We start from the raw sequence: 109,963 nt of genomic DNA on the forward strand, positions 1-109,963 counted from the left end.
GGCCTTATGTTTTAATCCTGAATCACAAGCTAAAAAGAGTCCATCTTCAATGACGAGTGACTGATCCCACTCGTCAACATCCAGTAGCAAAATATGCTTGAACGTTGGTTCTAAAACAAGTGTACCGGTTCCCGTGTACTCAGGTTTGATGCCCGATTCTTTGGTCACTTTGCCTCTAATCGCTTTTCCAATAAAGTCGCCTACTCCCTTAAGCCCAGTCGTCGCTCTCACATCTCCGGCTATCCATTGCATGGCCCCTGCCTGAATCGTAATGTTTGACTGACTAACATCGCAAACTAGCTGTCTTCTTCTTACATTCATTTCAGAAGCATAATATGCCGATTGGGCCGTAGCATGATCGATACTTAGTTCCCTTTGAAACTCTACTACTTTAAAAGGGCCTAGCTCCTCCCTGATTTTTACATTCTCATTGTCTTCAAAATTTTTGATCGTAAACAGAATAATCGCCCGCTTTCTGATTTTTTAATTTGTTTGCAAGGTTATGGTAATAATAACATGATTAAGACTAGTAAAATTCACATTTCTTATGCATTGATGAAAGGTACCTGTGCATGAAACTTTCATGATGGTTTACACATTCACGTTTTTTCTCAACAAGGTACTGTTTCTTTAGATTTAATTACTTGGTCTGAATACCAAGTTTCAGCTAAAAAGAAGAACTTGAGATATGCTATACTGAATTATAAAAACCTCGCAAATTGGAGGTGTTTTTCATGGATGAAAAAAGCACAAAAGTTAATTTGGATGCCGCAAAAGTACTTGCGAATTTAGCCAAAGAGATGCTGAAGTCCAGAGTCAGCGGTGATCGGATAACCGAGGCAGATCAGAAATCTACTTCAGAGTATAACCAAGCACTTTATGATACCTTGCATGCAATTAATGATGAAATCAAAAAATCTAATGATCAAAATGAGAGAAACATGCTGTATAAGCAGAGAGAGAACATCATGACTAGACTGAGGGAAGAAAAAGAAGGACAACGTCAGAATAATAATGATAGAGAAGAAAAAGACAGGAAGCAGACAACCAGCTTATTTGCTACGACAACTGCGGTTTTAGTCGGCGCAGGAGCTATCGCAGCGAGATTGTTGCTGGATAACAGAAAATAAAGTATTTCCGCTTTCATAAAAATTGCTCGCAAGTTATCTTTGTTTACCTGTGCATCACACAACTCGGGCACTATTCTAAATTGTTTTTGAGTTGTGTGATGCACTGGTAGGCTAAATAATTCAATGTTATGAGTTGCAAACAGCTATATATTTCTCTTCTATTTCCTCTTTTCGGCTATCCGAATTGTGTGGGAGTTGTGTTGGGACCTGGTACCTCAAACTCATTTCCAATCAAAAAAGAGCTTCCTGATCCATTTCTCAATCAGAAAGCTCCTCTATTTACTTGACCCAAATAGTACCTACTTTACGAATTTTAAGGTACCTGTGCGTGAAACTTTCATGAGTGTTTAAACATTCACGTTTGTTTCTCAAACAGGTACCTTATTTTACTTCGGTAGACCAACAGAGCTTAAAGGGTAACTAGCTCCGCGAGCTTGGCCGCGACGTCTGCCATCGGCTCTTCTGCAGTGCTCAGGCCGCTTCGCGATCCGAGCAATGGACTGACTTCGCGGAGGGCTTCATACGTCGTCTCGTGCACAATCGGAATGAGCCGATCACCCGCGAGAAGTGCCGAAAGTTCTTTGTCGGCGACGCCCTCTGCTGGGAGGCGGCGTAATAACGCAGGGGTCACCAGCACAATCCCAATCCGCGAGTTCGCCAAGCCTTTGTCGATGGCGCGAAGCATCGGCACACCGAGGCCAAGGTCTTTCTCGCTGAACCAGACGGAGACATCAAGTGACTCTAGCAGATCGTGCAGCTCCTTGGCTGCCTCCTTCCGGTCGTCCCACGCATGGCAGAGGAAGACGTCTCGCAGATCAGGCTGTTTCGCCAGATTTTCGACGCTGTTACGGACTGGCGTGAGTGCCCGAACTTGTTCAGGCGTGTACAATATAGACGAACCTGTTTCTGACCAGCGCGGTTTTGAACTGCGGACAGAACTTCCGCTACTACTTCGACCGCCCCCACTTGTCAAAGATGGGGAATAAGATGAGGGCGAATACGATCTGTAGCCGCCATAACGTCCCCTGCACGCTGGACAATTGGCTGCGGCACTCGCTGAGCTATGTCCCCTTACTGGAGCTGTACATCTAGCCATGTTTCTACCTCCCTAATTGAATGACGTTTCTGACAAATTATATCACCTTTCTCCAATAAAATACAGAGTATTTCGAGTGTTCTACATTTAATCATGGACAGTATTTAATTGTTGTCTTGAGAGTCTATCGGGAATACCTTTCCAGTAAAATTTGAACTCAGGGTATTAGACGTTTAACAAAGAGAATTAATACGCATGTTTTTTCTATTTTTAGCCATACCACTCTAACGGAAACTTTAGATTAACGAGCATAAGAAAGACACAACCACCATATAAAATTATAATTTTAAGGTACCTGTGCGTGAAACTTTATAATTTCTTTTTCATCTCTTGCTCTTCCTTTCTTTATGCACTTCTTCGCGCTATAGACATAGGTTATTGTATATAGTTTCATTTTATTTTTAAGAAATAAAAAACGATACAGCAACTGATTTCCACAGTTTCTCTATCGTTTTGGTTAATAGGTTCCTTATTTATTAACGCGTCTCTATAGGGCGACTTGCAACATTCATTCAAAATTACTATATGCGCCCTTTTATCTATTTAAAAAGACGATGTATCCTTTTCTAGAAAACTCTCTATATGAAGTATGAGGAGTACTAAATAGATACTCCTACAACACTTTACTCTAGGGGGACCACCATATGAAATTATTAATTACCGAAGATCCGATTCCATTATTACCTTCACTGGCAATGAAAGTTGGATTAAATGCTGAGATATTCTTGCAACAACTTCACTACCGTTTGAACATTTCAAAAAACATCCGTGACGGTCATAAATGGGTGTTCAATACATACGACGACTGGATGGAAGAATTTCCGTTTTGGTCGCTAAACACGATTAAACGGATTACGTACGACTTAGAACAAAAAGGTTATCTGATTTCCACTTCCAAGCACAATAAGATGAAAATCGACAACACAAAATGGTACCGAATCGATTATGAAAAGCTGCCATTTTCGTATACGCCAAATGAGATATCGGTAGACCCAAAATTAGTTGCTCCACCATCCCAACATGAGACGCCAATCAACTCACAATTAGACGCTGTGCAAACCCACTCTGGTACGAAGGCGTATCCCACTATGGGACAGCCTATAACCAAAGAACTTAAGAAGTTAAAGAATAAAACCTTTGTCGAGAAGAATCTCGACGTCGCACATTCTGTGATACAGTACCTAAATGACAAAACCGGAAAACATTTTAAAGCGGAGTCCATTGCTAACCGTAAATTCATCAACGGTCGAATCAAAGAAGGCTACACACAGGAAGATTTCATCCGTGTCATTGATCTAAAGACCAAGCAGTGGTTGAACCACCGTGAATTTAATGCGTTCCTTAGACCATCGACTTTGTTTAACGCAACAAACTTTGAAAACTATAGTAATGAACTAGTCGTAGCAAAAGAACCGAGAAGAGAATCATATGTTCCACCAGCTCTCGATTTTAGTGTTGGTGAGAAGTAAGCAATAGTTCGAATGGTAATGGAGCTATCAAGTTCACATAGAACTTTGTGAAAGTCACATGAGCGTGAAACTTTCATGATTGTTTCACACCGAAACGTTATTTTCCTTCGACTACTACATTCACTGAATCTACCACTCCGCAACTTCACTTTCTTGCTGGCGTGGCGTTATACTTCTTCCGCACCTGCTGCAAGTGCGCTTTCCTGATTGACTTCTTTTCTTCTTTCGGAAGATCTGCAAGCTGATCTAGGTTACTGATTATACTGTTCACCTGATTGTCAGTGAGACGAGGTCTATCATCTTGCTTGATCGCTTTCACCAATCCACGATAATGGACAACATCAGCTGACCGGAAAGGTTCTTTAAATTTAAATTCGACTTCGTTAGAGAAAGCGATGATGGAGCATACAGGCAGGTTCGGCAAGTTCAGACGGCTTTTGAGCGCTTCAATATGACCGTAGTTCTGCCGTATAGGATTGTAGAATTTCCGTTTGTTTTTATAGATGATCTGAGTCCAGTATTTCTGATTTTCACTGCCGAAGATCCATCCTTTATAGTGCTTTGTTTCGATGACGTGCAGCCCATATTTGGAGACAACAACATGGTCAATCTGCGTCAATCCATACTGTGCGTCCTCGACGTAGAGATCATGATAGGCCCGGTACTCTTCGCCTAGTTTTTTGAGTCGTTTCTGCACGATTCGCTCACCGACAGCGCCTCGCCATTTCGGCAGCTGCAATTGAACGACGGTGATAAGAACCACCATAGCGACGAGGAACCAGAAGGCTTTCAATTTTAGGATATATAATACGGTGGCAAAAAATAACTCCATTTTGTATACGCTCACTTTCCAAATCTTATACATTTACTTGTTACTCTTATATTACCGGGGCACCAGAAATAAGTCACGATACTCTCGATAAAACATTTTTACGTTGGATTCTATTTCTGCTTGTCACCTATCTAAACCGATCCCCTATTTTAAATTTTGAATCAAAAAAGTACCCATATGAGAAACATTCATGATTGTTTAAACATTCACGTTTGTTTTTCACACAGGTATCTAGTTTTTTCTTTGTATGGTCAACGATATATATAAATAATCCAGCAGCGCCTCTGTTCCAATTTGTTGGCTAGTATTGGTGCAATATTCTTTGAACCTACGAATATCCTCCTCATATTGTCTTGGGATCTGCTCCATCTTATTTTCAATAACAACTTTTCTGTCATAGTGACGTTTTTGGGTCTCAAATGTATCTTGGTGCTTTGATAATTTAAAATCTGACATCCCTTTTCCTCCCCACTTCTATTAAAAATCAATCTTGTCCACATTTTTGACAAATTGATTTTGAAAATAATTATGAGGTAATACATAAGAGGCTGTGAAGTAAAATAGATAATACCAGTGAGTGACAATACCTTTACTACTTCATACCTTACGGATAATAAATGTTCTTTTCAGAAATGGAAATGTTATACTTGTTATACAAACTCGGTGAATTCGTAATAGACCGTTATTCAGTAATCGGGCCAGATTGTTAAGTAACGTGAAACGTATAAAGGAAGTGAATTTTTGATGAGTAAGGTCATTAACCAGCACTACGTCCCACGCTCTTATTTAATGTATTTTGCTAATAAAAAAGGTAGCGAATATGAAATAAACGTCTATGACAAAGAGACTAACCGAAGCTTTCCTTGTAATATCAAAGGAGTCGCTTCGTCCAGATATTTTTATGATTTTCCTACAATAGATGATATGAAAAATGATCTTGAAAAAAAAGGAGAAACAGAAGCAATTTCTAATTTAGATCAAATTGAGGAAATTGAAATTCAGGCAGTAGAGAAGTTTTTCTCTGACATTGAAGGCGACTTTAAGAATAAATTAAATCATATAAGAACTAGATATACAATGACGCCTAACCCCTTGGAACGAAACGAGGTTATTACAGAAAGTGAAAAGGAAGCTCTTGCTATTAATTTAGCCTATCAATTAGTGCGAACTAGAGATTTTAGGGAGAATTTTAATGAATCAACTGACAAGTTTCTACAGCATATTGTGGATCGAATGGTGAAAAAAGAGTTTCCAGAAATGAAACCTGGTTCTGTAAAAGTAATTCGAGATAAAAAATATGATGGATTACAACACGCTTCATTCCTATTCAATAAAGATTTTTTAGAATTTCCTATGATTTTATTAAATCACATATGGACAATAGGGATTAATGAAACAGGCATGTCTTTCTATACTTCCGATAATCCAGTAGTTAAATATGGACATAAAAAAGATGCTTTCTTTAGTAACGCAGGAATAGCATCGCCCGGAATAGAAATTGCTTTTCCAATTAGTGAGAAACTTATACTTATATTAAGGGATAAAAGTTATTTCGGAGTTGATGCAGAATTGTTGTATGGTAATAAATTTATTAGGATGGAAGAGGAAAATGTAATTTTTTATAATTCGTTGCAAGTAACACAATCAAACAGACAGATTTATTCTTCCAATCCAGACTTTGAATTAATTAATAAAATGAAAGAGGATAACCCTGGTGCCTTAATCAGAAAATCAAAAATTGACGTAATCGCTGGAGGCAAAAAACTCTGAGATATGATAATCATAATTGAAATGTCTATCCTGTGTTAATGTGCAGTATAATATAATTTCTCAAACGGGCGCCATTCTAGAAATAGAATGGTGCCACAATTTGTGGCGATTGATATACAAGTAATCGACCCAATTTCGCATTGGAGAAGAATTCTTGATGAAGGTACTACGAGGGGGGTAATATCATGAATTTAAAAGATTATAGTTTTAATACAAAGGAAGACTTTATAGATTATCTTCGACATTTAATTATTGTTTCAGTAAATAGTATAAAGAGATATGAAATTCAACTTCATAACTTGGATGAGTTTATTCAGAAAGAAGATCTAATAGACTATCCCGAAGTTCCTGTTGAAGCGGATATATATGAAGAGTATAAGGCAATGCTTTCTTTTTCATCTTCTTATTTATTAAATATTATTGGAGATCAGGCAGGGTTTGGAACGTCTTATCAAAATTATCGAAAGAACGTTGAAAAAAAAAGCAAAGAGTTACAGATTGATTACTGCGAACTAAGCGTGGAAGAAAAAGCTGAATTAAATAGAGTTACCACAGCAAGAGATTGGTCTAGTCATATACCAGCTTCCTTAATTCATTCCACAAAAAGAAATGTCATTAAAGAAAAAGAAATTCGATATTTAATTGATATTCCAGATTTTCAATACTACGAGGCTGAATGGATTATAAGTTTATTTGAACAAAATAACGCAAATTTGGATGGGTTTAAAAAGATATTGGAACTTATGAAAAATGATTACACCGCTGTTACAAAATCACCTTGTAGCATTGTACAATTTAAAATTCCAGTAAGAACGATAAACGATTTAATAATTCCAAAAATATCTTGGGATATTCAATCAAAAAAAATTAAAACCAGAGATGAAATCCAAAAAGAATATTTAAAAGGTAAGTAATTGCGAGCTACGCTATTATCAAATGAGAGATATCATAGTAGCACTAGGAATAAAAAACTCTAATAAATTACTTGTGATAAGTGAATCTGCCGTAATCGGACCAATTAGTTTCTTGTCAAAGAACGGTGGTCTTATATTCGATGAGGAAAGGGCGAATGGAATAGCGAACTAATTACTTGTAATTTGTAAAAATCTGGTTTGATGTTAGATGAAAAGTTTCTTTTGAATTAACGTCTTTACTTGTTAAGTAACATATATCAAGGTTCTACATCATGGTATTATAAATACTATTGAATTGGGAGGAGAGAAGTTAAATGACGAAAATCGTTAACTTTGAAGCGATTAAGAAACAATTCATCCTTGTTAAACCCCTGGGTAGTGGTGGAACCGGAGATACACATCTTTTGAAAGATGAGACAACGGATATGCTTTTTGCATTTAAAAAATATGTACCAAAAGATTCGAATTATATAGATGAAAATTATGAACGTTTTATTGATGAGATAAAAATTTTATTTAATTTATCCCACCTTAATGTTGTACGAGTTTATAATTATTATCTGTATCCTCAACAAAAGACCGGGTATCTTCAGATGGAATACATAGAAGGTGATTCAATTGCAGAATTTGAAATAGATCCTTTTGGTGGAAAAACATGGTCAGACATTTTTATTGAAACAATAACCGCCTTCGAATATTTAGAATCGAACAATGTCTTACATCGGGATATTCGTCCAGCAAATATTATGATAGATAAGAATGAAAATGTTAAAGTTATTGATTTCGGTTTCGGAAAGAAATTGGAGGGTTTGGATCTTGACGCTAAAAGTGTTCATTTAAATTGGCCTGTAACCCAATTGCCAAATGAAACAAACTATGAAGGTATTTATAATCATCAAAGTGAAATTTATTTCCTTGGAAAATTACTGGACAATGTTATCGACAGGAGTCTATTTAGTTTTAATTTTGAACATATCATTGAAAAAATGATTCAATTAGACCCTGAGAATAGATATAAATCGTTTCATGATATTTCAATAGATATTTCTAAGGGTGTACTTGGAGAGATTGATTTTACAGAGGAAGAAAAAGATATATATGGAAAATTTGCAAACATACTCTCGGCTGTCATTATGTATTATTGGTCAGAATACGATCCGATTCGTGATGATAATGAAATCTTAAATAACCTTGCTAATCTAATAAGAAGAAGTTCACTTGAGAACGTTATTCAAGATAATGCGTTATTAATTACCTGCTTTATTAAAGGCCATTATGACTACAGTAATAATATAGATATTGAAGTATCAACAATCTCAGATTTTTATCGATTGCTAGATAGCCTAAGTCCTTACAAGGTAAAGATTGTATTAGATAATATAGATGCAAGATTATCTACTATAAAGGTAGAGGCAGTAGAGGATGATTTGCCTTTCTAAATCATTACGACTTAATATTTAATTGCACCGAGAAATCACAACACTTATGGCCATTAACTATGACGAATACATAACTACTGGAAATACTGAGTACAGAGGGTTGGAAAAAGAGAATTTTGAAAATCAAATCCTTTTATAAAGATGCTTAGAAAACAAATAGACTATGACAAGGTAAACCAGTAAGAAATAGAGTAGGTGCATGAATGAATTCATGCGCCTACTCTATTTCTACTTTTAACCTTGTTCAAAACCATACACGGATTTTCGGTGTACGAATAATTCACGTATGGAAAACCTGCGGAATTTTAAAGTACTGGGGGTGTCACAATTCAAAGGTTCTGATACCTTATTGTAAAAGTGAATATTACAGATGAATTGGGCCAGCCACTGCGGAGTAAAGAGCCACTATAAATAGAAAAACTTCTTGTATAATAAAGTAAAATGGTAGCTGTGCACGGTTGATTTATGACAATTAACCACTTCTGATAAATAAACAAGGGGATACCGACAAAGTGTTGTATAGTTGGTATCCCCCTTTTACTTTATGCAATTGTAGTGTATTGTCTGAATACTGTCTTGCACAGTACCTAAAATTATACTGGATTCTATGCAACGCTAGTGGGCACCTGAAATTCAACTATTACTTTTCTTTGAATTGGACTTTCTGATTCATCATATTAAGTAATGTGATCGCTTCCTCAAAAGTTTGTATAACTTTTCTGTCCTTAAGAAATTCACGATAATTCTTTACTTGGCCATCTCTTTTAGGATCATCGGGACAGTTAACCCAAACTGGCTCAGACGCCGGGTCTGCAATTAAAAGTTTGGGAGAACCCATAAAACTATTTTTCTTTTCAAACGTAAAAAGATGGACATAACTCATTTCATGTTTGGAAGCGTTATAAGCATGTTTTAATCCTAACATCGAATTTGCACCCGGTTGCCCTTTTTTCCGATATATACCATATTCTACTTTGTTGTTTATACACTGCCACTCGTCATTAGCATTAACCCAAAACAATAGTTCACATATAGACGCATTTACATCAAAAACCTTAATACTGAAGTCTTTGTCACTTTCCTGTTTGCTTGCGTCTACTTTCAATTTTTTATAGGATCTCCGTAAACCACTCTGAATTGTGCCCAATCTTAAATCTTTTTCTATAGCCATTTTAATCCCCTTTCTTCCGCAAACGGTGGCTCAAAACTCCGCTCTAGTGGCTCATTCTGTCCGCAATACTCAACAGACGCTGCCAAGGAGTTTAGCAATGGGATACAAATAAGTGCAAATTTATAGCGTTAAGTATTTTGAACGGGCAAGTTAGGATTACTATTTTCAACAATCGTACATTAATATTAGTTTTTTGCTAGAAGTCCTTCTATTATCCTACTTATCTTGGTACTTTGAAAATCTATATTCTACTTCGAATTTTATAATTAATTGTTTTTGTACTTCATCTCATATTTTAAACTTCGATTTAATCTGCGGAACAACCTTCACAAGATATGGCGTCAATGCAAAGTTATGCATAAGTTGATTAGGTCCTTGCTTTTTTGTTGCAGCTGAGAAGTCCAGACTACCAATCAAGTCATCAATGAAAGGTATATCTTGTGGTGAAGTGGCTGAATAAGCATCAATAGACTTTTCAAAAATTTTACCGTTTATGCCCCATTCATCAGCAACTTCATAAATCAGTACTCTCTTCTTCTCGTTTTTCCAATCTTCAAATGCCTGATCGAAATTGATGTCACTAGACACGTTTCCAGTTTGTAATTCTTCCACCACAAACTCTTTTAGTAATTGCGCTTGTTCATGTTCACCGAAGTTACTCAACTCTTCGATTTCTTGATGGATGATGCGTAACGTTTCTGCATCGACCGTTTGAATACCATTTGTTGAGGTAGCTTTAGATCCAATGAGATTCAGAATATGATTGGCATCAATGATCTGTGAACCTGCAAGTTTCGTTCTGCCTACTAAGGCAGGAGCTATATCACCCGGTAACTCTTCTCCCTCTTCAAAGGTTAAGTTACGGTACGCGCCAGTGTATTGAAGCCACGTCCGTTCATCTATTCCAAATGCTGCATCATCCCATGCATATTCATAATACTGCTCAACTAAGTTAAATTGTGTAGCAGCTTCTTTGTACACTTTTATGAACTGTTTCTTATGCTCTTCAACCGGTTCAATCGATTGCCAGTTCGTTGGATCAGGCAACGTATTCACCATCTCTATAAATGCGAGTTTCAACCTCTCGACTGCCGTTGAGTAGGGCTCGACAATTGCTTTACTGCTTGTTCCACCGCTACCGTAAAGTTTCAATGCGATATTGACCATTTCTTCAGTGATTTTAGGATATTGGAAATTAATCACCGTTCCGAATTCTTTCGTTGAACCATAGACACGATTCGTTCTGGAATACGCTTGTATCAATCCATGCAATTCGAGTGAACGGTCCACGTACAGTGTGTTGAGCAACTTGGAGTCATATCCTGTTAGTAATTGATCGGCTACGATGACAAGGTCTATGTTTTTAGGGTTACGTCCACTTCCCCCTCTTGTCGCACGTTCAATTACATCTTCAAAGTAGGCATCTTCTCCGCGCTTTTTGTCCCCAGCTACAAACTCAATTCCAGTGAACGCACCGTATTCTTTGAACATGTTTTCAATGACAGCAGGGTCTACACGTTCCGTCTCATTCTCACTGCCAAAACTAAAAGTCATAGCTATATTTAGTCGAATATCTCTTTCGGTCATTTGCTTTTTAAGTTCTTCGAAGTAAGCAAGCACACGTTTTTTATACGCGACTGTTAAAATGGCATTAAATTCTCGATTTTGAGACTGTGCGTCCCATTGCGTTAATATTTCGTCGACAACTCTCGGAATATGTGTCTCATCGTAGTAAACGAGTAACCCTGCTTTTTTCGCAGCTTTTTCAATTTCTAAGTCCGATAGTTGTTGTATTTCTCTTTCTAACTTCTTTATTTCTATATCTGGATTCTGGTTCTGAAATAATTCAATAAGCTGGTCTCTGAGATCTTCATAACTTTTAAATTCACCGGTATTAATGTAATCGACATGGAAGCCTAGAACGTTTCTGTCTGCAATCGCCTCATCAATCGTATACTGATGGATGAGGGGACCAAATAGTTTTTCAGTCGTATCAATCAGTTCACTTTTTTCGTTTATCTTTCCCTTCGCTTGATTTTCATCAAACAAAGGAGTGCCTGTATAACCAAAGAATAAACTATTGTTTCTAAAATACTGTTTAATGGTTCCCATCATTTGACCCATCGTTGTACGATGCGCTTCATCAATAATAAAGACAATGCGCTTATCAGCGAGGCGTGTATCGTTTGCCTCCATCAAATCTTTCACTAAATTACTTAGTTTATAGGTCGTCGTTACAACAATGCCGTTATTCGGTGAATGCAGGATTTTACGCAACTCGTATGTATACTTTGTATCATCTACAGAAACGGATTCATACGCTGCATAGGCTTTAAAGTTCTCGCTTGTACGACTGTCCAACTCACGCCGATCGACTAGGAAAACTACCTTGTCAAAGCCTGCTCGCGTGGAGAGAAAAAGGGCGGTTTTAAAGCTCGTAATCGTTTTCCCCGAACCTGTCGTATGCCATACAAAGCCACCGTGTGGGATCCGGTCTTCATTATCCCAACCAAATGCTGCTGCTTCAACTGCTTGCAAGGCATGCACTTGATAGGAACGCATCAGCATATGTCGACGATTGTCTTCTTCTCTTGCTTCATCAATCACTAAGTAATCCCCGACCATTTGATGCGCCATAGGAATCATTAAAAATTGGCTAATGACTTCTTCCCAGTTGTTCACAGGAATATTGTCTTTATCTGCCCAGTGGAAGAGGAAACTCGGATTGAAATCATGCACCGTTTTAGGCGTCGCAAAATAACGCGTCGCAACTTCAGAAGTCACGACCATCATTTGTGAAAACGCCATGAAATTCAGCGTATATTCCCCGGTTTGGTAATAACGTTTGAACTGACTATACGCTTCATCAAAGGTTTTATCAGCCCGTTTTTGTTCAATATTAATCAGCGGTAAGCCATTGATGAGTAAAACGAGGTCAAAGCGATTGCCATTTGGTGTCGTGACTTCCCTTGCGATCGTATAACTAGAGTCTCCACCACTGACTTGTGCTTTTTTAAAAATGGTCAGCGTGATTTGTTCTCTCGTAATGCAAGGGTCAGGATCTCGATAAATGCCATCAATCTTTCCTTTAGAGCCTTCCATCGCTAATAACTTCGCCGCTTCAAAACTATTGGCAATTTGATTCACTTGTGCCATCACTTGATTAAACTCATTATCTGTTAACGGAACACTTTCTAATTGATCGACGTTGATCCGATTCAATTCGCTACGCCAATGATTGATTAAATCTTGTGTCGTTACTTTTCGTTTCGTTCCATCGAGTTCTTCAGGAGATTTCCATTTGAAGCGTTGTAATTTCTCCACAAAACGATCTTGAAAGCTTGCTTCTGAAACATTCTTTGGTGCATTACTCATTAGAATACCTCCTTAGACAAACATTTCTTGTAGATACGCTTGCTTCATTGCTTTTAGTTTATCTAGTTGCTTTTGTTGGTTAGTAATCGAATCGTCTAGCTTTTTAAAGAATTCACTTATCATCTCTTGTTCCTCAATACTAGGTATAGCAATCATCTGCCTTTTTACTATATCGGAATTAAGATTAACCTGACTTCCAGGTTGTCCATATTTATTCCACATTGGACGGAACATTTCTAACCATTGAAACATAAACTCACGGTCAAATTTAGGGTTCATAAAAATTAAGAATCCATCATGTACACCTGTTTCTACATAATTCACAACTGGCTTTCCTACTGTTGCTGCTATACTTAATAGCAAATGTGGCTTATTTAACACTCGAGTTTTTCCTTGACCTAATATTGATAAACGTTGTTTTAGATAATTAATTCGGCCATTCTGTTCAGTTACATCTGAAATTCGTAGCCAACCAATGTTGGAATTCATATCAAACCACTTTGGATCTTGGATTGGTCTTGGGGATGCACCACGAACAATTTCCGCTAAGTCTCCTAATTTCCATTCTTGCCATTCATCCTTAAACCCCGCAAACCTTCTCTTCGGTACTCGTTCACCTTCAGCAGGGAACATCTCAGCAAGATAAGCAGATTTCAAAGCTTTTGTTTTTTCTAATTTGCGCTGTTCAAGAGAAATCATTTGATCTAAGTGCTTAAAAAAATTGCCGATTTTTTGTTGTTCTTTTTTTTCTGGATAAAATAATTGGAGTTTAATAAAATCGGGAATATTGATTGATTGAACTGTAGTGCCAGTCTTTACAATTGATTCTAAAATGAATGTTGTGTTTTTTTGTAATTGAGCTACTAAAAAAGACCTGGATATTATATTATTGTCGAAAATCAGTGCTTTAATATCTTGATTAATTGCAACATCAACAGTTGGTATGCTAATCGGGAAAAGCCTAACAAGTATTCCACTTCTCGATACTATGAGTGGTGTACCTGCTTTTACAATTCTTGTGGTATTATCTTCTACGGCTTTATTTGTAATGGTATGAGTTCCTTTAGAAATGTATCTATTTTTTATTTCTTGGGATGATAGCCATGAAATAGGGCCATTCCAATATTTTGGATTAACCTTTGATGGTGTCGCACCACCTCTTAAAGTAATGTCTTGGCCTAAAATACGCTGTTCCCAACCATCAGCATTTTGAAATTCTGTAAATCGTCTTTTCGGCACTAACTTATTTTCTTTCAAAACTCATTCACCACCAATTGCTGCATCATTTCTTCTAATTCTTGCTCCAATCGCTTACTTTCTTCTTCTAGCGTAGCTAACGTTTCAGAGTAACGTTCTTGTAATTGCTCTAATACTGCTAGTTCTTCTATTAAAGGATTTTCAATTAAACGCATAATCTTAGATACGATTGACCCGAACCACTTTTCATGCATAAGTTTATCTATTTCCTCATTCGTTAACCTTTCGATACGTTTTTCTGTTGCTTCTTTTAATTCTTGATTTAATTTCTTCACGTCACGATTTAAGGTTGTTTTTTCATTTAATAAGCCTTCTACTTTTTTCAACAATGTATATTCGGTACTTTCTTTTTCTGTTTCTTTTAACAGCGAACGTATCGCGCCTATTGTGAAAGCATCTTCTTTATCATTCAATGCTTCACTTAAAGCAACTTCTTCATCACTTTCATCCACTTTGGCTGCTTCGACTAATTCAGTTAATTCAGCATCGATTTCAGGAAGTCTTGTTTCTATTTCTTCTATAGCAGAAACTTCTTCTGCGAATAATTGTTTCTTAATCAATTCAGTCAAGATGATACTGCCTATCCAACCATCTTGCTCTTCTCTTTTCGTTTTTCCAGAACCTTTTGTGACCATTAACGGTACACGTGTGCGACCAGCCGTATAGAAGTCAGTTAACGCGATAATCTCGGTATCTTCTGTCAGCTTGTCTTTCCAAATTTCTGCAATAATTTGATAGCCATCGTATTCATCAATGTGATTAAAGGCTAACAAAAGCTCTTTGATCTCAACTAACATCGCATCACGTAGTTCAGGGATTCCATTCACATCATCGATTGTTTTTAATAATGCCCAATACTTGTCCATATACGTTTTTAATTGTTGTTCGACTGCTTTTGACTTTTGAATGACATGGTCATCAGTCAATACTTTTTTCGTTAGCTCATCCACAGATTCTGTGAGTTCAACGTATCCATGACGTACTTCTTTCAGTGCTTGTTTGATAATCGTTGGGACAGATTCTTGTAGTACTTTTAAATCTGCTATGTTTGCATATGGAATACCTCCGTAAAGATGAGCATCGACATCTTGCGGAATTTCTTCATCAATCGATTCAATATATCTAGGAATATTTAAGTTGTATTCATTTTCAATAATTTCATCTCTCGTTGCTAAGTGACTATAGCCAGCTTCTTCTCTACGTGTCGCGTATGTATCTACAATCCTCGCAATGTCTTTCTCTTGTAGAACGTTTTGCTTTCCTTCTTTCATAAACGTTTTAGAAGCGTCGATTAGTAATACGGGCGTGCCAAGCGGACGATCTTTCTTCAAAATAAGGACAGTTACTGGGATTCCTGTATTCGTAAACAATTTGTCTGGAAGGCCAATGATGGTATCAATATAATTCTTTTCCAATAAGCGTTTACGTATTTCTCCTTCTGCGCCGCCTCTAAACAATACGCCGTGCGGCAAGACAATCGCCATCGTTCCCTGTTGTCCTAAATGGAATAAGCCGTGTAACAGAAAGGCAAAGTCCCCTTTTGAATCGGGCGGTAATATGCCTGCTACTTCAAAACGTGGATCGCTCACCTTTAAATTCGATTTATTCCAGTTCTTCACGGAGTAAGGTGGATTCATTACAACCGCATCAAATTGCACACCTTCGTTTGGACGCTGTGGATCTTCTGGCCAGTCTTCTGCAAGTGTGTCACCATTATTCATATTCATTTTTTCAGGACGTACACCATGAAGAAGTAAGTTCATTCTTGTTAAGTTATACGTTGCAGTATTTTTCTCTTGTCCGTAATACGCTAAGCTTTTCTTTTCGTCTTCTGATAAGTACTTGCTCACGGTTAAAAGAAGAGAGCCTGAACCTACCGTCGGATCATAGATGGTTTCAATGGACTTCGTTTTTGCAACGATTTGTGCCATGACTTCACTCACTTGGGATGGCGTGTAGAACTCCCCCGCTTTTTTTCCGGATTCCATCGCGAATTGTCCAATTAAATATTCATACGCATCCCCTAATACGTCACCTTTTTGTAAAGCGACCATATTGAGATCTGCAAAGAGTAATACGAGCTCTTTGATGTTCTTACTACGTTCATTTAAGTTGCTGCCTAAAGCTGTATCTGTGAGGTCCAGTGATGAACTGGAGAACAGTCCTTTGAAATCATCTGAGTCACCTGTCACTGCAATTGTCCGTTCAAAGTGATTCAGGCTATCTGTTACTTTGCTAACTTCAAATTTACCTGAACGGATATCATGAATCCACGTTTGGTATAAGTGTTGTGGTAATACGTAGTAGCCTAGAACGCCAGACATCATCTCTATAAGGGGTTCTGGATATTGTGCGTAGCTTTCACGATACGCATCAATTACTTCTCGTTCGGTATTTTGTTTCATTCCACTTGTGATTCTAAATGTATCGATAGTTTTATCACTTAGGAATTTATAAAACATTAACCCCAACATATAGTCTTTATATCGACTGGCGTCCATTGATCCACGTAACTCATTGGCACCGTCCCATAGTCTTCTTTTTATTTCTTCTGATGTAATCAATTTAATTTCCTCCTAATACCGATTGCTGTAATTCTCTATTATATATATCTTTATTCTACTCTAATGATATCATCTAAATACTTTAAACAATATAACCATTCTTCTAAAGCTACTTGTGTAACTGTTCTATCCGTCACATATAGTTTCCATTGTATAAAACTTAAAGGTATCTGTGTAAAAAAATCCATGACCGTTTAAATATTCATGCTTGATTTCGTACAGATATCTTATTTCATAAATTTCAACATACATCGCCTGTCTATAATGTATAGTTAAACTAAATTCAATAACCTGCATACGTAATAAACTATGAACTGGAGGCGACACAAATTGAAAAAAATCATCCTAACAACCGAAAGCGGTGCTGATCTACCAGAATTTCTAACAAAGAAACATAACATTCATGTAGTCCCCATGCACGTCATCATGGATGGCCAAGACTATTTAGACGGTCATCTACCCGTACAAGATATATTTGATTTTTACGACCGCACCAAAAAAACACCATCTACAGCTGCCACGAACACTCATGAATACCAAGAGTTTTTCAAAAAGATTCGAACAGAATTCCCTGATCATACAATTGTCCACATAGGCTATACATCAAAAGCATCTGTTTCCTATCAAAATGCGTTAACAGCTGCGAAAGATTTCGAGGATATTTATTTAATTGATACATTAAACGTTACAGGCGGATTAACTGCGGTTATTATGTATGCGGTTGCTCTGCTAGAGGAAGAACCTGAAATGGACCCTGCCCACTTGCTAGAAAAGATCGAGGCAAAGGTTCCAAAAGCAAGACTTGCCTTCCTTCCGGGTAGCTTAGATTTTTTACGAGCAGGCGGACGAGTCAGCAATATGGCGTATCTTGGCGGGGCTTTGTTAAAAATCAAACCGTGTATTGAATTAGTGGAAGGGAAGCTTGTTTCTACTAAAAAATATCGTGGGAACATGAGCAAAGTGGCTGAAAGTTTACTGCTAGACTATTTACAGCAATATGACATTGATCGACAACAAATATATTTCATATACTCTATCGGGCTTAGTGAGACTATAAAAGAACGGATCAATGAAATTGCAATGGAAACCGGATTCGAGAATATTCTTTGGATTGAAGCTGGCGCTATGATTTCGTCACATTCTGGTCCAGGAGGATTTGGGATTGCGGGGATAGAGGTTTAACGTCAAGAAAGTATCATGCCCTCACACAACCTTAGTCTAGTTCTGAATTACTTCTGATTTGTTTTGGGGTTTGGCAACTTATTTACTGTTCTTTTACTCTATATTTATAAGGATACTTGGTCCGTATAGAACTCAGGAATAACTCATAATTAAATTCATTTTTTTGAAGACTAATTAACCTATTGTAAATAATGGTGACCGTAGCACTATAGCGCGGTTAGCTTACACTTTAGCGCGATTGTGACAGCAAATGGCGCGGTGCAACATAACATTCGCGCGGTCATGATCACTTTTAGCGCGGTCACAAGCCAGTTTAGCGCGGTGTGCCCCTTTTTTGGCGCGGTCCTTCATCTCTTCTCCCTCCTCTTTCCCCCGAATCCTATTTCCCCATAGCAAACCAGGCCCGCACCTATAAAAAATCCCCATCAAAAAACCCACCAGCAAGTAAATTGCTGGTGGGTTACCCATATACATCAATATGGAGACGGTGGGAGTCGAACCCACGTCCAAAGGCTCTGCTACTTCAGCGTCTACGCGTGTAGATTGATAACTTGGTTTCGCGCAAGCATTATGCCATCAATCAGGGCTTCCTGTGCGCTATTCCGGGAATCTCTTATGACAGCCTCAGAATGCAGATGTCATCGTAGCTCACTATAAGTGAACCTTACGCCTCCACATGAGCGATGGAAACGGAAGGTAGATTCAACAGCTTATGCTGCGAATGCTAGGTTGTTGTTTGTTTTGCCAGTTATTATTAACTGTCGTTTCTGACGGAGACGATCCCTCCGACGCGCGGCTCAAGCCCAGACCACCCCTGTCGAATCCGTAACGTCCCCGAAGGAAAGTCCGGAACCCAGGCCCGTTTCACTTAAAACGGCGGGTCGTACTTGATACTTCATCTAGTATACAATAATTCAGTCGAAATATCAATCTTGTTGATTGGCTTTGAACGCTCGTTGCATATCGCGCTTATGCTCTTTTTCTTTTAAGTCTTGGCGCTTATCATAGAGTTTCTTCCCTTTACCTACGCCGATCAATACTTTGGCGAAGCCGTTTTTAATATACATTTTCAACGGGATGATCGAATAACCTTGTTCTTTCATCGTGCCTGCGAGTGAAGCGATCTGTTTTTTGTGCAACAGTAATTTTCGCACACGAACCGGATCATGGTTATGGATATTCCCTTGTTCATAAGGGCTGATATGCATATTCGACAGCCATGCTTCATTATTACGGATTAATATAAACGCATCGCGCAACTGGACTTTCCCTTTGCGGATTGATTTAATTTCCGTTCCTTTTAACACAATTCCTGCTTCAATCGTTTCTTCAATTGCGTAATCAAAGTTCGCCTTTTTATTGACGGCGAGTACTTTTCCAGTTCCTTTGGCCATGCAACTTCCTCCCTGACAGAAGACCGGAGACACGCTCCAGTCTTATTTTTTCTTCGGACGTTTCTTAGATTTCTTTGGCATACCTTCATAAAACTTCTTCTTTGGCTTTTCGTACTTTTTATTGCGCTTGTCGCTAGAACTTTTCGCTCCGCCACCAGCACTTGGTTTAGTACTAGTACCTGCACTTCTTCCTCTACCTGCACCTTGGCCACGGCTCTTGCCTCTACCGGCTTGAATGACTTTTGGTGTCTCTTTACGAGAGCCTCTGAAGTTTTCTTTCATTCCCACGATTTCGAAGTCTACTGCTTGCTCTTCTGGTTTAACAGATGTCACACGCACCTTTACTTCGTCCCCGATACGGTATTGTTTCGCTGTACGTTCCCCAATCATCATCATTTGGCGATCATCGAAGCGATAGTAGTCGTCGTTCATGTTCTTGACATGCACAAGTCCTTCGATCGTATTCGCCAGTTCAACAAAGATCCCGAAATTCGTAACGGAAGAAATAACGCCTTCAAACTCTTCCCCCACTTTATCGACCATAAACTGTGCTTTCTTCAATGCGTCCGTATCACGCTCTGCATCTACTGCACGACGTTCACGTTCAGACGTGTGACGAGCAATTTCAGGCAGTTCGGCAGACCAATGGGCAATCGTTTGTGCCGACTTGTCTTTATTGAATAAATACGTACGAATAAGACGGTGAACGATTAAGTCCGGATATCTTCTGATCGGTGCGGTGAAGTGCGTGTAGAACTCCGTCGCCAAACCGAAGTGACCGATACTGTCTTGGAAGTACTTCGCTTGTTGCATCGAACGCAATAGCATTGTCGAGATTAGAGATTCTTCTGGCAGTCCTTCAATGGATTCCACAATTTCTTGCAATGCACCTGAATCTACTTGTTTACCTGTTCCTTTTACGACGATTCCGAATGTAGTAAGGAACTCAAAGAAGCGTTGTAATTTCTCTTCTTTTGGATCTTCGTGGATTCGGTATAAGAAAGGTACTTTCATCCGATCGAAGTGCTCTGCAACGGTCTCATTGGCAGCTAACATGAATTCCTCGATTAAACGTTCTGAAACCGTACGTTCAATAATGATCACGTCTGTCGGCCAGCCTTCTTCATCTACGAGAATTTTGGACTCCTTGAAATCGAAATCGATGGCGCCGCGATTTTTACGCTTTTGACGGAAATTGCTAGCCAGTTTCGCCATATCGTTTAGCATCGGTACGATTTCTTCGTATTTCTTCGATAACTCTTCGTCTTGATGATCGATGATTTGATAGACATCATCATATGTCATGCGATAACTCGAGTTGATGACACTTGGGTAAATGTCATGGTCGATGACTTTACCATTTGCATCGACTTTCATTTCGCATGTCAGTGTCAAGCGGTCTTCTCCTGGATTAATGGAACAAATTCCGTTAGACAAACGATGCGGTAACATTGGAATCACGCGGTCCGTAAGATAGACACTCGTGCCACGGTCTGCTGCTTCTACGTCCATTGGAGAGTTCTCCGTGACATAGTAGCTAACGTCCGAAATATGCACAAATAGACGATAGGATCCGTTGTCTTCTTTGAAGACTGAAATCGCATCATCCAAGTCTTTTGCATCGGCACCGTCAATAGTCATCGTCAATTCTTTACGTAAATCTCTACGGCCTTCGAAGTCTTCTGGCTGAACTGTCGTCGGTACACTTTTCGCGTGTTCCATTACGTCTTCAGGGAATTCGATCGCTATGCCATGCTTATGAATGATTGACAGGATGTCTACACCCGGGTCATTTTTATGCCCAAGAATTTGTGTGATCATACCTGTTGCATTGTTTTCATCGCTCGGCCAGTTGGTAATTTCCGCGATAACTTTTTGACCGTCTACCGCTTCCAATGAATGACCCTTTTCAATATACAAATCCATCGGCAATTTCTTATCGTCCGGCAAGACGAAACCATATCCTTCATGTGCTTGATACGTTCCGACAACTTGCGTAGTTTTACGCTCGACGACTTTCGTGATGACGCCTTCGCGACGATCTCCAAATGAGCTGTCGGATACGCGTACGAAGACGATATCGCCATTCATTGCGCCGTTTACTTCATGAGGTGGGATGAAGACATCATCGCCCTCGACTTCTTCTGGTACGACAAAGCCGAAGCCTTTTGCGTGACCGATGAATTTTCCGCGAAGAAGATTCATTTGTTCAGGTAAGCCGTAGCGGTTATTGCGCGAACGAACGATTTTCCCGTTCTGTTCTAATTGTACGAGCATTTTCACTAGATCTTTAAATTCGTCCGCCTGTTCTAAGTTGAGTGTTTCTGAAATCTCATGGACAGTGGACGGCATATAGGATTTTTCTTTTAATAAAGACAAAACCCGTTCTTGTAACTCTTTTATATTTGGTTCCAAACAATCATCTCCTCCTTTTTTCCTTTAGTTATATCTTCCCCTAATTTCTCTCTTGCCAATCAAGGGATTCTAAAAAATGTAGTACGTTTTCGTGAAGTTGTGCTTTTTCGGGACCTAGTGTAATGACATGTCCTGATTCTTCGTACCATTGCAGTTCTTTTTCTGTGGATTGTGCTTCGTCATAGATAATTTGTGCAGAGTTCGGATCGATTACATCGTCGTGACGCGATTGAACGACGAGTAATGGTGTGTAGATGCACTCGACTTGATCGCGCACGTCTTGGACCATGGATTGTAAACCGTCAAGGCCCGGCATCGACTTCGTTTTCAAATCATCCATTTCTAATTTGATTTGCTCGTCTGATTGACCTGCGAACTTTTTGTAATCTCGTGCATATTTCAGCACGCCTGACCACATCAAGTCAGTGGTTTTCATCGTCATCGGTGCACACATTGTCACGATGCCTTTTAGCGGAAATTGCGCTGCAAGTCTCAATGAAAATACACCACCGAGTGATAATCCCGCCACAGCAATCTCATCATATCCTGCCTCTTTTAGCTGATTATATGCATCGACTACATCTTCCCACCACTGATCAGGATTCGTCTTGATCAATTCTTCAGGCGGCACGCCATGACCGCGGTAATGCGGTGCCAATGAAGTATAATTGTGTTTTTCAAGGAAGCGGCCAAGCATCCGCACATCCGCGGATGTTCCGGTAAACCCATGCAACAGTAATACCGCACGTTTTCCATGTTGAAAAAAGAATGGTTTCGGTTGGGCAATTCGCATGTTTTTCGTTCCTTTCTACGAAAAGCGCCTGACCGTTCAAACATGGTCAGGCGCTTGCATTTTATATTTTCATGATCGCAATGGTTAGGACAAAAAATAAGACAGATAAGACGATCGTCGCTCTTTGTAGAACGAGATCTAATCCACGTGCTTTTTGTTTTCCGAAAAGTTGCTCTGCGCCTCCGGAGATGGCCCCTGACAGTCCCGCACTCTTACCGGATTGCAATAAAACGACTACTATTAATGCTATAGCTACGACTATCAGCGATGCTGTGAAAACTGCATGCATGTTTTTCCACCTCCAAAAATAGCAAGTTACAACATTTCTATTCTACCAAAGCAAGTCTCTCGGCACAACCTTTTGTTACGAATTGCGCCGATTGACTGGTACTAGTTACAATTATTTATTCAAATTATAGAATGTATCTTTGCCTAGGTACTGTGCTGTTTCAAACAATTGATCTTCGATACGAAGCAATTGATTGTACTTCGCGACACGATCCGAACGAGAAGGTGCACCTGTTTTAATTTGACCAGCGTTTGTCGCAACTGCGATGTCTGCAATCGTCACGTCTTCTGATTCACCTGAACGGTGAGAGATGACTGCTGTATAGCCCGCACGTTTCGCCATTTCAATCGCATCGAATGTTTCAGTCAATGTACCGATTTGGTTCACTTTGATCAGGATTGAGTTGCCGATGCCTTCTTTGATTCCACGTGATAATTTCTCTGTGTTTGTAACGAATAGATCGTCACCAACTAATTGCACTTTGCTGCCAAGACGCTCTGTTAATAGCTTGTGGCCATCCCAGTCGTTCTCGTCCAAGCCGTCTTCGATAGATACGATTGGGTACTTTTCGCAAAGCTCTTCATACCAAGCAACCATCTCTTCAGATGTTTTACGAATATCTTCGCCTGCAAGGTAGTAGTTGTTTTGGTCTTTATCGTAGAACTCAGAAGAAGCTACGTCCATAGCAAGCAAGATGTCTTCGCCTGCTTTGTAACCTGCTTTTTCAATTGCTTCGATAATTGTAGAAAGTGCTTCTTCGTTAGAAGCCAGGTTCGGAGCAAATCCGCCTTCGTCTCCAACTGCTGTGTTCAAGCCTTTGCCATGAAGAACCGATTTTAGGCTGTGGAAAATTTCCGTCCCCATGCGAAGTGCATGACGGAAAGATTCTGCGCCAACTGGCATGATCATGAATTCTTGGATGTCGACGTTGTTATCCGCATGCTCTCCACCGTTTAAGATATTCATCATCGGTACCGGCAATTGCTTCGCGTTGAAGCCGCCAAGGTACTGGTACAACGGAACGTCTAAGTAGTCTGCTGCTGCGTGTGCAACCGCCATAGATACACCAAGAATCGCGTTAGCACCAAGCTTGCCTTTATTCTCTGTACCGTCAAGTTCGATCAGTGCTCTGTCGATTACCACTTGATCCAATACCGAGTAGTTTTCTTCGAATTCAGAAGAGATGACTTCATTGACGTGATCTACGGCTTTCAATACGCCTTTACCGTTATAACGATTTTCGTCGCCGTCACGTAATTCTACCGCTTCATACTCCCCAGTAGATGCACCAGATGGTACGATGGCACGTCCAAAGGCACCGCTTTCTGTGAATACTTCTACTTCTACAGTTGGATTGCCTCGTGAATCCAATACTTCTCTAGCTTGAATGTGGGTAATGATTGGCATGAAAATCTCTCCTTAGAATAATGGTTTTCCGGTCATTTCAACCGGTTGTGGAATTCCTAACATTTTCAACATCGTTGGTGCCAGGTCTGCAAGAATCCCGTCTGTGCGCAGAACTACGTCCGGATTCGTGATAATGACAGGTACAGGATTTGTCGTGTGCGCTGTCATTGGTTGTCCACCGATTGTCGTCACTTCATCCGCATTGCCGTGATCCGCTGTGATGATAGCAGATCCGCCTTTTGCCGATAGAGCGTCAATGATTCGGCCTAAACAAGCGTCAACCGTTTCAATCGCTTTTACAGTGGGCTCTAGCATTCCGCTATGGCCGACCATATCCGGATTCGCGAAGTTTAGGATAATAGCATCTTGTCGTTCCGCTTCGATTTCGGCAACTAACGCATCCGTCACTTCGTATGCGCTCATTTCCGGTTTCAAATCATACGTTGCGACTTTTGGCGAATTGATAAGAATTCGAGTTTCCCCTTCAAACTTCTCTTCGCGTCCGCCACTCATAAAGAACGTCACATGTGGATACTTTTCCGTTTCCGCAATTCGCAACTGACGCTTGCCTTGATCTTCAAGCACTTCACCAATTGTTTTGGTTAAATTGACATTATGGAATACGATGTCCGCTACTACATCATCATTATAATGCGTAAAGCCGACAAAATGTAAGTCCGTAAATTTTTTCACGCCTCGATCAAAGCCATCAAAGTCAGGTTGCGTTATAGCACGTGACAATTGAATTGCACGGTCTGGACGGAAATTGAAGAAGATGACCGCATCTCCATTCTCAATCGTCGCCACTGGTTTGCCGTCTTGTTGAATGACAAATGGCTCGACAAACTCATCATGTATTTCTTCGGCATACGAAGCACGGATTCCTTCTTCTGCTGAAGCGCAATGTGGTCCGATACCATATACCATCGCGTCATACGTTTTTTGCACGCGTTCCCAGCGCTTGTCGCGGTCCATCGCAAAATATCTGCCAGACACCGTCGCAATCTGGCCGACACCGACTTCTTCCATTACATCTTCTGTACGTTTAATATACGGAAGTGCCGTTGTTGGTCCCACGTCACGTCCATCGAGGAATGCATGCAAGTAGACGCGTTCTACACCGTGTTCTTTCGCCATTTTCAATAAAGCGAATAAATGCTCATAATGACTATGAACGCCACCGTCAGACAATAGGCCCATTACGTGAAGCGCAGAGCCCTTCGTTTTGACATGCTCCATCGTTTCAAGCAATGCCGCGTTGGCAAAGAACTCGCCTTCACGAATCGACTTATTGATGCGCGTTAAACTTTGGTAGACAATACGGCCAGCACCAATGTTCAAGTGCCCCACTTCAGAGTTCCCCATTTGTCCTTCTGGTAACCCTACTGCCTCACCACATGCCGTCAATGTAGCGTGGGGGTAGTTCTCCCACAGCAAATCAAAGTTTGGAATGTTGGCGTGCGCTACCGCATTGCCGTACGTTTCATTGCGTAAGCCGAAACCGTCCAAGATAATTAACGCGACCGGTTTATTCGCCATGAGTCCCAGCCTCCACTAATTTAACAAATGCGTTCGGATCAAGACTTGCTCCTCCGACTAATGCACCGTCGATATGATCTTTGCTAAGTAATTCAGCGATATTTTCTGGTTTTACACTACCGCCATATTGAATACGTACTGCATTGGACACGTCTGCTGAGTAGAGTGTTTCGATCTTATGACGGATCGCTGCACATACTTCATTGGCATCATCAGCCGTTGCTGTTTTACCTGTGCCGATCGCCCAGATAGGTTCGTACGCAATGACGGACTGTTTCGCTTGTTCCGCTGTGACACCGAATAACGCTTTTTCCACTTGCGCTGAGACGATCGAAACCGTTTCAAGTGCTTCGCGCTGTTCCAATGTTTCTCCTACACAGATGATTGGAACTAGTTGATGGTTGAACGCTGCGAGTACTTTTTTATTCACTGTATCGTCCGTTTCATTGAAGTATTGACGACGTTCAGAATGTCCAAGAATGACATACTGTACCCCTAAGTCTTCAAGCATGGCCGGGCTAATTTCGCCAGTGAATGCCCCTTCGTCTGTATCATGCATCGTTTGAGCGCCTACTTTGATCGCAGTCGTTTCAAAACGTTGTAGTAAATCGTTCAGATACAATGCCGGTGGGCAGATGACTGCTTCGACTTGATCTGACGCCGTGAGTTGTTCTTTAATATGTTCCGCAAATTCTGCAGCTTCCCTAGATAATTTAAACATTTTCCAGTTGCCCGCAATGATTCGTTTTCGCAAAAGAATTCCTCCTTATTCTCGATCTTGTAATACAGCTACTCCTGGCAACTCTTTGCCTTCCATGAATTCGAGTGAAGCACCGCCACCAGTGGATACGTGATCCATTTGGTCGGCTACTTCAAACTTCTCAACAGCCGCCGCAGAGTCGCCTCCACCAATTACCGTATACGCAGACGTTTCCGCCATTGCGTCCGCCACAGTTTTCGTTCCGTTTGCGAACGGTTCCATTTCGAACACACCCATCGGCCCGTTCCAAATGACAAATCGTGAGTCTTTAATGACTTGCTCGTAACGCTTTGCAGTTTCCGGCCCGATATCAAGACCCATCCAGCCTTCTGTAATGGCATCCACTGATACCGTTTTAGTTTCTGCATCCGCAGCAAACGTATTCGCAACGACTGCATCTGTCGGCAAGTATAGAGTGACTGCCTTTCGCTTCGCCTTTTCAATGAAAGACTTCGCTAACTCTACTTTATCTTCTTCTACTAGTGAATCTCCAGTTTCGTGACCTTGTGCGCGTGTGAATGTATACGACAATCCGCCACCAATCAATAAGTTATCGACTTTATCCAATAAATTATCAATGACGCCGATTTTGTCTTTTACTTTCGCGCCACCTATGATCGCTGTGAAAGGACGATCGGGATGAGACAATGCTTTTCCGAGAACATCTAATTCTTTCTCGAGTAAGAAGCCAAGAACGCCAGGTATGTATTCTGCAATTCCAGCGGTAGAAGCATGTGCGCGGTGCGCTGTTCCAAATGCGTCATTCACAAAGACGTCGGCAAGTTCTGCAAATTGCTTGGATAGTTCAGCATCATTCTTCTCTTCGCCTGGATTAAAGCGAACGTTTTCAAGCAAAATCACGTCGCCATCTTTCATTTCTGCAATCGCTTTCTCCACTTCTTCACCGATTGATGAATCGAGTTTCTTCACTGTTTTACCTAGAAGCTCAGACAATTTATCGCCAGCAGGTGTCAAACGCATATCTTCTTGCACTTCACCTTTAGGCCGTCCTAGGTGGCTAGCTAAAATAACTTTTGCCCCCGCGTTTGTCATGTATTCAATTGTTGGTAGTGCCGCTCGAATGCGCGTATCATCCGTTACCTTTCCATCTTCCATCGGTACGTTGAAATCCACGCGACAAAATACGCGCTGACCGTCCAATGTAATATCTCTGATTGTCTTTTTCATGTTCATTCAATAAGTCCTCCTCGGCTTCAATACAAAAAGAGGAACGGGGTTCTCCGTTCCTCTCACCCATATTTATTCATTATAATCGGTTAGTTGTGGAATGGCTACGATTTATAACAGAATTCATGGTTTTCTCTACTTATAGACCTTGTTCGTTCATATATCGTGCTAAATCGATACAACGAGCGGAGTAACCGGACTCATTATCGTACCAAGAAATGACTTTCACCATATTGCCTTCCATGACCATGGTAGACAAACCGTCTACTGTGGAAGATGCAGTGTTTCCATTGTAATCAACAGATACGAGTGGCAAATCACTGAAATATAGAAGTCCTTGTAATTCACCTTCGGACGCTTTCTTCAATGCACTATTCACATCTTCAACTGTTACTTCTTTTTCTAATTCTGTCACAAAGTCAACAAGTGAAACATTTGGAGTCGGTACACGCACTGCCATTCCATCTAGTTTTCCTTTTAATTCAGGAATTACTTTCGTTACAGCGGAAGCTGCACCCGTTGAAGTCGGAATCATCGACACACCAGCCGCACGCGCACGTCGGTAGTCGGAGTGTGGAAGATCAAGAATTTTCTGGTCGTTCGTATACGAGTGAATGGTCGTCATCATACCGCGCTTAATACCGAATGAATCGTTCAACACTTTCACAACAGGCGCTAAACAGTTCGTCGTACAAGACGCGTTCGATACGATGTGGTCGTTCGCTGCATCATACGTTCCTTCATTGACCCCCATCACAAGTGTGGTCATTTCACCTTGCGCTGGAGCCGATAAGATGACTTTCTTTGCACCTGCATCCAGATGTTTTTGCAGTCCTTCTTTTGAACGGAAGACACCTGTACAATCGATAACGATATCTATCCCAAGGTCTTTCCAAGGTAGGTTCGCAGGATCTTTTTCTGCAAATACACTAATCTTTTTGTCATTTACACGAATGGAAGATTCATCTGATTGCACGTCTGCATCGAAAATACCGTGTACTGAATCATATTTCAATAAATGAGCCAACATGGCTGCGTCCGTCAAATCATTGATTGCCACTACTTCCATATCCTCAGTTGCAAATGCTTCTCGAAGCACCAATCGGCCAATTCGTCCAAATCCGTTAATCGCTATTTTCACTGTCATACTAAATCGCCTCCATTAAAGTAGTTATAATCTTTTCGCCTTCTAGGCAGTGTATCTGCGGTTCACATCAGCGACAGCATATTTTGTGCTGCGCCTTCGTCTGTCACTAAAATGGTTTGGGACGGTGCACTCGCTAAATACGACAGCAGTGCTTCCGCTTTACTTGCCCCGCCGGCTACTGTGAGCACGAGCGGTACGTCTTGCAATTGCTCCATCTGAATCCCAACTGTACGAATACGATGAACAATTTCACCTTGCTGATTAAAGTAAAAGCCGAATGCTTCTCCCTTAGCCTGTCGATCCCGTAGAATCTGCTGTTCCTCTTCAGGAGAATTTCGCAATACAGCCATTTTCGTCGCATTCCCGACACCATGGATCACGCAGTCGGTGCGACTATATAACTCCAGCATCTCTTTCGCAGCAGGCTCATGCTGGAATACAGCATGTGCTTCTTCACTAAGAGTATCTGGATAATAAAACGCTTTATATGTTGCATGACACGTTTCTGCAAATGAAGCAGCAATCATATTCGCCTGTAACCCGATTTCTTCTCCCACGCCACCTCTTGCTGCGAGAAATTGCACATCCGGCAACTCGTCTTGCTGCATAAACGAAGGAATCGCGGCTACTGAACTGCCACCAGTTACTGCGACAATTTCATCACCTTTGATACGCGAGCGGAATTGTTTCGCCGCTTGCATACCGAGCAGCTTTTTCGTCAAAGGCGAATCATCGGAATCTCCTTCCACTACATGTACTTTTAGAATGCCAAGGCGCTCCGCCAACTCATTCGCAAGTTGCCGTCTACCTGATCTTTCCTCCATCGTATCATGCAATGCAAAGAGCACTTCTATACCTTTTTCCGTAGTCGAAACGCCTTCTTTCGCAATATGCACCAATTCTTGTTCTTTCAATAAATCGAGCATCGTGCGCGTTTCCCTCTCCGAAATACCAGAGACGGAGCTAAGCGTTCTTCTGCCAACGGGTCCCGACGCTTTGATTAGTTTCAACATATGATAACGTTGCTCGATCAACAGTGGAAGTTCAGGTATAAGTGCGAGTTGCGCTTCGTAAAATGATAAGTTCACTCACATCACTCTTTTCAAGTGGGTTGTATTTGATCCCTCTGAATCACTAACGTCCCACCTAGTGTAAAAAAATACTATACATGAAGTATAGCATATTCAGAAATTAAACACAACAAGAAAGCGTTTACATTATTCAATTAATTCCAAAATATCGATATAGCCGATATTTCCATAGGCCACCACTTGTCCCTCGTGCTCAACAACTGGAATCATCAACATATATTTCTCATGAATTTCGTCATCTTCCTCTATATTAATCGTCTGCCACTCGAGTGAATGATCTTCTGCGACCAAACGAAGCATTCGTTCCGCTTCATCGCACAGCCCACAATTAGGTTTCGTGTAGAATTGAATTTTCATATGTCCGTCACCTCGTTTTTATTTATGATTACATGAAACTGGTTATTTTTCTAGGTATTTGACTTTTTTGGGGTGGTGGCTGGGTTGGGTGGGATGGCGCGGCGATAGAATGTGGGTATATAAGGTGTCAGGCCTCGGACATAGAGCGGATGCAAGGCTTCATTGAGCGGGTAACACTACGCATAGAGCGGATAGCGTGCTACATTGAGCGGTGCAGGCTGCGGGCATAAAAAAGTGACGATCACTCACGAATCGAGTTATCGTCACTTCCTGCGAAGCAAGCTATTACCAACTTCGGCCTGCTCCACCACCACCACCGGAACCACCGCCGCCGAAGCCACCAAAGCCTCCGCCGCCACTTCCACCTCCGAAGCCACCACCACCGCCGGGGCCAGGGAAGAATATCGGGCCGCCGCTAGATCGACCACGTGGACCGCCGCCACTGCCTCTTCCTCCACCGCCGAAAAAGACGCGGAAGATAATGTAGAGAACGATGATCACTATAACAAATGATGGAATGCCCACGTCTTCTTCACCTTGTTCGGGGTATACGACTGGCAACTCATCGCCTTCGAGCCCGTATTCCGCCGCTATTTCATTATAGAACGCTTTGTACGCTTCCATAATCGCAAGGTCTGGTTGCTCTTGCCGTAGATAGGGCATCGCGAGTTCATCAATATAACGTCCTACTTTGCCGTCAGGAAGTGCTCCTTCCAAACCGTAGCCCGTCGTTAAATAAAACTTGCGCTCAATACCTGCCGCTTCATTTTTTTCTGTGGAAACGACAAGTAATGCGCCATTGTCCATTTCTTTATCGCCTAATTGCAATTCACGAAGCAAGCGTAGGGCATAATCCTCAACAGATTCACCTTCTAGGGAATACACTGTACGAACAGCAAGTTCTGCTTTCGTAGCCGCTTGCAAGCGAATGCCATACTCTTCTATTTCCGCTTCTTGAGCGGGTGATAAAATATTCGCATCGTCGACTACTACTTCTGTAATCGCATGAACCGTCGTAGTACCAGTAAGGGCCACTAGTAGCGCTACTAGGAACATGCAGACGCGGTTCATCACTTCACGTCATCCCCAAAATCGACTGATGGCGGTTGTTGCGCCCCTTCGACCGCTTTGAAGTATTCTTTTTCATCGAATCCAAAGATCGAAGCCACGATTTTACCCGGGAATCGTTTAACGGTTCTATTGAAGACCGACACGACGTCGTTATAATCTTTACGTGCCACTGCAATACGATTTTCCGTACCTGCTAATTCATCCATTAGCTGTTGGAAGTTTTGGTTCGCTTTTAAATCTGGATAATTTTCTACTACTACTAATAAACGACTTAATGCGCTCGATAGTTCTGAATCTGCTGCTGCTTGTTCTTCAGGACCTTTTGCGCCGGCCATTTTACTACGTGCGTTCGCAATGTTCTCGAGCACCTCTTTTTCATGTGAGGCATATCCTTTCACCGTATTCACTAAGTTCGGGATTAAATCTACTCTACGTTGTAATTGCGTTTCAATTTGTGCATACGACTGGTCGACGTCTTCTTCCAAGTTTACTAACTTGTTGTAAGAAGGAACGATCATAATCGCTGCGATGACTACTAACACTATAATGGCTATAAGCGGGCCAGCTAGTTTCTTCATACATCACTACTCCTCTCATCATTTCATTAGTATGTACTTACCCTACTTCTTTCACTCACCAAACTTCCTGTTGCGATATTTTAAAAGTTACTGGTTGGGTCTATGTCCCGTTTACTTCCTATGTATAAGCATAAACTACATACAATATGATGCATCTATTCAATCATTTGTGCTTTTAGATAAAATTGGCAAGAATATTTTTCTAAACTACTTTACAGACAATTTTGAGTAGGCTATACTAATAAAAGTTGCACGAAGGAAACAATATAGTACCAATCATGCATTAGAGTTGCATAAGGGAAACTATTGTTTTATATTATTACCTATAAAAAAACTATAATGCTTCTTAACTAAAATAAAAGTTGTATTCCTTTTATCTGAAAGTTGCACTAGGGAAAGAAAAGAGGAGGAAACTGGATGATACATCCGATAACAGTCAATAATATAAGTGTTTCCTATGACGGCCATGAAGTCGTAAAAGACGTTTCATTTTCATTTGGATCTGGAAGTTTGATTGGTGTTCTTGGCCCGAATGGTGCGGGTAAATCCACATTGATGAAAGCGATGCTTGGCTTAATCCATAAAGATCATGGAGATGTAAAGATCGGTAGCGAGACGGTGGATTCCATGCGTAAGCAAATTGCCTATGTTCCCCAGCGTTCCAATATTGACTGGAACTTCCCTATCGTTGTAAAAGATACAGTTTTGCTTGGAACCTATCCAAAAATCGGCTTGCTAAGACGTCCACGTAAAGCGGATAAAGAATGGGCAATGGAGTGTTTAAGGCAAGTAGGAATGGAGAGCTTTGCCAATCGCCAAATTGGTGAATTATCAGGCGGGCAGCAACAGCGAGTGTTCCTTGCACGTGCACTAGCCCAAAAGGCGGATTATTTCTTTCTTGATGAACCTTTCGTAGGGATTGACGTATCCAGTGAAGAAATCATTATTGGGATTTTGCGTGAAATGCAAGCGAATGGCAAAGTGATTTTCGTTGTTCACCACGACTTGTCAAAAGTGAAGAAATATTTTGATGGGCTAATTCTTATTAACAAAGAGTTAATTGATGCAGGTCCAACGAATAAGGTATTTCAATCAAGCAATATGGCGAAAGCATACAACCGTGAATTTATGATCGACGGCTTGGAGGTTTCTGTGTAATGGAGTTTATTCAAGACTTAATGACGTACGGCTTCTTACAAAAAGCATTGATTACATCGATCATGGTTGGCATCATTTGTGGGATTATCGGTAGTTTCATTGTCCTTCGGGGCATGGCATTGATGGGCGATGCGATATCCCACGCAGTTCTACCGGGTGTAGCCATTTCTTATATGCTTGGAATTAATTATTTCTACGGCGCAGTGTTTACGGGTGTTCTAACAGCATTCAGTATCGGTGCCATATCCCAAAATAGTCGAATCAAGAATGACTCTTCGATTGGCATTGTCTTTTCAGCGTTTTTCGCTCTTGGGATTATTTTAATCACACAAGCTAAAAGTGCGACAGACTTGACGCAGATTTTATTCGGTAACGTGTTGTCTGTTCGCAGTTCCGATATGTGGCTGACATTGATCGTCGGTGCCATTGTGATTTTAGTAGTCGTTCTATTCTTTAAAGAACTACTCGTTTCTAGTTTCGACGAGACGATGGCTGCGGCTTACGGTTTAAAAACACGTTTGATTCACTACGCGATTATGTTTTTACTCACACTGGTTACAGTCGCTTCCCTACAGACTGTCGGAGTGATCCTCGTTGTATCTTTATTGATTACACCAGCTTCTACAGCGTATCTGTTAACCAATCGACTATCGGTCATGGTCGTATTGGCAGCATTTTTCGGTGCCCTGTCATCCATCACTGGACTGTATTTCAGCTTTTTGTACAATATGCCATCCGGGCCCGTGATTGCCTTGACAGCGACAGCCATCTTCATGTTGGCATTTTTATTCTCACCTAAACAAGGAATTGTCGTTGGTATGTTCCGCAAGAAGTTTAAACGTAAATCGATTACAGGCGCAACCAACTAAGCGTCTAACCGCCCCGACAGAAAAAAATTTAGTATTCATAAAGGAGTAGAATGTAATACATGAAAAACTTAGCAAAATGGCTAACACTGTCATTGCTCGCTGTATTTCTGTTAGCAGCATGTGGTAATGAAAAAGGTACGAACGCTGGTGACAAAGCAGCGGAAACAGACGACAAGCTTAAAGTCGTTACATCATTTACCATCATTGCGGATATGGCACGCGAAATCGGCGGGGACTACGTGGAGGTATATAACTTAGTACCAACTGGAACGGACCCTCATGAATATGAGCCTTTGCCAAATGATATTAAAGCCGCAACAGATGCAGACGTATTATTCTACAACGGTTTAAATCTTGAAGGCGGAAAAAAAGGCTGGTTCTTCAAAATGATGGATTCCGTTGGTCAGAAAGACGAAAACATCTATAGCTTAACCGAGGAAGTAGAACCTAAGTATATCGGTGGAAAAGGCGGCACTGACGAGGAAATCAACCCACACGCGTTTATCGATCCAGCTGTTGGTGTGAAAATGGCAGAAGCTATGCGTGACGCATTGATTGAAAGACACCCAACAGAAAGTGAAAAAATTCGAGAGCTAGGCGATGCGTACGTACAACGTCTACAAGAATTAGATGATGAATTTGCGGAGCGCATTTCTACGATACCTGAAGAAAATCGTGTGCTCGTAACAAGTGAACGTGCTTTCCAATACTTGAGTGACCACTATGGCTTAAAAGAAGCGTTTATCTGGGAAATCGATACGGAAGAGAATGGTTCTCCTAAACAAATCAAACAGCTCATTCACTATATCCAAGAACATAACGTGCCTGTATTATTCGTGGAATCTAACGTAGATACACGCCCGATGGAAACTGTTTCTGCAGAGACTGGTGTTCCAATTGCTGAAAAGCCCATCTACTCTGACGAAATTGGTAACCCTGGTGACGCAATCGATACGTATATAAAATACTTGAACTACAATATGAATCTCATCCATGATGAGTTAAGCAAAGAACGATAATTAGCACGATCTATCAACTTGAGACAAAAAGAAAGCCACACTGCCCTGTTAACGGGTTCGGAACACTGGGAGAAAATAGTAAATAACATACTGATTGGGGACATAATTCGCATATGAATTGGTGTCCCTGTTTTTGTTATATCAACGTTTAGAGGATTTTTATAGACGAAAGGCAAGGCTGAAGCAACAGCGGAAGGATTTTAGGAGTCGAAACGTGTGATGTTTGCGGCAGCCGGTTTGGATAGGAGAGGGGGCGTTTTCTGCCCCCTCTTTTTTCCATCGCTTTGTTTATTTAGGACCACCGATATCGTTATGTATGATGGTAATTGGCTTACCTTTTTTCTTTTTATAACTTGAATCACTATACATTTGAATTTCGTGTTTAACTTGGAAAACGTGACCAGCCATACGCATAGATCGTTTATCAATAAAGTAAGCCGTTTTCATATTCTCACTTATAATTACTGTTGCGAATGCAGAGAGAGGTGCAGTGTACGGAAGTGGAATAGCCAATAATGAACCTAGTGCTGCAATTCCGCCTTTAGCTAATATGTCATTAGCTTTTGTGCTTCTTTTTTTGGTATCGACGTAAATCCAACTTGAAGCTTCAGCTTTACTGGTAACTAACTGAATACCATTGCTGTCCTTTGTCAAATTGACTGGCGCTAAAGATAAGCTAAACATCATTAGTGCGGCAGTACCTGTAAGTAAAAATTTTCTCTTAAGCAATTTCATTTCTCCATCCCCTTAATATATTAGTATTGTAATCAAATAGTTTACTGTATTATTTTACTACACTATTAAAAAAAACAAAGAGGCTTAAAGGATTAACAACTACAACTAAATACCAGTCTTTAGTTGTAGTTGTTAGTAGTTTGATAGTGATAATTGAACCTCAGGGTTATCTTTTTACCACTGGCATGAACTTCACTTAAAGTTTTTTAATGATACTAAACAAATCTAAGGAGAATCAGAAATAAAAAAAATGCCTCTTAGTCTAATTACCGTTTTAGTTATTCTACCTTCACAAACACACCCTGAGAATAAAATTGAAGAGTTGCCACCTTGTTCAGCAATACTTAAACCAACAAAAAACGTACCTAAAAATGCCAGATGAGTAGCACTGATTTATACTATTGAAAGAAAGTTTACTGATGAACGAACAAGTCTAAGTGTTCATGCACTTCATTTACCAAAACCATCAAGTTTTGGGGATTATGATGGTTATGAAGTATTAGCATATATTCCAAAGGAAATAAGTTGGATTTTCTCATTGTCCCCTATAACTAAATATGGAGAAACTACTTGGGTTGGGAATTTGGATGAAGTTTCGCCTATAATGCGACCTACTCGTATTAAAGTTCGAGCTGTCAATACAACGACAAAGAAATCGGGTCCTATTGTACTTAAAAAAATACTAAAACCTTGTTGAACGGGTGCTTTAGTTCAATAAGGAAAGTAGAGTATTATGCATAAAAGCGCTTAAATTTCTGAGCGCTTTTACTTGTATTTTATTTGGCTATTTCACTGTTAAAATATATGCTGATTAACCTGTTATTTACGTTGGTAATCGGACTTTTCTCCCCATCAACCGAACCCGTTACTCCCCTCTGGCTTCCTTTTTTGTTTGTCTAAAAGTATTGAATATATAAGTCTTAACTTATACAATATAGATACTTAGAATGAAAGGAGTATTTTATGAATCCTAAACAAATGGAACGTTACTTAAAAACCATTGGAGATCAATCCCGATTACAATTACTAAAAGCATTGGAGCAAAAACCTTTATGCATTTGTGATTTGAATACTTTACTAGACGTATCACAACCTGCAATCAGTCAGCATATGCACAGACTAAAAAGTGATGAGATCGTGCTGAATGAACGACGTGGACGCTGGGTATATTGGTCACTTAATAGTTCCCATCCCCACTACTTCTTATTACTGGAATTATTGAAATTATTGCCGGTTCCTACTATTGGATGTAGCAAGGAGGAGGACCCATGCAAATAATACTGGCTTCTCTAATATTTCTTTTCACACTGATCTTGGTTATTTGGCAACCACGCAACCTATCCATCGGCTGGTCTGCCATCGTCGGTGCAGTTCTCGCCCTACTTGCGGGCGTCGTCAGTTTTACTGATGTCATCGACGTAACGTCTATCGTATGGAATGCTACATTGACGTTCGTCGCACTGATCATCATTTCATTGATCCTTGATGAAATCGGATTTTTCGAGTGGTCTGCATTACATATGGCGCGTTTCGCCAAAGGCAGCGGCGTGCGAATGTTTTTACTAGTCATCCTACTTGGTGCCGGTGTATCGGCTTTATTCGCGAATGATGGAGCTGCATTAATACTAACTCCCATTGTCCTCGCGATGGTGCGTGCACTTAATTTCAAAGAGAAAATGATTTTGCCCTTCGTCATGGCGTCGGGATTCATTGCGGATACTACTTCCTTGCCACTTGTCGTCAGTAATCTCGTGAATATCGTCTCCGCCGACTTCTTCGGTATCGGTTTCGCTGAATACGCAAGCCGTATGATTATCCCGAACTTCTTCAGCCTTGGCGCCAGTATTCTCGTGTTGTATATGTATTTCCGGAAATCTATACCGAAACGTTTTGATGAAAAGTTGTTGCGTACACCTGCGAGCGCAATACGCGACCATAAACTGTTCAGCATTTCATGGGTAGTGCTCGGTATGTTGCTGATCGGCTACTTCATTAGTGAATCATTAGGTTTACCCGTCTCCTTCATCGCCGGTTCCATTGCGATCATGTTTTTGCTAATTGCGAGAACGAGCGAAGCGGTGCAGACAAAAACGGTAATCAAAGGTGCTCCATGGGCTATTGTGTTCTTTTCCATCGGGATGTACGTAGTCGTCTATGGCTTGCGCAATGCAGGATTGACATCTGTTTTGACAGCGTTGATCGAGTGGACATCGAGCCATGGCTTGTATGCCGCTACGATTGGCATGGGGTTTATTGCGGCAATCCTGTCATCGATCATGAACAATATGCCGACTGTGATGATAGATGCGCTGGCGATCCAGGATGCTGCGGTTCCGCCTAATGTGCGGGAAGCGTTGATTTATGCCAATGTGATCGGGTCTGATTTAGGTCCGAAGATGACACCGATCGGTTCGCTCGCCACGTTACTGTGGTTGCATGTGCTGTCGTTAAAAGGCATACGTATCTCTTGGGGATATTATTTCAAAGTGGGTATAATATTGACTGTGCCTACTCTCCTCATTACGTTGACAGGGCTATGGTGGTGGCTTTCAGTTTCTTAAATCGGTTGTCAGTTAGACAGGAAATATACTTGATTAATATAGGCCCCACTCGGTGAGATAACCTCTTTTCTCACTGTGTGGGGCCTATATATATTGATCGAATCCTTATAAGCAATAATTAGATGGTAATTCAGGTGCAACGATGACAACCGTACTATCTATAATGGAATCTTCTGAAATGACTTCTAGAAGCATGATTTGCTGTATTTTATAAAAAATAGTTGATTGCGCCAGGATGAATAGATTCTTCCTAACTAATTTTCCGATTTTTCACTTCTGGCTATTACTAACGTCAGCATATGTTTTTATAAAAAAGCCTTCTGTTTTTGACCATTCGCAATACAATATATTTTGAAGATTCACATGCCCTATGTGTTCCATTTCAGCATAAAGCCATGACTCCGTTTTGCCAATAAAGTCTAAGACTTCCTTCTTCACTTGTCCTTCATCAATTAGTAGTACAGTCGGTTCTTCTTCACAGTTCTCCAGGTTAATATCCTGAGCAGTTACGGGTTTATACTTGGCGTATTGATTAACTGAAATATCTCCTCCTGGCTCGATAAATAAATCCCGTACTTCTCTTAGCGAAAAAATCCCTTTCATGCGCAGCATCGTTCTTAACTGCTCCATTTCTAATTGGTTTTTATCCATCAATTTTTTATTAATTTGCCCATCATGGATCAACTTGTCCGTTTCTCCTTTAATCAATATACGTAACGGATTAGATAGGGTGACAATTTTCTCCACGGCATAAATGGCAGTTGCCCACACCACAACCGAAAATAAAAACATTGGGATGGATATCTTTTCGTCATAGAGGCTCTCTTCAAGAATGCCACCGAATACGAGGAGATACACCACATCATACGGTGTCATTTGACTCAGGTGTTTTTTCCCTAGTAATCTTATGATAACTAGGAGAGCCACCAAGCCGATTACAAGCTTTCCACCATTCACTAAGTAATCCATCCTGAACACCTCCAGACTTATTCACAATTTAAAAAAACAGTTTGTTACTCAGCTGGTTGCCTCCAAACTACTCTTACAGAAGGCCCCGAGAGTTTGTATACGAACTAATTGTGAGCTATTTGTCCCTGTTCTCATTAGCACCTACAGATAGCATTCCCCATTTGCACAGTGAGCTAAACAAAGTACGTTTGTTTCTCCCCGTATGAGTTTAGCGCCTGATGTCACATAGTTTATGTACTATTTTGATAGGCAGCGAATCGCCACTAGTTTTTTCTCATGTAGATAATCGATGCAACGCAAAAAGCCCACATAATATGGGCTTTCCACTAAATTATTTTTCATGTAAACGTAATTTTACTTGTCGATCGCTTTGCTGGTGGCAAGAGTTGGAACCACACTCACCGGTTTGTCGGCAAATTGCTTTTCACGAATAAACGAGATCGCGAATGCGGCCAATAATCCCGGTATGGCCAGCACCATGAAATTCTGCTGGAAGGAAAGACTTAGACCGAGCAACGCGCCGCCCACTACGGGACCAATAATGCCGCCTACTCTTCCCACTCCGGACGACCAGCCAATTCCTGTGGAACGGACTTCTGTTGGATAGAACTGTGAAGCGAATGAGTATAAAACAATCTGCGAACCTATGGACGTGGCACCCGCTACGGCTATCAGAATATACAGCATGGAAACAGTCGGATGGAAACTCATGCCAATCAATGAAAGCGCATTTAAAGAAAAGAACATCGTCAAGACGTTTTTCGTTCTCCAGTGGTCTGCGAGCCAACCGCCAATTAACGCTCCAGCAATTCCACCCATATTCAGTACTAAAAGGAATGTCAAGCTAGATCCTAAGCTGTAGCCCGCTTCTGACATTAACTTAGGCAACCACGTTCCGAGGCCGTATGTGATCAGCAGGCAGAGGAAGAAGTTAAACCAGAACAGGATCGTACTGACCGTCCGCCCGTTTTCGAATAACTTGGATACCGGTATGCCTTTCCTTGACGGAACAGAAATATCGTAGACATCATCATCCTTTTGTATATAGGAAGGATTGACTTTCGCCAGTACCTCGCCAATTTTCTTGTTTTCTTGCTTCGCCATCAGAAAACCGAGTGATTCAGGAAGTTGTTTGTACAGCAAAGGTACAGCTAGCAACGGAATGGCACCGACTAAAAACATCGCTTTCCAGCCCGCAGCAGGGATCAGATAGATAGCCAGTCCTGCAGCAAACATTCCGCCAATCCCATAACCACATAACATCAGTGTCACCAATCGATTTTTCATGACTCGCGGTGCATATTCCGTTACCAGCGCAACGGTAACCGGGAATGCGCCGCCGAGCCCGAGCCCCGCGATGAAGCGGTAGATTCCGAATTCTGTCGGGCCGTTCGAAAATGCAATCAATCCCGTAAACGAACTGAAGAGGATGACACAGAAGAGAATGACATTCTTTCGTCCAATCCGGTCAGCGAGAGGTGCAAATATGAAGGCGCCTAGCATCATGCCAATCAATGCATAACTGCCTATCGTTCCTGCCTGTACTGATGTTAAAGACCATTCTTCCATCAATATTGAAACTATTGATCCGTATACGATTAAATCATATCCATCAAAGATGATGATAAACGCGCACCAAAAAACGAGTAAGCCGTGAAAACGATTAAATTTTGATTCGTCAACAGTTTTTAAGACTTGAATGGGCTTCAACTAATTTCCTCCTTTGGAAAGGCAAACATATTTTTTTGTTTGGTACAGGCAAGCTGATTAGGAAAGTGACAAATAACAAAGATCAAAAGGTTTTCCAGCGTCTTTACTTCGATGCGGCCATTTCATGAATTCCGAGGAACTTTAATGCATTCTGTCCGTGTATCAATCTTGCATCTTCATCCGAAATACCTTCCAATAGATCGACCACTTTGCCGGACGGTGCTTCGCGCAGCAGGAATGGATAATCGGAACCCGCAATAATTTGTTCCGCACCGAATTTATCAATCATATACTGCAAATTCACCGGGTCGTACACTAGTGAATCATAATAGAGTTTATTTGCATAATGGCTTGGCGGTTTTTCAGTTTTTCTGATATGTGGCCACACTTCCCAGCCTTTATCCATACGTGGAAGCAGATAAGGGAGCGCTCCCCCGCCGTGCGCGAAGCAGATCTTCAGTTTCGGGTATCGGTCCAATAGTCCGCTCATAATAATACTTCCCGCGGCCAGTGCCGTTTCTGACGGCATGCCGACCATATACATGAAATTATGTCTTGGCATTCTCTCGCCGCCGAGTGTCGCCCATGGGTGTACAAAAAGTGGCACATTCCATTTCTCCGCTGCCGCGAAGAAAGGTTCCAGCGCTGGATCGTCAAGGTTTTGTCCGTTCACATTGGAACCAATTTGAAGCCCTTTTAAGTCCAGTTCATGCACGGCACGATCCATTTCCTGTATGGCAATTTCTACATCCTGCAGCGGCACCGTCCCTAAACCAATAAACCGCTCCGGATACTCCTTGGCGATGGATGCGATAAAATCATTCTGTATTTGTGAAAGTTCCAAACCAGCCTCCGGGGTACTCCAGTAGGCAAGTGTGACCGGAATTGGCGACAGGACTTGAATATCGATCCCTTCGTTATTCATGTCTTCGATTCTCTTTTCAATATCCCATGCCTGATCCGTAATTTTACGGAATGACTTTCCCTGGATAAAGATTTCCGCCCCGCAGTCACAGGTTTTCTCCATTACCGGAAAACGCGGATCACCATATTTCGCTGCCAAATCCGGAAAATCCTCCGGGATGATATGTGTATGAAAATCTACACGCAATGTCTTTTTCACCATTTCGCCCCAACCCCTATTCTTTATACTTATTTATAAAAAATAATGAGGTAGACGTTTGCTTCATCTACCTCATTATTTATTTTCGTATATCTGTTTTACTGGACACGCAACTTAAAGAAGCTTTGTTCCGTAAGTGAAGTAACTTTCCGGCGCCTTGCTTCCCCACAGGTCCAAACCAAGCGGTCCAACTTCTGGGTTCCATCCGATCGGCTCCCAGTCTGGAGAGAAGATCAAGAATCCGCCAGTCCAGATTTCCACACGGTTTCCAGAAGGCTCGATGACGTAGATGAACTGTGCACCGCTCGTCCCGTGCTTGCCCGGACCCCACTCGATCTTAATGCCGTTCTCTGCCATCAAGTTTGCTGCGCGGATTAGCTCATCCGGTGAATCCAAGTAGTATGCCAAGTGATGGAATAGCGCTCCATCTTGATTGGCATTGCGCATTAAAGCAATTTCATGCGCTACGTTCGTTCGACTCAACCATGAACCAAGACGCACGTCTTCCTCATTCTGAACGTAGTAACGGTGGTGAATTCCAAGTAGATCTGTCCACCATTCCTGCTCTTTCGCTACATCGTTTACCATAATATTTACATGGTCAAAGCGGCGCGGAGATACTCCCTTGCCTGTATATTTACTTGGGTGGCTCGGCAATTTTGAAGCAACGTTCGGATCATCCGTAATGAACTTCTCTTTTTCCCAATACAATTCTGCTGGTAGACCTGAAGGAGAACGGAACTGAAGCGTGTCGCCTTGCGCCTTTTTCTTCCCCGCTTCCACCCAGTTGTGCTCAATTCCCATATCCTTAAACTGCTTTTCAAATGCTTTCAAAGCACCTTTATTGCTTACGCGCCAGCCGATTTGCTGAACGCCTGACACATCCGCCTGCTGAAGAACTAATGTGTGGTGATCGAAATCCTGCCATGCTCTTAGATACACCCGATCCTCTTCCTGGGCAGAAACCGCAAGGCCCATTACTTCTGTAAAGAACCAGAGTGATTTTTCGAGATCCGTAACGCCCATTTCTACATGGCCAAGATGCGCAATACTTGTTGTATATTTTTCAAGTTCTTTCATTAATGCGTGTTCTTCCACAATTACGTTATTCGAGATACTCATAGTTTCTGTCCCCTGTCTGTTAGTTTTATTTTTTATATGTTACTTCATTATTACCCCGCTCGGATTTCTGATTTTCACTTACTTAACGGCTGCTCTTTTCTCAGCCATCGTCTGTCCCGCAACGCCCCAGTGCGTGCTCGGTACTTCCGAAACGATAACCCGTACCGCTTCTTTTGGTGCATCCAGTGTGGATGAAACTACTTCCGTGATATTGCGGATCAACTCCGAAACCTTTTCTTCAGGTCTGCCTTCAATCATCTCTACATGTATCAGTGGCATCCGTTACATCCTCCTTCTCACTCAGTTACTATAAACGACACGTCGCCAAGCCCGTCGAACTTTCCAAGCACCGTATCTCCCTTTTCAAGCAGGACGGCACCTGTTAAAGCACCTGATAAAATGACATCACCTTTACGGATCTTCTCGCCTTTACGTGCAAGCATATTAGCGAGCATCGCAATGGCATTCGCAGGGTGGCCGAGTACCGCGGCACCGGCACCTAATTCCTTGATTTCGCCATTAATCGCCAATGTGGCACCGACTACATCCAGTTCAAACTCCGACGGGCATTTCGGCGAAGTACCGAAAACCACTCGAGAGGTAGACGCATTATCCGCTACAACATCGGGTAATGTAAAATCAAAATTCTCATAACGACTGTCGATAATCTCGAGAGCCGGGATGACCGACTTGGTCTTAGCCAATACCTGAGCACCTGTAATGCCGGGTCCTTCGATATCCTCATCTATAATGAAAGCAATTTCCGCCTCCACTTTCGGATGAATTAAATCACTCAGAGAAACCTTTCCGCCATTGTCGATGACCATATAATCGAAGACATATCCATAAATTGGCTCATCGACATTCATCTGGTCCATTTTCGCTTTGCTGGTCAATCCCATTTTAGGGCCTACTATTTTCCGTCCTTCAGCTAGTTTCCGAGAAACGATCTTCTCTTGGACTTGGTATCCTTCTTCCACTGTCAAATCTTTCTTCAGTTCGGCGGTCACTTTTTTCACTTCACGCTTTTCTTCTTCGCCTGCCACTAGATAATCGGCAATTTCCTGATACACTGTTGTACTCACGATACCCTCTCCTTTTATACAGCAACTTCCGCTTTCCGTTTGGATAACTCCGCGGCTACGTCCATGATCATGTCTTCCTGACCGCCAACTACTTCGCGCTTGCCAAGTTCAATTAAAATGCTGCGGGAATCGATCCCGAATCGTTCGGCTGCTTTTTGTGCATGAAGATAGAAGCTTGAATATACGCCCGCATAACCGAGAACTAGACTACCGCGTGTGATCTCCTGTGGTGTTTCCAGAATTGGCGCCACTAAATCTTCTGCAACGTCCATGATCTTATACAAATCAATGCCAGTATGAATATTCATCTTATCGAGCACCGCAACCGCCACTTCGGTCTGTGTATTTCCGGCTCCGGCACCGAGGCAGCGGATACTGCCGTCGATCCGTGTAGCGCCCGCTTCCATCGCAGCAAGCGTGTTCGCCATTGCCAGCGACAGATTATTATGTGCGTGGAAACCGATATTTGCGGTCAGATGTTCTTTCAGCAATGTAATTCTCTCTTTAACCTGGTGAGGCAACAGTGCTCCAGCTGAATCCACAACATATACAGTGTCCGCCCCGTAGCTCTCCATCAGTTTTGCCTGTTCCAGCAATTTCTTCGGAGACGCCATATGGGACATCATCAGGAAGCCGACTGTTTCTAAACCTAGCTCTTTCGCATACGCGATATGCTGCGCAGAGACATCCGCCTCTGTGACATGTGTCGCGACGCGTGCCATTTTTACACCCAGCCCGGCTGCTTCCTTCAAATGCGGCATGGTCCCTATACCCGGTATAAGAAGTACCGCAATCTTTGCCTGCTTCACCTCGGCTACGGCCGCTTCGATTAGTTCCATTTCGTTTGTCAATGACAATCCATACTGCATGGAAGAACCGCCAAGCCCGTCTCCATGAGAAACTTCTATATACGGTACGTTCGCATCATCCAAACCTTTAGCGATAGATTTTACTTGATCTACTGTGAATTGATGACGAACCGCATGGCTTCCGTCACGTAATGCAACTTCTGTCAGTATTATTTCTCGTTTACTGTTCATCTTCTCATTCCCTTCTTTCATTTCTATCGAATATCAATCAGACCGGTATATTGGCTACTTTATGCTTTGCCCACTCTTCCGCCATCTTCACAGAAGATGCTGTCATAATATCCAAATTACCGGAGTATGTAGGTAAGTAATCTCCTACCCCCTCTACCTCGACGAACACGGTAATATCTTTCCCGTCAAAAATCGGTTCCTGTCTGAGTCGATAGCCCGGTACATATGATTGGACTTCTTTTTCCATTTCACGGATTGAAGCAGTAATTTCTTCTGTCTTCGCTTCCTCTTCCACCTGTATATGAATCGTGTTCCGCATAAGGATCGGCGGTTCTGCGGGATTTAGCAGAATGATTGCTTTTCCTCTTTTAGCTCCACCCACTTCGAGAATGCCACGGGTTGTTGTTTGGGTAAATTCATCGATATTTGCCCGTGTACCCGGTCCCGCACTTTGACTGGAAATAGTGGAGACAATCTCTCCGTATTCCACTGCTTGTACTTGATGAACGGCATGGATGATCGGAATCGTCGCCTGGCCACCGCAAGTGATCAGGTTGATGTTGTCCGCGTCCAAATGTTCATCTAGATTAACCGGTGGGACAACGATCGGGCCGATTGCCGCAGGTGTCATATCAATGACTTTTTTGCCTGCTTTTCGTAGCACTTCGTCATGATAGATATGTGCTTTGGCAGAAGTTGCATCAAAAATGATATCAGCGAGCTCAGGTCGTTCTAGGAAGCCGTCAATACCAGTAGTGATGACTTCGTAACCGTGCTCCGCCGCTTTCTTCAATCCATCCGACTCAGCATCTATGCCAATCATCGTTGTGAGTTCCAAAATAGGGGATCTGCTCAATTTCAACAAGAGATCTGTTCCTATATTTCCGGATCCAAGAATCGCTACTTTCACTTTTTTCATCGTATACCCCTCTCATGGAAACTAATTTATACTGATCATGTGCATTTAAAAATGCACGCTCACCTCGCCAAGATGCGCAAATTTTGCTGTAAAGGTATCGCCCTCTTTTGCTTCAACAGCTGCTGAAAGAGCTCCTGACAATATCACTTCACCCGCGTTCAATGAAATATCGAAGTCCGCGAGTCTGTTCGCGAGCCACGCAACACATTGAGCTGGATTTCCGAGCGCGGCTGCCCCCACTCCTGTATTTACCAGTTGGCCGTTCTTTGTCAGCACCATACCAAGCAGTTCCATGTCGACATCTTCGACTTTCACCGGCTTACCGCCAAGAGCATAGAAAGCAGAAGATGCGTTATCAGCGATTGTGTCCGGTAATTTTATCTTCCAGTCCTTCACCCGGCTGTCTACTACTTCAATAGAAGGAAGTATATAATCGGTAGCCTGCAGGACGTCCAGCGTCGTGACATTCGGACCTTTTAGATCTTTCTTCAGAACAAAGGCAATTTCCCCTTCTACTTTAGGCAAGAGTACTTTATCCTTTGGTACGAGCCCTCCGTTTTCAATGACCATGCTGTCGAGCAGATGACCGTAATCCGGTTCATCTACCCCGAGTAGGTTCTGCATGGCCTTTGATGTCAATCCAATTTTCTTACCGATAATCGTTTGACCGTCAGCTGTTTTCTTTTTGATATTTTCCAGTTGAATAGAGTAAGCTTCTTCCACTGTCAGTTCCGGATCAGCCTCTGTTAAAGGAGGAATCCCGACTAATGTGTTCTCCGCTTCTAGCAAAGATTCCGCATATTTTTTTTGTTTCATAGCCACTTCCGTTGCCATAATCACTTCCCCGCCTTTACAGTTTTATTGTTATGTTTGACAACTCGGAATAGAAATCGATACTATGCATGCCGCCCGTACGCCCCACGCCGCTGTGCTTCATCCCCCCAAAAGGTGTGCGAAGGTCACGAAGGAACCATGTATTCACCCAAATAATTCCTGCTTCAATTTGATGTGCCACACGGTGTCCTCGTTTTAGGTTCGTTGTCCAGATCGAAGCACTCAGCCCGTAATGTGTATCATTTGCCTGTTCAATGACTTCTTCCTCTGTGTCAAACGGAACGACCGTTACGACAGGTCCGAAGATTTCTTCTTTGATACAGCGAGAATCATTTTTGAGGCCGGTAATAATCGTCGGCTCCAGGAAATATCCTTTGTCGATTCCTTCAGGTCTTTTACCGCCTATCACGAATTCTCCGCCCTCTTCCCGGGCAATATCGATATAGCTGTTTACACGGTCGTAGTGTTCTTTACTCACCAGTGCGCCTACATTTGTATCTGCATCAAATGGCTGTCCGACTTTTAATTCTTTCGCTTTGGCTGTGAACTTTTCCAGGAACTCGTCATACGCCGACCGTTCGACGTAAATTCGTGATCCGCATAGGCAAACTTCACCTTGGTTTATAAAGCTGGACTTGACTGTTGTTGCAACCACCTCATCTATATCTGCGTCAGCAAAAATGATATTCGGGTTTTTACCGCCCAATTCATAGGAAAGCTTCTTCAATGAATCAGCGCCCGCCTTCATGATGGCGGATCCCGTACTCGGCTCCCCGATGAATGAAATCGCATCCACGTCAGGGTGCTCTGAAATCGCGCCGCCCGCTGAACCTGGTCCGAATCCATGAACCAAGTTCACGACCCCGTCCGGAACGCCCGCTTCTTTAATGATTTCCATGAGTACAGTGGCTGTCATCGGTGTCCATTCAGCCGGTTTCACGACAACTGTGTTCCCCATACCGATACAAGGAGCTAGTTTCCAAGTAAGCAAAAGCAATGGCAGATTCCAAGGCTTAATCATCCCCACCACACCGACAGGACGGCGCAGTGTATAATGCAGAGCTTCACTGTTCTGCTGATAAGCGTCCGTTCCGACTGATGTAATATAGTCAGCAAAGAAATGGAAGTTGTATGCCGCTCTCGGGATATCTACAGAGTTGGCTAGGGAGAAGGGTTTCCCTGTGTCCAATGCTTCAAGGCGCGCCAGTTCTTCCTGTCTTTCTAGGATCAGATCACCGATTTTGCGAAGCATTTTAGAACGTTCTTCCAACGTGACATTTTTCCACGGTCCGTTAAGTGCTTTTCTAGCAGCCTTTACCGCTGCATCCACTTCTACCTTACCGCCTTCTGCCACGATCGCCTGTACTTCTTCAGTTGCCGGATTAATATTTTCAAAGCTCTTATTTTTATCGATTTCGATATATTTTCCGTCGATAAAGTGACGGCTGTCGATTGCTTGCACTTTTGTTTTTGTGATCATAACTTTATTCATCTCCAGTATTTTATAATGATATCAATAGGCCGCTGCCTCGATGATGAAACCTCATTCACTTAGCCTGCTTCACTTTTCTCACATGTAAAGGGTGTATCTGCCATTTTGATTGAGCCTGATGGACAACTGTCATAAGCATCCTCTAAATCTTCAACTAACTCTTCAGGCACCGGTGTATGACCTTGGTTGTCATCCAGAATGGCAAATGAAGTCCCTTCGTCATCGTAATCAAACAAATCAGGTGCCGCTATTCCACATGCACTACACGCAATACAAGTATCCTGATCAACGACTGTATATTTTACGATATCGCATCCTCCTCATGTCACTTCACTTTTCGTTCGGGTTGAGTATTCTGTCCTTCAAATAACGGAAGCTATAAACGATTGGATTGTTAAATTGTTAAATACTTATCAGTATACAGAGCATTATGTTTACTAATTAGCTGACGCTGATTGCTTTTTCTGCCTTTTCCGTCTTTTGTTCCGTTTCTGACATCACACTGGTACTGTGCGGAGCCTGCACCTTTGCTTCCGGGTCTATGTGAACCTTTGCATGGCTGATTGCAATCGGTGCTTCGCCAAACCCAGTTGCAATGAGTTTCACTTTCCCCTCATATGTGCAAATATCTCCAACTGCATAAATTCCTTCTATAGTAGTTTCCATTTTCGAATTGACGACTATGGAATTCTTTTCAATTTCCAACCCCCATTGACCGATAGGGCCCAATGAAGATACAAAACCAAAGTTTACAAGTACATCATCCACTTCTATCACCTTACTTATCTCGCCTTTTGCTTCTTTGATTGTCACTTTTTCTATTCTTTCGCTGCCTTCCAACTTCGCTGGTACGTACGGCGTCAAGATTTCTACCTTGGATTGTTTCAGTAGCTCTACACTGTGTTCGTGTGCACGGAACTTATCTCTTCTATGAATGAGGGAAACTTTGCTCGCGATTGGCTCTAACATCAAAGCCCAATCTACAGCTGAATCTCCACCGCCAAATAAGATGACATCTTTCCCTGCAAAGTCACTCATATTCGTAACGTAGTAATGAAGATTTCCTTCCGCAAATTCCTCTTCCCTCTCTATATTCATCTTTCTCGGCTGAAAGGCTCCGTTGCCTGCAGTGATGATGACGGTGCGAGAGTAATGTGTCGATTGGCTAGTTGTCAATTTGAAATGACCTTCTGCTTGTTTCTCCACATGTTCGACAACTTCATTTAAACAAACTGTTGTTTCAAATTGTTTCATTTGCTCCGTGAGATTATCTACAAGATCTTGGGCTTTCACTTTAGGGAACCCAGCGATATCATAAATATATTTCTCAGGGTACAAGGCAGCTAATTGTCCACCCAACTGCGGAAGACTTTCGATGACTTTTACTGTCATTTGGCGCATACCCGCGTAAAATGCTGTAAACATGCCGACTGGACCGCCGCCGATAATTGTTACATCTACTATCTCAGACTGTTCAACCATGGCTGTTCCTCTCCTAGCTAGGTAAAATTTAGATCTACACGGCAAACCCTTATAAAATAAGACTGATTTTCCCGTGAGGACGTAGGCTATCATGCTTTAGGGTAACTTTTTTGTCTTGGATCATGATTTTATCGTCTTTCACAATCAGCTTGTAGTCATTAACACCAACAAAACAATCCAGCACTTCACGCTTTGTCCGGTATGTCGAGAAGTTGCAGCGCACATGAAGAGAATCGCCTTCCTGACCTTTAATCCGTACATTATTCACATTACGTATCGTAGTAGAATGCGGATATTCCACATGTGCTTCTTTTTTTAACAGACGCTCCGCTCTTTCTTTCAGACGTGAACGAGTATCATTGATATAGAAAATCGACTTTGCAGGATCAGCTTCCGGATTGCCAAGCGGTGGCACAACGTACGTACCGTCATCCGTAAACAGTTCAGACCACTCCACCAGTTTCCACTCATCAAGGAGTTCTGATTCGTAGTAAAGAAATTCCTTAATCTGCTGGATGCTTATAGTAACCTTGGTGCTCAGAAGCGTCTCTGTCATGATAAAACCTCCTCTTTCACATTTTCTTTCGTCATAATTTCATTCCATCTTCTCCAGAAACTTCTCATTTGCTCTTCGTCCGTAGCCTGTGCTTGTTCGCGGTTCATTCCCTTTGAAATATCGTTCCATTCCACTTCTGAATTGTTCAAGTATCCTTCCTGACACAGCTCAAGAGCTTCGTTGTCATCCGGAGTCGCAAATCCGCCAGGCCCGAGAAACTCGAGGAAGTTATCATTTCTTCGCAATCTGAACTTTTCGCTCTCGTCTTTAGGAGCCAACGAATACCCTGTCACTTCCATATAACCCGGTTCAGTAGGATAGAAGGTCCGTGCCGTGATTGCCATGATGTCGTTTATGACTAGGTTTGGGAAGATCAATATGTTCCGGTTATATTTGGCTATTCGTTCCCCGCGCTCTTCACCATGTAGTTCAATCAGTTTGTCTTTTAGTTCCTGTATTTCCTTCTTGTCTTCTTCCTCCCATGCAGGCGTCCACTCCGCAACCGGTCTTCCCCAAGGCGCAATGTATTCAATTACCGCATGACCGTTCCCAAGGTCAATTCCTTTTCCTTCAAGAACTGCTTTTCTCATCGTAGGATCCTGAGCGGCTTTAATATCAAAATAGGTTTTATGTGTCGGCATGCCGTGGTAAAGATCCACACTGTTCTCAGAAATCAGCTTCCAGTTTGCACGGACACTGTATTGCTGCGGATCCCCCAGAACTTCCAATCCTGCATCTGACTGGTCTGCCACCAAATCGATATATTCCTTCGCATTTCCAAGGTATTCTTCCAACGAAACTGCTTCGCTGTCATAGTTTACAAACATAAAGCCGCGATAACTTTCCAAGCGGGAGACTTCCGTCATGTTTTTAGAACCATCACAGTTGAATGTATCAGGGAATCCGTCTTTGCCTGGCATCCCTACGAGCTCTCCGTCATTTTTAAATGTCCAGGCGTGATAGAAGCATCTGAAAACCTTAGTGTTTCCTTCATTTTCCCTGCAGACTAACGCACCGCGGTGAGGACAGGAATTATATAGAGCCCTGATTACGCCTTCATTATCACGAGTGAATATGAGGTTTCGTCCGCCGACTTTCTTTCTCTTAAAATCACCGTTTTTCGGAAGCTCTGATTCATGTCCAATATAGATCCAACACTCGCTGAAGATCTTCTCACGTTCTTCCTGTAATACATCGTGACTCGTAAAGACGCTGCGGTGAACGGAAAACTCAGACTTCTTGGCGTTCTCAATGATATAGCTTTTCATTATGTTTCCTCCCCTTCATGTTGGCAGTACTTCCACTGCACCCAAATTAGTATTTACAATTCTAAATGTAGATCCGGTCTGGCAATTCGATTTTATTGCATTGTACTTCCGCCATTCACACTAATTACCTGACCATTTATAAATGACGCTTTATCGGAAGCCAAGAACACAACTGCATCTGCAACCTCTTCGGGGTAAGCTCCCCTTCCGATCGGGATAATATCGATATAGCGGTTTACTAGTTTAGTATCCCGGTCACGGATATCATCGAGCAGCTCTCCTTCTACTGCTGGAGGGGCGATGACGTTCGCGGTAATATTACTCTTCGCAAATTCTCTCCCTAATCCCGAAACAATAGCGTGAACTCCGCCTTTCGCAGCGTTATATGCCGCATGATCCCATAAACCGTTACGGACTGAATCTGCACCGATGTTTATGATTCTTCCGTAATTTTGCTCGACCATATGAGGTAGAACTTTATAGCATGACCAGAGCATCGTCCATAAATTCCGGTCAATGGTTGTTTTCAACGTTTCCGGTGTCTGTTCTAGGAACGGTAGAATGACACCGCCACCTGCATTGTTGACTAGGATATCTATCTTCTTCCAGTTTTGAATCGCCTTGTCAGTCATTTCCGCGACATTCTCTTCCTTGGACAGATCACCGATATAATAATCCGATTGCTGACCCGTCTCCTTGGTAATCTCCTCTGAAACGGCTTTTGTACGTTCAGGATTTGTTCCAGTTACTAATACATTTGCTCCCTGCTGTGCAAGTCCGATTGCAATCGCTTTCCCGATGCCTCTTGAAGAACCTGTCACAATTGCAACCTTGCCTTCTAAAAGTAATTCCTGTTGCTGACTAGTCATAATTTCAGTCATCTCCTTCGATTTGTGAAAACCATACATTTTTGATCCGGTAGTCAAAAGAAATTCAGTTCCCTGTTCATATCCTACGGTCAGTCACTAAAAGGTGACTCTTCGCTGTATACAGTGTCCAGTTATCATTCATTGAGTGCTTTCTACACTGTGTGGAACTTTTACCACTCCAATCACTAACACAATTGTTATGGACGAATTAGTGAAATGAAAACCACCTGTTTGAGTGCTCAGTTTCCTGAAAGAATAATGATCCATTTTAATTCACTGAATGTAACCGCATACATTTTTCGACAGAAAACAATTTCCCTTCCGCTGGATTCCTATGCTTTGAGGAAAGCGCCTCAAACTTGTTTCCCAAGTAAACTTGTAATTGTGTCAGTTCAATGAACTTAACTTACTCTCAGTATAAGATGTGAAAAGAGATAACACCAATCGAATATAATTTGTTATTTGGACTATTCTGAAGATTTTTTTATACGAGTTTTCCGGTGTCTCCACGTCTTACTATGTGTTCAACTTTTCCAGACCCCTACAGTGAAAATGTTTGGTAGATTTAGTATCTGCTCTATAGATGAAGGAAAAAATCATTTGGGTAGTACGACTGAAAAATGTTTTTGACAGCTTTAAATCTAGTGCTATACTTATTGAATAATTACCAATTTGGAATAAATTCCATCTCATTATCTGCATAGGGGGTAAGCAATTGGATAAAACTCAGCTGGAAACTTTTTTGACAATCGTGGAACAGAAGAGCTATTCAAAAACAGCAAATTTGCTAAATGTTACACAGCCTACAGTCACAGCCCGGATAAAGAATCTGGAGCTCGAGTTGTCCTGCTCGTTATTTGAACGAGTCGGCCGGAAGATTGTTCCGACAAAAGAAGGCACGGTTTTTTTTGAATATGCAACGAACATATTAACGTATATGAACCATTCAAAAGAAGTAACAAAGCATTCCAACTTCCCGGAAATCAGAATTGGTTTTTCACCCGGTTATTCCTATTCCTTTATGACTGAACTCCTGAACGCAATCATTACGATTGAAAACTTAAATATTACGATAATTGAAGGTGAAGATTCTTGCAGTCTGAATGAACAGATTTTATCAGGTGAATTGGATTTAGTATTCACCCGAAATGTTAGCGCCCACCGCCCGGAAATCATAACGGAATATCTTTTTGATAATAATTTAGTCGTTGTTCTAGGTAAAGACCATCATCTGGCTGAAAAGGATGAACTCGCAATCGGTGACCTCGAAGGTGAAACGCTGATCAGCTACAAACGTAAATCCAATCTCTGGAACGAAATTGATCAGAAGTTGGTCGGTGTTCCCGATATTAAACGAATTGATGTAGACAATAACGAAATGCTGGTAACGATTATCGAAAGTGGAATAGGAATCGGTATTACACCATCTCTTGGAATCCATAGATTAAATAAAAATGATATAATCGTCAAAAGTATTGAAGATATCTCTAATATCCCGAACAGAGTCTATGTGCAGTACAGAAAAAGCTCTATAATTGCTGCGCCTGTCAAGAAAATTATATACTCCATCATCAACCATGAAATGGAAGTGACATGTAATTAAATCATTAATGTAAGCGCTTATATTTCTAAATAATTAATCTACTGCAGAAAGATTGTTTCCAGAAATTCTTTTCGTTTCCATGGCGAAGCAGCATCTGCACCATTTTACCGTGGAAATGGAAACGCACTTTTTTAGTTGGGAGGCTGGGATATGTGAAAATAACTACTCTGCGTGCGCACTTGAAAGATCTGGGTAATCACACAAACTTAAATACCATCAGCGCAGGGTTGGTGGCAGCAATCTTCGGTTGCACAGGTCCAGCTTTAATCATCATTGGTGGCGCAACAAGCGGTGGCTTATCTTACAGCGAGACCATAAGTTGGATATTTGCCGTTTATTTTTTCAGTGGATTGCTCGGTATTTTTCTTTCATTACGATATCGTCAGCCTATCGCAGGCGCCCACTCCATTGCCGGTGCAGTATTAGTTGCTGGATCTTTAACCCATTTCTCTCTTCAAGAAGCCATCGGGGCCTATTTAGTGGCGCATGTGTTAGTAATCATTCTAGGTTCATCGGGCATAATCGACAAAGTGATGAAGTGGATACCAGTGCCGATCGTCATGGGGATGATTGTCGGTGTCATGATCCGTTTTTCCACAGAAATGATTACCTCCGTCACGGTTTCCCCACTATTGGCAGGCTCTACTATTTTGGTATTTTTACTGTCAACACGCTTTTTGAAGAAATTCCCACCGGTTTTATTGGCGCTACTAATCGCTGTTATATTAGCTGTCTTTATGAATGAGTTCCAATTGCAAGACATCACCAGTGTATTTATACTGCCGCAGCTGATTATGCCCAGCTTCAATCTAAACGCCGCCCTGTCTATTGGCATACCGCTTGCCCTCCTGATTATCTGTACAGAAAATGCCCAAGCATCCGGCGTACTGACAGCTCAGGGTTATAAGCCTCCGAATAATATGATGGCGATTCATGGTTCTGTTATTGGGTTGTTCGGCTCTTTTTTCGGGGCACATGCCATCAACATCGCAGGCCCTATGACAGCCATTTGTTCGGCTGATGACGTAGGAAGAAAAGAGAGCCGGTACGTGGCTTCAGCAGTATGCGGTGTCCTATTCTCAACCTTCGGCTTGTTTGCGGCGGCGGTAGTTCCTCTCGTCATCGCCATGCCGGGAGTAATTGTCAGTGTCATCGCTGGACTTGCTATGCTCGGTGTTCTCATGAATTCACTGAAGAAAGCTTTCTCAGCAAACAACTTCCAGATGGGCGCATTCTTTTCTTTAATCATCGGTATGTCAGATATTAGCTTCCTGAACATCAGCGCACCTTTATGGGCAATCGTTGGTAGTTTACTCGTTTCATTCCTAGTTGAAAAAGAGCACTTCGTCTCGGATAAAAAAGTGGAAACCGCTGTGTAGGACACCGGTAACTTGCGTCCTATATTCCGTGATCTAGCCAAACAGCCAGCGTTCGCCAAGCCAAGCGATTCGTGAATACTTATATGAAACCCAAGATTGCTAAGAGATATTTAGCAACGAAGTTTAAAAGAAGTGCCAGACGGGGAAAATAAAGAATAGAAAGCCGAGAGCAATAGAAATTCGAGCATAAAAAAAGCGTTTGAGCATAATCGCAAAATGCGAACTGTTCAAACGCTTCACTATGATGCCCTCGGCGGGAGTCGAACCCACATTTCAAGCTTCGGAGGCTTGCGTGCTATCCATTGCACCACGAGGACTAAACGTGTAGTATCAAGCTTTAACTATAATTACTCAACTACAGAAAAAAGCTTTTCTTCTGTAAGAGACATCTTCCATTATATCGTAGAATATAATGAAAAGCAATGTGTATTTTTAAGGCAAATGATTTGACCTTTGTTGACCTTAATAGGTAAAATACAGTTATAGTTGAAATACGAAATGATTTCAACCGAACGAATATTATGAAGTGATTAAAGGAGGAAGTCTAATTGAATCTAATTCCTACAGTTATTGAACAAACAAATCGTGGTGAGCGAGCGTACGACATCTACTCTCGTCTATTAAAAGACCGTATTATCATGTTGGGGAGCGGCATTGACGACAACGTGGCAAACTCCATCGTTGCACAACTGCTATTCTTGGAAGCTGAAGATCCAGAAAAAGATATCTCCATTTACATTAACAGCCCAGGTGGAAGTATCACAGCAGGTATGGCAATCTACGATACAATGCAATACATCAAGCCAGACATCCGCACAATCTGTGTAGGTATGGCAGCATCTATGGGTGCATTCTTGCTAACTGCTGGTACAGAAGGTAAACGTTACGCTCTGCCAAACGCAGAAGTAATGATTCACCAACCACTAGGTGGCGCACAAGGTCAGGCAACTGAAATCGAAATTGCCGCTAAACGCATCTTGCACCTACGTGAAAAACTAAACCAAATCCTTTCAGATCGCACAGGTCAGCCAATCGACGTCATCGCAAAAGACACGGATCGCGATAACTTCATGACTGCCGAGCGCGCTAAAGAATACGGCCTAATCGACCACGTTCTAGAACGCAGCGAAATCGAAAAGAAATAATCACTATAGGTTGTCCGGAACGCCAAATGGCCTTCCGTGACAACCTTTTTGTTTTGTATTTTTATATAAGTTTGGTTTGGTTTGGGTTGGGTTTTATTTTTACCAATCAAATGCACTAGCTCTCTAACTCCAGAAAGAGACACTTGTTGGTCTTCGTTTCAGGCGGCGACTCCGAGAGGATCAGCGTGAGTTCGAGAACCTGGACTGAACAAAGTGAAGGAAGCGGCTCGGGCCACGCCCTCCGGAAAGCGTCCGCCTGGAACGCAGACCAACAACTTCTCCACGTCTCCCTTTACTAAGCGAAAAGACAAAAAAAGATGACGAAACCTCAAAAAGGTCATCGCCACCCATATCCAACTCATTGCTCCTCTTCCACTATCTCAGCTAAATTCTGAAGAGCCAAATCTTCATCAATCCCGTCCGTAATCAATGTGATCTCTGTTCCCTTCGCAATCGCCAAACTCATAATCCCCATGATACTCTTTGCATTCACTTGACGATTATCCTTCTTCAAATAAATATCAGCCGTATACTTATTGGCCTCCTGCACGAATAACGCCGCCTGTCTCGCTTGCAAACCAGGTTTAATTCCTACTTTCACTGTTTTTTCTACCATATTGTGTGCTCCTTTTCTTCCTCTTCTTAAGAAGGATCTACTAATAATTTACCGTAATCGATCTGCGATTTCCTCAATCTTACGCAAACGATGATTGACACCCGATTTACTAACCGGTGTACCGGTTACTAGCTCGCCTAGCTCTTTTAGCGTCACATCTTGATGAGTAACACGTAATTGAGCAATCTCTTGTAGACGTTCCGGTAATTGATCTAAACCAATCGTGCGCTCAATCAACTTAATATTTTCTACTTGCCTTTGTGCTGCACCAATCGTCTTATTCAGATTAGCGGTTTCACAATTCACTAGCCGATTCACACTGTTGCGCATATCTCGCATGATTCGCACATCCTCAAACTTCATTAGGGATACATGTGCACCGATGATGCCCAGGAAATCGGATATTTTTTCTGCTTCTTTCAGATACGCGATAAATCCTTTTTTGCGTTCAATAGACTTTGCGTTCAAATGAAAATGGTTCATCAACTCAACAAGTGATTGACTATGTTCTTGATAGCTCGAGAAGACTTCCAAGTGATAAGAAGACGTCTCCGGATTATTAACGGAACCTCCTGCCAGGAAAGCTCCCCGTAAGTATGCGCGTGCACAGCAGTCTTTTTCAATTAGCTGTGGATCGATCGTGTTAATCATTTGGAAGTCATGTGTCATAATGGATAATTCTTCCAGTAAGTGCTTGGCTCCATCACGAATCCGGCAAATATAGACATTGTTTTTCTTTAAACGCATTTTTTTCCGAACAAGCAATTCCACTTTATATGGATACAACGCCTTCACATTCGAATACAAACGACGCGCAATAGAGGCATTTTCCGTTTGAACGTCAAGACTAAGTTGTTTATTTGAAAAAGACATAACACCATTCATACGGATGAATGCCGCAATTTCTGCTTTCGTACAACAATCATCCGTTTCAATCTGCGTCAATTCTTTCTTTGTTTTGGATGCAAAAGACATGATATTCCCCCTCTTCGGCGATTTTCACATCTATCCGCCTTCTACGTTCTCTCTATATAACGCATCAACATATCTGACACTTCCATTGTTTTATGCATAACCGTCCCATCGATAAGAGACGCGATCTCTTGCACAAATACTTCAGGCACTAGCGCTTGCAGGCACTCCAAATCATTCTCCACAAGCCAAGGCTCTTCATTTTCAGCCAGGTTATGCATACGTCTGAACGCTTCTACATTATTCACTAGAACTGCATCAAGAAACGGTTCTCCCGCATGATCATAGAGCGCCTGAACATGCTCAGAAGCAGTATAGCGATATGTTTCGCCACGTTGTGTGGTTAAGTTACCAACATAAACTTTTTTTGCAGCACTTTCGAGAATTGCTTCACGAATGTCCTGCACTAAAAGTGTTGGCAAAGTACTAGTATACAAGCTTCCCGGACCAAATACGATTAAATCTGCATTTTTTATCGTATCGGCTGTTTCCGGTAATGGTTTTACATCTTGAGGCGTGATGAAAACGTTACGGATTTTCCTTCCATAGAGAGGAATTTTCGATTCGCCTGTAATGATTGAACCATCTTCAAGCTCTGCATGCAAGGTAATTCGCTGATTTGCAGCAGGTAATACGGTTCCTTTAATATTCAGAACAGCGCCCATCTGCTCGACTGCACGGGCGAAATCACCAGTAATCGTTGTTAAGGCCGTAAGCATCAAATTCCCAAGAGAATGTCCCTTCAATCCATCTGATCCCTCAAAGCGATGCTGGAACATTTTTTCAATCATGGGTTCGACATCTGAAAGCGCTGCCATAACCTGTCTTATATCTCCAGGTGGCGGGACGTTGTACTGGTCCAATAAACGACCTGAACTTCCCCCATCATCCGCCACCGTCACAATAGCTGTCAATTCAATTGGATAACGCTTTAAACCGCGAAGGATATTAGATAATCCTGTACCGCCTCCGAACACAACAACGCGTTTCCTCGTAGTGGATTGCATATTCATGTCAACCCTTTCTTTTTTCAACATCCCGATGCGATACATGTGTTGGGTAATCGCCTTTAAAAACGCCTGTAAAGTATTCGGCGAGTGTAACAGAACGGTGTTGACCACCTGTACAACCGAACGCTATGACTGCCTGACCTTTTCCTTCTTGTTTGTACTGTGGAATTAAGAACTTGAATAAGTCCGTTAGTTTCTCAATTAATTCTTTCGTGTCCGCCCATTTCAATACATAATCCGATACTTCATGATTCAAACCTGTCAACGGACGTAATTCCTCCAAGTAAAATGGGTTCGGTAAAAATCGGACGTCGAATACTACATCTGCATCAATCGGCATCCCATGCTTGAAACCAAATGATACAAAATTCAAGGTGAAGTTCGGCTCGCCTGCTTCAGAAAACTCCCGTGTGATTTTTTCCCGTAAGTGCTTAGGCTTTAATTTCGATGTATCAATAATAGAACGTGAAAGTCCTTTTATTTCAGTCAGCAAATGACGCTCTTTCCGAATCCCTTCGAGTAACACGCCACCTTCAGATAATGGGTGTGATCTGCGTGTTTCTTTATAACGTTTTACAAGAGCTTCATCATCTGAATCCAGGAACAATAAGCTGGTTTTGACATCTTCCATCTTGAATAATCCTTCGAGTGCAGTAATCATGGAATCAAATAAACTTCCTCCGCGCGTATCCATCACTGCGGCAATACGTCTCATCTGATTATTCGACTTCATCATCAAATCGAGGAATGTTACAAATAATTCGGGTGGTAAGTTGTCGATACAATAGAATCCCATGTCTTCAAAGCATTGCATAGCGACTGTCTTGCCTGCACCTGACATACCCGTAATAATTACCACTTCATATTCATTTACCACTTGTGGTTGATCCATAAATATTATTCACCTTCCATTGATTGTTGAAGTGATTCCCGCAAGAGGCGGAATTGCTCTGTATAATAGAATGTTCCATACTGCATGCCTTTCTGATTAACCGCAAAGAGCAAATTCTTGCGATCACCTTCCGCCATTGGCAGTGTATGCAAACTTTCTAGCGGATGCCATTCTAATTCACCTTCGATAGTTGTCTTCATCAATTCCCCGGAATAATCATGTGCGACAAATGTGAAGAGTAACCATTCGTTCAATAATTCTATACCCTCATCATCCATAATCATCATCGTATATATGCCTTTTACATGTGGCGAGATTGCCTGCGCACCGGTTTCTTCGAGAAATTCACGATGAGCTGCTTCATAGACCGATTCACCTTCGTCTATTTTCCCTCCCGGTGCCACATACCATCCACGCCTCGGCTTCTTTAGTAATAGGACTTGACCGTCTTTCACCACGAGCAAGTTAGCAATTTTTTGCATATGTAGTTCCCCACTTTTCAAGTATGTATGTATAGTATACAACGCTTTCATTGAAAACGAAAAAAAAAGACGGCTATTCACGGAAGATTATACCGTAAATAGCCACAAAGTTGCTATATTATGAAAGGGGGTGTCTTTCTTTTTCTATTATCCCTCTCTTATATTGCAAGACGATTACACACACGTTACAATTTCAACGATCGTTTATGCCTTTGCTTCTACTTCTTCCGCCAACTCTTCAATATACTTCTGAGCTGCTTGAGCTGCAATACTGCCGTCTCCTGTAGCCGTCACGACTTGGCGTAATAATTTCTCCCGCACATCGCCAGCAGCAAAAATACCAGGAATTTTTGTTTCCATAATATCATTCGTTTCGATATAGCCGTTTTCATCCAAAATGCCGAGATCTTTGAAAGGCCCTGTTATGGGATCCAATCCTATATAAACGAACATACCTTCCGTTTCCATTTCGCGTTCAGAACCGTCTTCAGTGGAGACGAGCGTCAAGGAACCAATCTTACCATCTTTTTCATTCACTTGCTTAACCGTTGAATTCCAAATGAAATCAATCTTCTCATTTGCGAATGCACGCTCTTGTACAATTTTTTGTGCACGCAATGTATCACGACGGTGGATGATTGTTACCTTGTTAGCAAAACGTGTTAAGTATGAACCTTCTTCTACCGCCGAGTCACCGCCGCCAATTACGACGATATCTTTATTACGGAAGAATGCTCCGTCACATACCGCACAATAACTCACACCACGACCAGTCAATTCTTCTTCGCCCGGAACGCCTATCTTGCGGTATTCTGCGCCTGTTGCCAAGATGATTGCACGTGCTTTATATTGTTTCTCGCCCACATAAATTGTTTTGAATTCGCGGCCGTCTTGGATTTTCGTTACGTCACCGTAAGCATATTCTGCTCCAAAACGTTTCGCATGATCGAACATTTTTGTGGAGAGATCTGGACCTAAAATACTTTCAAATCCAGGATAGTTCTCTATTTCTTCTGTGTTAGCCATTTGACCGCCTGGCACGCCTCTTTCTAACATTAATGTAGACATATTTCCTCGTGATGTATAGACAGCCGCTGTCATACCTGCTGGTCCTGCACCCACGATGATTACGTCATAAATCTTTTCTTCCGTCGTCATAGTCGTTTTCCTCCTTCAAAATATGCACCTTATTTGGTGTTATTCACTTCGTCAAAAATTCATCTGACTGACAGATGAAACTATCGCTATATAAAATCGTACGAGAAACACACTCTAATTTCAACTTAAATGCAACTTCTGTAAGTAGTTATTCTTTTGTATAAGGCAGAAATTGGAGCAATTCCTGAATATACTTGGATAGCGTCGAAACGGATACGTTATAGTTTTCTGCTACAGATTTCTCTGTCACTTTTTTGTCATGCGATGATTGGAACATATAATCTGCCGCAGCAGCAAGTGCATGCACGTTACTGAACATATATTTCTGTTCAAGTGCATGTTCACATAACGTGAACCACATTTGAAAGAATTGTACACTTCGCTCATCAAGCGGTTTATACTCTTCATACAATAGATCACAAATAGCTAGCGCTTTTTTCAAAGCCTTTTCGAATGGATTCGTCACTTGGAATGAATAACTCAGGCTATGCGCTAAAAACAACTGTTCCGCAGCAGTCAATTTTTCAACGTCTATATATCCTGGATGCGAAAGGATTTCCTGTAAATGTGACGACTTTCCCACTACGTATAAGCCGAACATTCGCTCACTGCGATAAGGACTCGAAATCTTTTCAATCAGGAACGGAACATCCTCTTCGTAAGAATCCACGTCCACCTCTTCGTCCAATGATTTCCATGGTTCAAATCCTTCTTTAGTAGGGTCCAATTTCAGCAAGGCTTCATTTGCCTGTTCCGCTACTTTTCGGTGACCTGTAAAGTATGCAGCATTCGCCAGCCAGAAGTAGTATCCGACATCTCCTTCAAATCCGCGTTTTTGCAGACTGCGGAGCCAGTGGTACGCTTCTTCATAACGACCTGTCAGCGCAAATGTCGCTCCTAATTTATAGCGCTGTTCGAATTGATACGGTTTAATCTTCGACAACAGTTCCATCATGCTGTTCAGACGCTCTTCATCCCGATTGTAATAAAAGAACACTGCCAAGTTACACAGCGCATGGATATTGCCTTTTTCCTCACGTAAGACATTGTATAGAATATCTTCCGCATGTTTTTCTTTACCTATATAAAAATACGCAAGAGCCAAATTATTATGGACAGCCCATGTCTTTGGATAATCCACTAATAAATCCTCAAGCACGTCAATGGCATCTTCAAAGTCCCCTTGTTCCATCATACGGCGCGCTTTTTCTTGCCTGAATATGACTTCCCCATCCAGCTGTTCGCCTTCTTCAACAAACATTTCTTCTTGATCAGCGAATTCAGAGATTTCATGGGCTTCTTCCACAAATACGCCATCCGGTGCTATAGCAACATATTTCAAAGCATACTGCTTCGCTTCACGCAGTAGGCCAAGATGTGCGTGAACTTCTGCTAAATAAAATGTTGTCTCTTCATTGTTTGGATCCAGGTCATCAGCCGTTTGCAGAAGTTCATAAGCATCTTCAAAACGGCCAACTTCCATAATAAATACACCGTATTCCATATGTGTCAGTGCATCTTCTGGATTCAAATCCAGTGCACGTTTATAATATTTTTCCGCGTCAGAAAATTGTTCACGTTGCATAGCTTGCATCGCGCGTTTACGATAAAAATCACCGTCAGGCAGGAATGATATAATTTTATCTTTTTTAAAACGTTGGTTGTTTTTCAATCGAACTCCTCCGAAAAAGTAAGAGGAACGCACTTGACGTCCCCCTGCAATGTATCCTCTAGTATAGCACAACTACATAGCCCGTCATTCATTTGCTTTCACGTGCTGCACGTTCTACCATTTGTTCGGCTGTATATATAATACGCACCGGATTACCGCCAGCAAATGTACCAGCCGGAATGTCTTTATTGACGAGTGATGCAGCGGAAACAATGGCACCATCACCAATTTTCACACCCGGCAAAATTGTCGTATTGGCTCCAATCAGTACATTATTGCCTATTTCCACATCTCCAATACGGTATTCGTCTATCAGGTATTCATGCGCTAAAATCGTCGTATTAAACCCAATTATGGAGTTTTCACCGACAGAGATTCGTTCCGGAAACATGACATCCGGTACAACCATTAGCGCAAATGCCGTATGTTTTCCAACTTTCATCCGCAAGAACCATCGATACAGAACGTTTTTCCACGAAACAAATGGCGTGTACCGCGCAATCTGAATGACGATGAAATTCTTGGCTACCTTAAAGATCGAGATTGTACGGTAAATATGCCAAAGTGAATTTGCATCTCCTTTGGAAGGATGCCGTTCCGTGCGTCTCATAGTTTGATTCCCGCGGTGATTTTAAGTAAGTCGGACATATGTTGCAACATGAAGTCGGGTTTAAATGTCTGCAAATATTCTTCCCCTTTTAGCGCCCATGCAACTGCCGCAGTTCGTGTTCCTGCATTTTGACCTCCGAGTATGTCGTGGAAGTTATCCCCGATCATGAGTGACTCTTCTGCTGTTCGATCAAGACATTTCAATGCCAGTAAAATCGGTTCTGGATCCGGTTTAGGATTCGTTATATCATCTAGTCCAATCACAGTCTCAAAATAAGGTGCAATGCCTAGAAGGTTGATCCCTCTTTCTACCATATCGCGCTTCTTTGTGGAAACGACTGCCATCTTCAAGCCTAGATCATATAATTTACGAAGCGTATCTGTCACACCTTCGAATTCAGTTACATAGTCATCATGATGCGCTAGATTCCATTCACGATATTCTGCTACCAGTTCTTCTGTCATATCCGGTGCAATCGAGGAAAAAGTATCATGTAATGTAGGTCCGATAAACGGTAACATCTCTTCTCGCTGGAAACGTCCAGGGAAATGTTTTTCCAATACATACTGGAAAGATGAAAGTATTAACTCATTTGTATCGGCAAGCGTTCCGTCAAAATCAAATAGTAATGTAGTAATTGGTTGATTAGTCAATAACAGCTTCCTCCTTCTCTCTCGGCTGCTTCCATAAAATACTCACTGTGAGCGTCAGTACAATGGCGGTCACAAGCCGAATAATCAATAATGGCCAAATCGGTATACCGAGTGGCAGGAATAACAGTGTATCCTCAATCACCGCATGGCATGCCATTAAGAAAATGAAGGCTAGCGTAATATCGCGTTTCGATACGCCATCTTCCCGCACCGCTTGAATCATGACACCTGCACCGTATGCCAAACCGATCAATAATCCCGCAACGAGTGTCATCGACGCATTGGGTTTCACACCAATCATTTTTGTAAACGGTGCCAACCCAGTAGAAAAACGCTCTAAGTAATTGCGATCTTTCACATACTGCACAACTAACATTAATGGAATGACGATCAATGCCAACTGCAAGACACCAAATGTTGCCTTTTCAAGTCCAAGTATGAAAATCTGCAAAAAGCCTTCTGGCACAACTTCCGCTTGCGGCGTTAGACCGTATTGCGCGATTTCATTGCCGCCTGTCCAGAATATATTAATCAGCACTCCAGCTAGCACAGCCAATCCAAGTCGAACGACAAGCACTGTCCATAGTTTAACGCCTACTTTTATGGCGACAGCTGTCTCAATGAACAGATTATGCGCAAAGCTGATCATCACAGCAATGATGAATACTTCTTTAACCGTTAATTCTAATGAAATGATGCCCGCAATTCCAGCATATAAATTTAATGCATTACCAAGCACGAGAGGCACAGCTGCTTCACCACGCAAGCCAAATAGATGCATAATAGGTTCAACCAATTGCACAAGCCAAGGTAAGATAGGTGTAAACTGCAAAATGGTTACAAGCAACGTAATTGGGAAAATGATCTTGCCGAGTGACCATGTCGTTTTTAATCCCACTTGTAATCCATTTTTCAACGTATTGGATAGTGCGATATTATGTTTATTTGTCATCATAGTTCTCTTTCACTTTCATTACATATCTACGATAAAACAAGATGGCAAGACCTACGACAATTCCTGTTACAGATACTAATTGTGCTGCCCGCAAACTACCGATGATATATAGACTATCCGTCCGCATCCCTTCAATGAAGAATCTACCGATTGAATACCAAATGACGTAAAATAAGAAAACTTCGCCTCGTTTCATCTTCAGCATTCTTCGGATAACTAAAATCAAAATGAGTCCGACTACATTCCATAACGACTCATACAAGAATGTCGGATGATACGTTATACCCTCAATCGTCATTTGATTCATAATCCAGTCAGGAATTATTGTGTTTTCCTTAAACGTCTCTGAAACCGGTCCACCATGAGCTTCCTGATTCATAAAATTTCCCCAGCGACCGATAATTTGTCCAATTAATAAACCAGGTGCCGTAATATCTGCAACTTTCCAGAAGGATACCCCACGCTTCCTACAGAAAATCACCGCTGTAATGACCGCACCTATTAAGGCACCGTGGATAGCAATCCCGCCATTCCAAATTTGAATGATTTGGTCCGGATGATCACGATAATAATCCCATGTGAAAATAACATAGTAAATTCGTGCACTGATGATTGAAATAGGAATCGCCCAAATGAGCATGTCCGTTAGTAAGTCGGGGTGCATTCCCCGCTTTAGCATTTCTCGTTGAACTACCATAAATCCTAAAATAATTCCGAGCGCGATCAAAATACCGTACCAGCGAACTTCTAGGCTGCCAATACTGATCGCGACTGGATTAATCGCTAGCATGGATACATTCACTTAGTCGCGCTCCTCTTCTTCTAATAGTTCTGCATTATCTGCGATTGCTTGATCCAAACGCTTGGTAAATTCCTCTGCAGCATTAACGCCAAGTCGTTTCATGCGATAATCCATTGCCGCTACTTCAATGATCACCGCGATATTCCGCCCTGGTCTTACGGGGACGGACAATTTCGTAATTTGCGAGTCGAGTATCTCGACCTTCTCTTCATCAATTCCTAGACGATCATAATGCTTTTTATCATCCCAAATCTCTAAATCGACCGCTAACAATACACGCTTATCATCTTTCACGGAACTTGCACCAAATAACGTCATCAAATCGATAATACCGACACCGCGAATCTCTAGCATATGCTTCAACAGTTTCGGTGACGTTCCGATTAAGATGTTATCGGATACTTGACGAATCTCAACAGAATCATCTGCAACTAGTCTATGCCCTTTTTTGATGAGTTCTAATGCAGTCTCACTCTTACCTACCCCGCTACCACCTGTTATTAAAACCCCTACGCCATATACGTCGACTAGCACACCATGAACTGTCGTCATCGGAGCGAGTTGCCCGACCAAGTAATTCGTCAGCATTCCAGAAAACTGTGTAGTCTTATAATCCGTCCGAAGAACAGGAATGTTTTTCTCTTCAGCTAATTGGCTCAATTCTTTTGGACCTTCCTCGCCATGAGCAATAATGAAAGCCGGCGTATCGTCCGAGCAAAGTCGCTCTAAGCGTTTTCTTCGCGTAATGGCAGACAATGTTTCAAGGAAAGACATCTCCTTGCGCCCGATCAACTGCACACGTTCGGCAGGATAATAATCGAAATAGCCCGCCATCTCAAGCCCCGGCCGTGAAATATCACTCATTAGGATCTGCTTATGAATGCCCGCGTGTCCAGCAATCAATTCCAATCCAAATCGATTCATAATATCTTCTACTGTTAATTCACCCATGAAGTTCCTCACTTTCTGCTACGATGTACGTATTCCGGCAATCTTTTGCCGAATCATCGTTTCCTGTGCTTATGTACAAATCATTCAAACCTATTTTACCATGAAGGAAATGAAAAGAAATGGATTACTTCTTGATCTATATTCCCTTTTTGTATCCTTTTCAAAAGTCTTCTCTATATAGAGGATAAAGGAGAGTGGACAGAATTGACACTAATCATTCTTGATGCAGGTCACGGGCCAGATACACCAGGCAAAAGAACGCCTGATGGAAAGCTTCGTGAGTACGATTTTAATGCAGCAGTAGCTGTACTGGTCGGAGAGTTTTTAACGAAGGAAGGCATGACAGTAAAGTATACGCATGCGTCTACACACGACGTACCTTTAGGTGAACGAACAGCTTCGGCTAACCGTATGAGAGCGGATGCCTTTGTTTCAATCCATGCAAATGCATTCGGCAATGGCTGGAATACGGCACAAGGGATTGAAACGTATATGTATCCACAAGCAAGCAAAAGTTCCGCAGTTCTCGCCTCTGCAGTACAGAAAGCTTTAATTTCTGCTTGCCAGCGTCCCGATCGCGGCGTGAAGAAGGCCGATTTTGCGGTCCTGCGTGATACCAACATGCCCGCGATTTTAGTTGAGTGTGGCTTCATGTCGAATCAGACAGAGGCTACTCTATTGCAAAGCAAAACATATCAACTTCAATGTGCACGGGCTATAGCTTTTGGCATTTTGTGTTGGGAGTATGTTAGATGAATTGGGGAGATGCGGGAGGCAATGAGCGATTATGAGTCGTGATTGATCGTGTATCGCGTGGGTATGAGCGGCTACAGACCGTGATAGAGCGGTTAGCTCGTGTCATAGGGCGGTTAGCTGATGTCATAGAGCAGCTACGCAAGAACTATGAGCGTTTACACGAATTTTATGAGCGCCCTAAGCGACTACCCCCATCTAATTACAAACATACAAAAAACACCTGCACCGCTACAAACGGCAAATGCAGGTGTTTCATTAAGCTATCAATCCATATCGACAGAGTTATAACGAACCATAACAGTACCAGTCTTGGATTCGCCCGTAACATGTAGCGGCTCTTTCGTTGCGTCCTCCACATTCTTGCTGAAACGGATTGTACGGTGCAAGAACTGCTCTTGCTCTTCCACACGTGATACGTCATTCAACCGTAAGTCAAGCTTACCCATGTTGGATGAAATCTCTCCCTTTAGACCTAAAGATGACGGGAAGTAAATTTCAACCGTACCGCTGATGGACTTCGCTTCTAATCTTTTTGCATCAGGGGATGAAGTCGTCAACGTCACGTTTCCGTTTAGGGATTTTGCGTCTACATCATTTACCGCGCCATCTACATAAACTCGACCGTTTAATGTTTCAGCCTCTAACTTTTCACCGGTAATTTTTAATAAACGTACCATACCATTTGCAGTTTCCAGCTTCGCTTCATCGAATTTACTATCTGCACATTCGATTTTGCCATTCGCAGTTCTAATACGTAGATCTTTAAAATCTACACCTTCCACTGAACAGCCACCGTTTAATAAACGTACAGAGAGTTTACTATACAGTGTGGCAGTCGGTACATACAGATCGACATTTACTTGTAACATCTTCAAGTCGCTTCCGATGCGCAACTTATTGCCGTCTTTTACGAACAATAACTTTTCAAGGAACTGACTAAGCGCGTCTGCTTCGGAATCATTATTAAAATGCTTTACAGAGAACTTCGCCACGATCTCGTCATTGTCTGAAGGATGAACTTTTACAGTACCATGGTCAATATGGATGATGATTTCTTCGATATCTTCTACCGATTTACTTTCCGTATGTGTAAAGGAGACAGATTTGCTGAATGGTGCTTCGAAATCGAATTTTTTCACACGGTGTACGGCCGTATCCATAAATTGCATGAAGCGGTCACCTGCTGTGACGAATTCTTTACGGATATCCTCGAAGAAAGCATCAGCTGAAGAGTTCTCTTCTGCTGTTCCTTGTTCAGATTCTTTACCCATGGCTTCCAGTAATTTCAATGCTTCATCAGCTGTGATTTTACCTTCTTCAAGCATCGTTAGTATTCGTATGCGTTCATTTTGCATATCCAGATTCCTCCTCGTTTTGACTAATCTTTTTAGCAGCTATCTATTTATACGGTTCTGCGGAACAAAAGTTTCATTTTCTATTTCGTTACTACACTTTGAATTTGTTCCTTCATCCGATTTCGATCTCTTTCTAAGATGGTTTTCAAATATTTCCCTGTGTAGGACTCTTTAACTTCTGCTATCGCTTCCGGTGTCCCCGTTGCAACAATTTCTCCGCCTTTGTCTCCGCCTTCCGGACCGATATCGATAATATAATCGACCGTCTTAATGACATCCAAATTATGCTCAATAACGAGAACCGTGTTACCCCCATCAACTAGACGTTGAAGAACTTCAAGTAACTTGGCAATGTCATGTACGTGCAAACCCGTTGTCGGCTCGTCTAAAATATAAAACGATTTACCCGTGGAACGTTTATGCAATTCCGAAGCCAATTTCACACGTTGGGCTTCCCCACCTGATAGTGTCGTTGCGGGTTGACCTAATTGAACATAGCCTAAGCCTACATCAACTATCGTCTGTAATTTACGGTGGATTTTCGGGATATTCTCGAAAAACACCACTGCATATTCCACGGTCATCTCCAGTACGTCCGCAATGTTTTTTCCTTTATATTTCACTTCCAGCGTTTCCCGGTTATACCGCTTGCCGTGACATACTTCGCATGGTACATATACATCCGGAAGGAAATGCATTTCGATTTTAATGATTCCATCTCCACGGCATGCTTCACACCGTCCACCTTTTACGTTGAAACTAAAGCGACCTTTTTTATAGCCCCGAACTTTTGCTTCATTCGTCATCGCAAAGACATCACGTATATCGTCAAAAACGCCTGTATACGTAGCTGGATTGGAGCGTGGTGTCCGTCCGATTGGTGATTGATCAATATCGATGATTTTTTCCAAATGTTCCACACCACTAATACTCTCGAACTTTCCAGGTCTTTGTTTGGATCGATTCAATTTCTGAGCCAATGTTCTATGCAAAATATCATTGACCAATGTACTCTTACCTGAACCGGAAACACCAGTAACTGCAATAAATTGACCGAGAGGGAATTCTGCGTCGATATGCTTTAAATTGTTCTCCGAAGCACCTTTAACGATAATGCTGCGTTCATCACGTGATCTTCGTTCAATCGGAAGTGGAATGAATTTCTTTCCGCTTAAGTATTGTCCGGTCAGCGATTTCTTGTTTTTCATAACTTTTGCAGGTGTACCTGCAGCTACCACTTCTCCTCCTGCCACACCAGCGCCAGGACCGATATCAATTAAATAGTCCGCAGCCATCATCGTGTCCTCATCATGTTCTACAACAATCAATGTATTACCGATATCTCGCATACTTTGTAACGTGCCAATTAGTCTGTCATTATCCCGCTGGTGAAGCCCGATTGAAGGTTCATCCAGTATATATAGAACACCCGTCAAACGTGATCCAATTTGTGTAGCCAAACGAATTCGTTGTGCTTCTCCACCAGATAATGTCCCTGCTGAACGAGATAAATTCAGATAGTCAAGCCCTACGTTCACCAAAAAGCCCAAGCGTTCCTGGATTTCTTTTAGGACCATATCTGCAATTTGTGTATCTTTCTCGGAAAGAATTAATTGGTCAAAGAATTTTGTCGTTTCAACAATCGAGCGTTCCGTGATTTTTCCGATATGCTGACCATTCACTAATACCGAAAGTGATTCAGGCTTTAAGCGGTAGCCTGTGCAAGTAGGACATGACTTTTCTGTCATATATTTACTCATCTGCTCACGAATGTAGTCTGATGATGTCTCATGATAACGTCGTTCAACGTTGCGCAAAACCCCTTCGAAATAAATATCGCTATCACGGGTATTACCAAATTCATTTGTATAGCGGAAGCGAATCTTTTCTTTTCTCGATCCTACCATCAGTTTTTCAATATCCGAGTCAGCCAATTCGCTAACCGGTACATCCATTGGAATTTTATAGTGCTTCGCAATCGTCTTCAGGAGTTCTGGATAATACTGCGAGCTTGTTGGCTCCCATGGGGCAATGGCGTGTTCTTTTAGCGTCAAATCACTATTTGGAATGACTAAATCTGGATCGACTTCGAGCTTCATTCCAAGTCCGTCACATTCAGGGCAAGCGCCGAATGGGCTGTTGAATGAGAACATACGCGGTTCGAGTTCGCCAATAGAGAATCCACAAATTGGACATGCGTGGTGTTCACTGAAAAACAGTTCTTCTTCACCGATTACATCTACCAGCACATTTCCGTCAGCTAGTCGCAAGGCGGATTCCAACGAGTCACTTAGACGTGTTTCGACGCCTTCCTTCATGACAATTCGATCGATGACGATTTCAATCGTATGTTTTTTATTTTTATCTAACTCTATATGATCATCCAAATCAATCGTTTCACCGTTGACTCGAACGCGTACATAGCCTTGTCTTTTGATATCTTCAAATAATTTAGCATGCGTCCCTTTACGTTCTGAAATAATAGGAGCCAAAATTTGAATTCTCGTACGCTCAGGCAACTGAACTACACGATCCACCATCTGTTGAATTGTCTGTGTAGAGATTTCAATACCATGGTACGGACAATGTGGTTTCCCAACTCTCGCATATAGCAAACGCAAGTAGTCATAGATTTCTGTCACCGTCCCTACAGTAGACCGTGGATTTTTACTTGTTGTTTTTTGGTCAATGGAAATGGCGGGTGACAGTCCTTCTATAGAATCCACGTCTGGTTTATCCATCTGTCCAAGGAACTGACGCGCATATGCGGATAATGATTCCACATAGCGGCGCTGTCCTTCCGCGTAGATCGTATCAAAAGCTAGTGAAGACTTGCCTGAACCCGATAGGCCCGTAAGCACAACCAGCTTGTCGCGTGGAATCTTCACCGTAATATCTCTCAGGTTATTCGCTCTCGCTCCCTGTATTACAAGTTCTTTATTTTTCATGCGGACTCTACCTTTCTGCTTTCAGTTCTATTACGGTATCGCGTAACTCTGCGGCTCTTTCGAAGTCCAAGGCTTTTGCTGCGTCTTTCATTTCTTTTTCCAGTTTGATTAGCAATAAGCCTTTCTCGTCTTTCGATAACTTCTTGCCGTTCGTCACCTTTTGCAAATACGATTCCGTTTCTTCAGCCACTTGAGTCGCACGGATCAATTCACGTATCGGTTTGACAATTGTCGTTGGCGTTATACCATGTTCTTCATTATAAGCTATTTGAATTTCACGACGACGTTCCGTTTCATCAATGGCTTTCTTCATCGAATCTGTCATTTTATCTGCGTACATAATGACGCGCCCTTCTGAGTTACGTGCTGCGCGACCAATTGTCTGGATTAACGCACGTTCTGAACGCAAGAATCCTTCTTTATCCGCATCCAAAATCGTAACCAATGAAACTTCCGGGATGTCGATCCCTTCACGCAGTAAGTTGATCCCGATTAATACATCATACGTACCGACCCGTAACTCGCGAATAATTTCTGTACGTTCCAGTGTCTTAACGTCAGAATGGAGATACTGAACTTTAATCCCGATATCTTTTAAATAATCCGTTAAGTCTTCTGACATCTTTTTAGTCAGAGTTGTAATCAATACACGTTCATCTCGCTCGATTCGAAGATGTATTTCATCCAATAAATCATCAATTTGTCCTTCAATAGGACGCACTTCAATGATTGGATCCAGTAATCCTGTAGGACGTATAATCTGTTCTACCATTTCGTCTGTATGCTCAATTTCATAAGGGCCCGGCGTTGCTGAAATATACATCGCTTGGCGAATATGCTTTTCAAATTCTTCAAACATCAATGGTCGGTTGTCCAATGCAGAAGGCAAGCGGAAACCATGTTCTACTAATACTTTTTTCCGCGCTTGATCTCCATTGTACATACCGCGAATCTGCGGCAAAGAGACGTGGCTTTCATCCACGACAATCAAAAAATCGTCAGGGAAGTAATCTAGCAATGTATAAGGTGTTGCACCTGCTTCACGCAACGTTAAATGTCTGGAGTAGTTCTCAATGCCAGAACAGAAGCCCATCTCTCGCATCATTTCTAGATCATAACGCGTCCGTTGTTCTAAGCGCTGCGCTTCCAATAACTTATCATTATCTCGTAAATATTTAAGCTGTTCTTCCAATTCAATTTCAATATTTTCAATTGCTTTTAATAATTTTCCTTCACGTGTAACGAAGTGGGAACCAGGGAAAATGGCCACGTGATCACGATCACCGATGACTTCACCTGTTAAGGCATCCACTTCACGGATTCGTTCAATTTCATCTCCAAAAAACTCAAGACGTATACAACGCTCATCACGTGCCACCGGGAAGACTTCGACTACATCGCCTCTGACACGGAATGTACCCCGCGTAAAATTAATATCATTGCGTTCGTACTGAATGTCCACCAGCGTCCGCAATAGTTGATTACGCGGTATTTCCATTCCCTTGCGTAATGAAAATACCATTTCATTATATTCTTCCGGTGAACCAAGACCGTAAATACAAGATACAGATGCCACAATCAATACATCATTACGTTCGAATAAAGCACTGGTTGCAGAGTGGCGAAGTTTATCAATTTCATCATTGATTGATGAATCCTTTTCAATAAAAGTATCCGTCTGTGGCACATACGCTTCCGGTTGATAAAAGTCATAGAAGCTAACAAAATATTCTACCGCATTATCTGGAAAAAACTCTTTGAACTCGCTATATAATTGTCCTGCCAACGTTTTATTGTGGGCAATGACCAGTGTAGGTTTATTGATTTCCGTCAGTACATTAGAAACTGTAAATGTTTTACCTGTCCCCGTTGCACCAAGTAACGTTTGATGTTTCTTGCCTTCTTTTATGCCGTTAACAAGGCTATTGATCGCTTTTGGCTGATCTCCTTGCGGTGTATATGGTGCCTGCAATTGAAATGTTTCGTTCAAATGGTTCCACTCCTCTTCTTAAACACCTATCCTTCTATTTTACCACAACTATCGTTTTTTCTAAAGAAATAACGAACGTACGTTTTAAACTAACTCTCTATGTACTTTATTGTACCCTTGTGCTTTGTGAAAGAAACTTACAGCTAAGACATTCTATACAAATAAAAAAACACTGCCAGGATTTTGTCCTAGCAGTGCCTATAAATAAATTATTTCGTTTTAAGTTCGTATCCATGTTCTTGTGAAATGTCGAGCAATTGTTGTGTATACAGGTCGAATGCTTCATTGTCATTTTGATCCAGCGCATCGTCAATCAATAACATGATTCGCGATTGTGTTTGTTCCCAGTGAATGTGTTGTAGAAACAGATCCCAATAGATTTCGTTCAGCAGCAATTCCGCTTGGAGAGAAGTGCTATTGTTACCTACCGCTTTCAAAAATTCAGCATATGAGTTGTTATTATTCATCTCTCTCACCCCTGATACCTTTTAGTAATTATATATGCAATAGAATATAAATTGCAACCATTATTCTAACTATTCGAACTTTTGAATTATTTCAATGTAGTTAGTGGAGTATTTACTAGGCACATATATTCAGATGATTCTGTGAAATTTCTTATATTATGAACTTTAGTTCAACTTTACTAGTATCTATTATCAAATTTCTATCATTTGCTCTTTGGTCAATCGGATCGTTGCCTCACCGACAATGAGTGCGATAGCCGCAATCAAGACAGGTGTAATGCTTAGTCCGTATAACGGTAATGCCGCCAATAATAGAATGATTGCATGTAGCCAAATCAGTTTTCTCACTAACGAACGAACCGCTTTGATTTGCGATTTTTCCTGTTCTTCGGGAAACAGCTGATCCATAGTAAACTCGTCTCCACCTTCAAGTGCCAATATCAACTGAACAGCAGTCGCAAACGCTAGCGCTCCTACAAAGATGAAAGATACAATTGGTAACGGTATTAAGAACGCACCAAATGCAGACAACGCCGTTAATCTAACCCACAACCAAAATGTATCATCTGTACGAATAAATGTCCTGACGATTAAGTACTTTTGCACATCCTTGCGCTTGAATGTAGAACGTTTCATAGCCATCGTTAACCAGCTACGCTTACTCACGGATCCAACTAGATGCGGTACTTCCGTGAAGTAATTCGCAAATCGATAAAAACGCATCATACGATTTTGTTCCAATTCAATAAACTGCTCATAGGGAAACGGGTAACGCGCTGCTTGTTTATCCCAAAATTTTGCATAGAGCATGGCGATAAGAATTCCGATAAAGATGGCAACTGTACTCCAAGTAAGTGCGAATTGAATCGTTAAAAATGTTAAAACCAGTCGAAGAACACGATCCGGCCAAACGAAGTCATGATTCGCAATACGAACGCTGTATTCAGTTCCTACAAACAGTCCTTTAAACACAATGATCACCAACAATACAAGAAGATAATCAATGCTCGTTCCCACTTCTGTTGCCTTTAATAACGGCAACGCAATTACCATAGCAATCAATGGTAGCGGAAGTTGTGAAAACGTCGACCAAGTGATCGAGCGTCTCATATAACTCGACAATTGATTTTCTAATGGCAAGAAAAAAACAATGTCTGCCGGCTTGAGTAACGTGGTTGGTGCAGCCTTCATTAACAAAAGCGCAAGGACAACGGATATGATTAAGGCAGAAGGGAATGAAACAGGCACTTCTTTCAGCCATTCACTATATGCATACCCACCCGCTCCAATGGCAAACATGAAAACGATAGCCAAATGTCCAGTGAATACATAGCGCATATATTTCTGTAGTTCATTGACGTAATGGAAGAACCGCTGTCCCCAAATTTCATGCATGTTGTTCATAATCAGTTTCCTCAGTCATGGCAATATATAAGTCATCAAGTGTTGCATCTGGTCGCCCGAATGCTTTGCGCAAGTCGTCCATCGTCCCATTCGCACGTACCCGTCCTTCATGCAACAAGATAATGCGATCACAATACTTCTCAGCCGTTGCCAATACGTGAGTCGACATCAAAATAGAAGCACCCGCATTTTTTCGTTCAATGATTTGATCGAGCAAAGCGCGAATCGCCAATGGATCTAATCCGACGAATGGCTCATCGATAATATATAATTTCGGTTCTACCAGAAAAGCACACATGATCATCACTTTCTGTCGCATACCTTTGGAAAAGTGAGCCGGAAACCACTTTAAGCGTTTTTCCATACGGAACTCTTTCAGCAACTGTTCGGTACGGATTTCAAATTGCTGCTTGTCCAGTCCATATGCCATCGCAGTCAGTTCTAAATGTTCTTGTAGTGTAAGTTCTTCGTATAACACTGGCGTCTCTGGAATATAACTGAATGATTGGCGGTAATGTTCTTTATCACTAAACGTCGCCCCGTCAATCTTGATTATTCCTTCAAGCGGATTCATCACACCGATAATATGTTTGATTGTCGTACTCTTTCCTGCGCCATTCAGACCGATTAATCCGACCAGTTCCCCCTCTTCTAGCTGAAATGAAAGGTCATGTAAAACAGGCCTGCGCGTATAACCACCTGTAACGTGTTCTAGTTCTAGGATTGCCATTATCTTTCCCCCTATCTTCTGGTATTATTTTAGCAAAGAAATTGTAAAATTGCTTTATCCGTCTTCGTTAACTATCTGAAAATATGCTACAATACATCCAAACATGAAAGGATGTGTAGAAATGACCTCATGTATTTTCTGCAAAATTGTAGAAGGAACGATTCCAGGAGAAAAAGTATACGAGGATGATCACGTTATCGCCTTTATGGATATTATGCCCGTCACGAAAGGACACGTACTCCTAATTCCTAAAACACATCGTGAAAATGTGTATGAATTAACTGAAGATGAAGCCGCGAATTTATTTAAAGTGGCACCAAAAATCGCCAATGCATTAAAAGAAGAATTTCAACCGTGTGGAATGAATTTATTGCAAAACAATGGCTCTTTCGCAGGTCAGTCAGTCTATCATTTCCATATGCATTTAATACCGCGCTATGACAAATCAGATGGGCTGAAAGTAGAATTTGATACAAAAGTAGAGCAGTTCCCGATGGACGTAGTGTCTGAATTAGCTACCCATATTTCTAGACGACTGCAAGAATAACATGTGGAGGTTGTAGGCAGAAGCGTACGATATTTATCTTCATCACTCAAAAGGAATTCTACTCTTCTGTCCACTTCTTCAAACCGTTAGAAAAGCTTTTGGTTGTATAATATTTCATTCATATCTTGCTCAACTATGCACTAACATGCTTTAATAAAATAATAACTATACAAAAGGAGTGTTCTCTATATGAAAGCGTCCACATTCTTTATTGGTCTGGCAGCAGGTGCTGTTACTTCTGCGGTAACTGTTCTATATTCTACACCAAAAGCCGGAAGTGAACTGCGTGACAGTGTCAAAAATGCATCACTCGAATTGAAGGATAAGTTGAAGGATGTCAAAGGGCAAGTCGCCGATCTAAAAGATTCTGTAACCGATCTAACGAAGGAAGCAAAAGAGCTTGTGCCAGAAACTGTCGAAGAAATGAAAGTTTCTGTAGCGGACTGGAAGCGCTCGACCGAACACAATAAGAAGCGCTTAGAGAAAGAAATTTCTGCAATTCAAGCAGCTTTGGATGATCTCGAAAAATCAATTGGAGCTCGCTAACGTATTTCCATTTAGGCACCAGTTGTTCACTTGCTAATCTTTGAGTGCGTACCCATAGTAAAACAGCTGCATTCTATGGGATATACACTCAAACTGATTTATTTTATTATTCCGTCTTCTTTATTTGTTGTTTTTTTGGTATAATAAATAAAATGACAGAAAGAAAGCAGGTGTCTCGATGGCCGATCAAAATATTTCACGTAAAGACGCCATGATCTTCAATCAGCGTGTAGCCCAAATGTCCAAGGCATTATGGAAAGCTGTAGAGAAGGATTGGCAACAATGGATTAAGCCGTATGAACTCAATATTAATGAACATCATATTTTATGGATCGCCTACCATTTGGAAGGTGCTACCATTTCAGACATCGCAAAGTTTGGTGTAATGCATGTCTCAACCGCCTTTAACTTCTCAAAAAAATTGGAACAACGCCAGCTTTTATATTTCTCAAAAAAAAGAAGATGACCGACGTAATACCTATGTAACGGTTTCAGAAAAAGGCAAAGCATTACTCATCCAGATGAATGAAAATTACCATAATGAAGATTATAGCGTACTTCAGGGTTCCCTCCCCATTCGTGATATTTATGGCAAATTCCCTGAATTCCTAGAAGTCATGTCAGTATTGCGTAACATTTATGGAGATGATTTTATGGACATTTTCGAACGCGGTTTTCAGAACATTGAGAAGACATATGTCGATTCAAATGATTACCTTATAAAATCTAAAGTAGAGTCTTAATCACCTGCTCTTTAGACAGTGTAGTTTTTTCCTTTTGATCACAAATTCTGCTATGATAGTAAAGAAGCAGAAAGAGGAGGTCTATAATGGTTATTGCGATTACCATTCTATTTTCATTGTTCTACTTATATCAAATTAATAAAATGACATTTGCTCTTTGCCAATCTAGAGAGATTCCAGAAGAAAAGCAGCCAAAGATTTATCGAACTGTAAACATTCTGATCACGATCCTCATTTTATCCTTATATGTAGAAGTATTCTTTAGTGCCTGACACTATGTATGCCCGCCCCCATTGCTGGAGGCAGGGCATTTTTTAATAACAGAATGCTGCACCGACGATAATCAACAAAATGAACAACACAACAATTAAAGCAAAGCAAGATGAACCTGATCCGCCCTGTGAGTAACCGCTCATGAAGGCACCCCCTTTCACATTGTATCCTATGCGAAAGTAGAAAAAACCGGTTGGGCTGTTTCAGATGAATGGAACCTTTTTGTTTTTCATACGTTATATGATATAGTGTTTACTTGAAGAATAATCAGAATCTATACTTAGATTAGGGGAGTTAATTACATGAAAAAGAAGATGTTAGCATTTACACTTGCAGCTTCGGTTGCAGCTTTATCCGCTTGTTCTGGCGGGGATGAAAAAGTTATGACGTCCAAAGCAGGAGATGTAACGAAAGATGAATTTTATCAAGAAATGAAAACATCTGTTGGTGAACAAGCTCTACAAATGATCATCTTAGAAAAGGTTCTGGATGACAAGTATAATGTAGACGATAAGCAAGTAGACGCAGAATTTGAAAAAAACAAAGAACAACTTGGTGAAAACTTCGAAGCTTTCTTAGCTCAACAAGGTCAAACACCTGAGAGCTTCAAGAAAATGATTCGTTTGAATAAATTGCAGGAAGCTGCATTGACTGACGGCATTGAAGTTTCTGACGAAGAGTTAAACAAGCGTCTCGAAGAATCTCAATCAGAAATCAACGCTCGTCACATCTTAGTTGAAGATGAAAAGACAGCAAAAGAAGTAAAAGAAAAGTTGGATAAGGGAGAAGACTTTGCAAAAGTAGCTAAAGAATACTCCACTGATCCAGGATCTAAAGATGAAGGTGGAGATCTTGACTGGTTCGCTTACGGTGTAATGGTTCCTGAATTCTGGAACGCTGCATATGACTTAGAGCCAGGTAAAATCAGTGAGCCTGTTCAATCAGATAACGGCTTCCATATCATCGAAGTAAAAGAAAAGCGCAAAACTGATGATAAAAAGATTACGGATGAAAAGAAAGACGAAATCCGTCATGAACTATTGATGGAAAAGGCTGATGAAAACGAGCTATTGAGTAAAGTTGCAAAGCTAGTGAAAGCAGCAGATGTAAAAATTAAAGATGAAGATTTAAAATCTGCACTTGATTTGTTCAAGATGGAAGAGCAACCGGCTGAAGAAGGAACTCCAACTGACGAAAAAGCACCTGCAGAAGATGCTCCAGCTGACGATGCTGAAGTGGAAGTTAAAGAAGGTAAGTAATATATGAAAAAGGTCTGCCCCGGAAGTTATAACTTCCACTGGCAGACCTTTTTTGTGTTTTTGTAATCGTAATGTTTGCCTGTTTTCTTTTTATTACAATGAAAAGTAAAAACCTAGTATCTTCATGTATCGTTCTTCTTGTAAAACCACAACTTAACAAAATTTATTATTTTGCAACGGGTCGTGCCTCGTTACATAGTAGTTTATTCAAAAGTAGGCTTGTAGAATGAACGGTTATCCAGTGGGAATACGCGCTCGGAGAACTCGCCTGGCGTAGTCTTTGACATTACGCGGTTTAGCATATTCATCTTCGCATCGATATTATCGATATAATGGAGAATCTCCGCCTCTTTCAACATCGGGCGCTTTGGACTGCCCCACTCTTCTTTACCGTGGTGGGACAACACCATATGCTGAAGCAACATCACTTCTTCGCCTTCGATCTCCAGCTCTTCTGCTGCCTTGGAAATTTCATTGACCATGATCGTAATATGACCTAGCAAGTTCCCTTCAATCGTATACTGCGTGCCGACTGGACCTGACAGCTCGATGACCTTTCCAATGTCATGCAAAATAATTCCTGCATACAGCAAGTCTTTGTTCAACGTCGGATACAATTCCGCAATGGCCTTGCCAAGTTTCAGCATCGAAACTACATGATCTAGCAAGCCGGATACGTAGTCATGATGATTTCTCGTAGCTGCTGGATATAACACGAAGTCCTGCTGATGTTTCTTCAGTAAATGACGGGTAACACGCTGGATTTGTGGATTTTTCATTTCAAAGAAATATTGCATCAATTCGTCTAACAATACTTCCTTACTCTTTTCAGCAGACGGTACTAAATCTGCAATCGTCACGCCTTCATCTTCTTTTACAGGACGGATTGCTTTAAGACGAAGTTGGTTTTTCCCGCGGTATTCATGGATTTCTCCACCTACTTTTACGATGGTCGCTCCCTGATACATCTGGGCTTGCTCTTCACCCGCATCCCAAAGTTTAGCTTCAAGGTCCCCACTTTTATCTTGCAGAATCAACGTCATGAACGGACTCCCCTGCTGTGTGACACCTTTTGTTGCCTGCTTAATCAATAAATACATGTCGATCGTTTCACCGACTTGATAGTCAAGTAGTTTTTTCATCAGTAAATCTCCCCTTTTACTTTTCGTCCAATCTCAATTGTATGAGGTTCACTTGGCCATTTCAATTTCATTTCTTGATGGCAAGTAAAGTACAGAAATTGATGTGATGGCTGTAACTCCGTAAGTATTTCTATCATACGCGAAAGTCGCTCATTATCAAAGTGAACAAATGGGTCATCCATAATGATTGGGAACGGTGCACGCTCTGATAATTCATAGGCTAACGCTAGTCGTAAAGAAAGATAAGCTTGTTCTTTTGTAGCTTGACTGAGCTCATTGATCATGAACGTTTGTCCTTCGGCAGTGACCGCCTCAAAATAACCTTCTGTAGTTAAAGCAATCGTCGCGTACCGATCCCCTGTTAAATAGCTGAACCATTTATTTGCTTGAATAAGTACGGCTGGCAATTGATGTTCTTTCCACTCACTCATCGTCTGTTGAATCGACTCACGGACAGCTTTACGGATTACCCATTGCTTTGTCATTTCTTCCAACTCGGCTTTTCGTACTTCTACTAACTGCTGGAGCTCACTGTACGACTGACTGGTACCCATTTGTGAGATTTCATGACCTACTTTGACCTGCTCATCTACAAGCGCTTCTACTTCTTGCCGTATTGTTTGAAGGCGGTTCGTCGTCTCGCTGCGTTGTCGTTCTAGTTCCGGTATAGTCCACTCTTTTACCAATGGTTCCTTATTATATAAGGAAATCTGGGCTTCTACTTCTTTTAGCTGTCGTTTCAGCAATTGTGCATCTTGATCTTGCTGATATGCTGTATAAAATTGTTCTTTATCCGATACGCCAACGATCGCAAACAATTGTAAAATTTCCGCTGTTGTCGTTTCCAACAGCTCATTTGTTTCTTGTAATTGCTCTTTGATTTCAAGTCCTGTTTTTTGCTTGCTTAGATGCTTTTCTTGCAAGCTATTCTGATGAAGTAGTTCTTGGCGAATTCTTTCAAATAAACCTTCTTCCGCGACAGGCCCGAGCACTTTTTCCACTTCTTTAATTAGCGACTGTACGTGTTGCGTCGCGGTTAGTAAACGTTGCCGCCATGTTTTCTGATCTATTTCCGCATCCTGGAACTCGCGCAGTAGGCGGAAGCTTTCCTGAATATTGAATGTCAAATCGAATGGCTCATCTTGCAACAGGTCTTGCCATTTCTTCACCGCTTGTTGTTTCTGATCATAAAGTTGTTCCATTTCTTCCGCATATTTCTGTAATTTGTGATCCAGTCTTTCAATCTCTGCTGCCACTTGCCGTTGGTCACGCTGTTGCAGCTCATCACGCTCAGCTAGTCTTTCGAGTTCCGCTACTAACGGTTCATTATCTCGAATGAACGATTGCTGATCTGATACAGAATCGGGTCGTTGTTTCCATAACCAAGCACTGACCGCCACAATTACTATACCGAGGCACGTGAACAACCATTGCTGCTGCAAGACACTATATGCCCCAATCGCTAGGCCAATGAGCATAATAATTACTGGAACCATCTGATTCGATGCCTGCTTATCCGACGCAGATACAATGAATTTAGCTTCCGCGAGCTGACGTTGCAGTTCGGGCAAGGCCGTCAGTTTCTGTCGTTCAGATTCAGTCAATTGCATACGTTCAGTATGTTCTTTTCGTTGCTCTGATTCCTGCCGTTCACTTTCCGCTTCCGCGAGAAGACGTTGCAATGCTTTTAATTGCTGATCTAACTCTTTCTGTTCTTCGAGGATTGGTTCAAGCTGGCGTTCACGTTGGATGGAAACATCCATCTTCCCTATCGACAACTGCTGATCATGGGTTAATCCTAAACGATTACTGAGTTGCTGTAGTTTCTTTTCGAGCAAACGGATTTCTTGTTCAGCAGAAATTCGGTCCGTCCGTAACCGATGCCACTCTGCTTCTTGTGTGACCCAGCGCTCTAACTGTTGCCTTTCACTAGTAGGCCGTAAATCGATCCATTCCGATTGCCATTCCGCTTGTTCTTCCTCTAGACGCGTTTTCTTTAATTGCAATTCGGATTGTTTACTAGCCAGTTCCTCGTACCGTTGGATTCCTGCCGCTGGGAATGTATCTGTCAAGTGGGAAAGTTGTTCAAGTAATTGATTACGCTGTTGCTGTAGCGGAACAATTTGCATGGCAATTCGTTGTTCTTCAGACTGCTTATAAAGACGTTGCTCTTCCAAGCGTAAAGTCGCCACTTGCTCGTCGAGTTCTTGCTTGCGACTAGTAAGCGGTTCATACATCGATAGCTTCTGCTGCTCTTTTTGCATCGCTTGTTCAAGTTCACGTATTTCGGTCAGTTTTTTATTCATCTGTGGTATTTTCCCAGACTTTTTGAAGAGGCTACCCATTTCTTTCTCCATCTTCTTTTCCACTTTCCAAAGTGTATCCAGGCCGGTCGTTCCGGATGCAAGTAATGTACGGCTTAAATCATTTTCATCCATCTTCTCGAGACCTTGTAATTGGAATAAGGAGAAAGAGAATATAGATTCAAATGCTTGTCGATCATAACCTCTCAATAACCTCTTTAGTTCGGCTTCCTCCATAATACGCCCATCTTCAAAACGGATTAAGACGTCACCTGAGGACTTACCACGCACCCGCTCAATCATCCAATTACCATACTCTTGATCTTCTATATATAGACAGCCGCCATATTTACCACCTGTTTTCGGCTCATAGCGCAATTCCTGTTGATTCTTTTGAGGAAATCCAAATAAAATATGAAGGATGGCTTGCTGAATGGTCGTCTTCCCCGCTTCATTCGGTCCATACAAAAGATTCATACCGGGGCGCAGATTAATTTCTAGATTCTCATGCTGGCCGAATCCATAAAGAAGTATTTTCTGGATTTTCATTTCAGCTCTCCTTCAACAGTTCATTCTTAAGCAATGCAGTTGCCTGCTGTTTCAACCGCTCAAAATCCACAGGCTTCAATGTCTCTAAATAACGACCGGCTTTATGGCTGTATACTTCTTTCACCAAATCATGCCAGTCATTCGTTTCCCAAGAAGAAATGGTTCTTTCCACCGGTTTCAGTAAAGAATTCGGAACTACTGAATCATGGATTGGTGGCCATTCAATTGCTGATATCCACACAAATGGTTCTATAGCTTCATACTGCTCTCGCAAAATGTCTAGCCATTCCCCTTCCACTCTAGCCAAGTCGTTTGTAAGGCCTTCCGTTTGTTCCATCACTAACTCCACGACGACACTACCGGCTTCAGCTGTCAGTTGATCTATCGCTTCCTGACAAGCAGAAATCCAGTCATCTGCGTATTCAATTCCTTCGCACGAAACAGTCAATGAAGTGTACATAATATCCGATGTGCCTACAAATTTCATGGACGTCTGAGTCGATGTTAACAGGACATCATAAAAACCTTTCTGTCCTGATTCATTGCGATGACGACCTTGAATATTGCCGGGATAGACGATCGGTGGTTCCTCTGATAATAGTTGGCGTTTATGAATATGCCCAAGCGCCCAGTAGTGATAGTGCTTATCCTGCAATTCACTGACTGTAAACGGCGCATAGACAGCGTGCTCTACATCTCCTGCCACACTTCCGTGTAATAGACCGATATGTATTCCGTCAGTAGCTTCCGGATAATCCCTAATCATTGGTTCTTTCACATGGCGCTGCGGATAGCTGAAGCCGTGTAAGTATATTATCTCGTCATGGATAGCCAATTGTTTTTGTTCTACTTGTTCAGAAAACACGTGGACATTTTCAGGCAATGAAACTCTAGTCCATCTGCCCGCCAAGTGATCATGATTTCCGTATGATAGATAGACAGGGATATTCACTTTTTGAAGTTGTTGCATACCTTGCTGGAAACGAATTTGCGCACGCAAGCTACGGTCTTCACCGTCGTAAATATCGCCAACAATGACAATGAAATCCGGTAGCTCTTTAATTGCGTAGGCTATAAATCGGTCGAATGCAGCGAATGTGGACTGCTGCAGTCTGGCTAGCTCGTCCGGACCTGCTGCGGCCATGCCTTTAAAGGGGCTGTCCAAGTGCAGGTCGGCTGTATGTAAAAAACGTATAGGTTCCATAGGTCGCACCTCTTCCACGAATACTCGTTCTTATTTTACCATATTTCATCTATTACTGGAAAGTGAACATCTACAAATGAGGTAACTTGAAGGCACCGTTGATCGACATTCCAGGCGGACGCTTTCCTGCGGGCATGGCTTGAGCTTCCTCGTCCGCTAAGTGCAAAGACGTGCTCCTAACGCTTCGCTTTTAATCGCAGAAGTAATTGCTATTCCCGCGGGAGTCGCCGCCTTCCACTTACGATCAACTAGTGTCTCTTTCTGAATGGGAAGGTTAGAGTAATAGTTAAGTAAATCCCTGCACTGAACTTAACGAAGTTGAAAGACATAACTAATTAACACGCTATCGCCAATAAGTGATCTACATCCATCCACAATAACACTAGGATTGAGACGGAAGCTGGGGCTCAATCCCCCCGTACTCTCTAATTAATCCACTTCAATATTCTCATTAAGACTTTGAACTTGAACCCACGCAAAAAAGAATATCCCAAGAAGTACTGTGACTTCTCGGGACACCCTTCTCATAACCCTATTCTTTTCCAAGCTGAACAGCCTTCTTCAAATCCTTCAGCGAACGTGATGGCCCATACATCAAGACACCGCCACGATACACTTTTGATCCGAACCATCCGAGGATCAAGATGGTCACCACCATAATACCTATCGAAAGCAAAGGCTCCCATAAAGGTAAGTCAAGCATGCCTACTCGTAGGAACATGACAAGTGGAGCGAAGAACGGGATGAACGACGCGATTTTCAAGTAGCCCAATTCTGGATTCCCAAGTCCAGTTGCTGCGATGATGAAGGCCGCAACGATCAGCAACGACATCGGCATAATCATTTGCTGAACATCTTCTGTACGACTCACTAACGAGCCAAGCAAGGCCGCGAGTGTGGCGTATAAGAAATAGCCGAGTAAGAAGAATATCACAGCGTAAATAAGTGTACTTACTTCTAGGTTTTCTAAACTAAAGAATGCAGATAGCTCATTTTTCTCTCCTGTGGAAGAAAGTCTATATGCTAAAAATCCTGACACTGCATAGACGAGAATTTGCACAATCCCGAGTGAGCCGATTCCAAGTACTTTTGCGAACATATGCTTAACGGGTGATACACTCGAGATAAGAATTTCCATCACGCGTGAGGATTTTTCAGTTGCGACTTCGGTTGCAATCATCGATGAATAAATAATAACGGCAAAGTAAATAACGAACATCAATACATACACCAAGATACGAGCTTGGTTCAGTTCTTCTTCTGATTTTGCTGTTTCTGAAATATTATGTTTCTCAAATTGAATGGGTGCAAACAACTCGGAAACTTGTTCAACAGATAGAGAGAGCCTTTCAGCTTTCACCTCGGTTTGAATGTTCTGTAATGCGTCTTGCAGAGCAGAAGGTAAAAATTGATCTACTAGACTGCTTGTAGTGTAATTCGCTTGAATCGTTTGATCCGCATCGAAACTTAATTCCATGAACGATGCAATTTTTTCCGATTTTACTTGCTCTAACAGCTGATCTTTCGTGTCTTCTGTCAGCTCTAATGAAATTCCTTGCTCATTTTGCTGAAGATGTTCAAGCAGACGGTCAAATAACACTCCACTTTCATCAACAACCAGTACACGATCATCTTCTTCATTCCCCATCATTTTACCGACCTTTTCCATAATGCTCGGCAAATTCGCGAAAAGAAAAATGCCTGCTACCATAATAAGTGTCGTAATGAAAAATGATTTTGTTTTAGCTTTAGTTAAGAAGCTTTGTTTGAAAATAATCCAAAATTCACGCATGCTCATTCCCCACTTTCGCAATGAATATGTCTTGCAAAGATGGTTCTTCTATTTCAAACTGACGAATCGGTCCCTTTAGCAATGCTGCTTGCAACAACGTATGCGCCACTCGTTCATCCTCTACTTGAAAGACTGCACCTTCTAATGAGTGATGAGTTGTCGTTACGCCTTCGATGCTCTCTAGCTCCACTAAAGGAAAGTCTGCACGAATCCGGACATTTTGTTTGCCGAATGAACGTTTAACGTCACGCAAATTTCCACTGACTAATTGTTTGCCATGGTGAATAATACTAAGTTGCTCACATAACTCTTCCACATGATCCATGCGGTGGCTAGAGAATAGAATCGTTGCCCCGCCGTTACGGAAGTCAACGATTGCTTTTTTTAACATCTCTACGTTAACTGGATCAAGTCCCGAGAACGGTTCATCCAAGATAAGTAATTGGGGATTATGTAATAATGCAGCAATGACTTGTATCTTTTGCTGATTCCCCTTCGATAATTCTTCCACCTTTTTATTCGTATTTTGTGGTACTTCGAAACGATCCAACCAATGAAGTGCTGCACTTTTCGCTGCGGACTTTTTCATTCCGCGCAGCTGTCCAAGAAAGATTAACTGATCTAGCACTTTCATTTTTGGATAAAGACCTCGCTCTTCAGGCAAATAGCCAATTAGCGGACTCGTTTCATACGAAATCGTGCGGCCATTCCATGAAATATTTCCTTCTGTCGGGGTTAATAATCCCAAAATCATTCGAAATGTAGTGGTCTTCCCTGCACCGTTCGCTCCAAGGAATCCGTACATCGTTCCTTCTTCCACCGTCAATGACAGCTGATCCACTGCTGTGAAATCGCCAAATCGTTTAGTTACTCGTTCCAATTCCAAAGCCATACACATCATCTCCTTCAATACTCTCTATCTCGTTCTACGTTCCAAAAGACCATATGTTTCATAATTATAAATATTCCTCCACTACATTCTAACATGAAGTAACTTTTTGCACTTCTATTAAATGAATCATTATTCATTTCGCACGATTCATAGTATACTAGGTAAAAGATGATGGAGGCGATATAATGAAAACCTACAAACTAACAGCGTACGAAAAAGATGGTTCATTAATTACAGAAGAGACTTTCACTGCGGAATCTGATGATGCAGCAAAAGAACAAGGTCATCAGCTGCTGACAGAAAAAGATTTGCTCGAGCGAACACACCGCCTAGCTTCCCCTCTTGGTAAACTATTATTATTCCATACATGAACAAATGACAAAATCTCCATTTTGAGGAGGTTTTGTTTTTTATACGATAATCCTGAACAGAGGGATATTGTATTGCGCACAGTTACAAATTTTTATACAAATGGCACAAGATTTTTTCAGAATTTTGTGATACGCTATGGTCGTCAAGAATTCGTAGAAGGAAGTGACTCGTTTGAACATTGCTTTGATTGCGCATGATGAAAAAAAGGCTGAATTAGTCAATTTCACAATTGCTTACGAGCAGATTTTTGCTAAACATACTCTTTACGCAACGGGCACAACAGGATTACGCATCATGAAGGAAACCGATCTTTCTGTCACACGACTCATGTCGGGTCCACTCGGTGGTGATCAACAGATAGGTGCCATGATCGCAACGGGTAAGCTAGATTTAATTTTATTTTTCCGTGATCCGTTGACTGCACAGCCACATGAACCTGATGTGAGCGCCTTACTTCGATTATGTGACGTCTATGGTATACCTCTCGCTACGAATTTAGCTTCAGCGGAGTTACTATTGCGTGCTATAGAAAAAGGCTATTTCTCATGGAGAGAAACAGCCGCTAAGTATCAATAATTCTACAAAAAATGATTATAGATATAAACGAGACGCGCAGTTTTCATGGCACGTCTTCTTTCCATTTATTGGCCTGTGAAGCTCGGTTTTCTCTTTTCAATAAATGCCTGTACGCCTTCGCGATGATCAGTAGTTGAGCGCATAGCTACTTGTGCTTCGCCTTCAAGCTTCAAGATTTTCTCGAGTTCGGCGATGCCTGTTGCATGGAGTATTTTCTTTGTTGCGGCCATGGAAGCTGTTGGGGAGTGTAGGATAACTTGCGCACGTTGTTGAGCCGTATTCCACGCTTCTCCGTCTGCTACCGCTTCATCAACGAGTCCGATATGCATTGCACTTTTTCCATCCAGTACTTTCCCGGACCAAATGAGTTGTTTAGCCCTGGTTGAACCAACACGTTCTTTCAGGAAGAAGTGGCCCCCACCGTCTGGAACGAGCCCGATGCCGATAAAGTTCATTGCAATTTTACTGGATTCTTCCGCAATGACAACATCGCATGCAATTGCGATACTGCATCCAAGCCCAGCTGCTGCACCGTGTACAGATGCGATTGTGATTTGCGGCATGCTATACATAGACAATGCCAATCTGGATAAGTCGACCATAATATCTTCCATTTTGCTTGGGCTACCCGGGTCGAGCATCGCCTTGACATTTCCACCTGAAGAAAATGCTCGACCTGCTCCCCTGAACAGTACGACATGTACGGATGAATTGTCTTTTAGTTGATCTACAGTATCTGCCAATTCTTTCATCATAACTCCGTCCATCGCGTTCATTACTTCAGGTTGGTTAAAGGTTACTGTCGCTAGTCTTCCTTCAATTTCCACTTTGATCTGCTTTGTCAAAATCAAATCCCCCTCTATATGAATGGTTGTTCATTCATTACATTATACACAATTACCTGAGCATTTGCATAACTTTAACAAAAAAATTCCCCCATCTAGTATGACGAGGGAATCCGTATTATTTTATTGTTTCTGAAGACGGAAATAACTCTTCCAAATACGCTATTTTCTTATCTATGGCCTCTTCAAACCCTACTATATAGGCGCCAGGTTCTTTTGGGTTATGGAATTGCGTCAGCTTGCCAGTTGCCGGTTCCATGAACTTGCTTGAAGCTCCGCAACCTAAACCGATAATGGTCTGTGCTTCTTCCATGATCAATATGTTATAAAGACTTTCTTCACCTGGTTTGGAATAACCGACATTTTCAAGATTTCCTAAAATGTTTTTCTGGCGGTATAGATAGTAGGGTATATAGCCGTTATCGCGCGACCATTCTTCTCCGCGTGTCATCATTTTTCCTACAGATTCCCGATCCGCCACTTGGTACTTGTCCTTATTCCGTGTCATTTCAGAAGCACGCTTGAACGACAAAGTATGGATGGTCAAAGATTCCGGCTGCATCTTTTCTGTTTCAGCCAATGAGTGTTCGAATTCTTCAAGACCTTCATTCGGCAAACCGATGATTAAGTCCATATTAATATTGCGCATTCCTTGCTCTCGGGACAACCAATATTTATCGATTGTTTCCTGTACCGTGTGATGACGGCCGATTGCTTTCAATGTTTCATCCGTATAGGACTGTGGATTGACACTGATTCGATCTATGCCCCACTTCTTCAGTACTTCGAGTTTCGGTACCGTAATCGTATCAGGACGCCCGGCTTCCACCGTCACTTCACGAACATGTTCCATATAAGGGAATGAGTCCATCATCGTTTGATAAAGTGCATCCATTTCATCTGCTTCAATAGACGTGGGTGTTCCGCCGCCAAAATAAATTGTCGTTATACGAATATCACGCTCTTTTAACCATTTACCCATTGCACGCATTTCTTCATGCAAGCCGTCTAGGAATGTTTCCACTCGTCCACTTTTTCGATGAATTGCATAGGCTGGGAACGTGCAATACGCACATTTTGTTGGACAAAACGGTATGCCAATATATATACTCACTTGTTCTTTTAATGAATACAAATCTGGCAATGCATTCAGTTGAACGTCTGCAATTTCTGCAATCAATTCACTTTTTCGTACGGATACCCTATGCCGTTGCTGAAGTAGCTGCTTTGCTTCCGCAACCGTATGGCCATCTTGACGATACATATGATACAACTTTGTAGGTCGGATTCCCGTTAGGATCCCCCACTCTTGATTCATTCCAGTTGCTTGTTCTAGCGCATCTAGCAATACGTGGGAATACATTCTTTTACGCTGACGTATTTGCCCGCGTTCTTTTATTTCCTTTACCTCTTCGGCAAAACGCGACGTATACTGCTTACCTTGCCATTGAATATTCACCGTTACACTTGGTGATTCTTCGTATTCCTCGGTAAACCGTAATTCAATTGCTGTATCATCTGTCTGTTCCGTAACTATTTTAGACTGTTCAAAAAATAAATTGGCCAAGTGTGTAAACATTCGTATCCAATCTTGGGGGAATTGTTGATTTACATGTAATTGTTGCATGATTTTCTCCTACTCTCCATCTGTTAAAAAAAACCGGCCAAGGCCGGTTTCGATGTATCTATTAATTAAAGCCTTCATATAAATCTTGAATCGGTTTCAATACTACACGGTTTACTTCTTCAATCAATTCGCTAAGCTTCATTTCAGCAGTCAGCATAGCCAAGATTTTCGGGTTTTCTTGAGCAAGTTGCGCTGTTTTCTGTGCGTGCTCAAGCTCATCTCCTTCAATCTCTTCACCAGCCATTTGTTTCTGTTGTAAATTCATTTGGATTTCGCGGAAGCTTTCGAACAATGCAAGAGCTTGTTCGTCACCTTTCACATCGGCCATTGCTGTTTTCACCGCTACATACTCATCTGTTTTACGTAAAGTAGATTCCAATTTGTTCATATCATCATAAATGTTTACTGACATACTATCTCCTCCTACTATCCATTTAATATAAGTGCAATAACTCCTTGCACAATTCCTATGATACCACCAAGAAATGCGCCCAGAACCGTAATCATTTTAAACTCTCTGCGTGAAATGCCGAGAACTAGATCTTCTAGAACAGCCACAGGGAACGTGTCTACTTGCTCTTTCACCAGCTCATCAAGTTTTAGCTTTCTTAATGATTGTTCAAGGTGCGCTTCAGCCTGTGTGAATAAAAATTTGACAATTTGTGGTGTCACATTGTTAGCCGTCCATGTGGATCCTTGTGGCCAATAATGTGACAAACTGTGATCGAGTCTTTCTTGTAGTGCCAATTGATCCAGTGCATACTTTTTCACTGAAGCAAACACACTATCAAAGTCGAATCCAGACGTCAACTGTTCCATTGGTTGTTGCTGAACATTTTGCCACTCTTTCCAAATCAGTTTATCTAATAACTCTTTTGTTCCAGGCGCTTCTATAAATCTCAATGCTTCCCGTTGAACCTTGCCGACCAGCGACTCCGATTCTCCAAAAAACATATTGAGCATGCCACCAAATGTTCCTTTTGAAGCCAAGAAATCATCAATCAACTTTTGGAATGTCAGTCTTCCTTCTGCTGAATCCACAAATTGACTTGCACGAAGTAATACGAAGTCAGAGGCTAAAGGAATTCTCTCTTCGATTTGTTGTTGCCAACGAAGCGGCATAACTTCCTCCACTGTACCTGTTGTTACTTTAACTTTCATCTCATACAATTGTTGATCAATCAATGTGATCAACTTGTCTTCCACTTGTTCTGGAAGTTTGTCGGCACCCGCAAGCTTGAGCCAATCGTTCAAGGTCTTATCTGATTGCAGGATGTATTTATCCATTTGACTTTGGATAAATGTCTCTACACGCTTTTCCATTCCAGGAGTCAACATCTTTTTCCGAAATAGGTCAGGTGTCAGCAAATAATTTGTCACTGTTTTTCCAAGCTGAGTCGCCAATTCATTTCGGCGCTTCGGAATCAAGCCGGGTGTAAACGGCAAACGTGTTTTTCCAATGTATTTTGCCTCATGTGGCCTAAACAGCATCTTGATCGCCAGATGATTCGTTACTCCACCAATCAATGCGCCAATAAACGCCATGAACAAAATAGTTAGTACTATTTTCAATCGCTTCACCTTATTCCACTTGATCTTCGTTCCAATTATAACAAAAACCAGCTGAATGAAAAGCAATTAGAGGCGGAGATTTCTGACTTTACATTTGATAGCAGTTCAGGTACGTTGCAAGTAGAGTATTACATACCACAATCCTATGTTTTCACATACCATTAAAGGAGGCAATCATTTCATTGAAAAAAGAAATTATCGACCACTTAGGAAGAACCGTTGTGTATAATTTCCCACCCAAACGAATCGTCACATTATGTCCTGGTATTACAGAAACTTTATTCGGAATTGGACTTGGAAAAGAAATTGTTGGACGCACAAGGTATTGTATATATCCTGAACAGGTTAAGAACGTTCCCGCAGTCGCAGGAACGAAAGATTTGAAGTTGGAAAAGATACATGAAGTACAGCCTGATTTAATTATTATGGAAAAAGAAGAAAACACAAAAGAGATGGTCGAAATTCTTTCCGAGTTCTATCCGGTATATGTAGCGGAAGTGCAGACGATCGAACAAGCTTATAGAATGATTACAGATATGGGATCGTTGACTGATCATGAGCAACAATCAAAATCGCTTGTCGCGGAAATCAAGCAAGCATTCACGACGCTCCCCACACTCCCTGCTGCACGAGTTGCTTATGTCATTTGGCAAAAGCCGTATATGGTTGTCGGCAAAGACACCTATATCAACTCGTTATTACAAAAACTCGGTTTCATCACACCTTTCGCGGAATCATCTGACCGCTATCCAGCTGTAACGGAAGAACAATTTAAGGAAGCTCATCTGGACTTAGTATTGCTATCCTCTGAACCCTATCCATTTAAGGAAAAACAGCAAATTCAGTTCCAGGAAATGTTACCTGATACAACGATTCAACTAATTGACGGAGAAATGTTCTGGTATGGGGTTCGAATGCTTGAAGGTGCCAATTATTTCAAAGACTTTTCTTTCGATGTTTGATTTAATTTACTCCATTGAATATGGTAGACATTCGAATAGCATGCTCCATATCATCATGTAAAGCGATAAAAATCGGATCATATGCCTCTTCAAAAGGAATCGTCAAAAACAGTTCCTTACACTGTTCCACTGCTTCAAGTTCATTAACTAGCGCATTTTTAGCTGATTCTTTCAAATTCGTACAAGGCGCTGGCTTTTTCGGATTCGGCACAAACTCTTTTGTCATTATATAATGAAGCTGCTGGAACATCTCGTAATGACTTTTTTCATCCTCATACGCATGGCGAATGAATTCCTGCCATAACAAATCATTCGTCAGCTGGTACATGGACTTATAATAAAAATATGATTTATACTTTTCCTCAATCGCATTACGTAGTTGAGTAACAAACACACACTCATCCTTTCGTCCTTTTGGTCAGTTTATGAAATGAACGAACAGGATATCACTAATGGAACAATAAAGGAGAAAACAAGATGCTACAACACTTCAGTTATAAAAAAATGTTTGAAGATACTGATCTACCGGGTTGGACTATCTCATTTTATTACCAAAACAAACAATATAAAGGTGATTACCATAAAGACGGCACGATCAACTGGACAAATGCTACACCGCCAGATGAAGAAAAGATCGTCCTACTGGTCCATGATCTCATGACTTTCCACGTTTATGAATGAGATCCATCTAAATCGACCATCCTCTAACTAGAGGAGGTGCTTTTATGGGTAGAGAACAATCAAAGGGCAAACAACAGTTAGAAAAAGAGCGGTTGAAAGTACAAAACCAAAAAACTGAAAATGTCTTTGAAGACAAAAGCCACATCCCCAACGAGCAAAACGCATTTAAAGAAACCCAGCCAAAATACGGTGAGTAAAAATATTGCAGAAGACTGAAGACATCTCCCTTACGTATAGGACATGATCTTCAGTTTTTTTAAAAAGTATTTATAACGTTCAAAAAAGTGATTGTAAATAGATTTGGGTCTCTTCATGTAGCGGTGTTACCATGTTCCTCTTCATTCTTTATATCGACACATTACGTACCTCCAATACGTTTTTTTCATTCTGCAAGCAAATCGAATTGTAATTTCTCTTTAAATAAATTATTATAAAAGATAACTAACTTTACTTTACAGGAGGTGTACGCTTTGTTCTTTTCCCCCATCCGGGTTAAGCGCGAAGCTATTATTTGGATATTGCCATACGATTGGCAGCATTTGCTGCCTTGATCGCAATCACCGCTTTTTTTGTTGCGTGTGAATTCGCAATCGTGAAAGTCCGTTCATCACGTCTCGACCAATTAATCGTCGAAGGTAATCAACGTGCGGTTCTTTCAAAAAAAATTGCCGATAATTTAGATGAATATTTATCCGCTTGTCAGCTCGGAATTACGATTTCGGCACTTGGCCTAGGCATGCTCGGGGAACCAACAGTCCGCATGATGCTAGCTCCCGTTTTTGACATGTTTATACTTGATGCCCATATCGAAACCATTCTTTCATTCACCTTCGCTTTAGCGATCGTCACCTATTTGCATGTCGTGGTAGGGGAACTAGCTCCAAAGACCATCGCATTGCACAAGGCGGAAGAATTATCCTTGTCCCTTGCCGTCCCACTTAATCTATTTTACCGTCTTATGTACCCGATCATTAAAGGAATGAACGGATCGGCACGTCTTGTTACACGATTGCTAGGCTTCAAATCCATTTCCGAATTGGAAGTAGGTCATACAGAGGAAGAATTGCGTATTATTTTATCTGATAGTTTGCGAAGCGGTGAAATTAATCAAGCTGAGTTTAAATACGTCAATCGTATTTTTGAGTTTGATGATCGAGTCGCAAAGGAAATTATGCTACCACGAACAGAAATGATGACAGTCGATAAAGAAATGACATTATCCGAGGTGTTTGAATTACTAGGCGTTGAACAGTTTACTCGTTATCCAATTATCGACGGAGATAAAGATCACGTCATCGGACTGATCAACATGAAACATTTGCTGACGGCCTATATTAAAGATCCGTCAAATGGTAGTAAATCAGTCATTAATTATATGCAACCGATTATCCGAGTCATCGAAACGATCCCAATTGGGGAATTACTCTTGAAGATCCAACGCGAACGTATTCATATGGCTATTCTATTGGATGAATATGGAGGGACTTCCGGTCTGGTCACTATTGAAGACATCTTAGAAGAAATTGTTGGGGAGATCCGCGATGAATTCGATATGGATGAACTTCCTGAACTTCAGATTGTTGGGACAGACCACTATATTCTAGATGCCAAAATGCTGATTGAAAATGTCAATCATGCATTGAACATCGAAATACTGGAAGAGGATATCGATACCATCGGCGGTTGGTTCATGGATCAACGCTTTGAAGCTATACAGGGGGAAAAGATTATTGAACAAGGATATGAGTTTACTGTCAAAGAAGTAGATGGCAACCATATTCTTTACCTAGAAGCAAAAAAGCAACCTCCAGAAGTTGCAACCAATGAAGCTACCGATTCGTCTAAATAAAGCTTTCCCGTCTAAACGGGAAAGCTTTTATCTATTATTAAATGGTAAGGAGATGCTCTATGAATAAAAAACAGGAAAACTGGCTTCTCTCGATATGGGCCGTCGCATTCATCGCATTACTTGGCTCTTTGTATTTCTCTGAAATCAAAGGTTACATACCTTGTACGATGTGCTGGTATCAACGAATTTTCATGTATCCTATTGTATTGATTGGTTTAATCGCACTCATTCAGAAAAACATTTCGATTGCCTGGACTACGGCTTCATTCGCTTTTATCGGAGGCTGTATTTCTCTCTACCACTATGGTATTCAGAAACTGACTTTCTTACAAGACAGTGCTCCTGAATGTAGCGGAGCCTCTTGTACTGCTACATATATCAATTATTTCGGCTTCATTACGATTCCTTTTCTTGCATTGATAGCATTTGCTTTTATTTTCATCGCAAGTCTTGTAATCTTGAAACAAACAAAGGAGTGAAACACATTGAAAAAATTACTAGCTATTGGTGGAGTTATTGTCGTGATCTTCATTTTAATCGTCGTCCTCAATAATAAATCCAATGAAACAAAGCTCGCCGACAATCCGTACGGTACAAATAACCTACAACAATCTACAATTGATTTATTAGACAATGAAAGTTATCAGAACGTGGCACTTCCGGAAGAGATCTTCAAAAAAATTGAAAGCGGTGAACCGACAACTGTTTATTATTTCAGTCCGGAATGCCCGCACTGCATGGATATGACACCGCGTTTAATGCCAATTGCAGATGAATATGGTGTACATGTCTATCAGTATAACCTGCTCGAGTACGAAGATCAGATGAAACCAGAATACGATATTACAGCATGGCCTACACTAGTCCATTATAAAGATGGTAAAGAACAAGGCAGAACAGTTGGTTCACAGCCCGACGAGCAAATTAGAGCATTCTTTGAAGAATTTGAAAGCAACTAAGGAGACTACGTAAATGACAAGTTTTCATTATACGACTACACAACCTGGCGAGACGATTGAAAAACTACTAAGAGAACAATGGCAAGGTGGTAAGAAATCTGTGCACCAAATGCGCATGGATAAAAGTGTAACGGATACAGATGGACAACCAGTGGATTGGAAAGAGCCCCTTCCGGAAGGCACGGAACTGGTCTTCGGTTTCACTGAGGCACAATCTGCCTACAAACCAGAAGCATTCAATTCCTTACGTGTACTATGGGAAGACGAACATATACTTGCCGTACACAAACCTGCAGGGGTGTCCGTACACCCGGAACACTTACCTGGTACCGGCACATTGATGAACGAAGTCATGGGTTATATCGAAGCAAAGAGCGGTACCTATGCAGAGCATATCCACCGATTGGATCAGCATACAGCTGGAGTTTTACTTATCGCAAAACATCCACTAGCGAAAACGATGTTCGACCGGATGTTGGAACAAAATCAAATCGAACGCTATTATACGGCTGAACTTGAAGGCCAGCTAAGAAAACCGCGTGGCACGATTAATATGCCAATCGGTAAAGATCGCTATCATGCAACAAAGCGTAGAGTATCACCATCCGGTCAATCCGCGGTCACGCATTTCAAGGTACTTGAACGTAAACCTGATACAACAATTGTCGAAGCCCGATTAGAAACAGGAAGAACACATCAGATTCGCGTCCACTTTTCCCATATGGGTCACCCCGTAGTGGGCGATCAACTATACGGCAGCGAAACGATGTCGAGAGGACCGTATAAGCTAGTCGCAACAAAGGTCGCTTTCACACATCCTATAACGTCAGAAATGATTGTAATAGAGACTGAATAAGACAAAACAGAGCTGTCCCAAGGGTCGTAAAGACCACTTGAGACAGCTCTGTTTTATTACCTGTAGCACGATGACTTCCGGGACATCTGTATTTTATTATTTCACTAACAACTGCTGAATACCGCTTTCCAAGCGCTTATCGACTTCTTTTGCATCCTCTATATGCTCTACAATAAGTTCATGTGCTGATGAAAATAACGAATTCGCCTTCTGCAACTCCTTCTGCATCAGTGCGGATAATTCATTTTGCTCCACGATCATCTTTTCGATAGATGAAATATCAAGCTGACTTTCTCGAACAGTCTCCAAGATATGATCAATCTTGGATGCAGTCTGTACACTAACCGCTACTCCTTGTTCAATCAACTTCGAGCTTTTCTTCGTAGCTTCCAATGCTTGCACTATTTCCTCTCTAAGAGAATTCGTTAACTGCTGGATATCCTTTGTACTGGTAGATGTGCTTTCCGCTAGTTTTCGTACTTCCTGTGCGACGACAGAAAACCCTTTGCCATACTCGCCTGCTCTTGCTGCCTCAATTGAAGCATTTAATGCTAGTAAGTTAGTTTGCGCTGCAATGTTTTCAATAACACCGACAATCGACTGAATTTCTACAGACCGATCACTCAATTGCGACATACTTTTCTCCGACTTTTCCATATGCATACCTAAGTCATTCATAACTTGGGCGGTCAATCGGACATCTTCTGCGCCAGTTTCCGCTTCTTCCACCATGTATATGGATTTTTCTTCTAAGGAATGACCATTTTCTTGCAACTGCAAAGAGGATACCATCGTTTTTTCACTTAATTCCTGTATTACATGAAAACTTGACTCGATATTGGATACTGCTTCACCTAAGACATTGTGCTGTGCATTCACTTTTTCATGTTGTGCAACTGCAGCAGTCAATTCTGTCTCTACTTGTTGGTAACGTCGGGTGTCTGTTTGTTCCACTTCAACATGTTCTGTTTGTATTATCGTTTTGTCTTCCATTACGCGTTTCTGCGGCTGTCGTCTAAATATCCCCATTCTCTTTCCCCCTTTTATCCTAACAGATACACTTAAAACGAATCTGGATCTGTACCTGTCCGTTCATCACGGTTTAACGCATCAATCATCGCCATATCAGAAAGTGTCAATTCAAAATCAGCCACTTCACTATTTTCTTGAATACGATCAAATGACACAGACTTTGGAATAACAATCAATCCATTTTGGAGATGCCATTTGATGATGACCTGAGCTACAGTCTTCCCATGTTGCGCGGCGATTGCAGTGAGTGTTGCATCCTCAAGAATTTGACCTCTAGCTAAAGGACTCCAAGACGTTACCGCAATTTGATGCTCCCTACAAAACAGACGTAACGGCTCTTGAGTTAGACGTGGATGGAGTTCTATTTGATTTACCATAGGACGAATATTAGCAATCGTAAATATCTCTTGTAAATGTGACGCGTGGTGATTGGAAACACCTGTTGATCGAATCAATTTTTCATCATATAGCCTTTCAATCGCGCGATATGTATCTACGTAGCTGCTGGCAACAGGCCAATGTGTCAAATATAAGTCTAGATAATTCATATCCAATCTAGTTAATGAACGCTCAAATGCACGTAGTGTTTCATCATATCCTTGGTTATCATTCCATACTTTCGATGTCACAAAGAAGTCTTCACGCGCAATACCGGTGTGACGAATTGCTTCCCCCACTGCTTGTTCATTTTCATAAATAGATGCTGTATCAATTGCTCGATAGCCCATTGAAACCGCTTTCTCAACAGCTTGAATGGTTTGCTCAGGTTCTGTCATTTTATAGGTTCCTAAACCGAACTGTGGCATTTGCACGCCGTTGCTCAGTATAACCATCTGATCAAAAATTGTTGTCATGAAAAATCCTCCTCTATAAACTCCTAGTGCAATTGTACATTATTTCGCAGAATTTACGAATGCTTTTTCGATATAACAGGTTGATTTCTTCTAAAAAAACGAATATTATTGTCTATGGACTTTATTATGTTCGTAATATAAGGAGAGAATACACAGTGTTCCAATTAAAGAAAAATCACACGACTGTCAAAACAGAATTACTTGCAGGAATGACAACTTTCCTGACGATGGTCTATATCGTCATCGTCAATCCAATTATTTTATCCGAAGCCGGTGTCCCATTTGATCAAGTATTTTTAGCCACCATTATAGCGACTGTGATCGGTACGCTTTGGATGGCCTTATTCGCAAACTATCCAATTGCTATTGCACCCGGAATGGGATTGAATGCATACTTTGCCTCCATTGTAGTTGGGTCTGACGGTCAACTCGACTACCTGACAGCTTTTTCTGCAGTCTTTATAGCTGGTCTAATCTTTGTCTTATTATCCATGACTTCTTTCCGGGAAAAGCTAATTGAAGAAATTCCCGAAAATCTTAAACACGGTATCACTGCTGGAATCGGATTGTTTATCGCATTTATTGGTTTACGTTTATCGGGATTAGTAGTTCCCCACGAGTCCAACATCGTTCAGCTAGGTGAACTTACCTCGCCTGCCGTATTACTGACATTGTTCGGATTGCTCGTGACCATTATTCTAATGAACCGCAATGTCTATGGTGCTATTTTTATTGGAATGATTGCAACAGGTATTGTCGCATTCTTTACGAAGCAGTTACAGTTCGATGGTATTGTGAAAATGCCCCACTTGCCTGAAGGTATTTTAGTGTGGAATCCAGTACTGGCGATGCAAGATGTTATTTCTTACGGTTTATACGGTGTTGTCCTGTCGTTTCTACTCGTCACTTTATTTGATACAACCGGAACAATGATTGGGGTAGCCAAGCAAGCTGGACTTATGAAAGGCAAATCTTTACCACGTGCTCGTCATGCGCTTCTAGCCGACTCAGTGGCCGCTACAGTTGGCTCAATGGTCGGAACCAGCCCAACATCCGCTTATGTCGAGTCGTCCTCTGGCGTAGCTGTAGGTGGGCGTACAGGGTTGACTACTTTAACAGTTGCAGTGCTATTCATAGCCGCAGCATTTTTCAGTCCTATCGTTAGCGCATTATCTGGTGTCGCGGCCATTACAGCACCTGCTTTGATTATTGTGGGTAGTTTAATGATCGGTGCGGTAAAAAATATCGACTGGGATTCATTTGACGAATCGTTCCCTGCATTTCTGGTTATTTTGACCATGCCGCTTACATCCAGTATTGCGACAGGTATCGCCCTTGGGTTCATTACATACCCATTACTGAAAATTACAAAGGGACAAGGTAAACAAGTTCCACTATTGATGTATATCTTTGCCGTATTGTTCACCTATCAATTGCTTTTCTTGCCTCATTAAGATTTGTTAGTAACCTGTCACATAAAATGCCGAAGATTATTTCATTTATATAATTTTTACGGTATACTGTAAGAAGGACTATTGATTTCATAGGAGGTACAAACAATGAGACTAATTCTAATTATTGCTGTTTGTTTTGCATTCTTATCTGCAATCTTGACTGGCGGATATGAAAATAAGCCAGGCGAATCAAAAACGAATCAAATGAAGTAAAATAGAAAAGGGATTGGCCATGAGCCAATCCCCTTTTTTTATACATTACGTTAAATGTGCAAAACGCTGTTGACGAAGTGCTTCATAAATAAGAATTGCAGCAGTATTCGACAAGTTCAATGAGCGGATATGCTCATCGTTCATCGGAATGCGTAAACAACTTTCTTTATACTGATCCGTTATTTCATTCGGCAACCCGGTAGTTTCTTTGCCAAACACAAAGAAGATATCCTTGTCGGTATCCGAATAGTCAAACGTATCATAGCTCGTCTCTCCGAATTTTGTAATAAAGTAAAACTCGCCTTCTGGATAGGTGTCTAGGAACTCTTGAATTCCCTCGTGATACGTAATATCAACATGCTCCCAGTAGTCCAGTCCAGCGCGTTTCAGCATTTTATCCTCAGTGGAAAAACCAAGCGGCTTGATTAAATGGAGAGCCGTATCGGTGCCCGCACAAGTACGTGAAATATTTCCCGTATTCGCGGGGATTTGTGGTTCAAATAATGCTACGTGAATCGTCATCTTACTACCTTCTTTCAATTAATATGCAACAGTTCCATAGCTTGCGTAATTTCACTTATTACAAACTCATCTTCTTCAATGAGCAACACTTCTTTAAGCACCTCATGCCCTTCCGTCGTGCCAATTTCCCCAAGTGCCCATGCGGCTGTTCCTCTAATCATGGGGCGTGGGTCTTCTTTTATTAATCTAGTTAGTTCTGGTATCGCCGATTCATCTTTAAAATGAGCCAATGCAATCAGTGCATTTCGTTGAATGGGATTCTTTCCACGCCAAGAACCTGACATATGGCCATACTGTTCCTTAAATTGCCGGTTTGATAATGACAAGAGTGACAGTAACAAAGGCTTAACGAGCTCGGGCTCAGGTGTGAATGCTAGTTGGTGTGTATGATTCATTCCCTTGTTTTTCGGACAGACCGTTTGGCATGTATCACAGCCATACAAGCGATTCCCAATCTTGTGCCGGAATTCTTCAGGCACAGGCTTCTTCGTTTGTGTCAAAAATGCAATACAACGCTGGGCATTTAATTGTCCCGGCTGTATTATCGCACCCGTAGGACAAACATCCAAGCATAAATTACAGTCTAGACATTGATCTTCCATCGGCTCATCTGGTATAAATGGCAGATTCGTAATCATCTCGCCTAGATAAACGTACGATCCAAACTCCGGTGTAATGATCGAACAGTTCTTAGCCGACCAACCAATACCCGCACGTTCTGCTACTGCGCGATCTACCAGCTCTCCTGTATCCACCATAGAACGAAGCCGCGCATCCGGTACCTTAGTAAGAATAAATAATTCCAGCTGTGCTAGTTTGTCACGCAATACTGTATGGTAATCTTCACCCCATGAAGCCCTACAAAATATACCACGGCGCTCCCCTTTTTTCCCACGGGGACTATCCGATAATTTCGATGGGTATGCAACTGCAATAGCAATAATACTTTCTGCCTGATCCAGTAATAATAAAGGCTCCGTTCGCTTCTCTATATCCGGCTCCTCAAAACCAGATTGATAATTCAATCGTTGCTGTTGTTTCAGACGATCCTTTAATTTTACAAACGGGGCTGCTGTCGTAAAACCAATTTTGTCTATTCCAATGGACGCCGCAAACGTTCGTATTTCAAGCTGTAGCTGAGCGACATTCACCATTCCCCGCCTCCCTTATGATAAGATGAAATAAAATTACAAGTAGGTGATACTGATGCAACTTACTATTGATTCTTCTATATTTACGAAAATTCCGGATTTCAAATTAGGCATAATCTATTATAACAAAACAATCGTCTCTGCATCACCTCAGATGCTAAAAGGGCGACTACAATTATTTCAAGAACAACTCTATTTCCAACTACTTGATAAAGATGTTACCGATTTCAACGGTTTAGCAGAATGGCAATCCATCTGGACAACTCTCGGAGCAGACCCATCAACTAAGCCGCCAGCTCTTCAGTTACTCTTACAACAGATCCAAGACCGTCACTATACATCTTCCTTCCATAGTGCAGAAGATCTGAATACGTTCTTTTCCTTGCAATACGAAATCCCAACAGTGATTTATGATGCTGATAAAATAGCCGGTGATGTTATTTTGTCGGTCGGCACCGCGCGAGATGGCTACGAAGGATTGAATAATCAATTCAATACCTTTGAAGACATCTTGCTCCTAAGCGACGGTTATAGTCCGTTCGGTAGCCCGTATATTGATTCTATACGAACAGCCGTAACCGAAGAAACTGAAAACATCATTCAATTACTCTTTATTCGTCCTTCATTGGATCAAGACAAGGCTCGGCAGTTAGCCGAAGCTTGCGGTAAAATGTTCACTAGCATAAACGGTGGAGACTATCGAAGTTCTGTATTGGATAGTCAAAATCCTAACTTTATACTAACAAACGAGGTGTAATCTTGAATATTACATTAGCCGAAGGAATTAAATTAAAAAGTATTCTGTCAAGGCAAATACGTGAATTAGAAACAGAAGCACAACGTGTGGCTTTCATAACAGTAGAAAAAGGGGCACCCCGTCCTATAATCAGCCGGAAATTAGAAGATGTAGAAGCTGAGATGGAACAAGTAAGAATAGATCAACGTAAACTAGACTATCTCATTTACGTAGCAAACAGTACCCATACAGTAGAATTCGAAGACAAACAACTACCATTAGTTGAAGCTATTGAACTGGCTATCCAATTGCGTGCAAAGTCTTCATACTATAAACAGTTCTCTTTAGCGAGTAAAGAAGAAATACAATATGGTTTTGCCGAATCCACGACGATTTATCGTGTAGCATTGTTTGATCCGGAAGAATATCGTCTACGCGCGCAGCAAGCTGAAAAAGCAGCACACCAACTATCGAATCGCATCAACATGAAAAACTACACTATCACTCTTAACTTTGATGGCACTAATTACTTTTAACCTCAAAAAGGTGAGACTCCTTTTTGAGGCATAGGGTGGGGAATATGAACACAAACTTGCTAAAACCAATCACTCGTTACCCTTTACACATTGACCAATGACCTATAACCAACCATGTCCATGGCAATGAACCCTTACTGAGTAACATCCTTTCATATTTCTCCTCTATGGCCTGCTGCCTGTCGAAATGACAGACAGCAGGTATTTTCATATTTGTTCATTATAAAAAAGTAGCGGGACACAGCTAGCCAGAAGCTGACGGCCTTCGAATGACCGAAATAATGGCAAGCGTTTTATCAAACTTCACTTTATAAACTGGATCACATCACCTAAATAAGGCAAGTTGAATTACATCAAACCACTGAATTCCGATGCTTGTTTGGAGGCATTTAATAAAAGCTCTATAGGCTTCTCTTGATTACCTTTTATAGCGAATCATTACTTTACGTACTCTAGTCATTCAGACACTTAATTCTTCCTGGGCTAAACTTACTTCAATCGCTTTCCTATCTATTACCTTCTGCCAATTCTCTTCTTCCTAATCTAAATGCGCTTCCTACATAAGAAATAAGCGGAGTAAAACCACCTTTGTCCATACTACATAAAATTCATTATTATGAGCATCTTAATCGACAGGAACTTAATCTACGTCGAACTTATTGAAATAACTTATTAGGAGGTTTTTATTTTGAATATAGGAGATAGCATGTTATCCATTTTTGCTCTAGGTGGTATAAATGAAATCGGTAAAAATATGTATGTACTCCAATATGAAAATGATATTATCATTATTGACTGTGGTGCCAAGTTCCCAGATGAAACTTTATTAGGCGTAGATTTAATTATTCAAGATATATCATATTTACAAAAAAACAAAGATAAAATTCGTGCATTGATTGTAACTCATGGGCATGAAGATCATATCGGTGGTATTCCATACTTACTAAAACAGTTAAGTATTCCCGTGTATGCGACTAAATTGACACTTGGTTTAATTAAATTGAAATTGAAAGAACACGGACTTCAACGTGTAACGGAACTTAATGAGATTAATGCGGATTCGAACATCGAAGCGGGTAGGTTAAACATGACATTCTTCAATGTAAATCATAGTATACCGGATTGTTTGGGTATTGCGATTCATACACCAGAAGGGACTGTGGTACACACAGGCGACTTCAAATTTGATTTAACACCTATAAATGAGAAATATACAGATTTTCATAAAATGACCGAAATTGGGAACCGTGGAGTCCTGCTTCTAATATCCGAAAGTACTAATGCTGAACGCCCGGGTTTCACACAATCTGAACGCGTCGTTGGCGAACATATTGAAGATGCATTTCGCAAGGCCGACCAAAAGATATTTATCTCTACATTTGCATCGAACGTTTATCGTGTTCAGCAAATCATTAATGCTGCTCTTAAAACAAATCGAAAGGTTGCGTTGCTTGGAAGAAGTATGGTGAATATAGTATCCGTTGCGGCAGAACTCGGATACTTAAAAATACCTGATGGCACCTTGATAGAGACAAATGAAATCAAGCGAATAGCACCTGATAGGGTTGTTATTATATGTACAGGCAGTCAAGGTGAGCCTATGGCAGCTTTATCACGTTTATCCACCTCAACGTACCGTCAAGTATCTGTATTGGCCGGAGATACCGTCATTCTGGCCTCAATCCCTATACCTGGTAACGAAAAAAGTGTGTCACGCATCATCGATAATTTATTCCATTTAGGGGCCAAAGTGATCTATGGATCCGGTAGCGCATCGGGTATGCATGTCTCAGGACATGCCTTCCAAGAAGAATTAAAACTCATGCTCACTTTGATGAAGCCAACATATTTTATTCCCATTCATGGTGAATTTCGTATGCTTCAGCAACATCGAACATTAGCCGAATCGGTTGGCGTGAAAAGTGAGAACATCTTCATTATTAACAATGGAGATGTTGTAGATATTACGAATACTGTTGCTAGTCAAACCAGACGGATACAAGCTGGGAATGTTTTCGTGGATGGACTAGGTGTTGGAGACGTGGGAAAAATTGTATTACGTGATCGTAAATTGCTTTCAGAGGAGGGAATGTTGATTGTTGTGATTTCCCTAAGCAAAACGGATGGACAGATCATTTCAAATCCGGATATAATTTCCCGTGGGTTCGTATATGAACGGGCTGCGGAAAATATTTTAAATGAAGTGAATCGGCTAGTTATTACGATCGTTGACGAATCAAGACACTCGAATGGGGATAAACGAAACGACTTAAAACATACTCTAAAAAAGTCAATTGAAAAATTCTTATATACCCAAACAAAAAGAAGACCAATGATCCTACCCTTCATAATAGAAATATGAAGAAGGTTCACAAGCTGAAAATATTGTTAATTTAAAAACCTTTAAATAAATAGAGAAATACTGTGAAAAGACATTGACCAAGACGGTGCCAATTAATGTTTTACCAATTTCAACTATGGTAATCCCCACGATTGCTTGATAGCATGACAGTACATCTGTATACTTCGCTTTGTTGTTTGGGATACTCTCCACTCTAGCGAACGCAGATGTTTTTTTGTACTCATTTTTAACTCATAACTGATTTTACTGTTAATAATGCTTTGTATCCCTCTTACTATAGAAAGATACTAAATAATCACGCTATATCAAGCAAGATTGAAACGTGTTTTGTAAAAGTCATAAGTTTATTGACGTTCACTTCAATTATTGTCGTGTCCAATCTCCCTCCAAAAAATTAATATGCGTAACTATTGATTTTTGAAAAATATAATCGCTTTTGCTAGTGAACTTTTATTCTAAGCTATTACAGGAAAAATCCGCTTTTGAGATAGCTGTTTTCTTTTCAAAATATATGATAAAACGATACCTATTTAAATAGATTATTAACCTAATTATGTATTTAAAATATTTTTCTATGTTTAACATTACACTCATGCTAACATGTTTTGAGCGGCATGTAATCCAATCTAAGGACTTCTATGAACTATGTCAGCGAATGAATTGGACAAACGAATGTATAGAAAAGTTGGAAGTCCATTTTGCACATGTGGAACGAAATGAGAGAAGACGTTAAAGAAGATGCAGTTTAGATCTTTGAGAATATGCCAATATGAAGATTTCCAAAACACATCGTGTTCTGTCGTATTTACTCAAAATAAAAAGCATCTACGAACGTTATGATATCAACGTTTGTAGATGCTATAGGTCTTACTCAAATTAACACAATAAGACTTGGTGATACCCGAGGCCGGACTTGAACCGGCACGCCTCGCGGCATCGCATTTTGAGTGCGACGTGTCTGCCATTCCACCACTCGGGCACGTGTAAAGTAATTATATAAAATTATAAGGCGGCAACCGGAATCGAACCGGTGGTAAGGGTGTTGCAGACCCGTGCCTTACCGCTTGGCTATGCCGCCAACATAGTGGAGCGGAAGACGGGATTCGAACCCGCGACCCCGACCTTGGCAAGGTCGTATTCTACCACTGAACTACTTCCGCAAAACTAACTGGGGTAGCTGGATTCGAACCAACGAGTGACGGAGTCAAAGTCCGTTGCCTTACCGCTTGGCTATACCCCACTAATGGGGCGGACGAGGGGAATTGAACCCCCGAATGTCGGAATCACAATCCGATGCGTTAACCACTTCGCCACGCCCGCCATGTTATGATCACTTATAGTATAATAATGATTGTTAATGCTTTTAAAAATATGGGGCGGACGAGGGGTATCGAACCCCCGAATGTCGGAATCACAATCCGATGCGTTAACCACTTCGCCACGCCCGCCACAGTAATTATTTATTTGAAAATACAGGGGCAGTAGGAATCGAACCCACACCAAAGGTTTTGGAGACCTCTATTCTACCGTTGAACTATGCCCCTAAATGGTGGTGGGGGACGGATTCGAACCGCCGAACCCGGAGGGAGCGGATTTACAGTCCGCCGCGTTTAGCCACTTCGCTACCCCACCAGTAAGGATGCCGGCGAAAGGACTTGAACCCTCAACCTACTGATTACAAGTCAGTTGCTCTACCAATTGAGCTACACCGGCATATAAATGGTGGCTCAGGACGGAATCGAACCGCCGACACAAGGATTTTCAGTCCTTTGCTCTACCAACTGAGCTACTGAGCCACATTTGTTATTTTTCAAAATGACGCTTTTGAAGCGTATGTATAAAATGGCGGTCCCGACGGGAATCGAACCCGCGATCTCCTGCGTGACAGGCAGGCATGTTAACCGCTACACCACGGGACCTTGGTTGCGGGGACAGGATTTGAACCTGCGACCTTTGGGTTATGAG

Annotated in this window: 104 protein-coding genes, 12 tRNA genes, 1 other RNA gene and 1 pseudogene; 34 read left to right on the forward strand and 84 right to left on the reverse strand. The window is 41.6% G+C overall.

Going from position 1 to position 109,963, the window contains the following annotated elements:
• A partial coding sequence (locus CSV75_RS14745) for an AIM24 family protein (RefSeq protein ID WP_199171378.1) occupies positions 1 to 321 on the reverse strand: 321 nt, incomplete at its 3' end.
• 413 nt (positions 322 to 734) lie between these two features.
• Here CSV75_RS14745 and CSV75_RS14750 point away from each other — a divergent pair.
• On the forward strand, positions 735 to 1,130 hold the full coding sequence (locus tag CSV75_RS14750) for a hypothetical protein (RefSeq protein WP_099676444.1): 396 nt from the start codon (positions 735 to 737) through the stop codon (positions 1,128 to 1,130).
• Positions 1,131 to 1,539: 409 nt separating this feature from the next.
• On the opposite strand, the gene CSV75_RS14755 is transcribed toward CSV75_RS14750, so the two are convergent.
• Positions 1,540 to 2,019 (reverse strand): toll/interleukin-1 receptor domain-containing protein, encoded by a 480-nt coding sequence (locus CSV75_RS14755; protein WP_233191687.1) that lies wholly within the window; start codon positions 2,017 to 2,019, stop codon positions 1,540 to 1,542.
• 851 nt (positions 2,020 to 2,870) lie between these two features.
• On the opposite strand from CSV75_RS14755, the gene CSV75_RS14760 reads away from it, so the two are divergent.
• The gene (locus CSV75_RS14760; protein ID WP_099676446.1) at positions 2,871 to 3,695 is read left to right on the forward strand and encodes a conserved phage C-terminal domain-containing protein; all 825 of its coding nucleotides are present in this window, start codon (positions 2,871 to 2,873) and stop codon (positions 3,693 to 3,695) included.
• A 145-nt stretch (positions 3,696 to 3,840) separates the two neighbouring features.
• Here the strand turns inward: CSV75_RS14760 and CSV75_RS14765 are convergent, their stop codons facing one another.
• Entirely contained in the window at positions 3,841 to 4,560 is a 720-nt protein-coding gene (locus tag CSV75_RS14765) for a nuclease-related domain-containing protein (RefSeq protein ID WP_099676447.1), read from the reverse strand.
• A 198-nt stretch (positions 4,561 to 4,758) separates the two neighbouring features.
• On the reverse strand, positions 4,759 to 4,983 hold the full coding sequence (locus tag CSV75_RS14770; protein WP_099676448.1) for a hypothetical protein: 225 nt from the start codon (positions 4,981 to 4,983) through the stop codon (positions 4,759 to 4,761).
• Positions 4,984 to 5,271: 288 nt separating this feature from the next.
• Here CSV75_RS14770 and CSV75_RS14775 point away from each other — a divergent pair, with 288 nt between their 5' ends.
• From CSV75_RS14775 to CSV75_RS14785, 3 genes are all read left to right on the forward strand, one after another.
• The gene (locus CSV75_RS14775) at positions 5,272 to 6,297 is read left to right on the forward strand and encodes a DUF4238 domain-containing protein (protein WP_099676449.1); all 1,026 of its coding nucleotides are present in this window, start codon (positions 5,272 to 5,274) and stop codon (positions 6,295 to 6,297) included.
• Between the two features lie 185 nt (positions 6,298 to 6,482).
• On the forward strand, positions 6,483 to 7,211 hold the full coding sequence (locus CSV75_RS14780) for a hypothetical protein (RefSeq protein WP_099676450.1): 729 nt from the start codon (positions 6,483 to 6,485) through the stop codon (positions 7,209 to 7,211).
• Between the two features lie 314 nt (positions 7,212 to 7,525).
• Positions 7,526 to 8,650 (forward strand): protein kinase family protein, encoded by a 1,125-nt coding sequence (locus tag CSV75_RS14785; RefSeq protein ID WP_099676451.1) that lies wholly within the window; start codon positions 7,526 to 7,528, stop codon positions 8,648 to 8,650.
• Positions 8,651 to 9,290: 640 nt separating this feature from the next.
• Here CSV75_RS14785 and CSV75_RS14790 read toward each other — a convergent pair.
• From CSV75_RS14790 to CSV75_RS14805, 4 genes are all read right to left on the reverse strand, one after another.
• On the reverse strand, positions 9,291 to 9,821 hold the full coding sequence (locus tag CSV75_RS14790; protein ID WP_099676452.1) for a hypothetical protein: 531 nt from the start codon (positions 9,819 to 9,821) through the stop codon (positions 9,291 to 9,293).
• Between the two features lie 288 nt (positions 9,822 to 10,109).
• Positions 10,110 to 13,196 (reverse strand): type I restriction endonuclease subunit R, encoded by a 3,087-nt coding sequence (locus tag CSV75_RS14795; protein ID WP_099676453.1) that lies wholly within the window; start codon positions 13,194 to 13,196, stop codon positions 10,110 to 10,112.
• 12 nt (positions 13,197 to 13,208) lie between these two features.
• Positions 13,209 to 14,453, reverse strand: a complete 1,245-nt coding sequence (locus CSV75_RS16150) for a restriction endonuclease subunit S (RefSeq protein ID WP_144034788.1) — start codon at positions 14,451 to 14,453, stop codon at positions 13,209 to 13,211.
• Positions 14,450 to 17,017 (reverse strand): type I restriction-modification system subunit M, encoded by a 2,568-nt coding sequence (locus CSV75_RS14805; RefSeq protein ID WP_099676454.1) that lies wholly within the window; start codon positions 17,015 to 17,017, stop codon positions 14,450 to 14,452. The genes CSV75_RS16150 and CSV75_RS14805 overlap by 4 nt, the downstream gene beginning before the upstream one ends.
• Before the next feature lie 330 nt (positions 17,018 to 17,347).
• Between CSV75_RS14805 and CSV75_RS14810 the strand changes: the two genes are divergently transcribed.
• Positions 17,348 to 18,199: a DegV family protein gene (locus CSV75_RS14810; RefSeq protein ID WP_099676455.1), complete on the forward strand. Its 852-nt coding sequence runs from the start codon at positions 17,348 to 17,350 to the stop codon at positions 18,197 to 18,199.
• Positions 18,200 to 18,421: 222 nt separating this feature from the next.
• Here CSV75_RS14810 and CSV75_RS16705 read toward each other — a convergent pair whose 3' ends face one another.
• The 15 genes from CSV75_RS16705 to CSV75_RS14880 all read right to left on the reverse strand — a co-directional run bounded on the left by CSV75_RS16705 (position 18,422) and on the right by CSV75_RS14880 (position 32,228).
• Positions 18,422 to 18,550, reverse strand: coding sequence for a hypothetical protein (locus CSV75_RS16705; RefSeq protein ID WP_255406668.1), 129 nt, complete (start codon positions 18,548 to 18,550; stop codon positions 18,422 to 18,424).
• A gap of 125 nt (positions 18,551 to 18,675) precedes the next feature.
• Positions 18,676 to 19,035: a transfer-messenger RNA gene (ssrA, locus tag CSV75_RS14815) on the reverse strand.
• Between the two features lie 90 nt (positions 19,036 to 19,125).
• Complete coding sequence (smpB, locus tag CSV75_RS14820; protein ID WP_099627435.1) at positions 19,126 to 19,593, reverse strand: SsrA-binding protein SmpB; 468 nt, start codon at positions 19,591 to 19,593, stop codon at positions 19,126 to 19,128.
• 42 nt (positions 19,594 to 19,635) lie between these two features.
• Positions 19,636 to 21,945, reverse strand: coding sequence for a ribonuclease R (gene rnr / locus CSV75_RS14825; protein WP_233191691.1), 2,310 nt, complete (start codon positions 21,943 to 21,945; stop codon positions 19,636 to 19,638).
• Between the two features lie 103 nt (positions 21,946 to 22,048).
• Positions 22,049 to 22,801: an alpha/beta hydrolase gene (locus CSV75_RS14830; RefSeq protein WP_099676457.1), complete on the reverse strand. Its 753-nt coding sequence runs from the start codon at positions 22,799 to 22,801 to the stop codon at positions 22,049 to 22,051.
• Positions 22,802 to 22,862: 61 nt separating this feature from the next.
• Entirely contained in the window at positions 22,863 to 23,090 is a 228-nt protein-coding gene (gene secG / locus CSV75_RS14835) for a preprotein translocase subunit SecG (protein ID WP_029054061.1), read from the reverse strand.
• Positions 23,091 to 23,201: 111 nt separating this feature from the next.
• On the reverse strand, positions 23,202 to 24,497 hold the full coding sequence (gene eno / locus CSV75_RS14840; protein WP_099676458.1) for a phosphopyruvate hydratase: 1,296 nt from the start codon (positions 24,495 to 24,497) through the stop codon (positions 23,202 to 23,204).
• Positions 24,498 to 24,509: 12 nt separating this feature from the next.
• Positions 24,510 to 26,036 carry a 2,3-bisphosphoglycerate-independent phosphoglycerate mutase gene (gpmI, locus tag CSV75_RS14845; protein WP_099676459.1) on the reverse strand — a complete coding sequence of 509 codons (1,527 nt, stop codon included), beginning with the start codon at positions 26,034 to 26,036 and terminating at the stop codon, positions 24,510 to 24,512.
• Entirely contained in the window at positions 26,026 to 26,790 is a 765-nt protein-coding gene (gene tpiA, locus CSV75_RS14850) for a triose-phosphate isomerase (RefSeq protein ID WP_099676460.1), read from the reverse strand. Before tpiA ends, gpmI begins: the two co-directional genes overlap by 11 nt.
• 12 nt (positions 26,791 to 26,802) lie before the next feature.
• The gene (locus CSV75_RS14855) at positions 26,803 to 27,990 is read right to left on the reverse strand and encodes a phosphoglycerate kinase (RefSeq protein WP_099676461.1); all 1,188 of its coding nucleotides are present in this window, start codon (positions 27,988 to 27,990) and stop codon (positions 26,803 to 26,805) included.
• Between the two features lie 133 nt (positions 27,991 to 28,123).
• Positions 28,124 to 29,131 (reverse strand): type I glyceraldehyde-3-phosphate dehydrogenase, encoded by a 1,008-nt coding sequence (gene gap / locus CSV75_RS14860; protein ID WP_099676462.1) that lies wholly within the window; start codon positions 29,129 to 29,131, stop codon positions 28,124 to 28,126.
• Between the two features lie 62 nt (positions 29,132 to 29,193).
• Positions 29,194 to 30,219 (reverse strand): sugar-binding transcriptional regulator, encoded by a 1,026-nt coding sequence (locus CSV75_RS14865; RefSeq protein WP_099676463.1) that lies wholly within the window; start codon positions 30,217 to 30,219, stop codon positions 29,194 to 29,196.
• Positions 30,220 to 30,348: 129 nt separating this feature from the next.
• The gene (locus tag CSV75_RS14870; RefSeq protein WP_099676464.1) at positions 30,349 to 30,579 is read right to left on the reverse strand and encodes a glutaredoxin family protein; all 231 of its coding nucleotides are present in this window, start codon (positions 30,577 to 30,579) and stop codon (positions 30,349 to 30,351) included.
• Positions 30,580 to 30,864: 285 nt separating this feature from the next.
• Positions 30,865 to 31,650 (reverse strand): TPM domain-containing protein, encoded by a 786-nt coding sequence (locus tag CSV75_RS14875; protein WP_099676465.1) that lies wholly within the window; start codon positions 31,648 to 31,650, stop codon positions 30,865 to 30,867.
• Positions 31,650 to 32,228 (reverse strand): LemA family protein, encoded by a 579-nt coding sequence (locus CSV75_RS14880; protein WP_099676466.1) that lies wholly within the window; start codon positions 32,226 to 32,228, stop codon positions 31,650 to 31,652. Before CSV75_RS14880 ends, CSV75_RS14875 begins: the two co-directional genes overlap by 1 nt.
• Before the next feature lie 417 nt (positions 32,229 to 32,645).
• Here CSV75_RS14880 and CSV75_RS14885 point away from each other — a divergent pair, with 417 nt between their 5' ends.
• Genes CSV75_RS14885 through CSV75_RS14895 form a run of 3 tightly spaced genes read left to right on the forward strand, consistent with a single transcriptional unit; the run spans position 32,646 to position 35,274 of the window.
• On the forward strand, positions 32,646 to 33,386 hold the full coding sequence (locus CSV75_RS14885; protein ID WP_099676467.1) for a metal ABC transporter ATP-binding protein: 741 nt from the start codon (positions 32,646 to 32,648) through the stop codon (positions 33,384 to 33,386).
• Positions 33,386 to 34,255, forward strand: coding sequence for a metal ABC transporter permease (locus tag CSV75_RS14890; protein ID WP_099676468.1), 870 nt, complete (start codon positions 33,386 to 33,388; stop codon positions 34,253 to 34,255). The genes CSV75_RS14885 and CSV75_RS14890 overlap by 1 nt, the downstream gene beginning before the upstream one ends.
• Before the next feature lie 59 nt (positions 34,256 to 34,314).
• Positions 34,315 to 35,274 carry a metal ABC transporter solute-binding protein, Zn/Mn family gene (locus tag CSV75_RS14895; protein ID WP_099676469.1) on the forward strand — a complete coding sequence of 320 codons (960 nt, stop codon included), beginning with the start codon at positions 34,315 to 34,317 and terminating at the stop codon, positions 35,272 to 35,274.
• Positions 35,275 to 35,562: 288 nt separating this feature from the next.
• Here CSV75_RS14895 and CSV75_RS14900 read toward each other — a convergent pair whose 3' ends face one another.
• The gene (locus CSV75_RS14900) at positions 35,563 to 36,009 is read right to left on the reverse strand and encodes a hypothetical protein (RefSeq protein ID WP_099630663.1); all 447 of its coding nucleotides are present in this window, start codon (positions 36,007 to 36,009) and stop codon (positions 35,563 to 35,565) included.
• 391 nt (positions 36,010 to 36,400) lie between these two features.
• On the opposite strand from CSV75_RS14900, the gene CSV75_RS16780 reads away from it, so the two are divergent.
• From CSV75_RS16780 to CSV75_RS14910, 3 genes are all read left to right on the forward strand, one after another.
• A complete protein-coding gene (locus tag CSV75_RS16780) occupies positions 36,401 to 36,706 on the forward strand; it encodes a YoqH family protein (RefSeq protein ID WP_483315693.1) in 306 nt (101 codons plus the stop codon).
• Positions 36,707 to 36,972: 266 nt separating this feature from the next.
• Positions 36,973 to 37,287, forward strand: a complete 315-nt coding sequence (locus tag CSV75_RS14905; protein ID WP_099676470.1) for an ArsR/SmtB family transcription factor — start codon at positions 36,973 to 36,975, stop codon at positions 37,285 to 37,287.
• Complete coding sequence (locus CSV75_RS14910; protein ID WP_099676471.1) at positions 37,278 to 38,570, forward strand: arsenic transporter; 1,293 nt, start codon at positions 37,278 to 37,280, stop codon at positions 38,568 to 38,570. Before CSV75_RS14905 ends, CSV75_RS14910 begins: the two co-directional genes overlap by 10 nt.
• A gap of 270 nt (positions 38,571 to 38,840) precedes the next feature.
• On the opposite strand, the gene CSV75_RS14915 is transcribed toward CSV75_RS14910, so the two are convergent.
• The 15 genes from CSV75_RS14915 to CSV75_RS14985 form a co-directional block, all read right to left on the reverse strand.
• Positions 38,841 to 39,539, reverse strand: a complete 699-nt coding sequence (locus tag CSV75_RS14915; RefSeq protein WP_099676472.1) for a DUF421 domain-containing protein — start codon at positions 39,537 to 39,539, stop codon at positions 38,841 to 38,843.
• A gap of 354 nt (positions 39,540 to 39,893) precedes the next feature.
• Entirely contained in the window at positions 39,894 to 41,249 is a 1,356-nt protein-coding gene (locus CSV75_RS14920) for an MFS transporter (protein ID WP_099676473.1), read from the reverse strand.
• A gap of 103 nt (positions 41,250 to 41,352) precedes the next feature.
• Entirely contained in the window at positions 41,353 to 42,375 is a 1,023-nt protein-coding gene (locus CSV75_RS14925) for an amidohydrolase family protein (RefSeq protein WP_099676474.1), read from the reverse strand.
• Between the two features lie 111 nt (positions 42,376 to 42,486).
• Positions 42,487 to 43,494, reverse strand: a complete 1,008-nt coding sequence (locus CSV75_RS14930) for a VOC family protein (RefSeq protein ID WP_099676475.1) — start codon at positions 43,492 to 43,494, stop codon at positions 42,487 to 42,489.
• 78 nt (positions 43,495 to 43,572) lie between these two features.
• Positions 43,573 to 43,773, reverse strand: coding sequence for a 4-oxalocrotonate tautomerase (locus CSV75_RS14935; protein WP_029054081.1), 201 nt, complete (start codon positions 43,771 to 43,773; stop codon positions 43,573 to 43,575).
• 17 nt (positions 43,774 to 43,790) lie between these two features.
• Positions 43,791 to 44,579 carry a 2-keto-4-pentenoate hydratase gene (locus CSV75_RS14940; protein ID WP_099676476.1) on the reverse strand — a complete coding sequence of 263 codons (789 nt, stop codon included), beginning with the start codon at positions 44,577 to 44,579 and terminating at the stop codon, positions 43,791 to 43,793.
• 14 nt (positions 44,580 to 44,593) lie between these two features.
• A complete protein-coding gene (gene dmpG, locus CSV75_RS14945; RefSeq protein ID WP_099676477.1) occupies positions 44,594 to 45,619 on the reverse strand; it encodes a 4-hydroxy-2-oxovalerate aldolase in 1,026 nt (341 codons plus the stop codon).
• Between the two features lie 37 nt (positions 45,620 to 45,656).
• Positions 45,657 to 46,538, reverse strand: a complete 882-nt coding sequence (locus CSV75_RS14950; protein ID WP_099676478.1) for an acetaldehyde dehydrogenase (acetylating) — start codon at positions 46,536 to 46,538, stop codon at positions 45,657 to 45,659.
• A gap of 45 nt (positions 46,539 to 46,583) precedes the next feature.
• On the reverse strand, positions 46,584 to 47,372 hold the full coding sequence (locus CSV75_RS14955; RefSeq protein WP_099676479.1) for a 2-keto-4-pentenoate hydratase: 789 nt from the start codon (positions 47,370 to 47,372) through the stop codon (positions 46,584 to 46,586).
• Positions 47,373 to 47,388: 16 nt separating this feature from the next.
• A complete protein-coding gene (locus CSV75_RS14960) occupies positions 47,389 to 48,852 on the reverse strand; it encodes an aldehyde dehydrogenase (protein WP_369825393.1) in 1,464 nt (487 codons plus the stop codon).
• A gap of 71 nt (positions 48,853 to 48,923) precedes the next feature.
• Positions 48,924 to 49,172, reverse strand: a complete 249-nt coding sequence (locus CSV75_RS14965; RefSeq protein WP_099630650.1) for a ferredoxin — start codon at positions 49,170 to 49,172, stop codon at positions 48,924 to 48,926.
• A gap of 133 nt (positions 49,173 to 49,305) precedes the next feature.
• Positions 49,306 to 50,346, reverse strand: a complete 1,041-nt coding sequence (locus CSV75_RS14970) for an NAD(P)/FAD-dependent oxidoreductase (protein WP_099676481.1) — start codon at positions 50,344 to 50,346, stop codon at positions 49,306 to 49,308.
• Between the two features lie 49 nt (positions 50,347 to 50,395).
• Entirely contained in the window at positions 50,396 to 50,902 is a 507-nt protein-coding gene (locus CSV75_RS14975; RefSeq protein WP_099630648.1) for an aromatic-ring-hydroxylating dioxygenase subunit beta, read from the reverse strand.
• Positions 50,899 to 52,170: an aromatic ring-hydroxylating oxygenase subunit alpha gene (locus CSV75_RS14980; RefSeq protein ID WP_099676482.1), complete on the reverse strand. Its 1,272-nt coding sequence runs from the start codon at positions 52,168 to 52,170 to the stop codon at positions 50,899 to 50,901. The genes CSV75_RS14975 and CSV75_RS14980 overlap by 4 nt, the downstream gene beginning before the upstream one ends.
• A 92-nt stretch (positions 52,171 to 52,262) precedes the next feature.
• Positions 52,263 to 53,039, reverse strand: coding sequence for an SDR family NAD(P)-dependent oxidoreductase (locus CSV75_RS14985; RefSeq protein ID WP_099676483.1), 777 nt, complete (start codon positions 53,037 to 53,039; stop codon positions 52,263 to 52,265).
• 715 nt (positions 53,040 to 53,754) lie between these two features.
• On the opposite strand from CSV75_RS14985, the gene CSV75_RS14990 reads away from it, so the two are divergent.
• Together CSV75_RS14990 and CSV75_RS14995 are read left to right on the forward strand one after the other, a co-directional pair.
• Positions 53,755 to 54,642 carry a LysR family transcriptional regulator gene (locus CSV75_RS14990; RefSeq protein WP_099676484.1) on the forward strand — a complete coding sequence of 296 codons (888 nt, stop codon included), beginning with the start codon at positions 53,755 to 53,757 and terminating at the stop codon, positions 54,640 to 54,642.
• A 152-nt stretch (positions 54,643 to 54,794) separates the two neighbouring features.
• Positions 54,795 to 56,021 (forward strand): benzoate/H(+) symporter BenE family transporter, encoded by a 1,227-nt coding sequence (locus CSV75_RS14995; RefSeq protein WP_233191688.1) that lies wholly within the window; start codon positions 54,795 to 54,797, stop codon positions 56,019 to 56,021.
• A 245-nt stretch (positions 56,022 to 56,266) separates the two neighbouring features.
• On the opposite strand, the gene CSV75_RS15000 is transcribed toward CSV75_RS14995, so the two are convergent.
• A tRNA-Arg gene (locus CSV75_RS15000) sits at positions 56,267 to 56,338 on the reverse strand.
• Between the two features lie 231 nt (positions 56,339 to 56,569).
• On the opposite strand from CSV75_RS15000, the gene clpP reads away from it, so the two are divergent.
• Positions 56,570 to 57,166 (forward strand): ATP-dependent Clp endopeptidase proteolytic subunit ClpP, encoded by a 597-nt coding sequence (clpP, locus tag CSV75_RS15005; RefSeq protein ID WP_099673766.1) that lies wholly within the window; start codon positions 56,570 to 56,572, stop codon positions 57,164 to 57,166.
• Between the two features lie 358 nt (positions 57,167 to 57,524).
• Here the strand turns inward: clpP and CSV75_RS15015 are convergent, their stop codons facing one another.
• The 12 genes from CSV75_RS15015 to hprK form a co-directional block, all read right to left on the reverse strand.
• Complete coding sequence (locus CSV75_RS15015) at positions 57,525 to 57,782, reverse strand: HPr family phosphocarrier protein (protein ID WP_099676486.1); 258 nt, start codon at positions 57,780 to 57,782, stop codon at positions 57,525 to 57,527.
• Positions 57,783 to 57,830: 48 nt separating this feature from the next.
• Complete coding sequence (gene whiA, locus CSV75_RS15020) at positions 57,831 to 58,757, reverse strand: DNA-binding protein WhiA (protein ID WP_085131583.1); 927 nt, start codon at positions 58,755 to 58,757, stop codon at positions 57,831 to 57,833.
• A 41-nt stretch (positions 58,758 to 58,798) separates the two neighbouring features.
• Positions 58,799 to 59,761: a gluconeogenesis factor YvcK family protein gene (locus CSV75_RS15025; RefSeq protein ID WP_369825394.1), complete on the reverse strand. Its 963-nt coding sequence runs from the start codon at positions 59,759 to 59,761 to the stop codon at positions 58,799 to 58,801.
• A gap of 7 nt (positions 59,762 to 59,768) precedes the next feature.
• Positions 59,769 to 60,656 (reverse strand): RNase adapter RapZ, encoded by an 888-nt coding sequence (gene rapZ / locus CSV75_RS15030; RefSeq protein WP_099630642.1) that lies wholly within the window; start codon positions 60,654 to 60,656, stop codon positions 59,769 to 59,771.
• Between the two features lie 5 nt (positions 60,657 to 60,661).
• Positions 60,662 to 61,138, reverse strand: coding sequence for an 8-oxo-dGTP diphosphatase (locus CSV75_RS15035; RefSeq protein ID WP_099630641.1), 477 nt, complete (start codon positions 61,136 to 61,138; stop codon positions 60,662 to 60,664).
• Between the two features lie 204 nt (positions 61,139 to 61,342).
• Positions 61,343 to 62,296 (reverse strand): thioredoxin-disulfide reductase, encoded by a 954-nt coding sequence (gene trxB, locus CSV75_RS15040; RefSeq protein ID WP_099676487.1) that lies wholly within the window; start codon positions 62,294 to 62,296, stop codon positions 61,343 to 61,345.
• A gap of 148 nt (positions 62,297 to 62,444) precedes the next feature.
• Entirely contained in the window at positions 62,445 to 63,968 is a 1,524-nt protein-coding gene (locus CSV75_RS15045) for a tetratricopeptide repeat protein (protein ID WP_099676514.1), read from the reverse strand.
• Between the two features lie 88 nt (positions 63,969 to 64,056).
• Entirely contained in the window at positions 64,057 to 64,578 is a 522-nt protein-coding gene (locus CSV75_RS15050) for an acyltransferase (protein ID WP_099630639.1), read from the reverse strand.
• Positions 64,575 to 65,231, reverse strand: coding sequence for a pyrophosphatase PpaX (gene ppaX / locus CSV75_RS15055; protein WP_099676488.1), 657 nt, complete (start codon positions 65,229 to 65,231; stop codon positions 64,575 to 64,577). The genes CSV75_RS15050 and ppaX overlap by 4 nt, the downstream gene beginning before the upstream one ends.
• A complete protein-coding gene (locus CSV75_RS15060) occupies positions 65,224 to 66,183 on the reverse strand; it encodes a nucleoside recognition domain-containing protein (RefSeq protein ID WP_099676489.1) in 960 nt (319 codons plus the stop codon). Before CSV75_RS15060 ends, ppaX begins: the two co-directional genes overlap by 8 nt.
• Positions 66,173 to 66,988, reverse strand: coding sequence for a prolipoprotein diacylglyceryl transferase (gene lgt, locus CSV75_RS15065; protein WP_233191690.1), 816 nt, complete (start codon positions 66,986 to 66,988; stop codon positions 66,173 to 66,175). Before lgt ends, CSV75_RS15060 begins: the two co-directional genes overlap by 11 nt.
• On the reverse strand, positions 66,989 to 67,939 hold the full coding sequence (gene hprK, locus CSV75_RS15070) for an HPr(Ser) kinase/phosphatase (protein ID WP_099630636.1): 951 nt from the start codon (positions 67,937 to 67,939) through the stop codon (positions 66,989 to 66,991). It abuts the gene before it with no gap.
• A 204-nt stretch (positions 67,940 to 68,143) separates the two neighbouring features.
• Between hprK and CSV75_RS15075 the strand changes: the two genes are divergently transcribed.
• Positions 68,144 to 68,695, forward strand: coding sequence for an N-acetylmuramoyl-L-alanine amidase (locus CSV75_RS15075; RefSeq protein ID WP_099673771.1), 552 nt, complete (start codon positions 68,144 to 68,146; stop codon positions 68,693 to 68,695).
• 263 nt (positions 68,696 to 68,958) lie between these two features.
• Here the strand turns inward: CSV75_RS15075 and CSV75_RS15080 are convergent, their stop codons facing one another.
• The 6 genes from CSV75_RS15080 to CSV75_RS15105 form a co-directional block, all read right to left on the reverse strand.
• Positions 68,959 to 70,050, reverse strand: a complete 1,092-nt coding sequence (locus CSV75_RS15080) for a DUF4097 family beta strand repeat-containing protein (protein WP_099676490.1) — start codon at positions 70,048 to 70,050, stop codon at positions 68,959 to 68,961.
• Positions 70,051 to 70,130: 80 nt separating this feature from the next.
• A complete protein-coding gene (gene uvrA / locus CSV75_RS15085; protein WP_099676491.1) occupies positions 70,131 to 72,998 on the reverse strand; it encodes an excinuclease ABC subunit UvrA in 2,868 nt (955 codons plus the stop codon).
• 7 nt (positions 72,999 to 73,005) lie between these two features.
• A complete protein-coding gene (gene uvrB, locus CSV75_RS15090) occupies positions 73,006 to 74,988 on the reverse strand; it encodes an excinuclease ABC subunit UvrB (protein WP_099630632.1) in 1,983 nt (660 codons plus the stop codon).
• Positions 74,989 to 75,197: 209 nt separating this feature from the next.
• The gene (locus CSV75_RS15095; protein ID WP_099676492.1) at positions 75,198 to 75,455 is read right to left on the reverse strand and encodes an IDEAL domain-containing protein; all 258 of its coding nucleotides are present in this window, start codon (positions 75,453 to 75,455) and stop codon (positions 75,198 to 75,200) included.
• Between the two features lie 192 nt (positions 75,456 to 75,647).
• Positions 75,648 to 76,859, reverse strand: a complete 1,212-nt coding sequence (locus tag CSV75_RS15100; protein ID WP_099676493.1) for an ABC transporter permease — start codon at positions 76,857 to 76,859, stop codon at positions 75,648 to 75,650.
• Positions 76,843 to 77,589: an ABC transporter ATP-binding protein gene (locus CSV75_RS15105; protein WP_099630629.1), complete on the reverse strand. Its 747-nt coding sequence runs from the start codon at positions 77,587 to 77,589 to the stop codon at positions 76,843 to 76,845. The genes CSV75_RS15100 and CSV75_RS15105 overlap by 17 nt, the downstream gene beginning before the upstream one ends.
• A gap of 121 nt (positions 77,590 to 77,710) precedes the next feature.
• Here CSV75_RS15105 and CSV75_RS15110 point away from each other — a divergent pair, with 121 nt between their 5' ends.
• The 4 genes and pseudogenes from CSV75_RS15110 to CSV75_RS15125 all read left to right on the forward strand — a co-directional run bounded on the left by CSV75_RS15110 (position 77,711) and on the right by CSV75_RS15125 (position 79,697).
• The gene (locus CSV75_RS15110; protein WP_099676494.1) at positions 77,711 to 78,136 is read left to right on the forward strand and encodes an HIT family protein; all 426 of its coding nucleotides are present in this window, start codon (positions 77,711 to 77,713) and stop codon (positions 78,134 to 78,136) included.
• Between the two features lie 189 nt (positions 78,137 to 78,325).
• Positions 78,326 to 78,682: a YtxH domain-containing protein gene (locus CSV75_RS15115; protein WP_099637084.1), complete on the forward strand. Its 357-nt coding sequence runs from the start codon at positions 78,326 to 78,328 to the stop codon at positions 78,680 to 78,682.
• A gap of 178 nt (positions 78,683 to 78,860) precedes the next feature.
• Positions 78,861 to 79,425 (forward strand): annotated as a pseudogene (locus tag CSV75_RS15120) (HTH-type transcriptional regulator Hpr).
• An 86-nt stretch (positions 79,426 to 79,511) separates the two neighbouring features.
• Complete coding sequence (locus tag CSV75_RS15125; protein ID WP_029054118.1) at positions 79,512 to 79,697, forward strand: hypothetical protein; 186 nt, start codon at positions 79,512 to 79,514, stop codon at positions 79,695 to 79,697.
• Positions 79,698 to 79,739: 42 nt separating this feature from the next.
• Here the strand turns inward: CSV75_RS15125 and CSV75_RS15130 are convergent, their stop codons facing one another.
• Positions 79,740 to 79,841, reverse strand: coding sequence for a YjcZ family sporulation protein (locus tag CSV75_RS15130; protein WP_099630624.1), 102 nt, complete (start codon positions 79,839 to 79,841; stop codon positions 79,740 to 79,742).
• A 159-nt stretch (positions 79,842 to 80,000) separates the two neighbouring features.
• Here CSV75_RS15130 and CSV75_RS15135 point away from each other — a divergent pair, with 159 nt between their 5' ends.
• A complete protein-coding gene (locus tag CSV75_RS15135) occupies positions 80,001 to 80,957 on the forward strand; it encodes a peptidylprolyl isomerase (RefSeq protein ID WP_099630623.1) in 957 nt (318 codons plus the stop codon).
• Between the two features lie 203 nt (positions 80,958 to 81,160).
• Here the strand turns inward: CSV75_RS15135 and yhaM are convergent, their stop codons facing one another.
• The 5 genes from yhaM to CSV75_RS15160 form a co-directional block, all read right to left on the reverse strand.
• Complete coding sequence (gene yhaM / locus CSV75_RS15140; protein WP_085131602.1) at positions 81,161 to 82,099, reverse strand: 3'-5' exoribonuclease YhaM; 939 nt, start codon at positions 82,097 to 82,099, stop codon at positions 81,161 to 81,163.
• The gene (locus CSV75_RS15145) at positions 82,099 to 84,951 is read right to left on the reverse strand and encodes an ATP-binding protein (RefSeq protein ID WP_099676495.1); all 2,853 of its coding nucleotides are present in this window, start codon (positions 84,949 to 84,951) and stop codon (positions 82,099 to 82,101) included. Before CSV75_RS15145 ends, yhaM begins: the two co-directional genes overlap by 1 nt.
• 1 nt (position 84,952) lies before the next feature.
• Positions 84,953 to 86,155: a metallophosphoesterase family protein gene (locus CSV75_RS15150; protein ID WP_099676496.1), complete on the reverse strand. Its 1,203-nt coding sequence runs from the start codon at positions 86,153 to 86,155 to the stop codon at positions 84,953 to 84,955.
• A 532-nt stretch (positions 86,156 to 86,687) separates the two neighbouring features.
• Positions 86,688 to 87,947 carry an ABC transporter permease gene (locus CSV75_RS15155; RefSeq protein WP_099676497.1) on the reverse strand — a complete coding sequence of 420 codons (1,260 nt, stop codon included), beginning with the start codon at positions 87,945 to 87,947 and terminating at the stop codon, positions 86,688 to 86,690.
• Positions 87,940 to 88,839 carry an ABC transporter ATP-binding protein gene (locus tag CSV75_RS15160; RefSeq protein ID WP_099676498.1) on the reverse strand — a complete coding sequence of 300 codons (900 nt, stop codon included), beginning with the start codon at positions 88,837 to 88,839 and terminating at the stop codon, positions 87,940 to 87,942. The genes CSV75_RS15155 and CSV75_RS15160 overlap by 8 nt, the downstream gene beginning before the upstream one ends.
• A 185-nt stretch (positions 88,840 to 89,024) precedes the next feature.
• On the opposite strand from CSV75_RS15160, the gene CSV75_RS15165 reads away from it, so the two are divergent.
• Together CSV75_RS15165 and mgsA are read left to right on the forward strand one after the other, a co-directional pair.
• Positions 89,025 to 89,210, forward strand: a complete 186-nt coding sequence (locus tag CSV75_RS15165) for a YhzD family protein (RefSeq protein ID WP_029054126.1) — start codon at positions 89,025 to 89,027, stop codon at positions 89,208 to 89,210.
• Between the two features lie 172 nt (positions 89,211 to 89,382).
• Positions 89,383 to 89,787: a methylglyoxal synthase gene (gene mgsA, locus CSV75_RS15170; RefSeq protein ID WP_199171380.1), complete on the forward strand. Its 405-nt coding sequence runs from the start codon at positions 89,383 to 89,385 to the stop codon at positions 89,785 to 89,787.
• Between the two features lie 65 nt (positions 89,788 to 89,852).
• Here the strand turns inward: mgsA and CSV75_RS15175 are convergent, their stop codons facing one another.
• From CSV75_RS15175 to CSV75_RS15190, 4 genes are all read right to left on the reverse strand, one after another.
• On the reverse strand, positions 89,853 to 90,638 hold the full coding sequence (locus tag CSV75_RS15175) for an enoyl-CoA hydratase (RefSeq protein ID WP_099676499.1): 786 nt from the start codon (positions 90,636 to 90,638) through the stop codon (positions 89,853 to 89,855).
• Positions 90,639 to 90,750: 112 nt separating this feature from the next.
• Complete coding sequence (locus CSV75_RS15180; RefSeq protein ID WP_099676500.1) at positions 90,751 to 92,259, reverse strand: coproporphyrinogen III oxidase; 1,509 nt, start codon at positions 92,257 to 92,259, stop codon at positions 90,751 to 90,753.
• 61 nt (positions 92,260 to 92,320) lie between these two features.
• A complete protein-coding gene (locus tag CSV75_RS15185; protein WP_099673783.1) occupies positions 92,321 to 92,671 on the reverse strand; it encodes a YlbF/YmcA family competence regulator in 351 nt (116 codons plus the stop codon).
• Positions 92,672 to 92,685: 14 nt separating this feature from the next.
• The gene (locus CSV75_RS15190; protein ID WP_099676501.1) at positions 92,686 to 93,840 is read right to left on the reverse strand and encodes a DUF445 domain-containing protein; all 1,155 of its coding nucleotides are present in this window, start codon (positions 93,838 to 93,840) and stop codon (positions 92,686 to 92,688) included.
• Positions 93,841 to 94,013: 173 nt separating this feature from the next.
• On the opposite strand from CSV75_RS15190, the gene CSV75_RS15195 reads away from it, so the two are divergent.
• Entirely contained in the window at positions 94,014 to 94,793 is a 780-nt protein-coding gene (locus tag CSV75_RS15195; RefSeq protein WP_099676502.1) for a helical backbone metal receptor, read from the forward strand.
• 1 nt (position 94,794) lies between these two features.
• Here CSV75_RS15195 and CSV75_RS15200 read toward each other — a convergent pair whose 3' ends face one another.
• Complete coding sequence (locus CSV75_RS15200; protein ID WP_099630611.1) at positions 94,795 to 95,187, reverse strand: ferritin family protein; 393 nt, start codon at positions 95,185 to 95,187, stop codon at positions 94,795 to 94,797.
• Positions 95,188 to 95,270: 83 nt separating this feature from the next.
• Between CSV75_RS15200 and CSV75_RS15205 the strand changes: the two genes are divergently transcribed.
• The 6 genes from CSV75_RS15205 to CSV75_RS15225 all read left to right on the forward strand — a co-directional run bounded on the left by CSV75_RS15205 (position 95,271) and on the right by CSV75_RS15225 (position 99,138).
• Complete coding sequence (locus CSV75_RS15205) at positions 95,271 to 95,474, forward strand: YheE family protein (RefSeq protein ID WP_099676503.1); 204 nt, start codon at positions 95,271 to 95,273, stop codon at positions 95,472 to 95,474.
• Between the two features lie 44 nt (positions 95,475 to 95,518).
• The gene (locus tag CSV75_RS16360) at positions 95,519 to 95,671 is read left to right on the forward strand and encodes a hypothetical protein (protein WP_158231679.1); all 153 of its coding nucleotides are present in this window, start codon (positions 95,519 to 95,521) and stop codon (positions 95,669 to 95,671) included.
• 314 nt (positions 95,672 to 95,985) lie between these two features.
• Entirely contained in the window at positions 95,986 to 97,323 is a 1,338-nt protein-coding gene (locus CSV75_RS15210) for a hemolysin family protein (RefSeq protein WP_199171381.1), read from the forward strand.
• Positions 97,324 to 97,382: 59 nt separating this feature from the next.
• Positions 97,383 to 97,802: a disulfide oxidoreductase gene (locus CSV75_RS15215; protein WP_099676504.1), complete on the forward strand. Its 420-nt coding sequence runs from the start codon at positions 97,383 to 97,385 to the stop codon at positions 97,800 to 97,802.
• Between the two features lie 6 nt (positions 97,803 to 97,808).
• Entirely contained in the window at positions 97,809 to 98,282 is a 474-nt protein-coding gene (locus tag CSV75_RS15220; protein ID WP_099676505.1) for a thioredoxin family protein, read from the forward strand.
• A 13-nt stretch (positions 98,283 to 98,295) separates the two neighbouring features.
• Positions 98,296 to 99,138, forward strand: coding sequence for an RluA family pseudouridine synthase (locus CSV75_RS15225; protein WP_099676506.1), 843 nt, complete (start codon positions 98,296 to 98,298; stop codon positions 99,136 to 99,138).
• Between the two features lie 96 nt (positions 99,139 to 99,234).
• Here CSV75_RS15225 and CSV75_RS16605 read toward each other — a convergent pair whose 3' ends face one another.
• Both CSV75_RS16605 and CSV75_RS15235 read right to left on the reverse strand, forming a co-directional pair.
• Positions 99,235 to 100,167, reverse strand: coding sequence for a methyl-accepting chemotaxis protein (locus CSV75_RS16605; RefSeq protein ID WP_099676507.1), 933 nt, complete (start codon positions 100,165 to 100,167; stop codon positions 99,235 to 99,237).
• Between the two features lie 32 nt (positions 100,168 to 100,199).
• Positions 100,200 to 101,024, reverse strand: coding sequence for an aldo/keto reductase (locus tag CSV75_RS15235; RefSeq protein ID WP_099676508.1), 825 nt, complete (start codon positions 101,022 to 101,024; stop codon positions 100,200 to 100,202).
• A 155-nt stretch (positions 101,025 to 101,179) separates the two neighbouring features.
• Here CSV75_RS15235 and CSV75_RS15240 point away from each other — a divergent pair, with 155 nt between their 5' ends.
• On the forward strand, positions 101,180 to 102,478 hold the full coding sequence (locus CSV75_RS15240) for an NCS2 family permease (protein ID WP_099630605.1): 1,299 nt from the start codon (positions 101,180 to 101,182) through the stop codon (positions 102,476 to 102,478).
• A 258-nt stretch (positions 102,479 to 102,736) separates the two neighbouring features.
• On the opposite strand, the gene trmL is transcribed toward CSV75_RS15240, so the two are convergent.
• Both trmL and queG read right to left on the reverse strand, forming a co-directional pair.
• Positions 102,737 to 103,213, reverse strand: coding sequence for a tRNA (uridine(34)/cytosine(34)/5-carboxymethylaminomethyluridine(34)-2'-O)-methyltransferase TrmL (gene trmL, locus CSV75_RS15245; RefSeq protein WP_099676509.1), 477 nt, complete (start codon positions 103,211 to 103,213; stop codon positions 102,737 to 102,739).
• Positions 103,214 to 103,227: 14 nt separating this feature from the next.
• Positions 103,228 to 104,364, reverse strand: a complete 1,137-nt coding sequence (queG, locus tag CSV75_RS15250; RefSeq protein ID WP_099676517.1) for a tRNA epoxyqueuosine(34) reductase QueG — start codon at positions 104,362 to 104,364, stop codon at positions 103,228 to 103,230.
• A gap of 55 nt (positions 104,365 to 104,419) precedes the next feature.
• Here queG and CSV75_RS15255 point away from each other — a divergent pair, with 55 nt between their 5' ends.
• The 3 genes from CSV75_RS15255 to CSV75_RS15265 all read left to right on the forward strand — a co-directional run bounded on the left by CSV75_RS15255 (position 104,420) and on the right by CSV75_RS15265 (position 107,998).
• On the forward strand, positions 104,420 to 105,121 hold the full coding sequence (locus tag CSV75_RS15255) for a B3/B4 domain-containing protein (protein WP_099676510.1): 702 nt from the start codon (positions 104,420 to 104,422) through the stop codon (positions 105,119 to 105,121).
• Entirely contained in the window at positions 105,121 to 105,636 is a 516-nt protein-coding gene (locus CSV75_RS15260) for a hypothetical protein (RefSeq protein ID WP_099676511.1), read from the forward strand. The genes CSV75_RS15255 and CSV75_RS15260 overlap by 1 nt, the downstream gene beginning before the upstream one ends.
• A 706-nt stretch (positions 105,637 to 106,342) precedes the next feature.
• Positions 106,343 to 107,998 carry a ribonuclease J gene (locus CSV75_RS15265; RefSeq protein WP_099676518.1) on the forward strand — a complete coding sequence of 552 codons (1,656 nt, stop codon included), beginning with the start codon at positions 106,343 to 106,345 and terminating at the stop codon, positions 107,996 to 107,998.
• An 898-nt stretch (positions 107,999 to 108,896) separates the two neighbouring features.
• Here the strand turns inward: CSV75_RS15265 and CSV75_RS15270 are convergent.
• From CSV75_RS15270 to CSV75_RS15320, 11 genes are all read right to left on the reverse strand, one after another.
• Positions 108,897 to 108,977: transfer RNA gene (locus tag CSV75_RS15270), tRNA-Leu, on the reverse strand.
• 28 nt (positions 108,978 to 109,005) lie between these two features.
• A tRNA-Cys gene (locus tag CSV75_RS15275) sits at positions 109,006 to 109,076 on the reverse strand.
• Positions 109,077 to 109,083: 7 nt separating this feature from the next.
• Positions 109,084 to 109,158: transfer RNA gene (locus CSV75_RS15280), tRNA-Gly, on the reverse strand.
• 8 nt (positions 109,159 to 109,166) lie between these two features.
• A tRNA-Gln gene (locus tag CSV75_RS15285) sits at positions 109,167 to 109,238 on the reverse strand.
• A gap of 4 nt (positions 109,239 to 109,242) precedes the next feature.
• Positions 109,243 to 109,318: transfer RNA gene (locus tag CSV75_RS15290), tRNA-His, on the reverse strand.
• Between the two features lie 52 nt (positions 109,319 to 109,370).
• Positions 109,371 to 109,446 (reverse strand) — tRNA-His (locus CSV75_RS15295).
• A gap of 25 nt (positions 109,447 to 109,471) precedes the next feature.
• Positions 109,472 to 109,542: transfer RNA gene (locus tag CSV75_RS15300), tRNA-Trp, on the reverse strand.
• A gap of 3 nt (positions 109,543 to 109,545) precedes the next feature.
• Positions 109,546 to 109,630, reverse strand: a tRNA-Tyr gene (locus CSV75_RS15305).
• Between the two features lie 8 nt (positions 109,631 to 109,638).
• Positions 109,639 to 109,711: transfer RNA gene (locus CSV75_RS15310), tRNA-Thr, on the reverse strand.
• A gap of 7 nt (positions 109,712 to 109,718) precedes the next feature.
• A tRNA-Phe gene (locus CSV75_RS15315) sits at positions 109,719 to 109,794 on the reverse strand.
• A gap of 47 nt (positions 109,795 to 109,841) precedes the next feature.
• Positions 109,842 to 109,917, reverse strand: a tRNA-Asp gene (locus CSV75_RS15320).
• Positions 109,918 to 109,963: the final 46 nt, after the last annotated feature.

The sequence above is a fragment of the Sporosarcina sp. P18a genome, from assembly GCF_002743135.1.
Classification (GTDB): Bacteria; Bacillota; Bacilli; order Bacillales_A; family Planococcaceae; genus Sporosarcina.

Bases quoted from the DNA above. Each gene is read 5' to 3' on its own strand.
- CSV75_RS14750 (WP_099676444.1), top strand. From the start codon at position 735: ATGGATGAAAAAAGCACAAAAGTTAATTTGGATGCCGCAAAAGTACTT.
- CSV75_RS14760 (WP_099676446.1), top strand. From the start codon at position 2,871: ATGAAATTATTAATTACCGAAGATCCGATTCCATTATTACCTTCACTG.
- CSV75_RS14765 (WP_099676447.1), bottom strand. From the start codon at position 4,560: ATGTATAAGATTTGGAAAGTGAGCGTATACAAAATGGAGTTATTTTTT.
- CSV75_RS14770 (WP_099676448.1), bottom strand. From the start codon at position 4,983: ATGTCAGATTTTAAATTATCAAAGCACCAAGATACATTTGAGACCCAA.
- CSV75_RS14775 (WP_099676449.1), top strand. From the start codon at position 5,272: ATGAGTAAGGTCATTAACCAGCACTACGTCCCACGCTCTTATTTAATG.
- CSV75_RS14780 (WP_099676450.1), top strand. From the start codon at position 6,483: ATGAATTTAAAAGATTATAGTTTTAATACAAAGGAAGACTTTATAGAT.
- CSV75_RS14785 (WP_099676451.1), top strand. From the start codon at position 7,526: ATGACGAAAATCGTTAACTTTGAAGCGATTAAGAAACAATTCATCCTT.
- CSV75_RS14790 (WP_099676452.1), bottom strand. From the start codon at position 9,821: ATGGCTATAGAAAAAGATTTAAGATTGGGCACAATTCAGAGTGGTTTA.
- CSV75_RS14795 (WP_099676453.1), bottom strand. From the start codon at position 13,196: ATGAGTAATGCACCAAAGAATGTTTCAGAAGCAAGCTTTCAAGATCGT.
- CSV75_RS16705 (WP_255406668.1), bottom strand. From the start codon at position 18,550: ATGAAGGACCGCGCCAAAAAAGGGGCACACCGCGCTAAACTGGCTTGT.
- smpB (WP_099627435.1), bottom strand. From the start codon at position 19,593: ATGGCCAAAGGAACTGGAAAAGTACTCGCCGTCAATAAAAAGGCGAAC.
- rnr (WP_233191691.1), bottom strand. From the start codon at position 21,945: ATGCCGTCCACTGTCCATGAGATTTCAGAAACACTCAACTTAGAACAG.
- CSV75_RS14830 (WP_099676457.1), bottom strand. From the start codon at position 22,801: ATGCGAATTGCCCAACCGAAACCATTCTTTTTTCAACATGGAAAACGT.
- secG (WP_029054061.1), bottom strand. From the start codon at position 23,090: ATGCATGCAGTTTTCACAGCATCGCTGATAGTCGTAGCTATAGCATTA.
- eno (WP_099676458.1), bottom strand. From the start codon at position 24,497: ATGCCAATCATTACCCACATTCAAGCTAGAGAAGTATTGGATTCACGA.
- gpmI (WP_099676459.1), bottom strand. From the start codon at position 26,036: ATGGCGAATAAACCGGTCGCGTTAATTATCTTGGACGGTTTCGGCTTA.
- CSV75_RS14855 (WP_099676461.1), bottom strand. From the start codon at position 27,990: ATGAACATGAAAAAGACAATCAGAGATATTACATTGGACGGTCAGCGC.
- gap (WP_099676462.1), bottom strand. From the start codon at position 29,131: ATGACAGTGAAAATAGCGATTAACGGATTTGGACGAATTGGCCGATTG.
- CSV75_RS14870 (WP_099676464.1), bottom strand. From the start codon at position 30,579: ATGAAAATTCAATTCTACACGAAACCTAATTGTGGGCTGTGCGATGAA.
- CSV75_RS14875 (WP_099676465.1), bottom strand. From the start codon at position 31,650: ATGAACCGCGTCTGCATGTTCCTAGTAGCGCTACTAGTGGCCCTTACT.
- CSV75_RS14880 (WP_099676466.1), bottom strand. From the start codon at position 32,228: ATGAAGAAACTAGCTGGCCCGCTTATAGCCATTATAGTGTTAGTAGTC.
- CSV75_RS14885 (WP_099676467.1), top strand. From the start codon at position 32,646: ATGATACATCCGATAACAGTCAATAATATAAGTGTTTCCTATGACGGC.
- CSV75_RS14890 (WP_099676468.1), top strand. From the start codon at position 33,386: ATGGAGTTTATTCAAGACTTAATGACGTACGGCTTCTTACAAAAAGCA.
- CSV75_RS14895 (WP_099676469.1), top strand. From the start codon at position 34,315: ATGAAAAACTTAGCAAAATGGCTAACACTGTCATTGCTCGCTGTATTT.
- CSV75_RS14900 (WP_099630663.1), bottom strand. From the start codon at position 36,009: ATGAAATTGCTTAAGAGAAAATTTTTACTTACAGGTACTGCCGCACTA.
- CSV75_RS14905 (WP_099676470.1), top strand. From the start codon at position 36,973: ATGAATCCTAAACAAATGGAACGTTACTTAAAAACCATTGGAGATCAA.
- CSV75_RS14910 (WP_099676471.1), top strand. From the start codon at position 37,278: ATGCAAATAATACTGGCTTCTCTAATATTTCTTTTCACACTGATCTTG.
- CSV75_RS14915 (WP_099676472.1), bottom strand. From the start codon at position 39,539: ATGGATTACTTAGTGAATGGTGGAAAGCTTGTAATCGGCTTGGTGGCT.
- CSV75_RS14925 (WP_099676474.1), bottom strand. From the start codon at position 42,375: ATGGTGAAAAAGACATTGCGTGTAGATTTTCATACACATATCATCCCG.
- CSV75_RS14930 (WP_099676475.1), bottom strand. From the start codon at position 43,494: ATGAGTATCTCGAATAACGTAATTGTGGAAGAACACGCATTAATGAAA.
- CSV75_RS14935 (WP_029054081.1), bottom strand. From the start codon at position 43,773: ATGCCACTGATACATGTAGAGATGATTGAAGGCAGACCTGAAGAAAAG.
- dmpG (WP_099676477.1), bottom strand. From the start codon at position 45,619: ATGAACAGTAAACGAGAAATAATACTGACAGAAGTTGCATTACGTGAC.
- CSV75_RS14950 (WP_099676478.1), bottom strand. From the start codon at position 46,538: ATGAAAAAAGTGAAAGTAGCGATTCTTGGATCCGGAAATATAGGAACA.
- CSV75_RS14955 (WP_099676479.1), bottom strand. From the start codon at position 47,372: ATGGCAACGGAAGTGGCTATGAAACAAAAAAAATATGCGGAATCTTTG.
- CSV75_RS14960 (WP_369825393.1), bottom strand. From the start codon at position 48,852: ATGATCACAAAAACAAAAGTGCAAGCAATCGACAGCCGTCACTTTATC.
- CSV75_RS14970 (WP_099676481.1), bottom strand. From the start codon at position 50,346: ATGGTTGAACAGTCTGAGATAGTAGATGTAACAATTATCGGCGGCGGT.
- CSV75_RS14975 (WP_099630648.1), bottom strand. From the start codon at position 50,902: ATGACAGAGACGCTTCTGAGCACCAAGGTTACTATAAGCATCCAGCAG.
- CSV75_RS14980 (WP_099676482.1), bottom strand. From the start codon at position 52,170: ATGAAAAGCTATATCATTGAGAACGCCAAGAAGTCTGAGTTTTCCGTT.
- CSV75_RS14985 (WP_099676483.1), bottom strand. From the start codon at position 53,039: ATGACTAGTCAGCAACAGGAATTACTTTTAGAAGGCAAGGTTGCAATT.
- CSV75_RS15015 (WP_099676486.1), bottom strand. From the start codon at position 57,782: ATGGTAGAAAAAACAGTGAAAGTAGGAATTAAACCTGGTTTGCAAGCG.
- whiA (WP_085131583.1), bottom strand. From the start codon at position 58,757: ATGTCTTTTGCATCCAAAACAAAGAAAGAATTGACGCAGATTGAAACG.
- CSV75_RS15025 (WP_369825394.1), bottom strand. From the start codon at position 59,761: ATGCAATCCACTACGAGGAAACGCGTTGTTGTGTTCGGAGGCGGTACA.
- rapZ (WP_099630642.1), bottom strand. From the start codon at position 60,656: ATGGATCAACCACAAGTGGTAAATGAATATGAAGTGGTAATTATTACG.
- CSV75_RS15035 (WP_099630641.1), bottom strand. From the start codon at position 61,138: ATGCAAAAAATTGCTAACTTGCTCGTGGTGAAAGACGGTCAAGTCCTA.
- trxB (WP_099676487.1), bottom strand. From the start codon at position 62,296: ATGACGACGGAAGAAAAGATTTATGACGTAATCATCGTGGGTGCAGGA.
- CSV75_RS15050 (WP_099630639.1), bottom strand. From the start codon at position 64,578: ATGAGACGCACGGAACGGCATCCTTCCAAAGGAGATGCAAATTCACTT.
- CSV75_RS15060 (WP_099676489.1), bottom strand. From the start codon at position 66,183: ATGACAAATAAACATAATATCGCACTATCCAATACGTTGAAAAATGGA.
- hprK (WP_099630636.1), bottom strand. From the start codon at position 67,939: ATGGGTGAATTAACAGTAGAAGATATTATGAATCGATTTGGATTGGAA.
- CSV75_RS15080 (WP_099676490.1), bottom strand. From the start codon at position 70,050: ATGCAAAATGAACGCATACGAATACTAACGATGCTTGAAGAAGGTAAA.
- uvrA (WP_099676491.1), bottom strand. From the start codon at position 72,998: ATGAAAAATAAAGAACTTGTAATACAGGGAGCGAGAGCGAATAACCTG.
- CSV75_RS15095 (WP_099676492.1), bottom strand. From the start codon at position 75,455: ATGAATAATAACAACTCATATGCTGAATTTTTGAAAGCGGTAGGTAAC.
- CSV75_RS15100 (WP_099676493.1), bottom strand. From the start codon at position 76,859: ATGAACAACATGCATGAAATTTGGGGACAGCGGTTCTTCCATTACGTC.
- CSV75_RS15105 (WP_099630629.1), bottom strand. From the start codon at position 77,589: ATGGCAATCCTAGAACTAGAACACGTTACAGGTGGTTATACGCGCAGG.
- CSV75_RS15110 (WP_099676494.1), top strand. From the start codon at position 77,711: ATGACCTCATGTATTTTCTGCAAAATTGTAGAAGGAACGATTCCAGGA.
- CSV75_RS15115 (WP_099637084.1), top strand. From the start codon at position 78,326: ATGAAAGCGTCCACATTCTTTATTGGTCTGGCAGCAGGTGCTGTTACT.
- CSV75_RS15125 (WP_029054118.1), top strand. From the start codon at position 79,512: ATGGTTATTGCGATTACCATTCTATTTTCATTGTTCTACTTATATCAA.
- CSV75_RS15130 (WP_099630624.1), bottom strand. From the start codon at position 79,841: ATGAGCGGTTACTCACAGGGCGGATCAGGTTCATCTTGCTTTGCTTTA.
- CSV75_RS15135 (WP_099630623.1), top strand. From the start codon at position 80,001: ATGAAAAAGAAGATGTTAGCATTTACACTTGCAGCTTCGGTTGCAGCT.
- yhaM (WP_085131602.1), bottom strand. From the start codon at position 82,099: ATGAAAAAACTACTTGACTATCAAGTCGGTGAAACGATCGACATGTAT.
- CSV75_RS15145 (WP_099676495.1), bottom strand. From the start codon at position 84,951: ATGAAAATCCAGAAAATACTTCTTTATGGATTCGGCCAGCATGAGAAT.
- CSV75_RS15150 (WP_099676496.1), bottom strand. From the start codon at position 86,155: ATGGAACCTATACGTTTTTTACATACAGCCGACCTGCACTTGGACAGC.
- CSV75_RS15155 (WP_099676497.1), bottom strand. From the start codon at position 87,947: ATGCGTGAATTTTGGATTATTTTCAAACAAAGCTTCTTAACTAAAGCT.
- CSV75_RS15160 (WP_099676498.1), bottom strand. From the start codon at position 88,839: ATGGCTTTGGAATTGGAACGAGTAACTAAACGATTTGGCGATTTCACA.
- CSV75_RS15165 (WP_029054126.1), top strand. From the start codon at position 89,025: ATGAAAACCTACAAACTAACAGCGTACGAAAAAGATGGTTCATTAATT.
- CSV75_RS15180 (WP_099676500.1), bottom strand. From the start codon at position 92,259: ATGCAACAATTACATGTAAATCAACAATTCCCCCAAGATTGGATACGA.
- CSV75_RS15185 (WP_099673783.1), bottom strand. From the start codon at position 92,671: ATGTCAGTAAACATTTATGATGATATGAACAAATTGGAATCTACTTTA.
- CSV75_RS15205 (WP_099676503.1), top strand. From the start codon at position 95,271: ATGCTACAACACTTCAGTTATAAAAAAATGTTTGAAGATACTGATCTA.
- CSV75_RS16360 (WP_158231679.1), top strand. From the start codon at position 95,519: ATGGGTAGAGAACAATCAAAGGGCAAACAACAGTTAGAAAAAGAGCGG.
- CSV75_RS15215 (WP_099676504.1), top strand. From the start codon at position 97,383: ATGAATAAAAAACAGGAAAACTGGCTTCTCTCGATATGGGCCGTCGCA.
- CSV75_RS15225 (WP_099676506.1), top strand. From the start codon at position 98,296: ATGACAAGTTTTCATTATACGACTACACAACCTGGCGAGACGATTGAA.
- CSV75_RS16605 (WP_099676507.1), bottom strand. From the start codon at position 100,167: ATGGGGATATTTAGACGACAGCCGCAGAAACGCGTAATGGAAGACAAA.
- CSV75_RS15235 (WP_099676508.1), bottom strand. From the start codon at position 101,024: ATGACAACAATTTTTGATCAGATGGTTATACTGAGCAACGGCGTGCAA.
- trmL (WP_099676509.1), bottom strand. From the start codon at position 103,213: ATGACGATTCACGTAGCATTATTTGAACCACAAATCCCCGCGAATACG.
- CSV75_RS15255 (WP_099676510.1), top strand. From the start codon at position 104,420: ATGCAACTTACTATTGATTCTTCTATATTTACGAAAATTCCGGATTTC.
- CSV75_RS15265 (WP_099676518.1), top strand. From the start codon at position 106,343: ATGTTATCCATTTTTGCTCTAGGTGGTATAAATGAAATCGGTAAAAAT.